72 protein-coding genes (2 of these 72 cut by a window edge) are annotated in these 115,343 nt (G+C 44.7%); 55 read left to right on the top strand and 17 right to left on the bottom strand.

Annotated elements, in window-relative coordinates:
* Window positions 1–665: the 5' portion of an InlB B-repeat-containing protein gene (locus FLA_RS23940; protein WP_076375090.1), read on the bottom strand. 1,606 nt of this gene lie to the left of the window's left edge; the window shows 665 of its 2,271 coding nt (coding positions 1–665); its start codon is at window positions 663–665; its stop codon lies beyond the left edge, outside the window.
* 217 nt (window positions 666–882) lie between these two features.
* Here FLA_RS23940 and FLA_RS23935 point away from each other — a divergent pair, with 217 nt between their 5' ends.
* The 10 genes from FLA_RS23935 to FLA_RS23890 all read left to right on the top strand — a co-directional run bounded on the left by FLA_RS23935 (window position 883) and on the right by FLA_RS23890 (window position 20,626).
* Complete coding sequence (locus tag FLA_RS23935; RefSeq protein ID WP_076375088.1) at window positions 883–1,692, top strand: helix-turn-helix domain-containing protein; 810 nt, start codon at window positions 883–885, stop codon at window positions 1,690–1,692.
* A gap of 72 nt (window positions 1,693–1,764) precedes the next feature.
* The gene (locus tag FLA_RS23930; protein WP_076375086.1) at window positions 1,765–2,352 is read left to right on the top strand and encodes an RNA polymerase sigma factor; all 588 of its coding nucleotides are present in this window, start codon (window positions 1,765–1,767) and stop codon (window positions 2,350–2,352) included.
* A 123-nt stretch (window positions 2,353–2,475) separates the two neighbouring features.
* Entirely contained in the window at window positions 2,476–3,492 is a 1,017-nt protein-coding gene (locus tag FLA_RS23925) for a FecR family protein (protein WP_076375084.1), read from the top strand.
* Window positions 3,493–3,528: 36 nt separating this feature from the next.
* Window positions 3,529–7,173 (top strand): SusC/RagA family TonB-linked outer membrane protein, encoded by a 3,645-nt coding sequence (locus tag FLA_RS23920; protein ID WP_084205986.1) that lies wholly within the window; start codon window positions 3,529–3,531, stop codon window positions 7,171–7,173.
* Window positions 7,174–7,184: 11 nt separating this feature from the next.
* Window positions 7,185–8,624, top strand: a complete 1,440-nt coding sequence (locus FLA_RS23915; RefSeq protein WP_076375080.1) for a RagB/SusD family nutrient uptake outer membrane protein — start codon at window positions 7,185–7,187, stop codon at window positions 8,622–8,624.
* Window positions 8,625–8,718: 94 nt separating this feature from the next.
* Window positions 8,719–12,036 carry an alpha/beta fold hydrolase gene (locus tag FLA_RS23910; RefSeq protein ID WP_084205985.1) on the top strand — a complete coding sequence of 1,106 codons (3,318 nt, stop codon included), beginning with the start codon at window positions 8,719–8,721 and terminating at the stop codon, window positions 12,034–12,036.
* A 379-nt stretch (window positions 12,037–12,415) separates the two neighbouring features.
* Window positions 12,416–15,532, top strand: a complete 3,117-nt coding sequence (locus FLA_RS23905; RefSeq protein WP_076375078.1) for a SusC/RagA family TonB-linked outer membrane protein — start codon at window positions 12,416–12,418, stop codon at window positions 15,530–15,532.
* Between the two features lie 19 nt (window positions 15,533–15,551).
* Window positions 15,552–17,249: a RagB/SusD family nutrient uptake outer membrane protein gene (locus tag FLA_RS23900; protein WP_076375076.1), complete on the top strand. Its 1,698-nt coding sequence runs from the start codon at window positions 15,552–15,554 to the stop codon at window positions 17,247–17,249.
* Window positions 17,250–17,263: 14 nt separating this feature from the next.
* Window positions 17,264–18,799: a glycoside hydrolase gene (locus FLA_RS23895; protein ID WP_231940322.1), complete on the top strand. Its 1,536-nt coding sequence runs from the start codon at window positions 17,264–17,266 to the stop codon at window positions 18,797–18,799.
* Between the two features lie 9 nt (window positions 18,800–18,808).
* Window positions 18,809–20,626: a glycoside hydrolase family 35 protein gene (locus FLA_RS23890; protein ID WP_076375074.1), complete on the top strand. Its 1,818-nt coding sequence runs from the start codon at window positions 18,809–18,811 to the stop codon at window positions 20,624–20,626.
* Window positions 20,627–20,699: 73 nt separating this feature from the next.
* On the opposite strand, the gene FLA_RS23885 is transcribed toward FLA_RS23890, so the two are convergent.
* On the bottom strand, window positions 20,700–21,404 hold the full coding sequence (locus tag FLA_RS23885) for a hypothetical protein (RefSeq protein ID WP_144263943.1): 705 nt from the start codon (window positions 21,402–21,404) through the stop codon (window positions 20,700–20,702).
* A 156-nt stretch (window positions 21,405–21,560) separates the two neighbouring features.
* Here FLA_RS23885 and FLA_RS23880 point away from each other — a divergent pair, with 156 nt between their 5' ends.
* The 6 genes from FLA_RS23880 (at window position 21,561) to FLA_RS23855 (ending at window position 32,251) form a co-directional block, all read left to right on the top strand.
* On the top strand, window positions 21,561–22,139 hold the full coding sequence (locus FLA_RS23880) for an RNA polymerase sigma-70 factor (protein WP_076375070.1): 579 nt from the start codon (window positions 21,561–21,563) through the stop codon (window positions 22,137–22,139).
* An 88-nt stretch (window positions 22,140–22,227) separates the two neighbouring features.
* The gene (locus FLA_RS23875; protein ID WP_076375068.1) at window positions 22,228–23,331 is read left to right on the top strand and encodes a FecR family protein; all 1,104 of its coding nucleotides are present in this window, start codon (window positions 22,228–22,230) and stop codon (window positions 23,329–23,331) included.
* Window positions 23,332–23,602: 271 nt separating this feature from the next.
* Entirely contained in the window at window positions 23,603–26,935 is a 3,333-nt protein-coding gene (locus FLA_RS23870) for a TonB-dependent receptor (protein WP_170022684.1), read from the top strand.
* A 23-nt stretch (window positions 26,936–26,958) separates the two neighbouring features.
* Window positions 26,959–28,488 (top strand): RagB/SusD family nutrient uptake outer membrane protein, encoded by a 1,530-nt coding sequence (locus FLA_RS23865; protein WP_076375064.1) that lies wholly within the window; start codon window positions 26,959–26,961, stop codon window positions 28,486–28,488.
* Window positions 28,489–28,555: 67 nt separating this feature from the next.
* Window positions 28,556–30,715, top strand: a complete 2,160-nt coding sequence (locus FLA_RS23860; RefSeq protein ID WP_084205984.1) for a glycoside hydrolase family 3 C-terminal domain-containing protein — start codon at window positions 28,556–28,558, stop codon at window positions 30,713–30,715.
* A 1,044-nt stretch (window positions 30,716–31,759) separates the two neighbouring features.
* The gene (locus FLA_RS23855) at window positions 31,760–32,251 is read left to right on the top strand and encodes a hypothetical protein (RefSeq protein ID WP_144263942.1); all 492 of its coding nucleotides are present in this window, start codon (window positions 31,760–31,762) and stop codon (window positions 32,249–32,251) included.
* 445 nt (window positions 32,252–32,696) lie between these two features.
* Here FLA_RS23855 and FLA_RS23850 read toward each other — a convergent pair whose 3' ends face one another.
* Window positions 32,697–35,564 (bottom strand): glycosyl hydrolase 115 family protein, encoded by a 2,868-nt coding sequence (locus FLA_RS23850; protein ID WP_076375060.1) that lies wholly within the window; start codon window positions 35,562–35,564, stop codon window positions 32,697–32,699.
* 81 nt (window positions 35,565–35,645) lie between these two features.
* Entirely contained in the window at window positions 35,646–36,680 is a 1,035-nt protein-coding gene (locus FLA_RS23845; protein WP_076377266.1) for a LacI family DNA-binding transcriptional regulator, read from the bottom strand.
* 330 nt (window positions 36,681–37,010) lie between these two features.
* On the opposite strand from FLA_RS23845, the gene FLA_RS23840 reads away from it, so the two are divergent.
* The 6 genes from FLA_RS23840 to treY all read left to right on the top strand — a co-directional run bounded on the left by FLA_RS23840 (window position 37,011) and on the right by treY (window position 49,931).
* Window positions 37,011–40,187 carry a SusC/RagA family TonB-linked outer membrane protein gene (locus tag FLA_RS23840; RefSeq protein WP_084205983.1) on the top strand — a complete coding sequence of 1,059 codons (3,177 nt, stop codon included), beginning with the start codon at window positions 37,011–37,013 and terminating at the stop codon, window positions 40,185–40,187.
* A gap of 18 nt (window positions 40,188–40,205) precedes the next feature.
* Window positions 40,206–42,011, top strand: coding sequence for a RagB/SusD family nutrient uptake outer membrane protein (locus FLA_RS23835; protein ID WP_076375058.1), 1,806 nt, complete (start codon window positions 40,206–40,208; stop codon window positions 42,009–42,011).
* Between the two features lie 46 nt (window positions 42,012–42,057).
* On the top strand, window positions 42,058–43,680 hold the full coding sequence (locus FLA_RS23830) for an endo-1,4-beta-xylanase (protein ID WP_076375056.1): 1,623 nt from the start codon (window positions 42,058–42,060) through the stop codon (window positions 43,678–43,680).
* A 24-nt stretch (window positions 43,681–43,704) separates the two neighbouring features.
* The gene (locus tag FLA_RS23825; RefSeq protein ID WP_076377262.1) at window positions 43,705–45,333 is read left to right on the top strand and encodes a GH35 family beta-galactosidase; all 1,629 of its coding nucleotides are present in this window, start codon (window positions 43,705–43,707) and stop codon (window positions 45,331–45,333) included.
* A 144-nt stretch (window positions 45,334–45,477) separates the two neighbouring features.
* Complete coding sequence (treZ, locus tag FLA_RS23820; RefSeq protein WP_159445049.1) at window positions 45,478–47,286, top strand: malto-oligosyltrehalose trehalohydrolase; 1,809 nt, start codon at window positions 45,478–45,480, stop codon at window positions 47,284–47,286.
* Between the two features lie 2 nt (window positions 47,287–47,288).
* The gene (gene treY, locus FLA_RS23815; protein ID WP_076375052.1) at window positions 47,289–49,931 is read left to right on the top strand and encodes a malto-oligosyltrehalose synthase; all 2,643 of its coding nucleotides are present in this window, start codon (window positions 47,289–47,291) and stop codon (window positions 49,929–49,931) included.
* Here treY and FLA_RS23810 read toward each other — a convergent pair.
* On the bottom strand, window positions 49,840–51,420 hold the full coding sequence (locus tag FLA_RS23810; RefSeq protein WP_159445048.1) for a PQQ-dependent sugar dehydrogenase: 1,581 nt from the start codon (window positions 51,418–51,420) through the stop codon (window positions 49,840–49,842). The two genes, treY and FLA_RS23810, sit on opposite strands and share 92 nt — an antisense overlap.
* Window positions 51,421–51,498: 78 nt before the next feature.
* Between FLA_RS23810 and FLA_RS23805 the strand changes: the two genes are divergently transcribed.
* Window positions 51,499–51,951 (top strand): PepSY-like domain-containing protein, encoded by a 453-nt coding sequence (locus FLA_RS23805; protein WP_076375048.1) that lies wholly within the window; start codon window positions 51,499–51,501, stop codon window positions 51,949–51,951.
* Between the two features lie 70 nt (window positions 51,952–52,021).
* On the opposite strand, the gene creD is transcribed toward FLA_RS23805, so the two are convergent.
* From creD to FLA_RS23790, 3 genes are read right to left on the bottom strand one after another with little or no spacing between them, the layout of a single operon-like run.
* Window positions 52,022–53,350, bottom strand: coding sequence for a cell envelope integrity protein CreD (creD, locus tag FLA_RS23800; protein ID WP_076375046.1), 1,329 nt, complete (start codon window positions 53,348–53,350; stop codon window positions 52,022–52,024).
* A gap of 60 nt (window positions 53,351–53,410) precedes the next feature.
* Complete coding sequence (locus FLA_RS23795) at window positions 53,411–53,710, bottom strand: winged helix-turn-helix domain-containing protein (protein ID WP_076375044.1); 300 nt, start codon at window positions 53,708–53,710, stop codon at window positions 53,411–53,413.
* Window positions 53,707–54,375: a hypothetical protein gene (locus FLA_RS23790; RefSeq protein WP_076375042.1), complete on the bottom strand. Its 669-nt coding sequence runs from the start codon at window positions 54,373–54,375 to the stop codon at window positions 53,707–53,709. The genes FLA_RS23795 and FLA_RS23790 overlap by 4 nt, the downstream gene beginning before the upstream one ends.
* Before the next feature lie 116 nt (window positions 54,376–54,491).
* On the opposite strand from FLA_RS23790, the gene FLA_RS23785 reads away from it, so the two are divergent.
* Both FLA_RS23785 and FLA_RS23780 read left to right on the top strand, forming a co-directional pair.
* Window positions 54,492–54,881, top strand: coding sequence for a GtrA family protein (locus FLA_RS23785; RefSeq protein ID WP_076375040.1), 390 nt, complete (start codon window positions 54,492–54,494; stop codon window positions 54,879–54,881).
* A gap of 48 nt (window positions 54,882–54,929) precedes the next feature.
* Window positions 54,930–56,492 carry an ArnT family glycosyltransferase gene (locus tag FLA_RS23780; protein WP_159445047.1) on the top strand — a complete coding sequence of 521 codons (1,563 nt, stop codon included), beginning with the start codon at window positions 54,930–54,932 and terminating at the stop codon, window positions 56,490–56,492.
* Between the two features lie 222 nt (window positions 56,493–56,714).
* Here the strand turns inward: FLA_RS23780 and FLA_RS23775 are convergent, their stop codons facing one another.
* Complete coding sequence (locus FLA_RS23775) at window positions 56,715–58,004, bottom strand: rhamnogalacturonan acetylesterase (protein WP_076375036.1); 1,290 nt, start codon at window positions 58,002–58,004, stop codon at window positions 56,715–56,717.
* A 29-nt stretch (window positions 58,005–58,033) separates the two neighbouring features.
* Window positions 58,034–60,526 (bottom strand): glycosyl hydrolase 115 family protein, encoded by a 2,493-nt coding sequence (locus FLA_RS23770; RefSeq protein WP_076375034.1) that lies wholly within the window; start codon window positions 60,524–60,526, stop codon window positions 58,034–58,036.
* A 408-nt stretch (window positions 60,527–60,934) separates the two neighbouring features.
* Here FLA_RS23770 and FLA_RS23765 point away from each other — a divergent pair, with 408 nt between their 5' ends.
* A complete protein-coding gene (locus tag FLA_RS23765; RefSeq protein ID WP_144263941.1) occupies window positions 60,935–61,318 on the top strand; it encodes a hypothetical protein in 384 nt (127 codons plus the stop codon).
* Between the two features lie 21 nt (window positions 61,319–61,339).
* On the opposite strand, the gene FLA_RS23760 is transcribed toward FLA_RS23765, so the two are convergent.
* Window positions 61,340–62,371, bottom strand: coding sequence for a GntR family transcriptional regulator (locus FLA_RS23760; protein ID WP_076375030.1), 1,032 nt, complete (start codon window positions 62,369–62,371; stop codon window positions 61,340–61,342).
* Between the two features lie 178 nt (window positions 62,372–62,549).
* Here FLA_RS23760 and rhaT point away from each other — a divergent pair, with 178 nt between their 5' ends.
* From rhaT to FLA_RS23645, 22 genes are all read left to right on the top strand, one after another.
* A complete protein-coding gene (rhaT, locus tag FLA_RS23755) occupies window positions 62,550–63,659 on the top strand; it encodes an L-rhamnose/proton symporter RhaT (RefSeq protein WP_076375028.1) in 1,110 nt (369 codons plus the stop codon).
* 55 nt (window positions 63,660–63,714) lie between these two features.
* Entirely contained in the window at window positions 63,715–65,838 is a 2,124-nt protein-coding gene (locus FLA_RS23750; RefSeq protein WP_076375026.1) for a bifunctional aldolase/short-chain dehydrogenase, read from the top strand.
* Between the two features lie 83 nt (window positions 65,839–65,921).
* Window positions 65,922–66,215 (top strand): L-rhamnose mutarotase, encoded by a 294-nt coding sequence (gene rhaM, locus FLA_RS23745; RefSeq protein WP_231940321.1) that lies wholly within the window; start codon window positions 65,922–65,924, stop codon window positions 66,213–66,215.
* Between the two features lie 16 nt (window positions 66,216–66,231).
* On the top strand, window positions 66,232–67,509 hold the full coding sequence (locus tag FLA_RS23740) for a TIM barrel protein (protein ID WP_076375022.1): 1,278 nt from the start codon (window positions 66,232–66,234) through the stop codon (window positions 67,507–67,509).
* An 81-nt stretch (window positions 67,510–67,590) separates the two neighbouring features.
* Entirely contained in the window at window positions 67,591–68,970 is a 1,380-nt protein-coding gene (locus FLA_RS23735) for an FGGY-family carbohydrate kinase (protein ID WP_076375020.1), read from the top strand.
* Entirely contained in the window at window positions 68,967–69,719 is a 753-nt protein-coding gene (locus FLA_RS23730) for a (Fe-S)-binding protein (protein WP_076375018.1), read from the top strand. The genes FLA_RS23735 and FLA_RS23730 overlap by 4 nt, the downstream gene beginning before the upstream one ends.
* Entirely contained in the window at window positions 69,703–71,079 is a 1,377-nt protein-coding gene (locus FLA_RS23725; protein ID WP_076375016.1) for a lactate utilization protein B, read from the top strand. The genes FLA_RS23730 and FLA_RS23725 overlap by 17 nt, the downstream gene beginning before the upstream one ends.
* The gene (locus tag FLA_RS23720; protein WP_076375014.1) at window positions 71,076–71,669 is read left to right on the top strand and encodes a LutC/YkgG family protein; all 594 of its coding nucleotides are present in this window, start codon (window positions 71,076–71,078) and stop codon (window positions 71,667–71,669) included. The genes FLA_RS23725 and FLA_RS23720 overlap by 4 nt, the downstream gene beginning before the upstream one ends.
* 296 nt (window positions 71,670–71,965) lie before the next feature.
* Window positions 71,966–75,085 (top strand): SusC/RagA family TonB-linked outer membrane protein, encoded by a 3,120-nt coding sequence (locus FLA_RS23715; RefSeq protein ID WP_076375012.1) that lies wholly within the window; start codon window positions 71,966–71,968, stop codon window positions 75,083–75,085.
* Window positions 75,086–75,112: 27 nt separating this feature from the next.
* Window positions 75,113–77,077: a RagB/SusD family nutrient uptake outer membrane protein gene (locus tag FLA_RS23710; RefSeq protein ID WP_076375010.1), complete on the top strand. Its 1,965-nt coding sequence runs from the start codon at window positions 75,113–75,115 to the stop codon at window positions 77,075–77,077.
* Between the two features lie 147 nt (window positions 77,078–77,224).
* Window positions 77,225–79,150, top strand: coding sequence for an oligogalacturonate lyase family protein (locus FLA_RS31740; protein WP_084205980.1), 1,926 nt, complete (start codon window positions 77,225–77,227; stop codon window positions 79,148–79,150).
* 11 nt (window positions 79,151–79,161) lie between these two features.
* On the top strand, window positions 79,162–82,023 hold the full coding sequence (locus FLA_RS23695) for a glycoside hydrolase family 2 protein (RefSeq protein WP_076375008.1): 2,862 nt from the start codon (window positions 79,162–79,164) through the stop codon (window positions 82,021–82,023).
* 37 nt (window positions 82,024–82,060) lie between these two features.
* On the top strand, window positions 82,061–82,999 hold the full coding sequence (locus FLA_RS23690) for a glycoside hydrolase family 43 protein (protein ID WP_076375006.1): 939 nt from the start codon (window positions 82,061–82,063) through the stop codon (window positions 82,997–82,999).
* Window positions 83,000–83,013: 14 nt separating this feature from the next.
* A complete protein-coding gene (locus tag FLA_RS23685; protein WP_076375004.1) occupies window positions 83,014–84,540 on the top strand; it encodes a sialate O-acetylesterase in 1,527 nt (508 codons plus the stop codon).
* A 13-nt stretch (window positions 84,541–84,553) separates the two neighbouring features.
* Window positions 84,554–85,951, top strand: coding sequence for a glycoside hydrolase family 28 protein (locus FLA_RS23680; RefSeq protein ID WP_076375002.1), 1,398 nt, complete (start codon window positions 84,554–84,556; stop codon window positions 85,949–85,951).
* Between the two features lie 160 nt (window positions 85,952–86,111).
* Window positions 86,112–88,700: a rhamnogalacturonan lyase family protein gene (locus FLA_RS23675; protein ID WP_084205979.1), complete on the top strand. Its 2,589-nt coding sequence runs from the start codon at window positions 86,112–86,114 to the stop codon at window positions 88,698–88,700.
* Window positions 88,701–88,816: 116 nt separating this feature from the next.
* The gene (locus FLA_RS23670) at window positions 88,817–90,673 is read left to right on the top strand and encodes a rhamnogalacturonan lyase (RefSeq protein WP_076374999.1); all 1,857 of its coding nucleotides are present in this window, start codon (window positions 88,817–88,819) and stop codon (window positions 90,671–90,673) included.
* Between the two features lie 69 nt (window positions 90,674–90,742).
* A complete protein-coding gene (locus tag FLA_RS23665) occupies window positions 90,743–91,495 on the top strand; it encodes a rhamnogalacturonan acetylesterase (RefSeq protein WP_231940320.1) in 753 nt (250 codons plus the stop codon).
* A gap of 66 nt (window positions 91,496–91,561) precedes the next feature.
* Window positions 91,562–93,700 carry a hypothetical protein gene (locus tag FLA_RS23660; protein WP_076374995.1) on the top strand — a complete coding sequence of 713 codons (2,139 nt, stop codon included), beginning with the start codon at window positions 91,562–91,564 and terminating at the stop codon, window positions 93,698–93,700.
* Between the two features lie 160 nt (window positions 93,701–93,860).
* Complete coding sequence (locus FLA_RS23655) at window positions 93,861–95,003, top strand: glycoside hydrolase family 88/105 protein (protein WP_076374993.1); 1,143 nt, start codon at window positions 93,861–93,863, stop codon at window positions 95,001–95,003.
* Between the two features lie 107 nt (window positions 95,004–95,110).
* The gene (locus tag FLA_RS23650; RefSeq protein WP_076374991.1) at window positions 95,111–98,089 is read left to right on the top strand and encodes a glycoside hydrolase family 2 protein; all 2,979 of its coding nucleotides are present in this window, start codon (window positions 95,111–95,113) and stop codon (window positions 98,087–98,089) included.
* An 80-nt stretch (window positions 98,090–98,169) separates the two neighbouring features.
* Window positions 98,170–99,597 carry an arylsulfatase gene (locus FLA_RS23645; protein WP_076374989.1) on the top strand — a complete coding sequence of 476 codons (1,428 nt, stop codon included), beginning with the start codon at window positions 98,170–98,172 and terminating at the stop codon, window positions 99,595–99,597.
* A gap of 89 nt (window positions 99,598–99,686) precedes the next feature.
* Here the strand turns inward: FLA_RS23645 and FLA_RS23640 are convergent, their stop codons facing one another.
* The 3 genes from FLA_RS23640 to FLA_RS23630 all read right to left on the bottom strand — a co-directional run bounded on the left by FLA_RS23640 (window position 99,687) and on the right by FLA_RS23630 (window position 101,777).
* Window positions 99,687–100,802 carry a bifunctional methionine sulfoxide reductase B/A protein gene (locus FLA_RS23640; protein ID WP_197705823.1) on the bottom strand — a complete coding sequence of 372 codons (1,116 nt, stop codon included), beginning with the start codon at window positions 100,800–100,802 and terminating at the stop codon, window positions 99,687–99,689.
* A gap of 87 nt (window positions 100,803–100,889) precedes the next feature.
* Window positions 100,890–101,168, bottom strand: coding sequence for an anti-sigma factor family protein (locus FLA_RS23635; protein WP_076374987.1), 279 nt, complete (start codon window positions 101,166–101,168; stop codon window positions 100,890–100,892).
* A gap of 12 nt (window positions 101,169–101,180) precedes the next feature.
* Window positions 101,181–101,777 (bottom strand): sigma-70 family RNA polymerase sigma factor, encoded by a 597-nt coding sequence (locus FLA_RS23630; RefSeq protein WP_084205977.1) that lies wholly within the window; start codon window positions 101,775–101,777, stop codon window positions 101,181–101,183.
* 197 nt (window positions 101,778–101,974) lie between these two features.
* Here FLA_RS23630 and FLA_RS23625 point away from each other — a divergent pair, with 197 nt between their 5' ends.
* A complete protein-coding gene (locus FLA_RS23625) occupies window positions 101,975–102,721 on the top strand; it encodes a superoxide dismutase (protein WP_084205976.1) in 747 nt (248 codons plus the stop codon).
* Here FLA_RS23625 and FLA_RS23620 read toward each other — a convergent pair.
* Together FLA_RS23620 and FLA_RS23615 are read right to left on the bottom strand one after the other, a co-directional pair.
* On the bottom strand, window positions 102,702–103,400 hold the full coding sequence (locus FLA_RS23620) for a DUF6250 domain-containing protein (protein ID WP_197705822.1): 699 nt from the start codon (window positions 103,398–103,400) through the stop codon (window positions 102,702–102,704). The genes FLA_RS23625 and FLA_RS23620 overlap by 20 nt on opposite strands.
* Window positions 103,401–103,422: 22 nt before the next feature.
* Window positions 103,423–105,129 carry a polysaccharide lyase family protein gene (locus FLA_RS23615; protein WP_159445046.1) on the bottom strand — a complete coding sequence of 569 codons (1,707 nt, stop codon included), beginning with the start codon at window positions 105,127–105,129 and terminating at the stop codon, window positions 103,423–103,425.
* A gap of 121 nt (window positions 105,130–105,250) precedes the next feature.
* Here FLA_RS23615 and FLA_RS23610 point away from each other — a divergent pair, with 121 nt between their 5' ends.
* Together FLA_RS23610 and FLA_RS23605 are read left to right on the top strand one after the other, a co-directional pair.
* Window positions 105,251–107,692: a glycoside hydrolase family 31 protein gene (locus tag FLA_RS23610; protein ID WP_076374985.1), complete on the top strand. Its 2,442-nt coding sequence runs from the start codon at window positions 105,251–105,253 to the stop codon at window positions 107,690–107,692.
* A 75-nt stretch (window positions 107,693–107,767) separates the two neighbouring features.
* Window positions 107,768–108,118, top strand: a complete 351-nt coding sequence (locus FLA_RS23605) for a cupin domain-containing protein (RefSeq protein ID WP_076374983.1) — start codon at window positions 107,768–107,770, stop codon at window positions 108,116–108,118.
* 68 nt (window positions 108,119–108,186) lie between these two features.
* On the opposite strand, the gene FLA_RS23600 is transcribed toward FLA_RS23605, so the two are convergent.
* Window positions 108,187–110,565, bottom strand: coding sequence for a 3-hydroxyacyl-CoA dehydrogenase/enoyl-CoA hydratase family protein (locus tag FLA_RS23600; protein WP_076374981.1), 2,379 nt, complete (start codon window positions 110,563–110,565; stop codon window positions 108,187–108,189).
* 206 nt (window positions 110,566–110,771) lie between these two features.
* Between FLA_RS23600 and FLA_RS23595 the strand changes: the two genes are divergently transcribed.
* The 4 genes from FLA_RS23595 to FLA_RS23585 all read left to right on the top strand — a co-directional run.
* On the top strand, window positions 110,772–111,500 hold the full coding sequence (locus FLA_RS23595; RefSeq protein ID WP_076374979.1) for an AraC family transcriptional regulator: 729 nt from the start codon (window positions 110,772–110,774) through the stop codon (window positions 111,498–111,500).
* Between the two features lie 67 nt (window positions 111,501–111,567).
* Window positions 111,568–111,933: a VOC family protein gene (locus FLA_RS23590; protein ID WP_076374977.1), complete on the top strand. Its 366-nt coding sequence runs from the start codon at window positions 111,568–111,570 to the stop codon at window positions 111,931–111,933.
* 23 nt (window positions 111,934–111,956) lie between these two features.
* Window positions 111,957–112,235, top strand: a complete 279-nt coding sequence (locus FLA_RS31255; RefSeq protein WP_144263940.1) for a hypothetical protein — start codon at window positions 111,957–111,959, stop codon at window positions 112,233–112,235.
* A gap of 223 nt (window positions 112,236–112,458) precedes the next feature.
* Window positions 112,459–115,343, top strand: the 5' portion of a protein-coding gene (locus FLA_RS23585; protein WP_076374975.1) for a DUF6531 domain-containing protein. 1,492 nt of this gene lie beyond the right edge of the window; the window shows 2,885 of its 4,377 coding nt (coding positions 1–2,885); it begins with the start codon at window positions 112,459–112,461; its stop codon lies off the right edge, out of view.

Raw genomic sequence — 115,343 nt, 5'->3', positions numbered from 1 at the left:
TAAAAGTCCCAGCCATCATCAATGTTGTGGTGCGATATACAACCACGGAATGTATTTCCCGTACCGCAGGTAAGCTTTGCTGCAAAGCCATCTGCATTTTCATTGCCGGGATCCTGGTTGTCAAATGCTTCGCAGTTCAATACCAGGTTGTTCATAGGCCAGGTGCTTAAAGTGGCATTGGCTGTTTTGTAGCGACTTAACTGCAGGCCGGTGTCATGGTTTTTAGTGAAGATGCATTTTTCAAGGGTGTTGCCATTGCCTGATAACAGCATGCCGTTGTCGCCCGCACCGGAAATGGTAATGCCGGTAATATGCCAATAGTCGCCATCCAGTACAATACCTCTGTTGGCATCGGCAACAGACTGGGAAGAGAAGTCCAGCACAGGTACTTCGTTATTATAAGCTACTATGTTTTTGTTGGCAGCGGCAGTGCCGTTGTTGTTATCAGCTATCACAATAGTAGAAGAGAGCGCATAGTTGCCACCACGCAGGTAAATAGTGCCGCCTGCTGTTACGCTGCTGATGGCGTTGGCTAAGGTGGTGGGAGAAGTAATAGAGGTGCCCGGGTTAGAGGCGGTGCCGTTGGGCGCTACGTATAGCGTGGTTTGGGCATAGGTAAAGCTGCTGCAGGCCAGGCCGCAGAACAGCAAGTAGCGTTGTATCATAATTGGTTATTTAGGCGCAATTTATCTGTTAGTTGCCCAGTGATTTTTTTCTGCACCCTGTTTTAAAAAAATAGAGAAAAGAATGTATAAAAAACACACATGTTCATTAAGTACAAAAAATGTTTATGTTCGTCTTTAATTTCAATAGCGTAGAATAACCCTGCATCATAAACTATCCGGTAAAAGCTAATCTTTTATATAAACCGCACATAGTCCCATGAAGAAACCAATTGAGTGCTGTCGCTTCTCCCAAAGCCAGTCTCTGCAAACGTTACAAAGAAATGATCATCATTATGAGAAAGACTTTTCAGAAATTATTTATCTCACCAAAGGCAAAGGAGCAGTTAACACTTTCGATTACGAGATACAGGATAACCTGCCCAGGCTTATATATGTACCTAAAAGTGTAAACAGTGTTTTTATACCTTTCCCTGATGCAAGGGGGTATGCGGTGCGCTTTAAAACAGAGTTTTTACCTGTTAATAAAGTGGATTTCTTTATGCATTACTTCAGCAGTTACGATATGCAGGTGGTGGCCGAGCATCAGCAAAAAGCCATACTGCATTTGTTTGAACTGATGCAGCCTGAAAGTGTGGCTGAAGCAGAAGAAGATACCAGCATGCATTACCTGTTACTGGCCTTGCTGGCTAAAATTGAATTTATACGGCGAACGGATGGCGACGGGGATGTATATAAAGACAGGGATTATGATGTGTGTAAACGTTTTATGCAATTGCTGGAAGCTCATTTTTACACCAGTCATAAAGTGAGCTTTTATGCACGGGAGTTACATATTACTTTTCGCTCGTTAAATGAAATGGTGCTGCGGGTTACGGGTAAAACGGTGTTGCAGTTGATTGATATGCGCAGGTATATTGAAGCGCGTAAGTTGTTGATCCAGTCCGATAGAAGTATTTCTGAAATTGCTTATATGTTGGGATTTACACGAACTTACTTTACGCGTTTCTTTCAAAAGAAAGCAGGGGTAACACCATTATACTTCCGGCAAACCTGCCAGTTAGTATAAATACAGTGGCACCAGGTTGATTAGTGGTAAGCTGCGCAATGCCGGAGGGTAATATTATTTATCTTTACCCTGTTGATTACCAGCGATTCGTTATTATGGCGTCAGTTTTTAAACGGTGATAAAGCATCGTTTGAGCAAATTTACCGGCTGCATTATCGCAGCCTGTATGAATTTGGCATGCGCAAAACCAATGATGAAGAGCTGGTAAAAGAATGTATGCAGGCCCTGTTTGTAAAGTTGTGGCTCAACCGCCAGGGCATTAGCGAAACGGCCAATCCCAAATACTACTTAATCACCTCGCTTAAAAACACCATTGTCAGTGCCCAAACTGCCAACGGCCGGGTATCACATACAGGCGACCGCGAGGAAGATTACTTTCAGCTCAGTTTTACCGAAACGGATAAACTGGCCGGTGCTGATGAAAAAACGAAACAGCTGATAGATGCTATGAATCAGCTTACCGGGCGGCAAAAAGAGGTGATATACCTGCGTTTTTTTGAAGAAATGCCGTACGAACAAATTGCAGAATTAATGGATGTGTCGGTAAAAGGCGTGTACAAACTCAACAGCCGCGCGTTGGACGCCCTGAAGGATATTCTGGATATTTCTAAAAAAGACCTGCTGGTGCTACTCGCATTATGCAAAATCTACTTTCAATAAATACTGCTATTACCCTCTTTTACAGATGGCGGAAATAAAAATGTAAAATTTTTCAAAAAAAAACTTGTTCCCGTGGGGTAATTTTTTCCTTTTGTCTGTTTTATCACAAACAGGCATCCTTATTTGGAGAAATATAATAGTTATACCACCGACGATTTTTTAAACGACGACTACTTTATCACCTATTGCAAATATGGAGAAGAAGAAGCGGTGCGTGCGTGGGATAACTGGCTGCAAAGTCATCCGGATAATGAATCCGCTTTCCGGCAGGCGCATGCCTGGCTTACTGCCGTGTTGGGGGCTACACGTATTACAGCACCCGCCTACCTCGAAAATCATCTATGGGAGCATATCCAGGAAGACATTTCCCTGCAGGAAAAAAAACTGCAACGTAAAAGGTATGTCAGAATGTTTGCTACCGGTATAGCGGCCTGTTTGTGCCTGCTGGTAGCTTCTTTATGGTATGTCAACTCCCGCGTAACCGTATCAACAACACTGGGCGAACATCGTACAATAACACTGCCCGATAACAGTGAAGTAACCTTAAATGCCAACTCTTCGCTTACCTACTACCGCGCATGGTGGTGGCATAAAAAAAGAGAAGTGTGGCTTGCCGGTGAAGGATTGTTTAAGGTGCAGTACCAGGATAAAGACGCAGCCGGCGTGCCACCAGCAGAACGCTTTACTGCTTATGCAGGAAAGTTGAAAGTGGAAGTGCTGGGTACTACGTTTAATGTAAAGGAGCGTCGCAACCGGGTAATAATAGCCCTGCTGGAAGGCAAAGTAAAAGTTACCGAAGAAGCACATGTTGATAAACCGGTTATTCTGCAGAAAGGGGAAGTGTTTCGTATGGCAGAAGGAAAGGTAGAAACCAGCCAGGTAAACCAGCTTACCAATCAGCCGCAGGCATGGGTAGACAGGAAGATTGTGGCAACGGGTATGACGGTGCAGGATATTATTAATAATTATGAAGATACGTATGGGGTACAGATTATTTTAGATAATCCGTCCCTTGCTCAAAAGACTATAGACGGCACTATTTCAATAGGAACAGATGACAATCTGTTGTTCATGTTGGCCAACATTCTGAATGCTGATATAGATAGAAAAGGGAAGCAGATCTGGTTAAGATCGAAATAAAGCTTTCCGTAACTGCTGATTAAAAAATAAAAAAGTATGACGAAAACAACTGTTTATGTGCTTCGGTGCTTTTTGATGCTATTGTTTTTTGAAACAGTAGTGGCGCACCCGGTAATTGCTCAGAGCCAACAGGAGAAGAAGATTACCCTGAAGCAGGCGTTAGAAGCGGTGGAGAAGAAATTCGGAACCAAATTCGCGTACGAGCACAACCTGCTGGAGGGCAAGTATACTACTACCAAAGCCCTGGAAGCAGAAACCGTAGCCGAAGTGTTGAAAGACATTTTATACCCCAACAATCTTATTTTCTTATATGTAAGCAATAACGCTTATTCTATTGTATCACGCAGCGCCAGTTTCTTTAAAGGAAACGAGCAGGCGGGTGCCCCTGCACAACAAGCAGTAGCAAGTGCGGGACAAGCGCCTGGTAAGTATACTGTAAGAGGTAGCGTTACTGATGTTATAGGCAACCCATTACCTTTTGTAAACATTTGGGTGAAAGGTTCTAATAACGGCGCACAAACTTTAGATAAGGGTGATTTTATTCTAGCTAATGTAGATGCGAATGATACTTTGATTTTTACTTATGTAGGTTATATTACGCAACGTGTAGGCATTGATGGACGTTACACTGTGAATGTGCAAATGCAAAGCGATGGCAAAAACTCATTGAGTGAAGTGGTGGTGGTAAGTACCGGTTTACAGCAGTTGCCTAAAGAACGTGCTACTGGTTCATTTGCTACTGTAACTGCAAAAGACCTGGAAAAAGTGCCGGTGCCCAACGTTATTCAAAGGCTGGAAGGTTTGGTACCTGGTGTTAAAATCAGCGTGCTGGCTGGAGATAGAAGTTTTATATACGGTGGTGGTGGTACTAGTGGCAATGGTAAATCAATAAACAGTGCTACCCGCACGGTAGGGCAAAACGACTATAATGCTACTATTCGTGGAACAGGGTCTTTAAATGCTGAGAAGTATCCGTTAACAGTATTGGACGGTGCTATTACAGATCTTGATATTTCTGCTATTAATCCTGCTGATATTGAAAATATTACTTTCCTGAAAGATGCAGCAGCAGCCTCTATCTGGGGCGTGCGTGCAGCTAACGGTGTTATTGTAATTACTACCAAAAAGGGAAGAAGTAACCAGGTACCTGCTATTAATTTCTCTGCCGGATTCAATGTGTCGGGCAAGCCGAATCTGAATTATCTGCGCAGAATGAATTCTGCTGAAATGATTAATTACGAAACTGAACTGGTGAATCGTAATTTATTAACTACAGCGCTGCTTACTCCTTCTGCTTTCAATTATACCTCTTATCCACATAAAGGTGCCGAACTGGCTTTAATGTTAAAAGCCGGTACTATTACGCAGGATGCTTATAATAAATCAATAGATTCTTTAAAAGCGATTGATAATACTTCCCAGGTAGAGAAATATCTGATGCAAAGCGCCAGGAATCAGCAGTATAATTTATCCGTAAGCGGTGGTAATGCTTATTCTTCTTATTACTATTCTGCTTCATATAGCAAGGAAGGTACCAATGTAAAAAGAACGACAGGCGACAGGCTTACACTGACATTGAATAACAGCTGGAAGCTGTTTAAAATAGCTACATTAAGTACCAGCTTTAAAGGGTCGTTCTTTAATTATGTGAACGATGGTATTGCGCTGAGTTCTTTATATTCTACTTCTAATGCACATAATCTCTTTCCGTACGAGCAAATTGCAGACAATAATGGCAATGGGGTAAATTTAAACTGGTATAACCCTGCTTTTATTAATTCCCTTGCAGCAGGTCGTCCTGCCTGGACGTATAATTACCTGAATGAATTACGGTTAAATGATAATGTGCAGAAAGATCAGAATTATGTGGTAAATATCAATTTGAGTGTTCCCATCTATCGTGGATTGTCAGCTTCGGTAATGTATACAAACGAAAGATCTTATAGCAACTCCCGTCAATTTTATGATCCGCAGAGTTTTAATATCAGAAATCTTCTGAATCAGTATACAGCTCCTACTTCTACAACCAATTCCCTTGGTTATAGCACCAGCTCGGGACAATTGCTGGTGGGCAATACCACTACTAATAACTATGCTGTACGTGGACAATTATCATACGATAAAACAATTAACGGCATTCATCAGTTAAATGTGATTGCAGGTAGTGAAATAAGACAAACTCAAATAGGGGGAACTGCTTTTACGTTAATGGGATATAACATGGCAACAGGCGCAAGTGTAACTATCACAAATGGTAGTTCATTTCCTGGTGTAAGCGGAACAACCTACTGGTATAATACTGGTACGCCTAGTCAGCAGGATAAGGTTCGTCGTTTCCTGTCTTATTTCTCCAATGCCGCTTATACGCTGATGGGCAAATATTCTCTTTCAGGTAGTGTAAGGTATGATGATTATAATAATTTCGGATTAGACAGAAAATATCGCGCTACTCCATTATGGTCAACTGGTGCTAAATGGGATATTTATAAAGAGGGTTTTATGAAAACCTATAAATGGATCTCAAGTCTTAGTTTACGTGCCACTTATGGAGTGAATGGTAACGTTGCGCAAGATCAATATCCTTATACTTATATTGGAACGCCGTATACAGATGGAACAACCGGGTTACCACAGTCTTCTATTATAAATCCGCCCAATCCGCAGTTGAGATGGGAAAAGACATATGTAACTAACCTGGGTGTGGATTTCGGCTTTTTGCAAAATAAACTGGCTGGTTCTATTGAAGTATACCGCAGAAATGGAAAAGATCTGTTGTATAATTTACCTTCTGGTCCTACATACACAGGCACTATCACTACTCTTTCCCGTAACGTAGCTTCTATGGTGAATAAGGGGATTGAGATGAGTTTACGTGCCCAGGTATTCAGCAATAAAGACTGGACTGTTTCTGTTGGTGAAACCTTCGCATATAATACCAATAAAATAACGGATAAGCGTATTGATTCCACACTGGGCGGTTCTTATATTTATAATTATAGTCCTGCCAGTGTTCCCAATCTTTATGGGTATGCTACAGATAAGCTGATGGTGTACAGGAATGCAGGGTTGAGTGCTAATGGCATGACACGCGTATATAATTATAAAGGAGACACCGTTGCAGCTAGTCAGGTAACCTATCTGCGCGATATGAAGTATGCGGGACGTACCACTGCTCCTTATTTTGGAAGTGTAAATACTTCAATAAGATATAAACAGTTTACTTTATACGCTTTGGCTACTTACCAGTTTGGAAGTGTGTTTTTGAAGCCAACGATATCACAATATACTGTTTACTCTTCTGTACAGGTGTATGATATGAGTAAAGCGATAGCCAGTCGTTGGCAGAAAGCAGGTGACGAGAATATTACCAATGTACCTGGTATTGGAGTTGCTTCTTATTCTTCTCAAAACGTCAATAGATTCCAGTATTCGGATATTAACGTTCTTTCTGGTGATTATGTTCGTTTAAGAGAAGTGTCTTTGAGTTATCAATTCCCTTCTACTGGTTTTATAAGCAATGTAGTGAAAGGTATGAGCTTTACGGCAACTGTGCGCAACCTGGGATTAATATGGAGAGCAAATAAAGAAGGATATGATCCTGATTTTATAGGCTATCCTGGTCGTTCTTTCGGTTTGCCGGCTGCCAAGTCTTATAATTTTTCTTTAAATGTTAACTTTTAATCCTGCATTTTATGAGAATAACTAATTATTTAAAAATGGCAGGTTTACAATTGGTGTTATTAACCAGTTGTGCCAAGTATACCGATATTAAAACGCAGGGGCAAATGGTTTCCGGAAAACTGGATAACTATACCGTGCTGATGAATGGGTATGGTAATTTTGATGCCGGTCCTGCTGCTATTTGTGATCTGGCTTCTGATGATGTACAGTTAGTGGATGGAAGTACGCAGCAAAAAGAACTTGCTGGCAATACCAACACATATGGATATTATGTGCGCAGTTATACGTGGCAACCTGCTGTGTATGAGGCTGCTACCAACTATGCCGATTATACCTGGTTGAACCTTTATAATACCATATTTGTAGCCAATACTATTATTCAGGAAGTACCATCTGTAACAGATGGTACAGCAGCTCAAAAGGCTGCCCTGATAGCACAGGCACTGGTGCATAGGGCAGATGCTTACCTGTCGCTGGTGAATGTATATGCTAAGCCCTATATCCAAAGTACTGCTGGTAGTGATTTAGGTGTCCCTTTAGTGTTAAGTCCTACCACCGCACAGGTACTGAATCGTGCTTCTGTACAAACAGTATATAGCCAGATTATTACCGATCTGAAAGAGGCGATTCCCTATTTGCCGCAGACGCAAAGCATGACGTTTATTCCAGCCAAAGCTTCTGGCTTTGGAGTACTGGCAAGATGTTATTTCTACATGAATATGTATGATAGTGCGGCACGTTATGCAGATAGTGCGCTGGCTTATAAATCAACATTGAAAGATCTTAGCACACTTACAAGCCCGGCAGGCTCTAACCCTGTATTCTATAACAGTCCGGAATTGCTTTTATCCAAATCTGAAAAAGGATACAGTATTGCCACTTCCGGCTCAGGGGTGTTACGTTTAAGTGATACGCTGGTATCTGTTCTGGGACCTAATGACCAACGGTTGAATTTGTTTACCACTTCTGCCAGCGTTATTTCCACTACTTCTAATTATACAGATGCCGGTGGTTATTATTTATACATGGAAAGCCCGAATGTAAGTGCGGCACAATATGGTGGAGCACGTAATACGGGTGTTAGTGTTCCTGAAATGATGCTGATTAAAGCAGAGTATTATGCGCGTAATAACGATGCCACTAATGCTATGTTATGGGTGAATAAGCTGCGTGTGAAGCGTATAAAAGCAGGGAGCTATGCTGATTTAACAGCTGCTAATGCAGATGATGCGCTGGTGAAAGTGATACAGGAGCGTCAACGTGAATTTTTCTGCCGTATGCTGCGTTGGTGGGATATGCGCAGGCTGAAAAGTGATAGCCGTTTCCAGCGCACATTAACACGTTCATTCAATGGTACGCAGTATACATTGGCACCAAACAGCGACAGATATGTGTTTCGCATAGCGGAGTATTATCGCTCATTAAATCCTGAAATCGAGCAGAATCCATAAACCTATTTTCTTCAACCCTCAACTTCCCCCGTTTTATACATACTATCCTGCCGGCCTTCACGGCTGGCGGGATTTTTTTTATAAACAGCATCGAATGAAAAGAATAATCAGAGCAGTGATGTGTTTGTGGTTTGGAAGCAGCTTTGCCCAAACTGGTGGCAGTTTTGATGTGCAGCCGCAACGACCAACAGGTGGCAGTACTATTACAGTAACCTATCATCCGGATAGTGTGCTACGCAAATCGGCAGCAGTAAAAGGGATTATGTATATCTACGATACCTTGTATCGCTGGCATACATATGACCTGCCTATGAAAAAACAAAACGATACTGCCTGGAAGGGCGAGTATGCCTTACCAGGTGATGCGGGTTTTATTGCCTGGCGTTTTACAGATGGTGACTATTACGATAACAACAATGACATGGGTTATTTCTGCATGATCAACAGTGTGCATGGTGGTAATGCGGGTGGGGCAGAAGCGGGTTATGGCTTGCTGCGTTCTCCTTCTTATGGGTTTGGAGTGCCGGGTTATTTTAAAAATTACAGTATCAGCGACACCGCCACTTATATGTGGTTAAGCAACGAAATATTACGTCATTCTGCTGTTGCCCGTTTTCCGTTGGTAATGCCTTACCTGGTAGCGAATATGCGCTTTAAGGGGGCTGAGAAAGGAATTAATACAGCAGGACTGGCAGCTGCCTATCTGGCTAAAAATATTAATGGAGAGGAAAGCAGGTTGGTGAAGCTGCTGTTGATACACCAGATCTATTTAAAAGACAGTGTAGTCATTGACTCTATTAAACAGGCTTTACAACAACAGTTCCCTAACGGGGCGCTGGCTCGTTTAAAAGCGTACCAGGCTATTTATGCCGATCGTAATCCGGATAAGCAATTGGAACTGGCGGTAGCTTTTGTAAGGGCTTATCCTTTTAACGAAGCACAGGAAGAGGTGAACCAATTACTGGGTATAGATTATGATAAAGCATACCGGTCTCTTTTTGCCATCGCTATAGCCCGGCAAAAAACAGAGCTGGTAATGGAATTCCTGCCCGGTGCTCCATTGATTCGTTTAGCGGAGGTGTATTATAAATCGGTGGAAATACCCTATGCAGACTGGAAAAGTGTTTCTGCAGAAAATATTGCTCCAATGGCGGCAGCTATTATGGGCAGATTGCAATATTTGAAAACACATCAGCCGGCAGCGTTCTGGTATTATTCGCCCAGTGAATGGTTGGCTTATATAGACAAGATGTTTAAAAGCGACTATGTCACGCAAGCTGAGATTGAATTGGAAAACGGTCATGTGAAAGAAGCCCTGCAATTGGTGGAAACCGCACAAAGGGAATACCAGTATAGCCGTACTATATTAAACGAAACCCAGGTGCGCGTACTGGAAAAAACAGGTAACACCAAACAAATGCGGGAAGTGTTGGAAAAAAGCATTCGTTTAAACCAGACCTCCGGTTATATGATTAACCTGTTAAAAAAACAATACCTGGCTACACATGCCAAAGCAACATCTGCTATGGTGGATAGCTACCTGGAATCGTTGAAAGACGAACATACCATGGAGCTGATGCGGGAAGAGATTAAAAAGGATTTGCGGAAAGAAAAAGCAGCCGACTTTACCTTACAGGAAAGGAATGCAGGCATGGCAGGTTTGTCTTCCTGTAAAGGCAAAATAGTTGTGCTGGATTTTTGGGCTACCTGGTGTGCACCTTGTAAAGCAGGCATGGCAGGTATGAAAATGGTAGCGGATAAATATAGTAAAGACACGAACGTGGTGTTCTTCTTTGTTGATACACAGGAGCGTGATCCGGAGTACAAACAAAAAGTGAACACGTTTTTACAACAGATGCATTACGATAACTTCCGCATCCTGTTTGATAACGGCGAAGAAACGTATGCTAAGTATGCTAAGCAGATACATACCTCTGGTATTCCTTTTAAAATAGTGATTAACCAACAGGGGATACTCAATTTTGCCAATGTGGGTTATAAAGGAAGTCCTACCGGTTTGGCGGATGAAATAAGCACCATGATAGAAATGGCCAGGAAAGAAGGAGAAGTGCCGCCGGCAGCTGATACCACCCGCTGGCAGGGACAAACCGGCACCCGTCGTATCCTGTTAAAAACTACCGGTACCGAAACCGGCGCTAAAGCATGGATAGATGCCCCGGAACAATTTGTGAACGGGCAGGCGGTTACCAGCTTTACCGTTGCGGGAGATAGTATTATTGCCGAAGGGCCTTCCTACGTGGGTACCATACGCGGCAAACTATCGCCGGATAAAAAAACGATCACCTGTGCCTTATATATAAAAGATGCTGTAAAACCTGTTGTAATGCAACAGGTTTTACATTTACAGCCAGTGCATTTGCCACAGCAACCCACGGCGCCTTTTACCTACACCAGCGAAAATGTAAGCTATTATAATGCAGACAGCAGCATTCGTTTTGGAGCTACATTGACGATGCCCGATAGCGGGGCGCAATTTCCGGCGGTGGTGATATTGTCCGGTACCGGGCAGCAGGATAGAAATGGTACTATGGCCGGGCATCAAACCTTTGCAGTAATAGCAGATTATTTATCCAGGCATGGCATTGCTGTGCTGCGGGTAGATGACAGGGGTGTAAATGAAACTACGGGTAATTATACCTCTACCACTACAGCGCAGTTTGCAGAAGATGCCCTGGCAGGGATTGCTTTTTTAGGGGGCAATGCCAAAATCAACAGTCATAAAATAGGTTTAGTAGGCCATAGCGAAGGTGGTGCAGCTGCCTGCATAGCAGCTTCCCGTTCTGCTAAAGTAGCTTTTGTAATCAGCTTGTCGGGCATTGGTATATTAGGGTTGGATGCCTTATTGTTACAGAATAAAGCGATTGTAGAGAAAGCGCCTATTACGGCAGAAAATAAACTGCGTTTTAATAAAGCTAATCAAACCTTCCTGCCTGTTGCTTATAAGTATGCTAACGACAGCAGTTTGGAAAAACAATTGCGTGCAGCTTATGCCCAATGGAAAATAGAAGACAGTGTGTATGTATCCGGCATAGCGGATAAGAAATTAACCGATCATTTCTTTTATCCTTTTGAAAGCTATGTAATGCAGGCTACCGGCCCCTGGTACAGAGGGTTTATTTCTTATAACCCGGCCAAGGTGTTTGGTGCTATTAAAGTGCCGGTGCTGGCAATGAATGGCGATAAAGACATTATTTCCCTGGCCAATGAAAATATACAGGGTTTTCAAAAATATATAAAGCGCAGGTGGTTACAAACCTGGATAGTACCGGGTGTTAATCATCTGTACCAGCATTGCATTACCTGCACCACGCAGGAGTATGCCGAGCTGAGCGAAACGTTTGCACCGGAAGTACTGGAAAAAATGGGCCGGTTTATACTGGCGGTAAAATAAATAGCTGAGGAGCTGTTTGTTTAAGGATTGTCATTTCTAAAGGCTTCAGGAGTATCCCCCATACTGCCTGAGGCCTTTGATAAAATGGGCCTGGTCAAAATATGGGTTCTCCTGGCATATCTCTGCCAGCGAAGTATACCGACTCCATGTATTCAGTGCGGCGTTGATGCGCACTATTGAAGCGAACTTTTCAGGGGCAGTGCCCACCTGTTTGCTAAACTACTTCTCCAGCGGACTGTCGCTTCCAAAGGGGGGAAATAGCTCATTTTCACCTGTTTTTGTCAATTTCCCCACCCTTTTTCCCGATTTACCCCCTCTTCGTAACGCGCTGAGCAGCCTTACTTTGTTACAGATAACGATTCATTAAATCCTTGTTATTATGAAAAAACTGCTTACCTGTGGCCGGCCTTTGCTGCCGGTTGCTCATTATGTAACCTGGGTATGTTCACTGCTGCTGCTAACGGCGTTCACCTTGCCGCTGTGGGCGCAGCAACAAAAAATTACCGGAACGGTAATAGCCGATAAATTACCTGTGGCCGATGCTTCTGTAACCGTAAAAGGTGCTGCCACCGGTGTAAAAACGGGTACAGATGGCAAGTTTACTATTACAGCCGATGTGAATGCCACCCTGGTATTTTCACACGTAAATTTTGGAATCAAAGAACTGCCTTTGAATGGGCAAACAAATGTTTCGGTAGAGCTTACTGCCCTGGCGGGTAGCGTAGGTGAGGTGATTGTTGTGGGATATAGCTCGCAAAAGAAAGCTACTGTTACCGGTTCCATTTCGGTGGTAAAAGGATCAGACCTGGTAAAGAGTCCCGCTGCCAACGTGTCCAATTCTTTTGCCGGACGTTTTTCGGGTATGACCATCAGTAACCGTACCGGCGAGCCGGGATATGATGGTTCCAGTATTTTAATACGTGGTCTGGCCACTACTGGTAATAATGACGTGTTAGTAGTAGTGGATGGAGTGCCGGGCCAAATAGGGGGCCTGGAAAGGTTAAATCCCAATGATATTGAAAGTGTGTCGGTGTTAAAAGATGCATCGGCCGCTATTTATGGTAGCCGTGCGGCTAACGGGGTAATACTGGTTACTACCAAACGGGGTAAATCCGGCAAGCCTGCTATCGCTTTTAGTTTTAACCAGGGCTTTTCATCGCCCACCCGTTTGCCTAAAATGGCTGATGCAGCCACCTATGCGGCTATCCGCAACGAGATAGCGTACTACGATAATAAGGCGGGTGGAATGAACCAGATATATACACCCGATGAAATTGCCAAGTTTGCCAACGGGTCTGATCCTTTAAACTACCCCAATACCGATTGGGCCAAGGTTACGCTCAAAGGAGCGGCCTTACAAAACCAGGCGAATATTTCTGTATCAGGCGGATCGGAGGATGTGAGGTATTTTTTATCAGCCGGAACCTTGTATCAGGATGGTTTGTATAAAAACGGTGTTACACAATACAAGCAATACAGTTTTCGCTCAAATATAGACGCCAGCATTACTTCCGATTTTAAAGTAGGCCTGTATTTATCGGGCCGGCAGGAAGATCGTAAATATCCGCTTACCGGTGCTGGCGATATATTCCGCAGCATCTATCGTGCGTATGCTACTATTCCGGCTTATTACCCTAACGGTTTGCCTTCGCGTGGTATTGAGGGCAATAACCCGGTGATGATGGTTACGGATATAGGGGGCACCAGCAGCAATCCGCAGTCAGTATTCAATGGTATTTTAAAAGGTAGTTACAATATCAGCGCGGTAAAAGGTTTGTCAGTAGATGGCTTTATGGCCATGGATAAATCATGGAATTTTACCAAGGCGTTTGCCAAACCTTACCTGTTGTATAACTACGATAAAACAACCAACACATATCCCTCTACTATAGTAGGTGGCTCTAATAACCTGGCTAACTTAAACGAAACCCAGGTAAACCAAAGCCAGCTTACCTATAATATAAAGCTGAATTATGTAAGAAGTTTTGGTAGCCATGCCATCAGCGCTTTTGCAGGTTACGAACAGAGTGAATTGAACAGGGAAACCTTTGGCGCTACCCGCCAGAATTTTCCCAGCACCGAAACACCTGAGCTGTCGCAGGGCGGTACCGCTGCTACCGATTTAAACAACAGTGGTAGCAGTTATCATTTTACCCGTAGAAGCTACATTGGTAAAGTAGGGTATAACTATAGCGAAAAATACCTGGCCGATGTGCAGATGCGTATTGATGGTTCTTCCACTTTTCCCAGTGGCAGCCAATATGGTTATTTCCCTTCTGTATCAGCCGGCTGGCGCGTTTCTAAAGAATCCTTTTTTCATGTGCCTTTTGTCAACGATTTAAAGCTGCGTGGTTCGTTTGGTGTGTTGGGTAACGATAACGTGGGTTTGTTTCAATACCTGGATAACTACACGTTTAACAGTCAGGTGGTGCAGGGGGGCGCTATTGTACCCAGTATTAATCTTACTAAACTGGCCAACACCAAAATCCATTGGGAAGAAGCGAAGAAACTGGACATAGGTGTAGAAGCAGTGTTGTTTAACAGCATTAACCTAGAGCTGGTGTATTTTAAACAAATGCGCTCCAATATCCTGGCTACCCGCAATGCTTCCATTCCTGGTGTAACCGGTATTGTAAACCCTTATATACCTGATAACACCGTATTCCCATTGGTGCCCGATGAAAACATAGGTAAAATAAATAGTAGTGGTATTGAAGCAACATTGGGATACAATAAAAAGAAAGGCGATTGGTCGTATGGTATTACCGGAAACTTCACCTATGCCAAAAGCAAAATTATTTTTATAGATGAAGCGGCAGGTGTGCTGGACTATCAAAAGAAAACCGGACGCCCGCTCAATACCTACCTGCTATATAATGCTATAGGCATTTTTCAGTCAGCAGATGATATCGCCAAGTATCCACATTTAAGTGTGGCGCAGCCGGGCGATTTAATTTATCAGGATATAAATAACGACGGTGTGATTAATGCGGATGACCAGGTAAGAACCAAATATGGGAATGTTCCTGAAATTACCTATGGCCTGGTAATGAATGGTGGCTATAAAAACATAGATATCAGTATAGTGCTTTCCGGCCAGGCACGTGTAAGCCAATACGTGTTGCCCGAAGCGGGTACGGTCGGTAATTTTTATAACAGCTGGGCTGCTAACCGGTGGAGCCCAACCAATCCTGGTGGATATTATCCCCGGGTAGATACGCGTGCTTCTTCTTCTGTAAACGGCGGTTTATACGAGAATAACTTTTGGTTAAACAACGCTTCTTTCCTGCGTTTAAAAAACATAGAGCTGGGCTATAATTTCACCGGCCGCCTGTTGCAGAAAACACGTTTGCAGGCTGCAAGAGTGTATGTAAATGCTTTTAACGTATTTACCATTACCAAAGTGAAAGACTATGATCCGGAGGGAAACAATGCCAGTGGTCAGTTTTATCCGCAACAGCGTATTATTAACCTGGGTGTAAACGTTCGTTTCTGATTTTTAAAAGTGAGAACATATGAAAAATAAAATATTCAATATTCTGCTTTGTACAGGAGTTTTATTCGCTGTATCGTGCAAGAAAAATTTTCTGGATATAAAACCTACCGACCGGTTATCGGAAGATGTATTGCTGGGCGATTCCTCTCTGTTTGAAGATTTTGTGCTGAACCGTTATTTAGGGGTGACCCTGCAAAACAAGGAAGGCGACGGATCAGCCCCCGGTTTCGGAAGGGGCTTTGAATATGCTTTGTGGAGTTCGCTTACCGATGAAAGCATGTACACCAATGATGATAATACCTGGCTAATACAACGGGGTTTAATGGCTCCTGAAAACACGGGTATTGCCGGCACCATATGGAGTCGTAGCTATCGTAGCATACGCGAGTGTAATTATGCTTTAAATAACCTGGATAAAGTAGTGATGTCCGATGCACATAAAAGCCGTTTGCGTAGCGAGCTGCAGTTTATTCGTGCATTCCGCTATCACGATCTCATTCGCAACTATGGCGGTGTTATACTGATGGGTAATAAAGTATATAATCTTACCGATAATCTGCAAGATCCGGCTTTGTTTGCCAAAAGCACGTTACAGCAGAGTATGGATTATGCGTTGGAGCAGCTGGATTCTGCAGCGTTGTATTTGCCGGTAGATAACAATGATGGCTGGAAAACCGGTCGCGCTACCAAGGGCGCTGCATTGGCTGTAAAATCAAGGCTGGCTTTATATGCGGCTAGTCCGTTGTATAACGTAGGTACCTGGCAGGCGGCTATTGACGCAGCGCAAGCGGTAATAGCACTGAACAAATACAGCATTTATAGTGGCGGTTACAGTAACCTGTTTTTAGATGTTACTGCCGAAAATAAGGAAAGTATTTTTGCACGCCTGTATACCAAAAACGCCAACCACACCTGCCTCGAAATAGCCAATGGTCCTAACGGTTATGGTGGATGGGGCGGCAATACGCCTTTACAAAACCTGGTAGATGATTATGAAATGAGCAATGGTAAGCCTATTACAGATGGCACTTCGGGCTATGATATCAATAATCCGTATACAGGTCGTGACAAACGTTTTTATGCCTCCATCCTGTATAACGGGGCCAGCTATCGCGGCAGTACTATAGAAACATTTACGCCAGGTGGTAAAGACAGTCAGGAAGGCTCAGATAACTGGAATACTTCTAAAACAGGGTATTACCTGCGCAAGTTTACCAATGAAACTTATCCTTTGGTCAATCCCTGGGGTAATGCCGGTTTTCAACCCTGGTATTATTTCCGCTATGCCGAAATATTGCTAAATTATGCAGAAGCTGCGAATGAGGCATTTGGCGCAGACGTGGTGCCAACAGGTGGAACGCTTACTGCACGTGCGGCATTAAACCTGGTAAGAACCCGTGCAGGGGTAGATATGCCGGCGTTGGAAGCAGGCTTAAGTAAAGATGCCATGCGTACTGCTGTTCGTTACGAGCGTAGGGTGGAACTGGCTTTTGAAGAGCATCGCTTTTATGATGTAAGAAGATGGAAGATTGCCGAAACCACCGAGAATGTACCTGCGTATGGTATTACGGTTGTTAAAACCGGTACTACTTATACCTACACTCGTAAAACAGCTTTGGATGGCCGTAAGTTTGAAACAAAGCATTACTGGTTGCCTATTCCGCGTGCCGAAATACAGGCTTCCAATAATAAGATCTTGCAGAGTACAGGATATTAATAGCAATACAGGATATGAGCAATATGCAAAAAAAGATGGGCTGGTTGGGTATAGCGGCAGTGTTTACGGGTAATGCCGTACAAAGCTATGCCCAGCAACAGCAGCCGGTTACCGTACATTTTAATGCAGGCACCACCTACCAAACGGTGCGCAACTTTGCGGCTTCCGATGCCTGGTGTGGTCAGTTTGTAGGCAATTGGCCCGCTGCTAAAAAGAACCAGGTGGCCGACTGGCTGTTTAGTAGGGATACCTTGCCCAATGGCGCGCCTAAAGGAATAGGACTTTCTTTATGGCGTGTAAACCTGGGGGCCGGCAGTACGCAGCAGGGCGATAGCTCTGGCATCAGGGACGAATGGCGTAGGGCGGCCAGCTTCCGGGCAAAAGGGAGTAAAGAAGTGCAGGCCCAGTTATGGTGGATGCAGGCGGCTAAAGCCAGAGGTGTTACACAGTTTCTTGGGTTTTACAATAGCCCGCCGGTGCACATTACGCGCAATGGAAAAGCCTTTGCCACAGGTGGTAAAACCAACCTGGACAGCACGGCGTATAATGCCTTTGCATTGGAAGCGGTAAAAGATATTCAGGAAGTGAAAAAACAAACCGGTATCCGCCTGAACTATCTCAGTCCTGTAAATGAGCCGCAATGGGATTGGAGCGATGGCGGACAGGAAGGATGCCCCTATTTCAATAACGATATATATGGAGTGGTAAAAGCCATGCACCAGGCTTTTGTAAGCAATCGCATTGCTACTAAGTTGTTGGTAACCGAAGCAGGGCAGTATAACTATCTGCTGCCACAATCGAACAAGCCAGGAAAAGACAACCAGGTACAAGCCTTTTTTCAACCCGGCGAAAGTTGTTATATCGGCAACCTGTCATCCGTAAGCAACACTATTGCGGCACACAGTTATTTTACTACTTCGCCGGCAACAGATGCTATTGCTATGCGCAAGCGTATAGGTAACCAGGTGGCAGGGGTGAAGGGGCTGGAGTTCTGGCAATCGGAATATTGTATACTGGGCGATAATGCCGGTGAAATCAATGGCAGTAAAAAAGATACGGGTATTACGGCTGCTTTATACCTGGCAGGTGTAGTACATAACGATCTGGTGTATGCCAACGCTGCTGCCTGGCAGTGGTGGCTGGCTATATCAGCGTATAATTATAAAGACGGATTGATCTATGTAGACAAAAACAAAGCCGATGGTAATTATAGCGATAGCAAAATGCTGTGGGCGTTGGGTAACTACAGTCGCTTTGTAAGGCCAGGCATGCAGCGGATAGCAGTGGATGCCCCAGGTACATTACGGGTTTCCGGCTTTGTGGATGGGGTAGCCCGTGAGTTGGTGTTTGTAGTGGTGAACGCCGAAAGCCAATCGCAGTTACTGAATTTTGTAAATGATGTTGCAGGTGTGAATGATGCAACGGCGCAGGCCATAGTATACACCACCAGCCATGCAGGCGGGTTACAAAAAAGTTATTCCTCCATCAACAACACTGTTATACCAGCGCAAAGCATTGTAACAGTTGTGGTGCATTACAATAAGAAATAATAATAACACATGAAAAAATGGATAGCGGCACTACTGGCTGTACAGTTGTGTGCAGGCGTGCAGGCGCAAAAGCCCCTGCATACCTTTGCACTGGGCGAAAGTGCGTTTTTACTCGATGGCAAGCCTTTTCAAATGATCTCTGCCGAAATACATTATCCGCGTGTGCCGCGTGAGGCATGGCGGCAGCGTATGCGAATGGCAAAAGCAATGGGCATCAACACCATAGGCACATACGTGTTCTGGAATGTGCATGAACCACAAAAAGGCACTTACGATTTTGCAGGTAATAATGATATTGCTGCCTTTGTGAAAATTGCTGCCGAAGAAGGTTTGTGGATAGTGCTAAGGCCGAGTCCGTATGTATGTGCTGAGTGGGAGTTTGGTGGTTATCCTTACTGGCTGCAAAAAGAAAAAGGGTTGGTCGTGCGCAGTCGTGAAGCAGGTTATATTAAAGCATACGAAAATTATATTCGACAGGTAGGCAAGCAGCTGGCGCCCTTGCAGGTAAATAAAGGCGGTAATATTATCATGGTGCAGGTAGAGAATGAGTATGGTAGCTATGCCAGTGATAAAGACTACCTGGAGCAAAACCGCCAGCTATTTATACGGGCCGGTTTTGATGGTATCCTGTACACCTGCGATCCTGCCAGGGATGTGGCCAAAGGATATTTACCTGGCTTGCTGCCTGCTGTAAATGGTATAGATGATCCCGCTAAAATACAGGCCATGGTAAAACAATACCACAATGGTAAAGGTCCATTTTATGTAGCAGAATGGTATCCCGCCTGGTTCGACTGGTGGGGCGAAAAGCATCATACCGTACCGGCTGAGCATTACACCGGCAGACTGGATACACTGCTGGCGGCAGGTATTTCTATTAACATGTACATGTTTCATGGTGGCACCACCCGTGGTTTTATGAATGGTGCTAACTACTATGATAGCTCAGGTTTTCAGCCGCAGGTAAGCAGCTACGACTATGATGCGCCGCTGGATGAAGCAGGTAATGCTACCGATAAGTTTATGCAGTTCAGACAGGTGATACAAAAACATTTACCTGCCGGGGCAGTGCTTCCACTGGTGCCGGTTGCCAAACCTGTTATAGCTATCCATAACATACAATTTCAGCAACAGGCCGATGTTTTTTCCGTGCTACCTAAACCTGTAACCGCTGCGCAGCCTCTGACCTTTGAGCAGCTGAACCAGGATTATGGTTATGTACTATACCGCACCCGCCTGCCCAAAGGCGAAGCTGGTGTGCTGAAAATAAAAGAGCTGCGCGATTACGGGATTGTATTTGTAAATGGCAAAAGACAGGGTGTGGTAGATCGTATGCTCCATACAGATAGCCTTGCTATTGAAGCCGGCAGCAGCGAGCAGGTAATAGATATACTGGTTGAAAACCTGGGCCGCATCAACTTTGGCAAGTACCTGCTGCAAAACACTAAAGGCATTACGCAACAGGTAACACTGAATGGTAAAGTGTTAACTGGTTGGCAAATGTATTCCTTGCCTATGAATAGCGTAAAAGGTATTGTATACAACAACAAACCGGGTAAGAATGCACCTGTGCTGAAGAAAGGCAGTTTTACGTTAACGAAAACCGGCGATACTTATCTTAATCTTAGTAACTGGGGCAAAGGATGTATATGGGTAAACGGCCACAACCTGGGCCGCTACTGGAATAAAGGCCCGCAGCAAACAGTGTACCTGCCGGTAGAATGGTTGAAGAAAGGTGCCAATGAAGTAGTCATATTTGAAATGATCACACCTGAACAAAATTCGCTGGAAGGATTAGAGAAACCTATCCTCGACCAGTTAAAATAGGTACAGTATAGCAATCGCAATATAGCGCGAATGAGAAGCCTCCTTTCCAGGAGGCTTTTGTATTTATAAATTTTTACCGTGGCTGCATGACTTCAAATGAGAAAAATTCTTCCCGTTTGGTAGCTACTTTGATAGAATTGTAGGTGCCTGGGTTCCAACGAGGGCTATCTTGTAATACCCTGATTATAGCGGCATCTATACCGTAACCATATTTTCGATCCAATAGAATATTTGTGATTCTTCCTGTTGAATCAACAGTAAAATGAGTAGTTATATTATAGGTGGCTGCGGGGGCATTAGGAAAAGTAATGGTTGCCTTTGCAATAGCGTTCATGAGATATTTCTTCCATTCATCTTTGCCGCCAATGAAAGAAGCGGGTAAAGTGTCTTCATCTGGTGGAAACATTTCAAAATTGATAGTGGCGACATGGCGATAAGGAATAGCGCGGCCGTTTTGGTACGCAGGAATCCAGTAGGGGCTTTTTTGCATAATATACAGGAGACTGATTTTATGCTGCATCAGGTTGCCTTCTTCAGTAATGTGAGAAATATTGCCTGTAACATCTACGTCAAAGCGAAAGGTAGACCGGTAGGTACCGGGAGGTAAATTTTGTACAGTGGTATCGTTATCAAGGAACTTGTTGACAAATTTCATCCAGGCAATAGGCCCGCCCGGGAATTTAGGCGTTGTTACAGCAGGTGTTTGCTGGGCGTAACTTGTGATAGAAAACAACAACGAAACCAATAGTATATAGCAAAAGGATATTCGATTTTTCATGTAGCTAAAGATATCATTTTCATAGTAGTAAGCCATATTTTCCTGTCCCATAATAAGACTATATGTTCCCCTGTTAGCAGAAAAAAATGTTTGTTAGTTAAAAAATATTTCTAATTTGGTAGTGCTATATAAAGTTTGATTGCCATATCTGCTCCAATGCAAGTCCTAAATGAGAAACTAATAAAAGCTACCATTAACGTTGCTGAAAACGACGACCAGTGCGCGTTTCAGGAATTGTTTACCCATTTCTTTCCGGGGTTGCTGTCGTTTGCGCAAGCGTATATGAAAAATAAAATGTTTGCCGAGGAGGTGGTGGAAGACGTGTTTATTAAGTTATGGGAAAACCGGAAAGTGTTACCGGCTATTAAAAACCTCAACTACTATTTGTATGTAGCCACCAAGCATGCTGCCATTAACTACCTGGAAAAACAACGCCGCAAATACCACAGTTTTAGTTTGGATGAAATGGATGCAGCGGAACTGCACTTTCGCCGTACGCCCGAAGATATGATGATATCGGAGCAGGCATTACTGGAAATTGAAAGCATTATCAATACATTGCCACCCAAGTGCCGGCTTATTTTTCGCCTGGTAAAAGAAGATGGTTTACGCTATAAAGAGGTAGCGGAGCTACTGAACATTACTGCCAAAACTGTTGAAAATCAAATGGCTATAGCGGTACAAAAGCTAACTGCCCAGGCCTCCCAGCTACTGTCGCTGGGGCAGGCGCAATAATATTTTTTCCTTTCTGTAAAAAAAATGTGAAAATGGTTTGGGGGATTTTTTCAGAAAAACTGCCTTATCGGTAGCAGGTTGTTATTGTATGACACAAAACAGGTTATCCGATCTTATTGCCAAAAAGAAATCCGCAGAACTATCTCCTTCCGAGTTGATAGAGCTGAATGTTTTGCTGAAAGAGGAGGAAGCAGCAAGACGCGCTTTGGCTAAAGCGGATGCTATCTGGAACCAGCCTGTGGAAAATGCAGCGGCTTCGCCGGTGTATGTTCAGGATAGGTGGAATGCTTTACAAGCTAAAATAGCGGCTGGGGCCGCTGTAGATGCATTGCCTGTTGCCCGCAAAAGTATATTGAAAATCTTGTTGCCTTATGCAGCAGCTGCCTGTTTGGCTACCATAGTAGCGGCAGGTATTGTAATGTGGAAGCTGTCCCGCCCGCATGGAATGGCGAAGCAAAATATTATCTCTACTAAAAATGGATCACGTTCTAAAGTGCAGCTGCCTGATGGTACGGTGGTATGGCTGAACGGAGGAAGTCAGCTGGCTTACAGCGATTCTTTTGGTCAGGAGCTGCGTGAAGTGAAGCTGATAGGAGAAGCGTTTTTTGATGTGTCAAAAGATGCGGAACATCCGTTTATCATACATGCTAACGAAATAAACATAAAGGTGTTGGGTACTGCCTTTAATGTGCGCGCTTACCCCGATGATAAACGAACAGAAGCGTCGTTAATTCATGGATTGATTGAAGTGTCGTTTAACAACAGACCATCCGATAGAATGCTGCTGAAACCGAATGAGAAAATATCGGTAATGAATGGCGAGATACAGAAGTTTGATATGAGTGATAAGGCTATTGTAGAAACCACGCATAAGCCCACCCGTAATGCAGAAGAGCCGTTGATCTCTTTTTCAAAAATCGGCAATGTATCGCCATCTGATAGCACCATACCAGAAACTGCCTGGATTAAAAATAAACTGATATTCCGGAATAAAAGCTTTGAAGAGTTAGCCAAGGATATGGAACGTTGGTATAATGTAAGCTTTGAGTGTAGTGATAGTGCCTTACTGCAAAAACACTTTACCGGTTCGTTTTACCACGAGTCAATTAGTGAAGCACTGGAAATTTTGCGCCTGTCTTATCCATTCCATTATAAAATAGATAAGAATAAAAACATCGTGGTTATTCAATAATGCTTTTCAAACACGCCATATGATCATTCTATAAACAAAAACGATTGCTATGAATATCTCGCCGTAAATACACAATCCATATTTAAAAAAGAAACGGGAAATGCTACCAACATCTCCCGTTACAAAAACAGTTTACTAAAGGCCACACTCTTTTGGAAAGGAGCGTTGTGACCTCTATTGCTCAAACCGTAATCAAAACTAAATTATGAAAAAAAATCAACGGGAGTATGCTTTTTTCCGGAAAAGTATGCTGTGGAAAATAACTGTGCTTATGAAGTTGACTTTGCTACTAACTTTTGCTTTTTGTTTAAATGCTTCGGCAAACCTTCTTTCACAAACCACTGTAAGCCTGAAGGTTAAAAAAATGCCGCTGAACAAGGTATTACTGGAAATTGAACAAAAAACCAGTTATCGTTTTTTATTTAACAATGAAAGCATTCCGGCCGATAAGTTTATCGATCTGGATATAAAAGATGAACAGCTGAATAAAGTGCTGGATAAAATACTGGCTAATACATCGCTTACCTATAAAATACTGGAAGAGCATGTGGTAGTTATAATGTCCGGCGAATCAAAAAAAGATAAGATCAAGGCCCGTGTTCTCGACAGCAAGGGCCTGCCTGTGCAAGGCGTGTCAGTAGTAGAAAAGGGAACAACGAATGGTGCGGTTACTGATGCTGATGGATGGGTTACGTTGAATGTAAATGATGCCACTACTGCTGTATTGGAAGTGAAGGCATTAAACTACCAGATGACCGAGATTGCTGTATCGGGCAAACAGGAACTGTCTGTTTCTTTAAAAGATGCAGTAGCCGGCCTGGATGAAATAGTGGTAATTGGTTATGGTGCACAAAAAAGAAGCAGTGTAACCGCTGCGGTATCTTCTGTAAAATCAGATGTGATAGCTACTACTTCTGCCGGCCGTATCGATCAGGCTTTACAGGGCCGCACACCGGGTGTGTCTGTATTACCTGCATCAGGTTCTCCGGGTAGCGCTATGCGCATCACTATTCGCGGTGTAGGTACCAACGGTTCCAGCAATCCGCTGTATATCATTGATGGAGTAAGAGCGGGTGGTATCGAATACCTCGACCCTTCTGAAATAGCTTCTGTAGATGTGCTGAAAGATGCGTCTGCCGCTATCTATGGTATGGATGGCGCTAATGGCGTTATTATCATCACTACTAAAACCGGTAAGAAAAATTCATCAGAAATTACCTACAACATGCAGTATGCACGCCAATCGGTAGGTAAGAAAATGGAAATGATGAATGCCAAGCAATACCAGGAGTATCTTACTGCATCTAACACCACGAATGCACCTACGGCTGCCGCTGCTGCTGCTGTGGGTAATGGCACCACCTGGATGGACCAGGTGTTTGAAACCGCCCCCTTAATGCGCCATACACTGGCATTTAGTGGCGGTAGTGACAAAACTACTTACCTGATAGATGGAACTTACTATACGCAAAATGGTATTATAGGCGGTGATAAAGCTAAGTTTGACCGTTACACGGTAAGGGTGAACACAGAAAGCAAAGTGAAGCCCTGGCTTACCGTTGGCGAAAGATTCTCTTACGCTAATTTTAAAAGAAATGGTATTGCCGAAGATGATGAGTTTGGTTCTGTGTTAAGCAGTGCCATTGTAATGGATCCGTTAACACCGGTAGTGTTTCCGGGAGCTTTAAGCACACGTGCAGCAGATGCGTTGGCAGCAGGTTATACGCTGGTGCAAAATCCGCAGGGAAAATACTATGGTATTTCTGATTATATTTTTGGAGAGTATGGCAACCCGCTGGCAATGATACAAAATACACATAGCGGTACCGTACAGAATAAAGTAGTAGGTAACGTGTATGCGAACCTGGAACCAGTGAAAGACCTGGTGCTTACCTCCCGCTTTGGTATTGATGCTGCTTTTCAAAAGCAACATAGCTGGACGCCTACTTTCTGGTTCTCGCCCGAGAAGCTGAACACGCTGGCGGGTGGTGCCGACAAGCAGGACAACTGGTTTACCTGGCAGTGGGAAAACTTTGCTACCTATACCCGTAAGTTCGGCAGTCATAACTTCAGCTTTCTGGGTGGTACTTCTATACGCAAAAGCAGCTGGAATTATGTGGGTGGTTCTTATTCCGGTTTATTTCGCGAAACAGATGGTTTCTCTTATGGAGATAATGCTCCTGATTTGCAGGACAGAATTGGTAGCAGTGCCACTATTACCACACAGGCTTCTTTCTATGGAAGGGTGAGTTACGATTATAAAAATAAATACCTGTTGCAGGCGCTGGTAAGAAGAGATGCATCCAGCGATTTTGCTGCCGGACATAAGTGGGCTACTTTCCCCTTCTTCTCAGCAGGTTGGGTATTGAGCAATGAAAACTTTTTCGGAAGTGTGGATCATATTGTCAACTATGCCAAAGTGCGTGGTAGCTGGGGTAAAAACGGTAGCAGCTTAAACGTGGGCCCGGGTAAATGGCAAAACTCTATATCGCCTACCACACCGGGCTATCCTACCGATTTAGGTACTTACCTGATTGGGGCGGCTCCTACAAACCTGGCTAACCCCGATTTAACCTGGGAAATCAGTCAGCAAACAGATATTGGTGTTGACCTTGCTTTCCTGAATAACAAACTGAGTGTATCTGTTGACTATTACAACAAACAAACAAAGAACCTGATTACGCCGGGAGCAGGCGTTACGCCGTTGTTTGCCGGTAACACCTTAAGCCTGGTAAACAGTGGAAATGTGTTGAACCGTGGCTGGGAGTTTGATGTATCGTTCAGAGGAGGCCGTAAGGATGGTTTCCATTATGAAGTAGGTGGCAACCTCAGTACTATACACAATGAAGTATTGTCTATTAACCGCCTGGTTAACCAGATTAACGGTGCGGGTGTAGGTACTGGCTGGACGGCTTCTATCTTTAAACCTGGTTATCCTGTATGGTATTTTAATGGTTATAAAACCGATGGTATTTTCCAGAACCAGCAGCAAATTGACGCTTACCTGGCTAAAACAGGCCTTACCGGTTATGCGCCTAAACCAGGCGATCCTATTGTGTTAGATGTAAATGGTGATAAGCAACTGAGTAATGCAGATCAAAGCTATATGGGTAGCCCGCTACCTAAGTTTGTGTATGGCTTCCGTATTAATATGGCTTATAAAGGATTTGATGTGATTGCCTTTTTACAAGGCCAGCATGGCAATGATATCTTAATGGGCTTTAACCGTACAGACCGTTCTACAGCCAATAAGCCTGCGTTCTTTTATAACGACCGCTGGACGGGTGAAGGCAGCACCAATAAATGGTTTGCTCCTAACACCAACAGTGTTTATGTGTATAACAGCGATCTGATGGTGTTTAAAGGTTCTTATGCCCGTATACGTCAGCTGCAATTAGGTTATACGCTGCCTAAATCGCTGGCTGATAAAGCGGCTTTACATAATGTAAGAATATATGTTTCGCTGGATGACTTCTTTACGTTTACGAAGTATCCAGGGCTTGATCCGGAAGCAGGTAGTAATGATAACAACAGTCTGGGCATTGATCGTGGTGTATATCCTATACCCAGAAAGGCCATGGTGGGTTTAACGTTAAGCTTCTAATCAAACTATTAAACATTACACAAATGAAAAACTTATTCATACAAAAAGCAATGGTGGTAGCAAGTATAGCCGCTATCACGTTTTCTTCCGGGTGCAACAAATTTCTGGAGCAACCTGTAAATGGCATACTGCCGGAAGATGAATTTTATAAAACAGATAAAGATGCCATGCAGGCAGCCACGGCTGTATATGATATGATGCAAACGGACTACAATACGGTATGGGGTAGCATGTTTATAGGAAGGCTGATGCTGAGCGATGAAAGCAATGCAGGCGGTAATGGTCCTGGTGATCAGCCCGGTTTCCAGGATATGGATCTGTTTAAACACGACAGCCAGAATGAGAAGGTATACTGGGGCTGGCGCTTGTGTTATTACACTATTTACCGTGCCAATAAAGTGGTAGCAAAAGTTACTCCGGATAACGATTTGCGTAAAAGACTGATAGCAGAAGCGAAAGCATTACGTGCTTATAATTATTTCGAGCTGGTAACGCTGTGGGGTGATGTGCCACTGGTGCTGGCAGATATAGCGCCGGAAGACTATACAAAAACAAAGCGTTCGCCCAAGGCGGATATTTATGCGCAGATTGTAAAAGATTTGCAGGAAGCAATACCAGTACTGCCTGTAAAAAGCGGTTATGCTGCCGGCGATAAATTCCGCATGTCCAAGGGTGCTGCCCAGGCATTGTTGGGTAAGGCATACCTGTACCAGGAGAAATGGACAGATGCAGCTACTCAGTTTGACCTGGTGATCAATTCCGGTGAATACAACCTGGCTCCATCTGTGGCTGCTGTATTTGCGAGGTCGGGCGAGTTTGGTATAGAGTCTTTATTCGAGATATCTTATAGTGAAACTCAGTCTTACGATTGGGGTAATTTTCCCTGGGACAAAGCGCCGGAAGCGAATATCTATATTCAGCTGATGGGGCCACGTTCCGATAATTATACCAAAGCACCTGGAGATTCGTTGCTGGCTGGCTGGGGATTTTGCCGTCCGAAAAAGAAACTATATGATGCTTATGTGGCTGCCGGTGATGTAGTAAGAAGAAAAACTACGGTCATGAGCGAAGCGGAACTGAAAGCTGCCGGTGGTGACTGGAATGCACCTACTGCTTATGAATACGAAGGTTATTTTCAGCGTAAATATGGTTCGTTCTCCACACAAACCAATTCTAACGGTAGTGCTATTCCTGAGTTAAACTATGGTACCAACTGGCGTTTGATCCGTTATGCAGATGTGTTGCTGATGGCTGCTGAAGCGCAATATCGTGCGGGTAGTGAAGGTACCAGCCGAACTTACTTAAACAAGGTAAGAAACCGTTCAGGCCTTGGAGATGTAAGTGCTACCGGCACAGCACTATTTACTGCTATTGTTACAGAACGTGAGCTGGAACTGGCTTTTGAAGGCTTCCGTTTCTTAGACCTGGTTCGTTGGGGACTGGCTGAGCAAGAGCTGGGACCACTGGGCTTTAAGAAAGGTAAAAATGAAGTGTTGCCTATTCCTGACCAGGATGTGAAAACAGCTGGTTTAAAGCAGAATGATAACTATTAATCTTTACATACAGGTGCATTGCTGTTAGTAGTAATGCACCTGTTTTTTTATTTTCAAATACTACACCATGTATTGTATCAAACATCGCTTATGGGCTATTGTGGCATTGGTAATGGCGGGTGCAGCCGCCAGTGCGCAAACGCCGGCTGCCTTATCTGCCAAGGTAGAAGCCACATTGAAAAAGCTAACCCTGGAAGAAAAGGTAGCCATGATACATGGCAACTCTGGTTTTACCTCGCCCGGAGTAAGCCGCTTAGGTATACGCGAGCTGGTAATGAGTGATGGTCCGCATGGCGTAAGGCCCGAACAGGGCAGGTATTGGGGGCCGGTAGCGCCTATGGCCGATTCCGGCACTTATTTACCTACAGGAGTATGCCTGGCAGCTACCTGGAACACACAGCTGGGCTATAGCTTTGGCAGTGTGCTGGGCAGTGAAGCCAACTATCGTGGTAAAGACATTATATTGGGGCCAGGTGTTAACATCCTGCGCACGCCGGTGAATGGTCGCAATTTTGAATATCAAAGTGAAGATCCTTACCTGGTGTCGAAGATGGTGGTGGGCTATGTAAAAGGTGTACAGGACCAGGGCGTTTCGGCCTGTGTAAAACACTATGCAGCCAACAACATTGAAACCAGGAGGAACTTTGTAAATGTGCTGATGAGCGAACGTGCTTTGCGTGAGATATACCTGCCGGGCTTTAAAGCGGCGGTGATGGAAGGGGGCGTAAACTCGTTAATGGGCGCCTACAATAAGTTTCGCGGGCAATACTGCACACACAACGATTACCTGGTAAACCAGGTGTTGAAAAAGGAATGGGGTTTTACAGGTGTGGTGATGAGCGATTGGGGCGCGGTGCATAACACCATAGAAGCCTTGTATTATGGATGCGACCTGGAAATGGGTACCGATTTAAGCATGCTGCCTAAACCTGATTACAGTAAGTTTTATATGGGGGATACCGTTATCGCCCTGGTAAAAAGTGGTAAGGTGGCAGAAGCGGTAGTAGACGAAAAAGTACGCCGTATTTTATACCTGATGTATAAAACCAATGTGGCAGATGGCGTACGTAAAAAGGGCGAATACAATACTAAAGCACACCAGCAAACCGCACAAAAAATTGCAGAAGAAGGTATTGTATTATTAAAGAATGAAAACAAAACGCTGCCATTAACTGCTGCCGTTAAATCGATAGCGGTAATAGGCTTGAATGCCGATAGAAAGCAAAGCATGGGTGGTGGCAGCTCACAGATAAGAGCGTTTTATGAAATAACGCCGTTGCAGGGGTTAAAAGCCGTTGCCGGCAAACAGGTGAACATTACCTATAGCCAGGGCTATACTATTGAACGTGGCGCACAGGCCAATGCTGCCTTAATACAGGAAGCAGCCGATGCAGCCCGTAAGGCAGAGGTAGCTATTGTAGTGGGTGGATGGACGCATGGTTATAACTATAACGTATGGGCCGATAATGCCTATGATGCAGAAGATGTAGACAAGCCGGATATGCAAATGCCTTTTGGGCAGAACGAACTGATAAAAGCAGTGCTGGCGGCTAATCCTAAAACCATTGTAGTGCTGATGGGCGGCGGCGCAGTGGATATGAACCAATGGATCAACAACACACCCGCTATTGTTCAGGCATGGTATCCCGGCATGGAAGGGGGTACTGCATTGGCTAACATACTGGTGGGTAAAGTCAATCCATCCGGTAAACTGCCTATGACCTTTCCTAAAAAGCTGGAAGATAACCCAGCCGAAAAACTGGGTATGTATGCAAAGGATAGCTTGAACATGTATTACACTGATGATATTTATGTGGGCTATCGCTACTTCGATACCTACCAGGTAGAGCCACAGTTTGCTTTTGGTCATGGCTTGTCGTACACCACATTTGCTTATGGCAACCTTACCGTTACTAAAAATGGCAAAGGGGCTGCTGTTACGTTCACTGTAAAAAACACGGGTAAAGTAGCGGGTGCCGAAGTGGCACAGCTGTATGTAAGGCAGGAAGTAAGCGCCTTACCCCGTCCTTATAAAGAACTGAAAGGTTTTGAAAAAGTAGTGTTACAGCCGGGTGAAGAGAAAAAAATATCCATCAATCTGAAAGAAGATGCTTTCAGTTACTACGATGATAACAAGCATGCATGGGTAGAAGAGCCGGGCGTGTTTGATATTGTGGTGGGCGGATCATCCCGGAGTTTACAACTGGCCGGAAAAGTAAAAATGTAGATTAGTATAATAATTGGTACTTGTTCGGCGCTCCTGTCCAGGAGCGCCTTTTTTGTTGGTAGCTTACAGGAAGGTAGTTGCTGTATTCTATTAAGTTATTGTATGTATGGATGATGTGCGTCGCATTTTAGGGTACAGTGGAGTAATTCTAGCACAGTTTATAGTAATTGCCTGGTACATTGTAGTGATTGTAGTGTTGCCTCATTGAAATATTGGTTAATGTGAATTTATTCGCAATGAATCTAAAATCACTCTAGGGTAACGGAAGTTGTTTTTAGGGTACATTGGAGTAATTCTGTCAAACTTTATAGTAATTGCCAGACACACTACAGTAATTGTAGTGTGTCTGCATTGAAATGGTGATTGATATAAGATTATTCACGGTTAATTCAAAAACATTTTAAGGTAATCTAAAGTCAGTCCAGGCTACCCTACAATCAGTTTAGGTTAGCTTGCCACCATTTTAGGGTAGCCAAAGATCATTTCAGGCTAACCCTAAAACCAGTTATGGTTAGCCTGAAATGATTTTAAGCCAGCTTGTATTCATTTTAGGTTAGCCTGAAATGGATACAGGTTAACCTAAAATGACTTTCAGCTAACCTGAATTGCTTATTAGTTGGCGAAAAATTACTATATAACTTTTGGCAATTGCACGAACATAACCTGGAGTTATTGCGGGGTTGCCTGGCTGTATTTTGGGGTAGTTGGTAATTGTTTTAGGTTAACTGAAACTGGCTGTAGGTTAACCTTAAAATCTTTGAGGTTAGCTAACACTGATTTTGGGTTAACCAAAAATGCATGCAGGTAGCATAAACTTAGTTTTAGGTAACTAAAAATGAGTCCCGTCTAACCTGAACTAGTTGCAGGCTAACCTAAAGTGAGTTTTGGTTAGCCAAAAATGGCGCATGGGTTATTTGAATAGATTGCAGTAAGGCTAAAATCATTTACAGGCTGGCGGGAAGTTGCTGTAGGGTAACCTGCAATAGATCATCTGTTCATTTTTTTGTTTACCAAATGCTGTACTTTTATCAAAATGTACCTCCTATGTGGGATCAAATTACACAGCTTATTCAACAGGTAACGCAGCAGTCAGTGGTAAACAATCCGGCTGTACCCAATGAACACAATGAAAGTGTGATAGCAGAAGCTAAAAACACAATTACACAAACCTTATCAGATTTAACCGCCAGCGGACGTGCAGACGAAGCAGCAGAAGTAGTGCAAAATCCTAACCATCCTGTGGCGCAGCAAATGGAAAGCAATTTTGCAGGCAACATCATGCAAAAGTTTGGTATTAATGGTGCGGCAGCCAGTGGCATTGCGGCTACTTTAATTCCTACCATATTAAATGCTTTACGTGGTGGCACCGGCGGTAACGGCAGTGCATTCAATATTCAGTCGTTATTGTCATCGTTAGGTGGCAGTGGTGGTGGTAACCTTCAGTCTACCTTAAGTGGTTTTGGCGTAAAGCTGGGACTGGATAAGGATGGTGATGGCGATGTAGATTTAAACGATCTTACCAAAATGTTCAAATAGTGATAGATGTATAAGGGGCGTTCTTCTGGACGCCCTTTCTTTTTGCTGCTTATGAATACATAGTATATATTATTATTCTATCATCTCTCTCCAATGCAGGCATAGCTTATATTTCAGGTATTAGTAATGTGTTTGTTATTTTAAGCATCAAACTAACAAATGTTCTGTATTTTTTTGTTACTTCAATATGCGGTTATATATTCGCATCCATCTATCCAATATCCCAATAAATAAGTTTGTAATTATTGTTATGTTATAGCAGCATTGCTGCTTCTAACAGGCATAAACATATACAGAAATATATACTTTTCTGTAAGGCTAGGGGTATATATAAATGAGGCTACTATTGGTTTTAAATTGTAATAATAAGAGGTTTTTTCATGTGACTCTTAATACGGGGGATTTTATTTATTGAAGGCCCTGGTTTTTACCGGGGCCGCTTTATTTAAGGTATGCTTGTTTCAGGCGGTCCCAGGTAGGTCGCTTTTTCTGTGCCGGTAACAATCACTATTTTTTGCAGCACCACACCCGCATCTACCATTTTAATACGCAGGGTATGATGGCCCGGCGTTAACGCGCGATGCGTAGTGATGCTTTTGTTGATATTGTCTGCCACTATTTGTTCCCATTGTTTTTGTGTGAAAGATGCATTGATGCCCACCTGCTGATAAGGCTGGTTGTCGATGCTAACTGCATAACGCAGGCCGGTAGCAGTATGGTGATAATTCAATGTGGGTGAAAAATAACATTGCACTTCTGCTTTACGAGTGGTATCGAAAGTATAGAATGTATATTCCAGCACAGGGCAGCTATCGTGGATAGCAGGCATTGCTGTTACGGGATAAGGCGTAACGGCGGAATGTGTGCTGCCCAGGTAAGGTATTGTTTGCCAGTAAAATGGCTTCTTCTGTAGCTGTTGCGCATAGTTGGCTGCATGTATAGATACCACTCCATTGTATTCCAGAAAGGTTTTGCCGGTACGGTTTACGATACCGGTGCGGGGTTTAATTACCCGTGTGGTTACATAGCTGGTTTTGCCTGCACCAGTGATGGTAAGTGTAACGGTATGAGTGCCGGCAGGCACCGCAGCGGCATTGATGGTTAGCTCAATGCGTTGTTCAGATGAAACAGTGCCTTCGGGTTTATCTATCTGTAACCAGGGATGAGAAGTATTGATAGTATAGTCAAAGCTGTTGATACCCTGGTTAAATATTTCTATATAATGCCGGTCGGGCAGTAAGGTGTTGAAGTCGGGCAGGGTAAGCTTTTCGGTAACATTAGGAAACCATTGCTCATTACCTTCCACAGCCACACCCATAGCAGGTGCAGGACTATTTTCTATCTGCCGCACTTCGGGCATGCTGTTTTGTAAGGGTTGTTGCCAGTAGGTGTAACCTATATGTGTTTGATCCATCATATGGTTCCATTTGCCTTTGGCTGTTTGCTGGTTGTATTGCTGTGTTATCAACGAATCGTTTACATATAATTGCTGCGCGAGGTTGGCCCATAGGTTAGTGCTTCTGCGTTGTTGTGTAGCATACAGCCTGTTTTTAGCTACAGCAAGGTAGAGGGTATTGAGATTAGCGCAGGCTTTAACGGGATGTAGTACCAGTTGAAAAAAAGCATCCTGACAGGCAGCAGGTAATTGCTGGCCTATACGCTCTGCCTGCAATACCAGTTGATTGTATTCGTCTGCTACGGTTTCTGCTTCGCGATAGTTTTGCAGGCTGTACGTATCAGGCGATAGTAGTTCGGGCTTGCGGCGGCCATTGAATTGGGTATAGGCGAGCAATATTTTGCTGATATCCGCTGCATACTTAGCGCCAAACTGTTCTCTGGCCCAGCGATGGGTATAGGCAGCAATATCTGTTGCCTTTACGGCATCGGGATTCCAGGCATAATCCATAAAAAAAGAAATAGGGTATTCCATAGGTTTGATATCCCCTACATTCACCAGCCATATCTTTTTAACGTTGTGCTCGTAGGCCAGGTGCATTTGCTCCCACACACGGGCCAGCGGGTTGGTGTTAAGCCATTTGTAATTACGCGGGTCACCTACATAATCAAAGTGATAGTAGATGCCATAGCCACCGCTGCGTGGTTGGGCGTTGAGCGCAGGTAGCTTGCGAATATTGCCCCAGTTATCATCACATAACAACAAGGTAATGTCGTCAGGCACACGCATGCCTTTATCATAATACTCCTGCACTTCTTTGTATAAAGCCCATATCTGTGGTGTTGCTGCGGCGGGCTTTCCGGTAACGTCGCTAATAATAGTGCGCTGATCTTTTACAATATTTTCCAGCAACTGAATAGCCGTGCCTTCTGTCATAGGTTCATCGCCATCGCCACGCATGCCAATGGTTACAATACTTTCGTGTGTGCCCATATTTTGAATGCCTTTGCGCCAGAAATTGCGCAGTACCTCGTGGTTGGTGGCATAGTTCCAGGCTCCTCTACCATAACGTTTCCATTCGGTTTGTGCGCGTAGCATGGGTTCGTGGTGCGAAGTGCCCATTACTATACCGTATTCATCGGCCAGTTTGGGGTTTAAGGTATCATCGTCATTAAACGCATTGCCCCACATGGCAGGCCACAGATAGTTGCCTTTTAAGCGTAAGATCAGTTCAAATACTTTCTCGTAAAAAGCATGGTTAAAGCCGCCAAACTTTTCATGCGCCCAGCCGCTCAGTGCAGGGGCTTCATCATTAATAAAAATGCCGCGGTATTGCAAACGGGGCGAATCTATCAGTTTCCAGTGAAAAGGGATGTTAATGGTATCTTTTGTTTGTGCAGGCACATCGGCCCACCAATTCCAGGGCGATACACCTATTCTGCGGCATAACTCCAAAGCGCCATAAGCAGCTCCACGCTTGTCGCTGCCTGCAATAATCAGCATATTGTTCAGTGGCATGAATGCCGGGGTAGAAATATGTTGTAGCTGGTAGGCTTCCCAATGATTTAGTATGCTGTTAAACTGCACCATTTTTTTGCTGGCGAGTTCTTTCAATAAGGGACTTTGCGCAAGGGTGCCTATTACTATTACTGTAGTATAAGGTTGGTCAAGTGTATGTATCACAGGTGGCAGGTGGCCTGTAACAGCTGCAATATCCTGTTGCAGCCATTGCGCGGCTTTTTGTACCAGCAGGGGTTCTGTAGCTGCAACATAAATGGCCGGAGTGTGTTGGCCGCTTACCAGTTGAAACTGCGAAACAGCTTTGTTGGCCAACTGTGAAAATGCCTGATTACACAGGCAAAAGAGGGTACTCAGTAGCAGCAGTTTCCGGATAGGGGATAAACCTGTTTGTGTCATGTGGCAATGGTTTGAAATCGGGAGAAAATGGGCCTTTGGGATCCATTTTTTGCAATCGGTTGTGAAAAGGGATCTGAAAACTTATCCTGTTTTTTGTTTCAGGGAAGATGCCCGGATAATCAACTCGGTACGCAATACAATGGTATTAGTGCTTTGTATGTTGGTATCGCCCTGTAAATGATTGATCAGGTGCGTGGCGGTGGTTTCGCCAATGGAATAGCCGGGGTAGTTGATGGTAGACAGGGCGGGCTCTATAATCTGGCTTACCCGGTCGTTATTAAAACCTACTACAGCAATATCTTCCGGAATACGTATGCCAGCCTGCTTCAGGTGAATCATGCAGTAGATGGCACAGTTGTCATTGGCAGCAAAAATGCCATCCGGCTTTTTAGTCATTTGAATAATTTGCTGGGCGGCTTCTATACCTGCTTCCTCACTCAGGTTGCTGGTGATAACCAGCTTGGGGTCGTGCTTTAACTGGTGATCGGTCAGGGCCTGCATGTACCCTTCCAGCCTGTCTTTATATACATTGCGAATGGTGTTGCCAGCCAGGTGCACAATTCTTTTACAGCCTTGTTGTATCAGATGTTTGGTTGCTTCGTAAGCGGCGGCATAGTTATCTATTACCACACCGGTGAACTGCTCACTGTTAAACACCCGGTCAAAGAAAATCACCGGTATGTTGCGCCCGGTAAAGGGCAGCAGGTGGTTAATGTTTTCTGTGTTAAAGGACAGGGAAATAATCAACCCGTCTACCCGGCGGTTAAACATGGTATGGGCGTTCTCTATCTCTTTTTTCGCGTTTTCCAGCGACTGGCTGATAATAAGGTTGTAGCCGTGTTTGTTGGCTATATGTTCCATGCCCGCCAGTGCCGACGACATAAAATAACTGTTCAGGCGCGGCACAATTACCCCAATGGTATTGGTGCGTTTGCTGCGTAAGCTGCCGGCAAAGGTGTTGGGCGTGTAACCCAGTTCCTTCGCCTTTTCTGCAATCTTTTTACGGGTGTTTTTATTAATGGTTGGATGCCCTTTCAGGCCGCGGCTTACCGTGGTAGCAGAAATATTCAGTTCCCTCGCTATATCGTAAATCGTTATTTCTTTCGGCTGGCTCATGCTACTGTTTCCGCTAAAGTAACTAAAATGCTGATTTTTTAAAAATAATTGCAATCGGTTGCAATTTTCGAAAATATCTCTATATTCGTTGTGGCGAATATCCGGATTGCCCAACGATTGAATAGAGGTGTGATGTTTTTTAACGCCCATTAAACTGTCATATGAAGAAGTATAAACAATGCTGCTTATTGTTTTGTGCTGCATATAAACCATTGCCATTGCTGCACTTACGAGGTCCGGGAAGTTTACATACCGGTGGACCACCGGAACTACTATTTAACCACTTCTTTTTTTCTTCTCCTGAATATTAACGATTAAACTGATTGTCCAATGAGAAAGGATTCCAATGCAGGCCTCGCTGTTGTGCGGGCCTATCATAAGGGATTACGGTACGCTTTTACAGCTATGTTACCGTTACTGCTGCTTTGCCCGCAGGTATGGGCCCAGCAAAAGAAAATTACAGGTATAGTTACCAACGAAAAAGGCGAGCCGCTGGCGGGTGTTCCCGTGCAGGTAAAGGGCGTTGCAACAGGCGTTAACACTAATAACGCCGGCAACTTTACCCTCAACGCTGCTGCTACAGACGTGCTGGTGATTACTTATATAGGTTACGAAACCCTGGAACGGCTGGTAGGGGATGCCAGCATGGTTACTATTAAACTAACCCCGGTAGCAAAAGATCTTGACCAGGTTATTGTGGTGGGATATGGTACACAAAAGAAAAAAGATGTAACCGGTTCGGTAGTGTCGGTAAACGAAACAGCACTGCGCGAGGTGCCCAGCGCCAACCTGCAGGGGGCATTACAGGGGCGTGCAGCCGGTTTAGAGGTGCAAAAGGTGGGCACCAAACCCGGCGCCGGCGCTGTAATACGCATCAGGGGTGAGCGTTCCATTAATGGTTCTAACGATCCGTTGCTGGTGCTGGATGGTATTCCGTTTGAAGGTGGCAACCTCAATGATATTAACCCCGATGATGTATCATCGGTAGAAATATTGAAAGATGCCAGCGCCACGGCTATTTATGGTTCGCGCGGTTCTAACGGGGTAATACTGGTATCTACCAAGCGCGGCAGAACAGGAGAAGCGCGTGTATCCTACAATGGTTACTATGGTATTACTTCGGTACGAACACGTTACAAATTATTCAATGCACAGGAATACCGTGCCATGCGCGATATGAGCACCTACGCTTCGGGCTATATGCCGGAAGAGCTGGAGTCTATTGCCAAGGGCCGCGAAACCGATTGGCAAAGCCTGATGTATCAGAATGGATATACTACCGATCATAACATGTCGGTATCCGGTGGCGCTAATGGAAGTGCCTGGTCGTTGGGTGGTGGTTATTACAAAGAAACTACCGTGTTGCCGGGGCAGGACTTCAAGCGTTATTCACTCAGGGCTACCATTGATGCCAAGGTGGGCAAAAGAATAAAAGTAGGTTTAAACACTTTAAACACGGTGTCTATTACTAACGGCTCGCAGTTTAACGATCCTATGTTTCCTATCTTATCATTAAGCCCGCTGATGCCGGCTTATGACAGTGCAGGTAATATTATTAAATCTCCCACCGGTAACACCGATGACCGTGCTACACAATACAGCCCGCTGTTGTTAAAAACAAACAATAACAACTGGATTGATAAAATTCGCCGGTTAAGAACCTTTAACTCGCTGTTTGTAGAATACCAGATTATAGATGGTTTAAAGTATCGCCTGAATGTAGGGTTGGATTATCGCCTGCAGGAGAACGACCAGTTTAAAAGCTCGGACGATACATTGGGACGCCCCAGTTATTTCCGTCCCAAGCAGGGTAACACAGCCAGTGTAAACAATGCAGAAGGTTGGGGATATACAATTGAAAACGTGTTAACGTATGAGAAAACCTTTGCTAAAAAGCACCGGATAAGCTTTACCGGGTTGTACAGTGTACAGGAAGATCATACACACAACACTTATGTAAGTAAAGATTCTATTGACGAAAACTTTATCCAGTTCTATAACCTGGGGCAGGCCAATGCCTCCAATGCCGTGAAGCCGGTAGTAAGCGGTGGAGAAAGTTCTTTTGCACTGATCAGTTACATGGGCCGTATTAACTATGCTTTTGATAACCGCTTTCTGTTAACCCTTACAGGCAGGATAGATGGCTCGTCGCGCCTGGCACCGGGACATAAGTATCACTCTTACCCCGCTATGAGTGCAGGCTGGATCATCAGCAATGAATCGTTTATGAAACAATTTACCTGGTTGAGCAATCTGAAATTGCGGGCAGGTTACGGGCAAACCTCTAACCAGAGCATCAACCCCTATTCTTCATTGGGTCAGGTATCTACCTATAACCTCATTGGGAACCAGGGCAGCACCGGTAGTGTTATTAAATACAATTATGGTCCTACCGTGGTGTCGGGGTATAATGTTACCACCCTGCCTAACTCCAATCTGGACTGGGAATATACCAAAACCACCAACCTGGGGTTGGACTTTGGTTTGCTGAATAACCGCATTACGGGTACTGTAGATTGGTACCATGCACATACCTATAAAATTTTATATGGTATTACCTTACCTGCTACTTCAGGTATTACTGCACAGTACCTTACCAATATTGGCGAAATGCAGAACAAGGGACTGGAAATTTCTGTATCCAGCGTGAACATCTCTTCCAGGAAAGGATTTACCTGGAGCACTGATTTGAACATATTCCTGAACCGCAACAAGCTGTTAAAGCTTACCGACAACTTTACACAAAACATAGCCAGTCAGTTGTTTATTGGTCAGCCGCTGAGCGCGATATATGATTATACCAAGCTGGGGGTATGGCAAATTAGTGAAGCTGCGGAAGCCGCTAAATATAATAGCCAGCCAGGTGATGTGAAGCTGAAAGACATCAGTGGCCCCAATGGTAAACCCGATGGGGTGGTGGAAGCCAACTACGACCGTAGCGTAATAGGCAGCTCACAGGCCAAATGGCAAGGTGGTATCACCAACCGTTTCACCTATAAAGGTTTTGATTTCTCTTTTGTAGTGTATGCGCGTTTTGGTGGTTTACTGGTTAGCCAGGTGCATCAGTCGTTATCTTCTTACCTGGTAAACTTAAACGGTATAAGAAGCGGTATTAAAGTAAACTACTGGACGCCTGATAACCCCACTAACGATTTTCCTACACCTGCCGGTTTAAACAGAAGCCGTGGTGTAAGCACTGACTGGACCACTTTAGGATATTATGATGCCAGCTTTGTAAAGCTGAGAAGTATTAACCTGGGATATACTTTTTCTGCTCCCGGCCTGAAGAAGATAGGGGCGCAAAGCCTGCGGGTATACCTGACGGCGCAAAACCCGCTGGTGTTGTATTCGCCTTATATGAGGATGGGTGGTGTTGATCCGGAAGCTACCGGTACCGGTACACAAGGTGTGCAGGACCCGGGTAACCTTTCCAGCCGTGCGTTAACTATCGGTGCCACTACACCACCTACCAAAACCTTTATGATAGGTGCCAACTTAACTTTCTAATTTAAAAGCAGCGCTTATATGAAACTCAATAATATTATCCAGGCTTCCCTTATTGCTGCCACGTTGCTGGCAGGCGGTTGCCAGAAGAAGCTGGAGGAAAAGCCTTATACAGTGTTTACTGTTGATTATTTTAAAACGCCATCAGGTTTGCAAAACGCGGTGTATGCCTTGTATTCGGGAATGCGTTTTGACTATGGCCCTATTGGTGCCGTGTTGATTGCCAACTCCGGTACCGATGAATGGACCTATGGCGACCAGGTGACCGGTGGTTCGGAACTGGAGTTAGGCACCTATCCGCTCACTTCATCCAACGGGCATATATTAACTCCCTGGAACCGTAACTTCTCTAACATCAACCTGGCCAATGCGGTGATTCAGTTTGCACCTGTTGTAACGCTGAATGCAGCTGTAAAAACCAGGCTGGTAGCAGAAGCACATTTTTTAAGAGGGTTGTATTACTTTTTACTGGTGCAGCAGTTTGGTGCAGTGCCGCTGGATTTAGGTATGGGTGAACTGGCATTTAATCAAAACCCTTACCAGGGATTTAATCGCCTGCCTACGGCTGAGCTGTTTGTAAAAAACTATCAAACCATTATTGATGATTTTACTTTCGCCAGCGAAAACCTGCCCGATCAGCGCCCGGCAGCCGCTTTTTATCTCTCTAAAGCAGCGGCATTGCATATGTTGACGAAGGCTTATATCTTTAGAGGTTATTCTGCTGCCAAACAATCTACCGATTTTGGCAATGCCTGGACCACTGCCAAAAAGCTGCTGGACAATCAGGCTACTTATGGAGTAAGCCTGTTAACCAACTATGCCGATGTGCATAAGGAAGGGAATGATTACAACGCCGAAATATTGTATTCTGTAGAACGCATTCCCGGTGACCCTATAGATAATGAGGTGGCCAGCCCTGGTAGTGATTTTGCCAATAAGGCGAATATCTCTAACAACTTGTTTAACTGTAACTATCAGAACAATGTGGCCATACCTGCTAATTCAGGTAAGTATCCGGTAGACAGGGTAATACAGTATGGCCGTCCTTTACGTCAGCTGTGTCCTAACCCTTATATCTACGAGGTCGCTTTTTTAGATAAGGTGTTTGATAGTCGTTACGATAATACCTTTCGTACTGTATGGTTAGCTACCAATACCAATGTAGCGGGTATTAATGTAGGTGATACTGCTTACTTCATAGCACCTAACCAGAAATATGCAGATTCATTAACCTTGCTGGGAACCAAAAAATACCGCATTATAGCACCCAGTGAATTTTATCTGCCATCCCGTCCGGCCATCCAGATGTTTCCTAACCTGAAAAAGTACGATGATAACAAACGTGGTACCGCTAACGATGTATCGGGAAGGCCATTTGTAGTAAGTAAGTTATCGGAAGTATACCTGCTGGCGGCAGAAGCTGCCATACAGGAGGGCCGCAAAGGTGATGCCTTGCCGCTGATACTGACCTTACGAAAACGTGCCGCTTACCGCAGCGGGTTAGACTCTGCAACTATTTCCAATCGCCAGAAAATAATGGCTAAAATTAATAAAGGCACTGTGGCGGCGCCTGTGTGGGTGGATTTAACAACAGATGATATGACGCTTGATTTTATCATGGATGAAAGAACGCGCGAGCTGTGTGGTGAAAGCGTGCGCTGGCCCGATCTGGCCTGCCGTAACCTGTTGTACGACCGGGTGAAGAAGTATAATACAGCTGCCACCAATAAGGTGCGTGTGCTGGATGTGTTACGCCCGATACCGCAAACACAGCTGGATGCCATGAACGATCCGGATAAGGCTAAATACCAGAACACCGGTTATTAACCGGCCACTAACAAAGCCTACTTTTTAACGATAAAAACAAGCTACAATGAAACATAGCTTATTACATATAATTACCGGGGCAGCCATGCTTGTGTCATGTGCTTCGTGTACCAGGATGAAGGATACGGGTACGTTAAATACTACCTCTTATAGTGATACCACTGCTACGCTGAAAGCTGCTACAGAGATTACTATGGGGGTAGCAGTTGATTACACGCCCATGACTGCCGACAGCAGGTATGCGGCGGTAGTGAAGCGTGATTTTGATGGCGTAACGTTTGGCTATCATATGAAGCACGGCGCTATTGTGCAGGATAACGGCACGTTGAACTTTTCCAGGGCAGATGATATGGTAGCTGCCAGTTCGGGTCTTATCGTATTTGGTCACACATTGGGCTGGCATTCTAACCAGAATGCTACCTATCTGAAAAAATATGCGGGTATTGTGGTACCTGCGGCGGCAGAATTATTACCTGCTAATGCAGGCTTTGAATCGGGGCTTACAGGCTGGTCGGTATTTAATACCGGCAATCCTTCGGGCACATCTACCATTACCACTACTACTGTATCGAATGAAGTGCATGGTGGTACTACTGCTATGAAGGTGGTGAATCCTACAGCATATCCCGGCAGCCAGTGGCGTGTGCAGGTGTCCAGTGCTTCTTTTCCTACTACCACGGGTAAAAAATATACGGCGTCGTATTTTGTAAAGGCAGCGAATGCAGGTGGCTCTATCCGTTTGTCGTTAGGACAGGCGCCGCAATCCGGCTCGCAATACCAGGGCGATCAACCTATCGGTACTGCGTGGCAGCAGATTTCATTTGACTTTGTTGCAGGTACACCTAACAATACTTTCCTGTTTGATATGGGGCAGGCGGCCAATACCTATTACATTGATGATGCCAGTGTGAAAGAATTTGTGGCGGCCAGCGATACGGCCACTATTGTTAAAAAGCTGGATACGGCTTTAAACACGTTTATTACCGGTACGGTTACACATTTTAAAAGCACCGTAAAAGCCTGGGATGTAGTGAATGAAGTGGTAAGCCCTACCGGATTTTTACGTACTACCGGCAACAGTTCGGATGTGTTGGATAAAAGCGCCAGTGATGTATTCTTCTGGACAGATTTCCTGGGTCGTGATTTTGCCTACAAAGCATTTAAGTATGCCGAAGCGGCCGATCCTGCTGCCTTATTGTTCATTAATGATTATGCGTTGGAAAGCAGTAGTGTGAAACTGGATTCGCTGTTGTTACTGGTGAAAGAATTAAAGGCCAGGGGCGCTAAAGTAGATGGCATAGGCACACAGATGCATATAGCCTGGAATACCACGTATAATGGTATTGATGCCATGATGCAGAAACTGGCGGCTTCCGGTTTACTGATCCGTATTTCTGAACTGGATGTAAAAGCCAATCCTTTAAGCAGGCCGGGCTTTGTGTTAACTTCTGTGATGAGCAGTTATCAGGCAGATATGTATAAGTATGTAATTCAGTCATACAAAAAATACATTCCCAAGGCGCAGCAGTATGGCATTACCATATGGGGTGTTACGGATAACACCAGTTGGTTGTATAAGAACGGGCTGGAATATCCGTTGCTATATAATGCTGATTACTCTAAAAAACCGGCTTACGGTGGTGTGTTGCAAGGTTTACAGGCACAATAAACGGGAGGTGTAAAAAGAATGGCTATGAAGAGAAGATATGCTTACTCACTGCTGCTGTTATGGTTGCCTTTTTGTGTAAAGGCGCAACAAGGTGGTATGCCTGCATTGGTAAAAAACGGCAACGAAGTGCAGCTACAGGTACATGGAAAACCTTTTATTATACTGGGTGGAGAGCTGGGTAATTCCAGCTCTTCTTCCCATGCTTATATGCAAAAGGTATGGCCAAGGCTAAAAGCCATGCAGCTGAACACGGTACTGGCTCCTGTATACTGGGAGTTGCTGGAGCCGGAGGAAGGGAAGTTTGATTTTACACTGGTAGACAGTTTAATTATCAATGCCCGTAAAAACCATATAAAAGTGGTGCCACTTTGGTTTGGTACCTGGAAAAACAGTATGAGCTGTTATGTACCTGCCTGGGTAAAGAAAGATCACAAGCGCTTTGGCCGCACGCTGGATAAAAATGGCAAAAGCGTGGAGATATTATCGGCCTTTGGCGCAAACATACTGGAAGCGGATAAAAAAGCTTTTGCAGCTTTGTTAAAGCATATAAAGCAGATAGATGCACAGGCGCATACCGTAATTATGGTGCAGGTAGAAAATGAAGTGGGCATGTTATCTACTGCCCGCGAAACCACGCCCACCGCCAATAAGCTGTACCAGCAGGAAGTTCCTGCTGCGTTGCTCGCTTATCTGCAACAGCATAAGACAGAGCTGGTGCCAGAGTTGCAGCAGTTGTGGAAGCAGCAGGGCTATGCTACCCAAGGCAATTGGGAAACCGTATTTGGTAAAAGCGATGCTACAGAAGAATTGTTTCAGGCCTGGTATTATGCGTGGTTTGTAAACGAAGTGGCGGCTGCCGGAAAAGCAGCTTATCCTTTACCTATGTATGTAAACGCAGCGTTAATGAAAAGCGGGCAAAGACCAGGCGACTATCCCGCTGCCGGCCCTTTGCCACAGGTGATGGATATATGGCAGGCAGCTGCCCCGGCTATAGATATACTGGCCCCCGACTTTTATAATCCCGACACGCAATACTGGTGCGATTTGTTTACCCGCCGCAACAACCCGTTGTTTATCCCGGAAATGCGACTGGATATTACCTGCGCCGCCAAGGTGTTTTATGCGCTGGGCCACTATAAAGGGTTAGGTTTCTCCCCCTTCTCTATTGAAAATGCGAATGAGCAACAAGCCACTTATTTGCAAAACAGTTATCATCTGCTGCAACAATTAACGCCGCTTATCACCGCTACTGCTCAAAAGGAAGGAGTGTTGTTTGATCGTAAAAACACACAGCAGGAGCTGGTAATGGGTAAGTATCGCATTACCTGCAAGCACGATTACACCTTAGGCTGGAGCCCGGGCGCTAAAGATTCCTTATGGCCGGTTACAGGGGCTATCATACTGCAAACAGCCCCGGATGAATTCTGGATAGCAGGGATGGGGGTAGTATGCACTTTTGCTAATGCCGATGCCAGTGTGGTAACCAATATAGAAAGTGTGGAGGAAGGCGTGTTTAGCAATGGCAAATGGATAGCGGGTAGGAGGCTAAACGGCGATGAAGACCACCAGGGCCGTCATATAAGAATACCCGGAGGGGAATGGAGCATACAAAAAGTAAAATTATATAACTCGCCGGTTTCCGTACAGGAATAATCACCCACTTGGTTATAAGAACGCCCCTGCAAGGGCGTTCTTTATTGGGGTGTTTCTTCCTCATTGCCTGCTATTGTGCAGGGGCGTTATAGCGGGGTTTTTATTGCATGCTCTTTGTTACGATACAGTCCTATTCGTATGTCTATGAAGCATCAACCGCAAACATTTCATCCCATCCCGGGCGTGTATATGCAGCCGGATGGCCAGGCTACTGTAACGGTGTGGGGGCCTTTGCTGGAATCGGTAGAAATGGTGGGCAGCCCCGAAATGCCTATGCAAGTGCCATTACAAAAGAAAGAATATGGCTATTGGCAGGGGCAAACCGTGTTACCGCCAGGCCAGCGGTACAAGTTCCGGCTCAATGGCAAAGAAGCTTTTCCCGATCCTGCTTCGCTTTCACAGCCGGAAGGGGTACACGGTTATTCGGAAGTGCTGGACCGTTCCTTTTTATGGACAGATGAGGGCTGGACAGGAATAGCACAGGAAGAGCTGATCCTATACGAACTGCACACAGGAACATTTTCTGATACACATGACTTTGAAGGCGTAGCGGAGCGACTGCCTTATTTGAAAAAGCTGGGCATCACTGCTATTGAAATAATGCCGGTGAATCATTTTCCCGGCAGCAGAAACTGGGGGTATGACGGTGTATATACTTATGCGGTGCATGGCGCTTATGGTGGCTTGCATGGTTTAAAGCGGCTGGTGAATGCGGCGCATAATGAAGGTATAGCCGTAATACTGGATGTGGTTTATAATCACCTGGGCCCCGATGGTAATTACCTGGCAGAATATGGCCCCTATTTTACCAGCCGGTATAAAACGCCCTGGGGCAAGGCGTTGAATTTTGATGATGCCTGGTGCGATGGGGTGCGTAATTATTTTGTACAAAATGTGCTGTTGTGGCTGGAGGAATGCAGAATAGATGGTTTGCGTTTGGATGCTGTGCATGCCATGTGGGATTATAGTGCGCATCATATTATGCAACAGATCAGCGAAGCGGTGCAGGCACTGGAAGATGCCACGGGAAGAAAGAAAATATTAATAGCAGAAATAGACTTAAATAATCCCCGCTATATCTCATCGGTTAGTGCAGGTGGTTATGGTTTGCAGGCACAGTGGGCCGATGAATTTCATCATGCGTTACACAGCATATTAACTGGTGAAACCAACGGGTATTATGAAGATTTTGGACAGATGTATCACCTGGAAAAAAGCTTTCGCGACACCTATGTATATGACGGCGGTTATTCTGCACACCGCAAACGTATGTTCGGCGCTTCTGCACAACATTTGCCTTATTCTAAGTTTGTTGTGTTTTCGCAAAACCACGACCAGGTAGGTAACCGCCTGCTGGGCGACAGGCTTTCGGCTACACTATCACCGGCACAGCTGCAACTGGCAGCCGCAGCCGTATTGTTATCTCCGCATATTCCCTTGTTGTTTATGGGCGAAGAATATGGAGAGAAAAATCCTTTCCTGTTTTTTGTAGCACATGAAAAAGAAGACCTGGTGGAGGTAGTGCGTAAAAGCCGCCGGGAAGAGTTTGCTTACTTTCAGTTTGAAGGCGACTTTCCCGATCCGCAATCGGAGCAGGTGTTCTTATCCTGTGTGTTGGGGCATGATTGTAAAAAAGAGCCGGTGGCCCGGCAAATGTTCGAGTGGTATCAACAATTAATCTCCTTACGCAAAACACGGCCTGCCTTCAACAACTTTGAGCGTACAGCTGTAAACGTGTGGCCGGTGGATGAAGTGGAGCGTGTACTGCTGGTGGAACGCAATGGACATAATGATTCAGTATTGATAGCTTTTAATTTTAGCGATGCTGGGCGGCCCTTACCGGCTTTATGTCACGGATTGGATTATATACTTACTTCTGCACAGCAAAGTGATTATGCTGCTAACCGTTTATCACCTTTCTCCGTATCCGTATTTGAAAAGAAAAACACCTGATTATGCATTATCCCATTTCTACCTATCGTGTACAGTTACACAGTGGTTTTACTTTTACGCATTTGCAGGCCATTATTCCTTACCTGCATCAACTGGGCGTTTCTACTATTTATGCTTCGCCCATTACCAGGGCTATTAAAGGCAGTGCGCATGGGTATGATGTGGCTGAGCCGCATGAGATAAACCCCGAAATAGGTACGTTGGATCAATTGCGTGCCGTAGCAGCACAACTGAAAGCGCTGGGCATGAACTGGCTGCAGGATATAGTGCCTAACCATATGGCTTTTAGCATGGAAAACACAAGGCTGGCCGATGTGCTAGAAAGAGGAAATAACTCGCCTTATTACGCCTATTTTGATATTAACTGGGAGCATGATAGTGAACAGTTGAAGGGTAAAGTGCTGGTGCCGGTGTTGGGTAGTCGCCTGGATGATTGTATAGATAATAATGAAATTCAGCTGGGATGGGATGTGCAGGGCCCAGGCCTGTATTATGCCGGCAATCGTTACCCGGTATCGGGAGGGGCTGTTGATTACCTGTTTGGTAGTATAGAAGGTTTGGAGTTTCCGTTGGGCGCTTATAGTTCGGGATCGCTGGCAGAGTGGCAGCAGGCGAAAAAAGAATGGCTGCACAGCGTGGCTTTAAACACTGCTTTGCAGCAACAGATCAGAAATCGTATAGAAGAAGTGAATGCCAGTGCTTCATGGATAACAGAGGTTGTGAAAAGGCAATGGTATCTACCCGCCTGCTGGAAAGAAGCTGACACGGGGATGAACTATCGGCGCTTTTTTGCCGTGAACAGCCTTATCAGTGTGCGTATGGAAGAGCCCTGGGTGTTTGATGATTATCATCGTTTAATAGCGCATTTATATGCAGAAGGCCTGATACAGGGCGTAAGGATAGATCATATAGATGGGTTGTATAACCCTTATGATTATGTGCAGCGGTTGCGCAAACTGCTGGGGGATGATTGCTATATTATAGCAGAGAAAATACTGGAATATAACGAGCAATTACCGGCTCACTGGCCTTTACAGGGAACCAGCGGTTATGAGTTTTTGTCGTATACCAATCGCGTGCTCACCTCAACCGAAGGGGCGGCAGTTATATACGATTTCTATCACCGGTGGGTTCCGGATATGAAGCCTTACAAACAGCTGGTGTTTGCCAATAAACTATCCTTCCTGGAAAGGTATCTGCACGGTGAGTGGGATATGCTCACTCATAAAATAAGTGAATGGGAATTATTGCCGGCCACTTACCGTACAGAAAAGCTTGCGAAGGCTTTGGGTATATGGATGGCCGCCTTCCCGGTATATCGTATTTACCCGCATCATTTTCCTTTAAGTACAGAAGAACTGGAGCAGGTGCAGCATTCACTGGAGTTTGCCGTGATGCAGGAGCCGGCCTACTGGGAAGAGCTGGCTGAAATAAGAACCCTGTTTCATCCCGGCGATAATGCCGAACAGAATGCACGCAAGATGCAATTGTTAAACCGGCTGATGCAGTTTACCGGCCCGCTGGCAGCCAAGGGAGTAGAAGATACTACTTTTTATGTATACAACCCTTTGATATCACATAACGAAGTAGGTGATTCGCCTGAGCAGGCAGCGGTAAGTATTGAAGCCTTTCATGAAAAGATGCAACAACGGCGGTTGTTCAGTAATTATTCATTGAATACCACTTCCACACACGATACCAAAAGGGGGGAAGACGCACGGATGCGTATTAATGTGCTCACTGAACTGTCTGATGAATGGATGGCATTGGTAAAGCAATGGCATATAGTAAATGCCCCATACATTTCCACCACTTCTAAAGGGGCTGCACCATCTATGAACGACGAGTATTTTATATACCAGTCGCTGATAGGAAGTTTTCCCGAAGATAGTATAGTGGATGAAAACTTTACGCAGCGTTCAGAAGAGTTTATATTAAAAGCATTACGGGAGGCCAAAGTAAATACTACCTACACCGAACATGATGAGGATTATGAAAAAGCCTGTGTACATTTTATTACAGGAATAGTAACGCAGCCGGAATTTTTAAAAACCTTTCTTCCTTTTTTAAAGAAGGTGACGGCTATAGCAGAAGTATACTCGCTGGTGCAACTGGTGATAAAAGCTACCGTACCTGGCATTCCGGATATATACCAGGGATGCGAACTATGGGATACCAGCTATGTTGATCCTGACAACAGGCGCCCGGTGAATTATGATATACGTAAACAGTGGCTGCAAAAGGTGATGGAAAAAAACAGTCAGCCTGATGCTTCTCTGGCGATGTGGTTGCAGCAGCAAAGGCACACCGGTATAGAAAAGCTATTTGTAACAAGGCAGGTGCTGCAGTATAGAAAACAACATGCGCAATTGTTTAGTGAGGGCGATTATGTTCCATTGCCGGCGGCTGATAATTCGAAGGCAATTGTGTATGCCCGCATTTACCAGCAGCAGTGGGCGTTGGTGGTGTTGCCGGTGGGTTTAAGCGGCTTAAAACCGGAAAGCCTGCAGGTGCCATTGCCGGCAACTGCACCTGCTCAATGGAAAGAGGTATTTACTGGTCGACAGTATATGTGTAATGCCGGTGTGCTGGAATTGCAGGACTGGCAGTATTTGCTGCCGGTGGTGCTGCTGGAGCCGGCTTAGGTTGTTGTTTTGGCGGCGTGCCCATATAGGTAAACTCCAGTATCACGCCCCTGTTTTCATATTCTATTCCTTTATCGCCGGTAGGGCCGCTGGAACGGGTGGCGCTATCGGTGGCCAGGTATATTCTCCAGCCATCGGCACTAACGGCCACATCGCGGTAGCGAACCTGGTCTTTAAAATATAGCATGGTATCACTGATAATGCTGTCGCCGCTGGCGTTGAGTTGTTGCCGTATCATTCTGCCGCCTTTGAGAGTGGCTATGAGTAAACTGTTTTTCCAGCCGGGAATAACATCAGCGTTATATAAAGTCATACCGGAAGGTGCTTCCGACAGCCATTCTTTGTTTTCATTATCTCCTCTTATCACTTTGGGTAACAGCGCTGTTAACATGCGGTTAGCAGCGGGGTATAAAGAGTTGAGCGGGTTGCGATAATTACTGCCCATCGCTTTGGCATTTTCCTGTTCGCTATAAATGGTGGGATAGGTGGTGTGCCATTTGCCGGGCAAGGTGGTATCGGTAGTTGCGCCCGCAGCCAGTTGATTGTAATTGCCATCGTTATACCCAATTACCAATGGGTGCCCATAATTGCAGCCCGGAGTAATGAGGTTGATTTCATCATCAGAAAAAGGCCCGTGTTCCACTTCATACAGGCGTCCGTTGTTTTTATTAAATACAATTCCCTGCGGGTTCCTGTGGCCATAGGTCCATACGGCATTGCGGCGATGTGCATTAAATGGATTGTCTTCCGGTATCCAGGCATCAGGGCCTGTGATAGTGCTATCGGGCTGTGCCTGAAAGCGGAGTATCTTGCCTTCATACGCATTGATGTCCTGTGCATGGTTGGGGCGGCCTGCGTTATCATATTGACCGGCTCCCATATCGCCCACGCTATAAAAAAGATAATACTGATTGTTGACAGGCGCTATAATCAATCGCCCGCCATTATGGTCGTTGCTGCCGGGGATAGAATCACAAATAATAACAGCGCTATCCAGGGTATGTGTGTTAGGGTGATAGGTATACCGTTCAATACGGGTACGGAAAAAGCAACCGCGTTTGCCAGGCAAACAACCTACGCCCTGCTGGTTGGCCCCTTCAAAATAATACAGGTAGGCTACATATACATATGGCTGCCCCTGTAATAATTGCGGATGCACGGCCATGCCCATTAAGCCGCTTTGCGGCCAGGGTTTACCGCCATCTTCTGTATCGGGAATAACGTCATAACGTAAAAAGTTCTTGCGGTTGTTTAAGTCTAACAATACCTGCTTTTCGCCGGTGCGCGGGTGAATGCGGCTTACCCGGTAACCACGGGCTTCGGTGATCCATAAATAGTTGTCGGGTGCGTAAGTTAATTCCCAGGGATCGCTGAGGTTTTGTGCTACGGTGCGAACCGAAAATCGCTCACCCATGGCTCCGGTTACGATAACGGGTTGGGCGGTAAGGGCTAAGGGGATGAATAACCAACAGAAAAAGATCCATTTCATGCAAAGAAGTGCGCAATAATTCTGCCATAATGGGAATTGCATGATGTTTGCTTAACCCTAACTATAAATAGAATAACTATGAAAAAGAGTATAAAGGGCGTTTTGGCAGTTTTGTTTTTATTGGTAGGTTCCTTCTCTTTTGCTCAATTGCGATCAGTGCCGGCAGAAGTAACCAATGCTTTTAAAGTGAAGTTTCCGGATGGTAACGATGTATCGTGGCATGACAAGCTGAGTAGCTGGCAGGCCAGTTTTGTAGAAAAAGGTGTTAAAACGGAAGCCTGGTTTAGCAGCAAAGGCGAATGGAAAGAAACCGATAAAGAGATGGAGTATAGCGCTTTGCCTGAGGAAGTGAAAGTAGGGGTGAGCAAAAGCAGGTATAGTGATTGGAAGCCAGGATCGGTAACCACTATCCTTAAAAAAGACAAAGAGCTGCAATACCGCATTTATGTAGAGAAAAGCTCTTTGGTGCAGAAAAAGTATATCTACTTTAACGAAAAAGGCGTGCTGCAAAGAGAAGTTCAGTCCTTATAATCCTTGTTCCTGTATGATAAAAAGAAAAGGCGCCTCCCCCCGGGGCGCCTTTTATCATTCTGCACAAATCCTACTCTGTTGAATACGGAGCATCAGGGTTAAAGGATGGAGCAGGGGTGTTGGGTTGCAATGGTGTTAATGGTGTTTTTTCAGGAGTAATATGATACCAGTTGATTTTTCTGCTGGCATACATGGCTATAGCCAGTATTACAAATAAGCCAATGCTGCCTACCAGTAACGCGGTTTCTTCCAGGCGTATGATAATGAATATAAAGCCATACAGCATGGTTAAGGCAATACTGAATATGCCTGCTGTTTTCCAACTGTTAAAATGTCCTTTGGCATACAGGGTAATGAGTAACACGGTGGCCAGTGCTGCCAGGAAGTAAGCGATGTTAAAGGCCACGTATTCGCTGATAGAAAGCAACAGTGTATAGAAGATCACAAGCGCCAGCCCTATCAACACATATTGCACAGGGTGTACCGGGCGCTTTTGCATAATCTCAGTTACAAAGAATAAAGCCATCGTTAAGCCTATCACCAACAGGGCGTATTTAATGGTGCGGGATGTTTGTGCATACTGATCGGCCGGTTGCACTACAGTAACCCCAAATTCATTTTCCAGTTTATTAATCTCTTCTTTAGTGATGACCGTAGGAAAGGGCAGGTTGGCCTGGTTAAAACTCCAGGAAGCGGTAAAACCACTGTCATTCACTGTTCGGGTAATGGGCAGGGTGTTGCCATCGAAAGAAGGGCTGGGCCACGCGCTGCTCATGCTAAACTGGCTGTTGGCGGCCAGGGGCACAAAGTGTAGTTGTCCGCTGCCCTTAATGTTGGCCTTCATGCTAAAGTCAAAACCCTTGCTGAACTCATCGGTGGTGAGTGGTATGGTGGCAGACAGGCCTGTGTTGTCTATTTTGCTATTGGGCAGGCCGGGAGCCAAATCGTAGGTGTGGCTGGCGGCAGTAATGCTCAGCTTTTCTTCAATGCCTTTAAAGTCGCTTAAACCTATACAAAGTTTGGCTTCTGTAAGATCCAGTGATGCCAGTGAAAGGTCGTTGGGCAATACAGGTTTGAACGTGCCATTCAATTGCAGCTGGCTTCTGTATAGCACCATTTTAAACAGGGAACGGCTTCTTTCCTGGGTTTGTATGTTGCTGTTAAGGGTAAGGTCTTGCGGTAAAATAATAACGGGTGTGCCACCTGTTTTGTACGGAATAACCAGGTAAGGACTGGTAAACGTTTGGCCGGTGGCCCATTGACGGCTGGCGTCCTGCGTGGCTTCTTTCTGGCGTTCCTGCCGCTCCTGAACCAGGTTGCTGATGAGGTTTGTGGCCAGTGTGAGTACGGCTATTAAGCCACCGGTTATTAAAGCTTTGATAAGAATTTTGTCGGGCATATGAGGATGTTTTATTTGTTTTGAAAGAGCTTTGAGATTCAAAGTATATGGGCAAAAAAATTATTCGATGGACTTGATCATTTTTTCAAGGGCGTCTAAATGGGCCTTGAAGGCTTTTTCGCCTACTTTGGTAGCGGAATAAGTGGTATTGGTTTTACGGCCTACAAAGCTTTTTTGCACTTTAAGGCAGTTGTTTTCTTCCAGATTTTTTAAATGGCTGGCCAGGTTGCCGTCGGTAATGTCCAGCAATTCTTTCAGTTCGTTAAAGCTCACCTCGTCATTCACCATCAGGGCGCTCATGATGCCCAGGCGAATGCGGCTGTCGAATATTTTATTCAGATGCTCTATCGGGTTCTTCATGCCTCACTGTTTTTTACGTCCCTTTCATATTTATACCACATAACAATGCCGTATATTATATGTAATACCCCAAAACCTAAAGCCCAAAAATACAAACCTGCCCCCTCAAATCCTAAATTGATCACGCCTAAAACCAGCTGGCCATAGCCAAGATATTTAATTTCGGCCAGGGTGTATTTGCTGGCATTGAGTAAAGCCAGTCCGTAAAAAAGTAAACAACCGGGCGCTACCAGGCCAAAGGTGCCAAAGTGCAGTAGTTTATAAATAAACAATCCGCCGGCAAATAGGGGAATGCTAAAGTTGATGAGTAGCCGTTTCGTCATTTTCCCCCATAAAGGAGTGCCGTCTTTTTTGCTTTTAATAAAAGTGAATATAAAGGAGCTGATAAAGGCTGCCGCAAAAGTGCCGGCGGCAATCCAGAACAACCAGGTGTTCATAAGCACTTCCAGCAAAGAAATGCCGGAGTCGTAGCGCGATGCGCTCATTTCATGAATGAACAGATTTTTATACCCGTAAACATAACCGTGGCTCAGGTAAGCGCCCAGGAGGGCACAGATGCCGGCAGCTACGCCGCTCCAACCGCTTAAACTAACAAAGCGGCTGCTTTTTTCCATCATAGACCTGATATCACGCAGGGCAGAAAGATGCTGTTGAGGATTGTTCATAAAAGCACTTTGTTGTACAAAGGAACGTATAAATTCAATTCCAATACATTTTACGACTGGAAATTTTTTAATTTTTGTTTCTCCTACCTTTGTTGCCTATCTAAAAACAGTAGTACATGTTTCCAGGTTTCCTGTGGCGTTTAATAAAATTTGGGATGGTGGGAGTTACCGGTGTATGCATCGATTTTGGAATAACATGGCTGTTGAAGGAAAAGGTGAAGATCAATAAGTTTGTTGCTAACACCTGTGGGTTTACGATTGCAGTGGGAAACAGTTTTGTATTAAACCGGTATTTCACCTTTGAAAAAACCGATAATGCCGCCTGGCAGTCGGATTTGCTTCGTTTTCTCGGTTTTTCGCTGATAGGGTTGTTGTTAAACAACCTGCTGGTATGGTATTTTAACGAAAAAGTGCAGCTGAAGTTTTACATTTCCAAGTCGCTGGCAGTGGTGATTGTGTTTTTCTGGAACTTCTTCAGCAATTTCTTTTTCAATTTTAAAAAATAAGAACAGTAGTAGGGAGGAGGCATGCCCTGTTATGTTGATACATTGAGCATGTACAAAAAACAACTTTTTTACCTGGTGTTGATCGCGGGCATTGTTCGCCTGCTGGCAGCCGGTATGCTGGAGCTGGGAAACGATGAAGTATACTATTATACCTATGCACTTCATTTACAATCTAATTATTTTGATCATCCGCCCGGAGTGGCCTGGCTTATCAAACTGTTTACGCTCAATTTGCGCCTGCCACAGGAGGTGTTTATCCGTTTGGGCTCGGTGGTGTTTGCCACTGTGGGCACCTATATCAGTTTTGCCCTGGGCAAGCGTATTAAAAATGAGCAAACCGGTTGGTATGCCGCCTTATTATATAATGCCAGTATTTATTGCGGTGTAATTGCGGGTACGTTTATATTGCCCGATAGCCCACAGGTGCTTTTTTGGCTGGCAGGGCTATATTATATGGTAACTGCTGTGCAGTATGCCACAGAAAACAAAAAGATACCGCCGGCTATATGGCTGGCAATAGGCATATTAAATGGCCTTTGCATTATGTGCAAGGTGCATGGCGTGTTTTTATGGGGTGGTTTTGGTTTGTATGTGTTGTTTTGCAACCGCCGTTTACTGGCCAACCCCTGGTTATATGTAGCAGCCCTGCTTACCGCTGTTATTATTAGCCCGATTATTACCTGGAACATCCAGAACCATTTTGTTACCTGGAACTATCATAGTAACCGTGTAGAGGTAAAACAGTTTGCACTGGATGCCGATGGCTTTATCCAAACCATACTGGGCCAGCTGTTTTACAACAACCCGTTGAATGTGGTAGCCATTGTAATAGCACTGGTGGTGTTGAAAAAGAAGGTAACACTTGCGAAAGAGGTAAAGCAATTGCTGTTGTTATGCGGCCTGCCTATTATTATCATAACCACCCTGGTGTCGCTGTTTAAATCGGTGCTTCCGCATTGGAGCGGCCCCGGCTTTTTAACGCTGCTGTTTGTGGCTGCTGCCTGGCTGGATGATAAAAAAGCACAGGAACCTGTTGCTTCCGGGCGCACTCCCTGGCTGATAAAAAGCAGCCTGATACTGATTGCAGTAGTAATGCTGGGGGGCATAGCCTTTATTCGCTTACTGCCCGGCACTATTGGCAGTAAGGAAGAAGCACAATACGGTGAAGATGATTTTACACTTGATTTGTATGGCTGGCGACAGTTTGGAGCCGACTTTATACCCTGGTACCAGCAACAGGTACAAGCAGGTGCATTCAAAGCGGATACTAAAATTGTATGTGATAAGTGGTTTCCTGCTGCACACCTGGATTATTATGCAGCCCGCACATTGCACATACCGGTAGTAGGTGTAGGAGAACTGAATGACCTACATCATTATGTATGGTTAAACGAGCAGCGCCCCACCTTGCAGCCGAACGAAAATGCCTTATGTATTGTGCCCAGTAACTACCCGTTACAGCCAGATAAAATATATGAAAATTCCTTTACCGGCGCTCGATTGTTACATACGTTTACCCAAACACGCATGGGGCAAACCAGCCGCTACTTTAGAGTATACCTGTTAACCGGCTTTAAGGGGCAGGAGAGTACGCCATTGAATATTCAGTAGAGTATTGCGGTGGGGAGTGATAGTTGGAAGTGGTTGAAAGATGCGTTGGATGCTTGAGATGCAGGTAAGTTGATAGTAGGATAAAAAGAAAGAGAGACAGTAAGCGCGGATGTACCGTTTTACTGTCTCTCTTATTTTATGAATAACTGTCTTTTGTATATCTCTTTTGGGTGATGATGCACTTAGCATTAGCTGCTAAAACACTTCAACACAAACAATAACTTAATTCCCGTCAGGCTTAATCACTGTGCTTTTAGGGCTTGCTGGTAAGTACCAGGTATTTACATCATCAGGAAATGCAGGATTAAAAGTGGGTGTATCGTTCAGCAGGTATTTGCTGATGCCCAGCTTGTTTTGTTTTACCCCTTCTACTATACACTTTGCTATTTCGTAAGCGCCATAAGAATTGAAGTGTGTGTTATCGGCCAGTGCTTTATCCTGTCCGGGCCAGGTGTTGGCGGGATAATGCACAAAGGCTTTTTTAGAAGGTTCTACACCCAGTGCGTCGTATAAAGTAGTGGTCATTGCATTCAGATCTATTAATGCTACTTTTTCTTCAGCGGCTACTTTGCGGGCAGCAGCAGGATAATCTCCCAGGGTGTTTACGGTTTTGTGCGTGATGCTATCGAACATTCTTCTGCTGGTAGAAGTAATGATCACCGGTATACCGCCTTTGGCTTTTGTTTCGCGCACAAACATTTGCAGGCGTTCGGTATATGATTTATAAGCGCCATCATTAGGGCCTTTTTCCTTTTGATCGTTATGGCCAAATTCAATGAACAGGTAGTCGCCTGGTTTCATTACACTCAATACTTTTTTCAAACGTCTGCTGCCAGCGAAGCTGCCCAGTGTTAAGCCAGACTCGGCATGGTTGGCAATAGCTACGCCAGGTTTGAAGAAGCGGGGAAACATTTGACCCCACGAAGCCCAGGGTTCATCGTCCTGGTCTACAACAGTAGAATTGCCGGCGAGGAATACGGTAATGGCTTTATTGTCTTTGGTAATAACAATGCTTTTTACTGCGGGAGCAGGGCCATTAAATTCAAAGCTGAGTTTAGTGTCCCAATCCAGTTTGGTAAGCTCGCGCGGTTTCAGGCCAACACGTGTTTCTGCATCTATCTCGGGGCGGCGTACATTGAGTGTAAAGGTTTTGGTTACAAACTTGCCGGGTGCAGTTGTTACGTTTTCCACTAACAGGCGGCGTGATTCTGCTTTTACGGTAGTAGCAGCGCTATCGGTAGCACTTCCTAAAGTAAGGGTAACCGTATAATTGCCTTCGGGTATGCCCAGTGAAAAATAAAAAGGCTTGCGTGCTTCGGGCTGGGTTTCAAAATCAAAGCCATATCCTCTTGCATCGGTATAGCTATCTGATGCCATTACTTTAGTATAGCCCGCTGCGGGTTTGCCTGTGCCAAAGCTAAAGCGGTAACTAGTATCCTTTGCTGCTTTGGCCTGTGCATCCAGTGAAAACGTGAGCAGGCTAAAGGCTGCTAATACGTACAATGATTTCATTCGTTGGTTTTATTATACTGTTGTTTGACTTAGTAAATGCTGATATCGTTTAACACCAGGCCGGGATCCATAAAATAAATATGAATGATATGGTTGCCTGCGGTAACCTCATGTTCTGTCTGACCCTGTGCATATCCGTTCACAACGTTGAGTTTCCAGGTAGCGTTGTCTGTGGCTTCTTCAAGGTCTATTACCTGTGGCGGGTTATTGTCTATGCCAATAGCATAGCGCACGCCGCGACCGGTATACTGCCTGTGTGTAGGCAATGCGCGCACCTGTATGGTTCTTTTGCCTGCAGGCAGGGTGGCGCTATAGCTCACATTACTGGCTTTTTCCCATTCGTTGTTGGCTAATGAAGGGGCTGTTACCGGCAGGCAGGTAATGCTGTTGGCGGTGTAGCCCAGGCCAGTAGCGGATTGTAAGGTGGTTTGCTGCTCCTGTTTTTGTGTAAAACTGTTAGCGGCAAGGATTAGTAATGGAGCAGACTGTGTATCTATATTACAAAACGCTCTTCCTTTTTTACTGGTATCGGGATGTACCGATGTTGGCGGCATCTGGAATACCGGTAAGTCGCGGGGGTGCCAGCTCATAATGCCATTCCATTTGCCACCTGCTATAGTAGTATTATATTGTTGCGTAAGTGCTTTAATCTGTTCAAAGGCAGCGGTGGCGCTATCTGCCAGTAAGGCGGCTTTATTACTGCTGTCTTGTGCATACAGCCTGCTTTTAGCAGCCAGTGCTGTTTTCTCGTTCATTAAACAGGCTCCTACAATGGGATAGTACACTAACTCAAAATAGGCATTCTGCAAGCGGGCAGGTATGCTTTGCTGTAAAGCACCAGCTTCGGCTGCAATGCGGCGATAAGCCAGTAAGCGGCGGTCTGCTTCCTGCTCACTAAACGCACGCATGCCCAGGTGTTCAGGTTTGCCGGCAGCTGCCAGTTGGTAATACTTGTTTTTAATACGCGCTATATCGCTGGCAAACTCAGGGCCAAAGGTTTCACGGGCCCATTGCTGTGTGTAGTCGACTGCTTTTTCAAAAGGCCAAGCCTGCACATCCCAGGCCAGGTCGAAGGTGAACTGCATTTCCATTTCGGCAGGTTTGATATCTCCTACATTAATGATCCAGGCCTTGCGTGCATTGTATTGCCATGCTTTAGACAGTTCAAACGAGATAAGGGCAGGGGAGATGGTAGACAGCCACAGGTAATCGTGTGGAGCGCCCCAGTAACTCAGGTGATAGTATACGCCGCTGCCACCACTTCTTTGTTGTTCGGCGGGAGTAGATAGTTGCCTGATATAGCCGTGGTTGTCATCTGCCCACACAATAGTTACGTCATCGGGTAATTGCAAACCACGCTGGTATAAGGTTAATACTTCTTTATAAGGACAGAATATCTGTGGCACAACAGCAGGCGCTTTATGTAGGCCTTCTGATAAAATGGTGCGCTGGTCCTGGATAACATTACCCAGCAGTTTTACTTTTTCGCCCACATCTTTAGGGCCGGGCATGCTGCCATCGTGTATGCCCCGCATACCTACGGTGTATACGTTTTCGTATTGTGCAGATTGTATTACACGATCTTTCCAGTAAGTATATATCTGATCTTTGTTTACATCATAGCGCCACTCGCCGGGCTTTTGGCCATATTCTTTTTCAAAGTGTTCTGTCCATTCAAATACGTTGTTGCGCAGCATAGGCTCACAATGGCTACCGCCTACTATAATGGCATACTTTTCGGCCAGCTGTGGATTTTCGGCGTAATAATAAAATGCTTTGGTGCAGGGATGCATGGCGGGCCATATATAGTTGGCTTTTAAGCGCAGCATCAGTTCAAACACGCGTTCATAGGTGCGTGGGCCAATGTCTTTGACAGCGCTGTCGAGGTTGCGGGCAGCCCAGGGTTGCAGGCCCCAGTCTTCATCATTGATAAAAATACCACGGTATTGTACCGAAGGGCTTTTACTGGTGTATTGACCGTTAACGAAAATGTTTTTTCTTTTAGCAGGTATTACGTCGGCCCACCAATATAAGGGGGACACGCCCATCTTTCTGCTTAGCTCAAAAACACCAAATGCAGTGCCGCGCCGGTCGCTTCCGGCTATTACCAGTGCTTTTGTTTTTTTGCCGTTTACAGGCATGTCTATTACCTGTATGGTAAAGGCTTCCCATAAACCAGTGATATTATTTATCTGTAAAGTTTTACTGGCTACCAGTTTGTTGATCAGTGCCGATTTGCCGATGGTACCTATAATAATAGGTGTATTAGATAAGGAGGTGGAATGTTGCCATGCCGGTGTCTGGCCAGTAAGTAACTGTATGTCTTTTTGAAGGGCATTGGCCGCAACCTGCACTACTGCTGCATCCGCAGCATCTGTATAAATGGTGGTAGTGGCGCCTTTGCCTGCTATTAAAAGAGATTCCGGGGTGCCGGTATCGCTTACGTTTATTGTTTGTGCCTGTGCGGCGGCCAGCTGCAACAATAACATTGCAGGTAGCAGGTATAGGGATATTCTTTTCATGGTATTATATGGCAGCTAATGAATAATAATGATCAATCAAAAGTATACAAAGGCGGTAAAATAAACCGCCTTTTAGTAGCATACGTCCTGCACTGTCCTGCATGAAGCTATGCAATCCATTGCAGGATGCTTCAGGATTGTTGAGTGCAGGAAGTGTATATGTTTGCGCTCTCAGTTAAATGCTGGCAACAAAACAGGTTGCCGCTTGCTATTACTGATTGTTTGCAAAGAGCAGTGCGTGTTTTTTACTATCCGTAATACTTATTGGTAAAACAAGGAACATATTCTGGCCTGGCCAGATGTTAGGTTTATTTATGAATGTAAAGCTGCTGCCCTGTTTATACAGGGCGGTTTTTATTTTACGCCGGAAAAGCGTATATTAGTAGCCTTGTCATAAAGCAGTTTTCTATGAAAATGGTCACCAGGGTCTTTTCAGCAATGTTCCTGGTTGCGCTGTTTGCTATTCAGCCAAAGGCAACAGCGTTCGGGGACACAACCTATGCAATTGGGTGGTATAATAACAGTGGCCTTCCCGATGATGAATTCCGGGTTATCTTCACTAACACGGCAACAGGTAATACAACTATTTTTGATGGTGTTCCTAACAGCGGTACATTAGGTTCCATAAAAGCTGGTACATATAATATATATGTGTACAACAAGCTGGACAATATTAATGTGCATAGTTTCAGGATGCCCTGTACCCCTTATGTGAGTGGTACCAATGCTACATTCGCTAATGTAACAGTACCAGGTAATTTGAATTGCCTGGAAATGGATATTGACTGGTAGTGAAGCCGGCCGGCAGTTGTTTTATAAAGAGGCGCGCCTTTTCAGGTAAAAGGGGAGGGCTACGTGCTGGGTGGATTGTTCCAGTATCAGCTGCGCGGCTTTTTCGCCCATCATCTGAAAATCGGTAGAAATGGTGGTGATGCCGTTGAGTATGATTTTTTTCAGGGGCGTTTCGTTGTAGGAAATAACGCCTACATGTTTGCCCACTTTTAGTTTGGCTGCCAGTATTTTTTCAATCAGGATTACGAGGTCGTTTTCCATCAGGTTGATGTATACTTCGCCCTCGCGAATGGGTTCTTTGTTAATGTCATGCACCACCTTATAGTTAAAGGCGTATTGCTGGCAGAAACGGAAAAAGCCTTCCAGTATTTCCTGTGGAAAATAGGTGTACTCGGGGAAAATGATCTTTAAAGTATGGTATTTACCCAGCAGGTCATTGGCCTGTTCCAGGGCATGGTAAATGTCTTCTTCAAAATCTTCATAAATAGCCCCGTAATTACCTTCAACGCCTGATACCAGTTTGTCCATCAGAATCAATTTCTCGCGCGGGATGGTATTGATGATCTCATGGGCATTTTCGCCCCCCTCTAAAAAGTGGGGGATGATCACGTAATGGGTGTAATCGTTTTTGCTATTGCTGAGGAATTTTTTGAACAATGAAAAGTCATTGTTGTAAATATAGAAATCGATCGCTGCCAGTTCGCCCAGGCTGGCCACAAAAGCATCGTACACGATTTTTTTGTGGGCGCTGAGTTTATTGAATAACAGGAAGATTTTTAAGTTTTGGTTAAGCTCGGTACTTTTTACAAAATAACCTTTGCCGGGTACAGAGCCTAAAATGCCTACCTTTTTCAGGTGTTTGTAGCCTTTTTCTGCTGTATCCCGTGAAATTTCAAATTCAAAGCTTAACTCGTTGATAGAAGGTAAGATATCGCTCTCCTGTAACACCCCTTCGCTGATTGCCTTAATTATACAATTAGCCAGCTGCAAATATTTGGGGGTTGCAGAGTAGTAGTCGATGAACAGATGTTGAAATATAGCAGGTTTCTTCATGGGGGATGCAAGCTGCGTATTACAAGGCCAAACCTACTAAAAATATCGCTAGGAATAAGCTTGAAACCAACAAATTACAAAAATGTAATTCAGCCATGACAGTGCATGACAGCAATACTATTGTATGCTTCTATCTTTAGCCCGCTGAATTTGCCATATTGAAAATTAAAGCATAATCATGAATGTTATTTTAGGCGTTATTTTCCACTTTATCGGTGGATTTGCATCGGGCAGTTTTTATATACCCTTTAAAAAAGTTAAAAAATGGTCTTGGGAAAGTTATTGGATCGTTGGTGGTCTGTTTTCCTGGCTTATCGTTCCTCCCGTAGCGGCATACTTAACCATTCCCGGTTTTGCCGAAATCATTAAACAAACCAGCGGAAGCACTTTATTCTGGACTTACCTGATGGGTATTTTATGGGGTATAGGTGGTTTAACCTATGGATTAGGGGTACGTTACCTTGGTGTATCACTGGGTAGCTGTATTATCCTGGGGCTTTGTTCTGTTTTTGGTTCTTTGATTCCTTCTATTTATTATGACCTGTTTCCGGCAGTAGGAAAAGATACGCTCTCTGGCATGTTTGCAGAAAGCTGGGGCCGTACCGTACTGTCTGGCATTCTGGTATGTGCAATAGGTATTGTGGTTTGTGGTAAAGCAGGTATGTTGAAAGACAAAGACCTGTCGGCCAGCAACCCAGAGGCGGGTAATAAAGAATTCGATATTAAAAAAGGTCTGGTAGTGGCCATTGTATCGGGTGTGTTAAGCGCCTGTTTCAACTTTGGTATTGAAGCCGGTAAGCCTATGGCGGCAGCGGCAGTTGCCTTAGGTAACAACCCGCTGTTCCAGAACAACGTAATATATGTGGTGTTGCTGTGGGGAGGTTTAACTACCAACTTTATCTGGTGTATGATACTGAACGCCCGTAACAAGTCGTTTGGAGATTATACGGATAAAGAAGCGCCACTGACCAAAAACTATATTTTCAGTGCTATAGCAGGTATCACCTGGTTTTTACAGTTCTTCTTCTATGGTATGGCGGAAAGCAAATTAGGTAACGGCGCCAGCTCGTGGATTTTACACATGGCATTCATTATCCTGATTGCAAACGTTTGGGGCCTGATTCTGAAAGAATGGAAAGGTGTAACCAAAAAAACATATGCTACTGTTATTGCAGGTATCGTGGTGATATTTATTTCTATCCTGTTAGTGGGCAGAGGTAATAAAATTAAAGCAGATGCCGAAAAGGCTCAGGCGCCGGTAGAGCAAACTGCACCGCCGGCAGAATAAGCAACACAACAAAGAGAATAAACAAACTTTCTTAAAACAATATAAAAGTATAGATATGTCAACAGCTGCATCAACTCAGTACAAACACGTGAGTTATTTGTGGGACGAAAAGAAAGCCGCTGAACTGGCTGGTGATGAAGTAGCCCTTTTGGTTTACCGTTCCAACCTGTTAGGTGCTGATCTTCGTTTAACCAACTATGGCGGTGGTAACACTTCCTGCAAAGCCATTGCTAAAGATCCTTTAACAGGCAAAGAAACAGAGGTAATGTGGGTAAAAGGTTCTGGTGGCGACCTGGCTTCTATGAAGCGCAATGGTCTGGCTGCTTTATATGTTGACCGTTTACGCAGTTTAACCAATGTTTACCGTGGCATCGAGTTTGAAGATGAAATGGTAGAACTGTTTAATCATTGCATTTTTGACCTGGCGTCTAAAGCGCCTTCTATCGATACGCCTTTACACGGCTTTTTACCATTCAAACACATTGACCACCTGCACCCGGATGCGGCTATTGCTATTGCAGCAGCGAAAGACGGTAAGAAAATTACGCAGGAGTTGTTCAATGGTTCTATCGGCTGGGTAGAATGGCAACGTCCTGGTTTTGACCTGGGCTTACAACTGAAACAGTGCCTGGACGAGAATCCTGGTATCCGTGGCATTATGTTAGGCTCTCACGGTTTATTTACCTGGGGTGATACCGCTTACGAAAGCTATGTGAACACGCTGGAAGTAATTGAGCGTTGTGCACAATACATACAAGACAACATACACAAGCAACCAGCAGTTTTTGGCGGGGCGAGGTTACAATCTTTGTCTAAGGATAACCGTATGCAACAAGCGGCGAACCTTGCTCCCATACTGCGTGGTTTTTGTTCAAGCTATACCAAAATGATCGGTCACTTCACTGATGACGATCGCGTTCTGGAGTTTATCAACTCTAACGACCTAGATAGACTGGCTCCCATGGGTACCAGCTGTCCTGACCACTTCCTGCGTACTAAAATCAGTCCGCTGGTATTGAGCCTGAAACCTGATCAGGATTTGAGCGATGTAAAAGCGATTAAAGAGCAACTGGCTCCTGCTTTTGAAGCTTACCGTGCTATGTACACCGAGTACTACAACAGCTGCAAGCATCCGAATAGCCCTGCTATCCGCGATACCAACCCGGTTGTTATCCTGTACCCGGGTGTAGGTATGTTCACTTTCTCTAAAGACAAGCAAACTGCACGTGTAGCGGCTGAGTTTTATACCAACGCTATTAACGTAATGAAAGGTGCAGAAGCTATTTCTCAATATACTTCATTACCTCGCCAGGAAGCATTCAACATTGAATACTGGTTACTGGAAGAAGCTAAGTTGCAGCGTATGCCTAAGCCTAAAGCTTTAAGCGGTCGTATTGCACTGGTTACCGGTAGCGCTGGTGGTATTGGTAAGGCTATTGCCAAAAGATTTGCCAACGAAGGTGCTGTAGTTGTAGTAAACGACAACGATGCTACTCGTTTGGAAAGTGCAAAAGAAGAATTCCAGAAAGAATACGGTAAAGACGTGTTTGCTACCGCTATCCTGGACGTTACTAAAGCAGACGATATCAACGGTGCTTTAAAAGTAGCTGCCCTGGCTTTCGGTGGTGTGGATATCATCGTTAACTGCGCTGGTTTATCTATCTCTAAACCATTGGAAGAGCATACTGAAAAAGATTGGGATCTGTTATATGATGTATTAGTGAAAGGTCAGTTCCTGGTTACCCAGGCTGGTGTGGAAATAATGCGTAAGCAAGACATCGGTGGCGACGTACTGAACATTGTAAGTAAAAACGCCCTGATGAGTGGTCCTAACAACGCCGGTTACGGTAGTGCTAAAGCTGCCCAGTTACACCTGAGCCGCCTGAACGCTGCTGAATTAGGTAAAGACCATATTCGTGTGAACGTGGTAAACCCTGATGCGGTAATTTCTGACAGTAAAATCTGGGCTGGTGCATGGGCTGAAGGTCGTGCAAAAGCTTACGGCGTAACCGTAGCGGAATTACCTGCTTACTACGCAAAACGTACTTTACTGAACGAAATCATTTTACCTGGTGATATTGCTGATGCTTGTTTCGCTTTCGTAGGCGGCCTGCTGAACAAATCTACCGGTAACGTGCTGAACGTAGACGGTGGTGTAGCTACAGCGTTTGTAAGATAATTTTCTAACATAGAGGAGTGAAAAGGCCCTGGTTTTTTCACTCCTTTCTTCTGAATCATCCTATGGCAAAAATTGGATTTACCATGAAACTGTTCCCTGGAAAGGAAGCAGAATATAAGAAACGCCACGATGAAATCTGGCCTGAGTTAGCTACCTTGCTAACCGAAACGGGAATTAGCGATTACTCCATTTTTCTGGACGAAAAAACGTTAACCCTGTTTGGTGTGTACGAGGTTGCCAATGAAGAAGCCTTAAAAAATTTACCCGAGCAACCAATCATGCGTAAATGGTGGCATTATATGGGCGATATTATGGAAACCAATCCTGATGAAAGCCCGGTAAGCATATCATTGAAACAAGTGTTCTATTTACCCTAATTAAAAAGATTGCGCAATGCAAGTTGAAAAGTATAAAATAGACGAGTTCAACAACTCTATCGAGAGCGCTCACAAACGCAAGTTTGATTTTGTAGCGGCAGACGTTAACAAGCTGGAAGATATTTTAAAGAAACTGGCCGATTTCCAGGTAGCTATCCCTAGCTGGGCATTAGGTACCGGTGGTACCCGTTTTGGCCGTTTCCCAAGCAAAGGTGGTGAACCACGCAGCCTGGAAGAAAAAATTGAAGATGTGGGTTTACTGCATGCTTTAAACCGTTCCAGCGGCGCTATCTCCCTGCACATTCCCTGGGATATACCTTCTAACGCAAAGTCTATTAAAGCATTGGCAGCACAGCATGGCCTGAAGTTCGACGCCATGAACTCCAATACTTTCCAGGATCAGCCTGATCAAAAACACAGCTACAAGTTTGGTTCTATGCAGCACACTGATAAAGCAGTGCGTAAGCAAGCCGTAGAACACAACATTGAAGTAATTAAATATGGTGTGGAACTGGGTTCTGAATCACTGACCGTATGGCTGGCAGATGGTAGCTGTTTCCCAGGTCAGCTGAACTTCAGAAACGCCTTCCAGAACACCCTGGAAAGCCTGCAGGAAGTATATGCAGCTTTACCGGATGCCTGGAAACTGTTTGTAGAATACAAAGCATTTGAACCTAACTTCTACTCTACAACCGTAGGTGACTGGGGCCAAAGCTTACTGTATGCAAGCAAACTGGGACCTAAAGCGTACACGCTGGTTGACTTAGGTCACCACCTGCCTAACGCAAACATTGAGCAAATCGTTTCCCTGTTACTGATGGAAGGCAAACTGGCCGGTTTCCACTTTAACGATAGCAAATATGGTGATGATGACCTTACTGTAGGTAGCATCAACCCTTACCAGTTGTTCCTGATTTTCAAAGAACTGGTAGAAGGTATGGATACCCGTGGCATGAACCACGCATCTGACCTGGGCTGGATGATCGATGCTTCACACAACGTGAAAGATCCGCTGGAAGACCTGTTACAAAGCGTAGAAGCTATCATGGTAGCTTATGCACAGGCTTTACTGGTAGATGAGAAAGCGCTGAAAGAAGCACAATTATCTAACGACGTAGTGCGTGCACAGGAAATTTTACAAACCGCTTACCGTACAGATGTACGTCCGCTGGTAGCTGAAGCTCGCTTACGCGCTGGTGGTGCACTGGACCCTGTTGCGTTTTACCGCACACAGGATGTAAGAGGCAACCTGGTAAAAGAAAGAGGTGCTAAAACCGTAGCAACCGGATTATAATAAATAAGCAGACAGACGACAGATGGCAGTTGACAGGGTTTTGTTACACATCTTGTCGCTGTCAGCTGTCAACTGTCCTATATGAGCGTTCCTGTAGTAGCAATTTTTGACATCGGAAAAACTAATAAGAAACTCTTCTTATTTGATGAGCATTACCACGTCGTTTTAGAAAAAAACGCACAGTTTGAAGAAACGAGAGATGAAGATGGTGATGCCTGCGAAAACGTAGCCCAGCTTACTGCATGGGTGAAAGAACAACTGGATGAAGTAGTATCCCAGTTTGATGTAAAAGCCGTAAACTTCACTACTTACGGTGCCAGCTTTGTACATATTGATGATAAAGGCCGTGTAGTTACGCCTTTATACAATTACCTGAAGCCTTACCCGCAACCCGTAAGTGATGCCTTTTTCTCCCGTTATGGCGGGGAAGTAGCCGTATCCCGCGCTACCGCATCACCAGTGTTGGGTAGCTTAAACTCAGGTTTACAGTTATATCGTATCAAGCAGTTAAAATCGCTGATCTATAGCCGTATCAAGTGGTCGTTACATCTTCCTCAGTACATCAGCTTCCTGATCACCAACAAAACTATTTCTGATATTACCAGCATTGGCTGTCATACCCAGTTGTGGGATTTTGACAAGAATACCTATCACCAATGGGTAATTGCAGAAGGTATTGATAAAAAGCTGGCTCCTATTGCGCCATCTGACAGCGTGGTTCCTGTTACCGTACACGGTAAAGAACTGCAGGTAGGTGGCGGTTTACATGATAGCTCTTCGGCGCTGATCCCTTACCTGGCTTGCTTTTCTGAGCCTTTTGTGCTGTTAAGCACTGGTACCTGGTGTATTAGCCTGAACCCTTTTAACGCCAACCCGTTAACGCCGGAAGAACTGGCGCAGGACTGTTTGTGTTATATGGAGTATCATGGTAAGCCGGTAAAAGCTTCCCGTTTATTTGCGGGTAACGAGCACGAAATACAAACCAAAAAACTGTCCGCTAAGTTTAATAAGCCATTAGATCATTTTAAAGAAGTAGAGTTCAATCCGGATATGATTGCTTCTATCCAGCCTGCACCTAAGCCAAGGCCGGGAGAAGAAGTAGAAGGATTGGCAAAATCTGCTTTCTATTTAAGAGATCTGGATGATTTTACTTCTTACGAAGAAGCTTACCATTGCCTGATTTCTGATATTATGGAGTTGCAGAAAACTTCTGCCCAGCTGGTAATTCAGGACACTGGCGTGAAGCGTATTTTCGTGGATGGTGGCTTTAGCAAAAACCCGGTATATATGCATTTACTGGCGCAGGCATTTCCTAAAATGGAAGTATTTGCTGCTTCTGTAGCGCAGGCTACAGCAGTGGGTGCAGCTTTGGCAGTGCATAAGCACTGGAACCATAAGCCACTGCCAGGTGATTTAATTGAGATGAAGTATTACAGAGTAGCTCAGAATATGGAGATATGAAAGTAGGATTGTTTATACCGTGTTATGTAGACCAGTTTTATCCGCAGGTAGCCGTTGCTACTTTACAGCTGCTGGAAAAACTGGGGTGTGATGTGGAGTTTCCGATGCGGCAAACCTGTTGCGGCCAGCCAATGGCTAACTCGGGCTATGAACACTTGACGCACGGATGTAATGAAAACTTTGTAGATAACTTTCAGGGTTTTGATTACATCGTGTGTCCGTCGGGTAGCTGTACCCTTCATGTAAAAGACCATTTGCACTCGAAGAAAGACGAAAATGCAGCGCAAACCATCCGTAAAAAGGTATATGAGCTCACTGAGTTTTTAACCGATGTGCTGAAGGTAGAAAACCTCCGGGCCAGCTTTCCGCATAAGGTAGGCTTTCACCAAAGCTGCCACGGACAACGCGGCCTGCATATGTCGCAAATGACCGAACTGGTAGCAGAACCGTTTTCCAAGCCAGAGCACTTGTTAAGCCAGGTAAGCGGCATTGAGCTGGTTACACTAAAGCGTAAAGATGAATGCTGTGGTTTTGGTGGCACTTTTTGTGTAGCAGAAGAAGCGGTATCGGCTAAAATGGGCAAAGACCGTGTGGCCGATCACCTGCAGCAGGAGGTGGAATTTATTGCGGGTGCCGACATGAGCTGCCTGATGCATATGGAAGGTATTTTACGCAGACAGAAGAGTCCTGTTAAAGTGATACATATTGCTGAAATTTTAAACAGTACTGTTCATGAACCAACCACATAAAGATCACGCAACCTTAGCAGAGAAGTTTAATGCAGATGAGGATCGGGTAAACTGGCATGATGAAACTTTATGGTGGATACGCCAGAAGCGCGATAAAATAGTATGGACATTGCCGGAGTGGGAGCAGTTGCGTGAAACCGCTTCGCAGATAAAACTGAACGTACTTGGCAATTTATCTGATTACTTATTACAGTTTGAAGCCAATGCACAGAAGAACGGTGTAACCGTACACTGGGCAGCGAATGGCGAAGAACATAATAAAATAGTACACCGTTTATTACAAGAGCAGGGTGTTACACAAATGGTGAAAAGTAAGAGTATGCTTACGGAAGAATGCCATTTGAATGAATACCTGGAGCAGAACGGTGTGGAAGTAGTGGATACCGATTTGGGCGAACGTATTGTGCAGCTGGCCAAAGAGCCACCCAGCCATATCGTATTACCTTGTATTCACTGGAAAAAAGAAGAGATAGGAGAGTTGTTCCATAAATTCCTGGGCACACCTGCAGGCAATGCCGATCCGCAGTTTTTAACACATGCGGCCCGTTTAAACCTGCGCCAGGATTTTCTTACCCGTAAAGTAGCCCTAACCGGCGTAAACTTTGCTGTTGCTGAAACCGGCGAGTTTGTAGTGTGTACCAATGAAGGCAATGCCGATATGGGCGCACACCTGGCCAATGTTCACATTGCCAGCATGGGTATTGAAAAACTGATTCCGCAGCGTAAGCACCTGGGGGTGTTTTTACGTTTGCTTACCCGCAGTGCTACAGGGCAGCCTATTACTACTTATAGCAGTCACTTTGCCAAGCCGCGTCCCGGCCAGCAAATGCACATTATACTGGTAGATAATGGCCGTAGTATTCACCTGGGTAAAGAAGAATTCCGCAATTCATTAAAGTGTATACGTTGTGGTGCCTGTATGAACACCTGTCCTGTATACAGGCGCAGTGGTGGACATAGCTACCATAACGCAGTAGCGGGTCCTATCGGCTCTATACTGGCGCCTAACTTTGATATGCGTAAGAATGCCGATCTGCCTTTTGCTTCTACCTTATGTGGCTCATGCTCCAACGTATGTCCTGTTAAAATAGATATACACGATCAGTTGTATAAATGGCGTCAGGTGCTGGCCAAAGAAGGATACACACCTAAGGTAAAAACCGTTGCTATGAAAGCGATGGCAATTACCTTAAGTAAGCCGGGCATATTTACCATAGCTGGTAAAATAGGCCGTATTACTATGCGTAGTATACCTGGGTTGGTGAATAACAAAATGAACCCCTGGTATAAGCAACGTGAAATGCCGGAAGCACCGAAAGAATCATTTAGAGAGTGGTATCAGAAAAACAGGAAAAAATGAGTTCGCGCGAAGATATTATAAAAAGGGTACAACAAAATCAACCACCAGCAGTTGCATTGCCGAACACAGATGTGTTTATTAATATGCGCGATGCAGATGTGGAGCAGTTTAAACAAACCTTTCGTAACATAGGTGGTGCTTTGTATGAAGTGAACAATTACGAACAGGTAATTGAAATACTGCGTACAGATTTCGCTGCTTTTAAAAAGAAGATCACCACCCTAAAGCAACTGGAAGCTATTGCAGATACCAGCTGGTTTAAGGATGATCCGCATAGTTTGCACGATGCAGAGGTGATGATTGCCGAAGCACATTTTGGTGTATGTGAAAATGGTGCGGTGTGGATTACCGAGCCTAATATGGTGCAGCGTGCATCGGTGTTTATTGGTGAACACCTGGTAATGCTGGTGCGCAAAAGCAGCCTGGTAGCTACTATGCATGATGCGTATGTGCGCATTGCATCGTTGCATGATAGTCAGTATGGGTTTGGCGCATTTATAGCAGGCCCATCTAAAACTGCGGATATTGAGCAGTCGCTGGTGTTAGGAGCTCATGGCCCGCGCACTATGACAATGATGCTGATGGATTAATTACTTAAGTATTCATACTAACAAAGAAAGGCCGGCATTCGTAAGAGTGCCGGCCTTGTTTTTACACGGTATATACGTAGTGCATTACCACTGTTTTTATTAAATAATTGTTTTATCACCCCCTTTTTTTAAAGGGGGTGATAAATGATAATTTATACAGTGTTGTGTTTTGTGTCTCATATAGAAGCAAATTTATCTGTCAGCAGGATGGGACAGGATACATGTTGGTGTTTTGTTAAATACTTTCGCCGCCGTGTACTTAAGTGCACAGAACCTAATATAACCAACAAGCCTATATGAAAGTAAAACTACTTGTCATTGAGGGAGCCTTATGCTTCATGCTACTGCTATGTCCTGCTTTGAGCTCAAGACTACTTGCGCAAAGCGACAGTGCTGCTGTTAAGAAAACAATCACCGGAAAAATTACAGATCCTGAGGGTAAACCTTTAGAAGGTGCTACCGTACAGGTAAAAGGAACCTCTATGATGGTGGCTTCCAAAGCTGGTGGTGAATTCACTTTAAGTAATGTACCATCAGATGCGGTACTGATTGTTACAGCTGTCGGCTTTGAAGCCCTGGAAGCAGCAGTAAACGGTCAGTCAACCGTAAATGTTTCCGTGAAAACCAAAACCAATGCATTGGAAGATGTAGTGGTGGTAGGTTATGGTACCCGTAAAAAAACGGATGTAACCGGTGCTGTTGCCAGCCTGGGTGCAGAAGAAATTAAAAAACGCCCTGTACAGAACGCACTGCAGGCTATGCAGGGCAAAATGGGTGGTGTGGATATTACTTCCAACGAACGCCCTGGTGAAGTAGGTAAAGTACTGATCCGCGGTAACAGGTCGTTAAGTGCTTCTAATGACCCTTTATATGTGATAGATGGTATTCCCATGCCATTAGGTTCTGCAGGTGGCATTGATGCATTGAACCCACAGGACATTGAAGCGATAGACGTATTGAAAGATGCGAGTGCTACTGCTATCTATGGTTCACGTGGTGCTAACGGTGTAATCCTTGTTACTACCAAATCTGGTAAGAAAGGCAGAACTACTTTAAACTATACAGGTAACCTGACTTTTGACAATCAGCAGAACCGTACTGAAATGATGAGCGCTGCTGAGTATATAGAATTCAGAAGGAATGCTTATCGTCGTGATGGTAACTATCCTGATGTACCTACCCTGGCAGATGACCAAAGAATTTTTGGTGGTGAATACTACGCATTTGAAAATGTGAAAAAAGGATGGACCACTGGTACCTGGAACCCCAATGCGGTATCTACTACAGACTGGACAGGTTTAGTATTACAAACCGGCATTACACAGGATCATACCCTGAGTGTAAGCGGTGGTAGCGATAAAGTAAGAAGTTATGGCTCTTTTGGTTACTTAAACCAACAGGGCACTATGAAAGGACAGGACTTTAAGCGCTATAATGGTAAGTTTAATACCGAAGTAAAGCCAACCAAATGGTTTACAATGGGTGGTAGCGTAACTGCTACATACAGTGTACAGAATTATGGTTATGCGAGCTTAACCAGCACTTCTACTACTAATATTTTCCAGGCTGCACAAAATATGCTGCCTTATGCCGTGCCTTATGACAGTTTAGGCAAGCGTATTGTAATGCCCGGTGGTGATGATGGCATCATGAACCCGGTTTATGAAGATAGATTAACGTTAAATGAACGTAAGGTTATCAGAACACTGGGTACATTATATGCAGAAGTTGAACCTATTAAAGGTTTAAAATACAGGTTTAACTTTGGTCCTGATTTCTATAGCCTGCGTAATGGACGTTACTGGGATGCACAGTCTATAAATAGAGGAGCCGGTAGTGCTTCTTCAACTAACCAGGCAAGGTTAGATGCAAGTACCCGTGTTTCCTGGACATTGGATAACCTGGTTTACTACGATAAAAACATTGAGAAGCATAATATTGGTATTACCTTATTGCAAAGTGCTTCTGCCAACCGTTTAGAAGGTTCTTCTATCACTGCACAGGCTTTATCTAATGCCAGTCAGAAATGGTATAACCTGGGTTCTGCTACTGCACAAACAGCCCTCAGCAGCTTGTCTGAAACCAAGCTGGAGTCTTACATGGGCCGTGTAAACTATAGCTTTGACAGCAAATACCTGTTTACTGCTTCTGCAAGATGGGATGGTGCTTCTCAGCTGGCCGACGGTCATAAATGGGACTTCTTCCCTTCTGCTTCCGCTGCATGGCGTATGGATCAGGAAGATTTCATTCGCAGTATAAGCTGGATCAAAACCCTGAAATTAAGATTAGGTGTGGGTGTTACAGGTAACTCTGCTGTAGATGCATATGCTACAAAAGGCAATCCACAAGGTACTACCTATGTATTTGGCAACAGCATTCTTACAGGGTATCTTCCTTCCAGCTTATTTGCCAGAACTGTAAACCCAATGGGTAACACTGGCTTAGGATGGGAGAAAACAAAACAATGGAACATGGGTGTGGATTTTGACGTGCTGAAAGGCAGGTTAAGCGGTACTATCGACTTATATACTACCAAGACCACAGACCTGTTAATGAATATGAGCATTTTAACACTGACAGGTTACCAGTCTACTTATGGTAATATCGGTGCTACCTCTAACAAAGGCGTGGATATCAACCTGACTTCTAATAATGTTAGGACTAAAGATTTTGCCTGGACTACCAACCTGAGCATTTCTTACAACAAAAGCAAGATTACCAAGTTAAACAATGGTATTACAAAAGATATTACCAATGGCTGGTTTGTAGGCGAGCAAATTGGTTCTAACTATGATTATGTGAAAGAAGGTATCTGGCAGAATGACACTAAAGACCAGTCTTTGTTGGCCCTGTACAAACAAAAAGGATCCAACTTCACTTCTACCTCAGCAGGTAACATCAGGGTAAAAGATCTGAATCATGATACTTTGATTGATCCTAACAATGACAGAACTATTGTAGGGCATGCGAATCCTAACTGGACTGGCGGTATGACCAACACGTTTACCTATAAAAACTTTGAGTTGTCTGTATTCGTGTTTTCCCGTCTTGGCTTTACTGTGTTAACCGGGCAAGAGTTTTTACAAGGTCGTTATGCACAACGTAAGTTAGATTACTGGACACCTACTAATCCTACTAACGACTATCCTTCACCTAGTTATAAAACTTCCAGTGGTGACCAGTTTAAGAGTTCTATGAACTATCAGAGTGGTTCATTCATTAAAATCAGAAATATTGCGTTGGGATATACCTTACCTAAGCAAACCTTGGGTAAACTGCATCTGACCAACTGCAAAGTGTATGCACAGGTTACCAACCCAGGCTTTATTTTCAGCAAAGTAAGCTGGATTGATCCTGATACCGGTTTAGCTACTTTCAACCGTGGCTTTGTACTGGGTGTGAATATGGGGCTTTAATTTTTAATGACTGTTAAACAAAGAACAATGACAACTTTTCATAAAGGTTTATATAAATGGCTGATTGCCGCAAGTAGCGTAGCATTGCTGCCTTCTTGTTCCAAATCGTTTTTACATGAAGAGCAGATCACCTCTGTAACTTCCGATGAATATAAAACCCAGGATGGTATTGATAAGCTGGTAATTGGTATGTATCTGAGCTACCGTTACCCTTTCAACTCTGAATGGGGATATGGTTCTCTGAACTTTGGTACCGATGAGTTTGCAGTAGGCGGTGCCGTTACGGTAGAGCCCTGGAACACTTATAGCATCAATTCTCAGAGCATTTATATTAACAGCACCTGGGATGCAATGTATAGTGCTATTAATACGGCGAACATTGTAATTCAAAATACCCCCGTATATTATACACCCGGCACTGGCGCTGATACCCGTTTAGGTGAAGGTTATTTTACACGTGCATGGGCTTATTTTAACCTGGTTACCCAATATGGTGGTGTGCCTCTTAAACTGACTCCTTCTACTACTGTAGAATATGAGTTTACAAGAGCGGCTGCTAAAGACATCTATGCGCAGATCATCAGTGATTTTACCAAAGCATATGAGGTATTACCCAAAACTGCTGAAGCGAATGGACGTATTACCAAATGGGCTGCTGGACACTTCCTGGCAAAAGCTTACTTAACCCGTGCAAGCGAGCTGTATGATGATTGGAATAGTGCTACCAAGCAAGATGATTTGAATAAGGCAGTTACTTATTCTACCGACGTGATTAGTAATAGTGGACGTTCACTGGCTCCTAACTTTAGCGATCTGTGGAATTATACAGGTCCGGATGGCGCCAATGAAAGTTTGAGTGAAGTGCTGCTGGCGGCACAGTTTAACGATAACCTGAATGGTCGTGACCGTTATGGCAACCAGATGCACTTATTCTTCCTTTCTGTGTATCAGGGTTCGGATGGTATGGTTCGCGATATTCCAGGTGGACGTGAGTATTCGCGTTTAAGAACTACAGATTATCTGATCGATATCTATGATCGTCAAAATGACTCTCGTTTCTGGAAAAGCTTCAGAACTGTTATCAATGCAAATAACCCTGCCAGCATTCCTAAATGGACAGATACATACGCGCCGTCTCCTGAATTAGTGGGTACACCAAAATATGCAGGAAACGAGCCTGCCTGGAAATACATTGTAAATGATGCAGGCGATACACGCTTTACTGCCGATAATATAGGTTATAACAGCGCTCAGTTGAAAGTGCGTTATTATAGCGGCGAATCGGCAAATTATCCTGCAGTAAACCATGGAGGTTATAGTGCAGCTGTATTCCCTGCTTTGTCTAAATTTACAGATGGATCAAGAGAAACTGTTGCGTCTACTTTCGGTAACAGAGATGGCATATTAGCCCGTTTGGGTGAAACTTACCTGATTGCAGCAGAAGCATATGGACGTTTAGGAAACTATAATACGGCGTTAACCTACATTAATACCTTACGTGACAGGGCTGCTTATAAGGCCGGTGAAGACCGTTCGGCTTATGTAGATGGTGGTGTAAGTTATAAGAACAACTCTGTAGCAAATACTGCACAGTATACAACCTATTCTAATAAAAACTCTTATTATGAATCTAACGATATCGAAGTAAGCACCGCAGCTACTTCATTACACTTAAACAGTGTAAATGATATGTTCAACTCTAAGTATGAGTTTTACGATAAGTTAACTTCCTCTTCTGACGCAGATAAATTTATCCAGTTTATCCTGAACGAACGTTCTCGTGAATTAGCAGGTGAATTGCTGCGCTGGCAGGATCTGGCTCGTACCAAAACACTGGTAAAACGTGCCAAAGCTTTCAATGACACTGCTTTGCCATTGGAAAGCAAAAACTATGTGCGCCCGATTCCACAAACATTCCTGGATATGGTGCAGCTGAATGGCAAAAGTTTAACTAATGAGCAGAAGCAAGCCATGCAAAACCCGAATTATTAATCGTTTACCGATATAATCCTACAAAGCCCCGCTTCATACAGGAATGCGGGGCTTTTTTCAGGACGGAACGGGATAGTTGTTCTTTGTCGCTGTTTACCTTTAATTCCCTTGCCTTTCTATGCTTTTTGTATATTTATAATAGGCCATATGACAAAGAAATTATTCGTTATTACCGCATTAATGCTGTTAGGGTATGTGCAAACGTATGTACAGGCTCAAACAACACCCCAACCAGTACCTGACAAGTTAGTAGTACTCACTTTTGACGACGCCGTAAAAAGTCACTACACCTACGTAGCTCCCCTGTTAAAAAAGTACGGCTTTAACGCCACTTTTTATGTGTGCGAGTTTCAGCAGCCTGCCTTTAGTGATACCAGTTTATACATGACCTGGCCACAGATCAGGGAATTGGGTAAGCAGGGTTTTGAAATAGGCAACCACACCTGGCACCATACCCATGTGAACAAGCTGGATGAAGCCGGATTTTTAAAAGAGCTTTCCTATATAGAGCATAAGTGCGATTCTTTATCGATAGCTCATCCCGTAACTTTTGCTTATCCCGGTTATGATACGGATGTAAAAGCCATCAACACTTTACAGAAAGCGGGTTATCAACTGGCCCGTATCGGTGGTAACCGCACTTACAACCCAAAGGCCGATCATCCTTATTATATACCCAGCTTTAGCACATCGGGCAACGATAAGCGCAAAGTGCTGAATGCTATACAACAGGCTAAGAATGGCAACGTAGTAGTGTTAACGGTGCATGGAGTGCCGGATAATGCGCACAACTGGGTAACTACACCACCAGAGTTGTTTGAAGAATATTTGCAGTATCTGCACGATAACCATTACACGGTTATTTCTATGAAGCAGCTGGGGAGTTATGTAAGCCTGGAAAGCGGCTGGAAGCTACCACCTCAACGGATGCCGGAACTGGCTACAGGTAGTGTAACACCTATGCCTTATGAATGGATAGATAAAGACACCCGTCATAAAGTAATTCAGTTAACACGTACAGAAGGCGATAACGCCAGCTTTTACTTTCACAATAATCCTTTTGTGGATGGCAGGCTGGTGTATTACAACACCAGCCTGAGTGGCAGCAGGCAAATATTTACCGTGAACCTGAAAAGCCTGAAAACAGAGCAGATCACCAATCACCCTGGCGTAATGAAAGGGGAGATTGTGGCTGTAAAGCGGAAGGAAGTGTTTTACCAGGTAAAGGATAGTGTGTTTGCCACAAACGTGGATACTAAAAAAGAGCGCCTGGTATTTGTGTTCCCGTCAGACTTTAAAGGAGACATCACCACACTGAATGCAGATGAAACCTTATTAGGTGGTGCCTATGGATCTGATAAAGAGAAAGAGCTGTTTAGGCAACATCCCGAAAAGAAAGACTTTTTCAATATTATATATGAAGCAAGGCTGCCCCGTACCTTGTTTACGGTAAACATCAACACCGGGGAGCTGAAAAAAGTATTTACAGATAGCGCCTGGTTAAACCATGTACAGTTTTCTCCATCTGATCCATCTCTGTTAATGTTCTGTCACGAAGGTCCGTGGCATAAGGTAGACAGGATATGGACTATTAATGTGGTAACAGGCGGCGATATTAAACTGGTGCATAAGCGCACAGTAGATATGGAAATTGCGGGACATGAATGGTTTGGTGCCGATGGAAAAACCATTTGGTTTGATTTGCAACAGCCACGTGGTAAAACATTCTTTGTAGCGGGTGCCAATGTGCAAACCGGTAAAGAAGTGAAATACGAGTTTAGCAAGAATGAATGGTCGGTGCATTATACCACTTCACCCGATCAGCAATTGTTTGCGGGCGATGGTGGCGACCCGGATGCAGTGGCCAAAGCGCCGGATGGTAAATGGATTTATTTATTCCGTCCGCAAGGTGACCGTTTTGTGCCGGAGCGCCTGGTGAATATGAAGCAGCACCAGTATAAGCTGGAGCCGAATGTGCATTTTTCACCCGATGGCAAGTGGATTATTTTCCGCGCCAATTTTGAAGGGCAGTCGCAGGTGTATGCGGTATCAATTGAAAAACAGGAATTTTAAATAGTAAGTGTATGAAGTTTACTTTGGTTTTGTTACAGGTAATGCTACTGGCTGTTGTACAGGGCGCTGCTCAGCAGCCTGCTGTGAAAGAATACCAGTATTTATCGGGTAAAGGCAGTGATAATACCGTTGCCTGGGATTTTTATTGCACTGGTGGCCGCAACAGCGGTTATTGGACTAAAATACAGGTGCCTTCCAACTGGGAGCAGCAGGGCTTTGGTAATTATAATTATGGCCGTGATTACAAAACCTATGGTAAAAATTCGCGCTTTCATGATGAGAAAGGCATGTACAAGTACAGCTTTAATGTACCTGCTTCCTGGAAGAATAAAGAAGTATTTATTGTATTTGAAGGTTCAATGACCGATACCGAAGTGAAGATCAACGGCAAGTCGGCAGGTGATACACACCAGGGTTCTTTCTACCGTTTTAAATACAAGATCACTGATAAAGTACAGTTTGGCGCTGCTAACCAGCTGGAAGCTACGGTAAGCAAAATGTCTGCCGATGCTTCTGTAAACAACGCAGAGCGTTTGGCCGATTATTGGGTGTTTGGTGGTATTTACCGCCCGGTGTACCTGGAAGCGGTTCCTAAAGAGCATATTGATTACACTGCTATTGATGCCAAAGCAGATGGCAGCTTTGCCATGCAGGTGTTTGTAAAAGGTGTGCAACAGGCACGCACTGTTACAGCAGATATTCTGGATAATAAAGGTAAAGTAGTAGCTACGGTAAGTGGCAATGCCGCTAAAGGCGATTCTGTGATTTCACTGAATACCCGTGTGGCCAATGCCTTACAGTGGACTTCTGAAACGCCTAACTTATATAAAGTAAATGTATCGCTGCGCACTACTGCTAAAGCATCTTTATACCAGGTAACAGAGAAATTCGGTTTCCGCACTATTGAAGTAAGAAGAGGAGATGGCGTATACCTGAATGGCGTGCAAATTAAAATGAAAGGTACCAACAGGCATTGCTTCTGGCCTGAAACTGCACGTACCTTAAACGATAGCATTCAAATGATGGATGCGAAGTTGTTAAAGGAAATGAACATGAACGCCGTTCGTTGTTCACACTATCCTCCGGATGTACGCTTTTTAGAGTTGTGCGATTCTATGGGTTTATATGTGCTGGATGAACTGGCAGGCTGGCAAAAATGGTATAGCACCAAAGCAGGTGTTCCATTAGTAAAAGAAATGATTATCCGTGATCTCAACCACCCTTCTATTATCTTCTGGGATAATGGCAACGAAGGTGGTACCAACAAAGAACTGGATAAAGAATTTACCCGTTGGGACTTTTCACAGCGCCCGGTAATTCATCCACACCACAGACCCGGTAATGAGTTTAACGGCATTGACTGTAACCACTACGAAGATTATTACAGCACTCAAAAAATACTGAACGATAGCCTTATTTATATGCCAACCGAGTTTTTGCATTCACAGGATGACGGTGGCGCAGGCGCTGCTATGAGCGATTTCTGGGAACTGCATTGGCATGCTAAAAAATCGGCCGGTGGCTTTATATGGGCTATGGTGGACGAGGGCATTGTAAGAACTGACTATAACAATATTATTGATGCCAACGGCTTAAACGCCAATGATGGAATCATGGGCCCACATCGTGAAAAAGAAGGTAGTTTCTTTGCGCTGCGTGAAATTTTTTCTCCGGTAAAAATTGCCCTGAAAGAATTACCAGCCGGTTTTAATGGTGGCATTGAAGTGGAGAACCGTTTTCACTTTACCAACATCAACCAGTGTACTTTTCAGTGGGCTTTGGTAAACTACTATAAGCCACAGGATGACTTTGAAGGATATCATATCATGCAGAAGGGCAACGCTGCTGCCCCCACCATTGCACCAGGCGCCACCGGCACTTTACAGCTGAGCTTACCTGCCGACTTTAAACAGTACGATGCATTAGTGCTGGTAGCCTTAGATCCTTTTAAAAAGGAATTGTATAAGTGGACATGGAAAGTAAAAAGCAATGAGCAATTGTTGGATAAAATATTGCTGGTAAACAACAGCACTGCCAGTGTAAAAGAAACGGATAGTACTTATGTATTAACGGGCGGTGAAGTATCTGTAATACTGGATAAGAAAACCGGTATGCTGGCAGGCACTAAAAACATCACCAACGATAACCTGTCGTTTAAAAACGGCCCGGTATTGTTGAATGGAACTGCTACCGTAGCAGGTGTAAAGCAATACAAAGAAGCAGATGGGGAAGTGGTAGAGTTTACCTACAGTGGTAACATGAAAACCGTGCGCTGGAAAATGTCAGGCACTGGCTGGGTAAGCATGGAATATGAATATGCGCTGGAAAGTGGTAGCTATACTTATGCAGGTGTAAGCTTTAACTATCCCGAAAACTTTATACTGGGCGCTAAATGGTTAGGTAAAGGTCCGTACAGACAATGGAAAAACCGTTCACAGGGTACACCTGTGAATGTGTGGTCTAACCTGTATAACAATACCCAAACCGGTTACTGGCCAATGGTCTATCCGGAGTTTAAAGGATACTATGGCGATATTACCTGGATGGAGTTTAATACCGTAGAAGGTAAGTTTTATGTAGCCAGCAAAGACACGGGTTTATATGTTCGCCTGTTTGATTTTTATGCGTTAACAGGTGTAACGCCACATCCGGCTTTACCATCCGGCAATATCTCTTTCCTGGATTGTATTCCGCCTATTGGTACCAAGCTGGCATTGAACATCAGTGCTAATACCAAGGTGTTAGGTCCGCAAAGCGAACCCACCAGCATTACTGCACCCATTAAACGTACCTTGTATTTTTACTTCGGGCTTCCTAAAACGTCTGACAGTAAAGAACAGTATAGCAGACCAGCAGTGGATAATGTGTTTTAAATTGCGGGTAGCTTAAACAACTTAAAAACAAGGGTGTATGAAAAGATTGATACTGGTGTTGTTGCTGTTGGCCGGCATTCGTGTACAGGCACAACAACAAAAGGATACAGGTGTAGTATATATGTTTTGCTATTTCAAAGGCAACAGTGTGGATGGGTTGCATCTGGCTTACAGCGAGGACGCCTACCATTGGACGGCTTTAAATGACGATAGCACCATGCTGCGTCCGGAAGTAGCAAAAGACAAACTGATGCGTGACCCCTGCATTATCCGCGGGGGCGATGGCAAATTTCATATGGTGTGGACGGTGAGCTGGAAAGATAAAGGCATAGGTTATGCCAGCTCGGAAGACCTGGTACACTGGAGCAAACAGGAATATATTCCTGTAATGGAACATGAAGCAGGTGCACAAAATGCGTGGGCTCCTGAGCTGGTGTATGATGAAGCTACTAAACAGTATGTTATTTACTGGGCTACTACCATCCCCGGCCGTTTTCCGGCTACAGACAGCCTGGGCGATAACAATCATCGTATTTACTATACTACTACTAAGGACTTCGCCACTTTTTCCAAGGCGGCTATTTTATATGATAAAGGGTTTAACATCATTGATGCTACCATTTTACGCAATGGTAAAAAATACGTGATGTTTTTGAAAGATGAAACGAAAACGCCTCCACAGAAGAACCTGCATGTGGCTACCAGCAAAAAACTGCTGAGCGGCTGGAGCGCTCCTTCGCCCAGCATCACCGGTAAATATTGGGCAGAAGGCCCTACGGCCATATTTGCAAATAACAGCTGGATTGTGTACTTTGATAAATACAGGGATCACAAATACGGTGCAGTAACATCAATCGATTTGAAAAACTGGACAGATATATCTGATAAGGTGAGTTTTCCAAAGGGTACACGTCACGGCACTGTTTTCACTATCACCCGGGCAGAGTTCAATCGCCTGGCGAATTTGTTGTATTAAAAATGTGAGAAGCGATGAAAAAGGTATTATTGATTGTATTGCCATTGATGTTGTTTTTACAGGCGCGCGCGAATGTGAAACTTCCTTCCATTATCAGCAACAACATGGTGTTGCAGCAGCAGGGTAAAGTGGCTTTGTGGGGTTGGGCATTGCCGGGAGAAAAGATAAGCATACTTACCAGCTGGAACCAGCGTACTGCTAAGGTAACAGCTGGGGCAGACGGCAAGTGGATCACGTATGTAAAAACCAGCAAAGCAGGTGGTCCTTACTACATTAAGTTTACGGGCAACAATGAAATAAAAGTAGAGAACGTATTACTGGGTGAAGTATGGCTGGCATCGGGCCAGTCGAACATGGAGTTTTTTATGGCTAAAACCAAAAACGTTTCTTACACCGGTGTATTGAACTACGAAGAAGAAATAAAGAAGGCAGATTACTTTGGTATACGCATGATTGATGTAGCCAATAAAGTGGCCGATGTTCCGCAATATGAATTTGAAGGCAGCTGGAAAGTGTGCAGCCCGGCAACGGCTGATACCTTTTCGGGTGTGGCGTATTACTTTGCCAAAGAGGTGCATGTGAAAACCGGTTTTCCGGTAGGTATTATCAATGCTACCTGGGGTGGCACACCGGCTGAATCGTGGACTAAAAAGGAAGTGCTGGAAAAGGATAAAGACTTTAAAGTGATCCTGGACAGGTACGAGCAGCAGGTGAAAGATTTTCCTACAGCTTCTGCAGAATATAAAGAAGCACTGGCTAAATGGAAAAGCGATTCCAGCAAGAACAGAGGAGCAGCGCCCAGGGAACCGATTGGTCCTAATCATAACAAATCGCCTTACAAATTATACAATGGTATGATCTCGCCTATTGTGCCTTACACTTTAAAAGGCGTAATATGGTACCAGGGTGAGAACAACGCAGAACATGCTTATCAATACCGCCGTTTGTTCCCGGCTATGATCGAGAACTGGCGGGATGATTTTAAGAACAACGCACTGCCTTTTTACTTTGTACAGATTTCTCCGCACCGTAGCCAGAACCCCGAGATAAGAGAAGCGCAGCTGCTTACTTTCCAGCATGTGGCACATACGGGTATGGCGGTTACTACCGATAACGGTGATTCGCTGGACATTCACCCACGTAATAAAAAGCTGGTAGGCGAACGCCTGAGCCTGTGGGCTTTGCATAATAACTATGGCTTTAAAGACATCACCTGTTCCGGCCCTATTTACCGCTCTATGAAAGTAGAGGGCAAGAAGATAAGGATACAGTTTGATTATGTAGATGGTGGCCTGGTGGCTAAAGGCGATGCGGCTTTACAGGAGTTTACCATTGCTGGTAGCGATGAAAAATTTGTACCTGCCCAGGCAGTGATAGAAGGCAATGAAGTAGTGGTATGGAGCGATGCTATTGACAAGCCCGTAGCGGTGCGTTTTGCATGGCGCAATGTACCTATGCCTAATTTGTATAACAAATCATTTCTTCCTGCATCACCTTTCAGAACAGACAACTGGAAAGGGATAACAGAAGGTAAAAACTAATACACAAAGCCATATGAAAAGAATAGTGCTGTTAGTGGCTGTTGTGTGCAGCATGGCGTTTGCTGCATTGGCGCAAAAACAGGATGTATCGTGGGCGGCAAAAGTAGGCGCGCGGAAATTTCCTGCTGCTACAGCCACCTTTCCTGTTAATAACTATGGTGCAGTGGGCGATGGACAAACACTTAACACCAAAGCCATACAAGCGGCTATTGACGCTTGTGCGGGCAAGGGTGGCGGTGTGGTTTCGTTTGCTCCCGGTAATTATGTTACGGGTGCATTGTTCCTGAAAAATGGTGTTAACCTGAATATAGGTAAGGGTGTTACCTTACTGGGCAGTCAGAACTTTGACGATTATCCGGAAATCAATACCCGTATTGCCGGCATTGAAACCACATGGCCCGCTGCTTTACTCAACGTGATAGGTCAGAAGAATGTAGCCATCACCGGCGAAGGCACAGTGAATGCCCGGGGCAAATTCTGCTGGGATAAATACTGGGACATGCGCAAAGACTACGAGAAAAAAGGATTGCGCTGTATAGTAGATTATGATGCCAAGCGGGTACGCACTTTATTGGTGCAGGAGTCTTCTGATATCAGCCTGAAAGGCATTACCCTCAAAAATGCCGGTTTCTGGACCGTGCAGTTATTGTATTCCGATCATCTTACCGTAGATGGCCTGGTGATTCGTAATAATGAAGATGGTCACGGCCCCAGCACGGATGGTATAGACATTGATTCCAGTACCTGGGTGCTGGTGCAGAACTGCGATGTAGATTGTAACGACGATGATTTTTGTTTAAAGGCGGGACGTGATGCGGATGGCTTACGCGTAAACCGTCCTACAGAATATGTAGTGATCAGGAAATGTATTGCCCGCAAAGGCGCTGGCATTGTTACCCTGGGCAGTGAAACCTCTGGTGGCATAAACCATGTGCTGGCTACCGACCTGATGGCAAGAGGTACAAAGAATGGCTTCCTGATTAAATCTGCGTTAACACGTGGGGGCACCATCAGCGATATTTATATCCGCAATATTGATATGGATAGTGTAAGTATACCGCTCAATTTTACCATGAATTGGAATCCGGCTTACAGCTATTCAAAATTACCGGCTGGTTATCAATATGATTCTATACCCGTGATCTGGAAAAAGCTGTTACAGCAGGTAACTCCTGAGCAGGGCAGGCCTTATTTTAAAGATGTGTATGTAGATGGCATCAAGGCCCGCAACAGTAAGCAGGGTATTTTAGCCATTGGCCTGGAAGAGAGTGCTTTACAGCATTTTGAATTTGCCAATGTAACTATAGAAGCTTCCACCGCAGGAGAAATTAAGTTTGCAAAAGGCTGGAAAGCAAAGAATGTTACTATCACCGCAACAGACGGATCAAAAGTTACCATACCAGGGGAATAGGCATTAAGCCTGTTCCCCCTTATGTTCCCTTCATAACAGTGCAGGACAGCTGTTATGAAGGTTACGTTTATTTTTAAATGTATCATTTTACGATTGCTGCATCTTACCTAATGGACTGTACAAGCGACAAAGAGTTTTTTGTCATCAAAACATAAGCCATATGAAAGTAAACATTTACTTCCTGCCAAAGGGTAAGTCATGTATGGGGGTATGCACCACCCTCCTTTTCTTCATCACCCTGCTTTTCAGCAACAGTATGTACGCTCAGAAACAAATGGAAAAACTGGGTCGCGGTGTAGTAGCCGTTCGCACCAGCAGCAGCCAGGTATATGTAGGCTGGCGTTTGCTGGGTACCGATCCTTCCACTATTTCGTTTAATGTGTACAGGGGCACCACTAAGCTCAACAGCACACCTATCACCACCTCTACTAATTATGTTGACAATGTAACCACCAATGGTTCTTATACCATTAAGCCGGTGATCAGCGGGGTAGAGCAAGCCGCTTCTGCCGCCGCTTCTGTTACCACCACCTCTTATCTCAGTGTGCCTATAACCGCGCCGGCCGGCGGCACAACGCCAGATGGTGTAGCCTACACCTATAGCGCCAACGATGCCAGTGTGGCCGATCTGGATGGAGATGGAGAGTATGAGATTGTTTTAAAATGGGACCCTTCTAATTCAAAAGACAATTCACAATCGGGCTATACGGGTAATGTATTCCTGGATGCCTATAAGCTGAATGGTACACGCCTGTGGCGTATTGACCTGGGGCGCAACATTCGTGCAGGCGCTCACTACACACAATTCCAGGTATATGATCTGGATGGCGATGGTAAAGCAGAAGTGGCCTGTAAAACAGCCGATGCCACTATTGATGGCGTAGGCACAGTGATAGGCTCTTCTACGGCAGACTATCGTAACACGAGTGGGTATGTATTGTCCGGCCCGGAATATCTTACCATTTTTAACGGCCTTACCGGTGCGGCTATGGCCACTACCAATTACCTGCCTGCAAGAGGTACGGTTTCTTCCTGGGGCGATAGTTATGGTAACCGGGTAGACCGCTTTGTGGCCAATGTGGCTTACTTAGACGGACAAAGGCCCAGTCTGGTAATGGGTCGTGGTTATTATACCCGCCTGGTGCGTGTGGCATGGGACTGGCGCAATGGTACTTTAACACAACGCTGGACTTTTGACAGCAACACCTCAGGCAACAGCGCTTATGCCGGACAGGGCAATCACCAGGTTACGGTAGGTGATGTGGATGGTGATGGAAAAGACGAAGTGGTAAACGGTTCCAGTGCTATTAATGATAACGGCACCGGTTTATATGCCAATGGGCTGGGACACGGCGATGCCATGCACATGAGTGATATGGACCCCGACAGGCCCGGGCAGGAAGTGTGGCAATGCCACGAAACACCCAGCCAGTATGGTGTATATGGTTTGGAGTTCAGAGATGCCAATACAGGCACACCTTTGTGGGGTGTAGCCGCTACTACCGATGTAGGCAGGGCTTTGGCTGCTGATATTGATCCCCGTTATAAAGGATATGAGTGTTGGGGCACTGCCGGATATTTATATGATTGTAAAGGCAACCAGATAGGCACTACGCGTCCTTCGGTAAACCATGTAGTGTGGTGGGATGCTGATTTGCAGCGAGAATTACTGGATGGTGTAAACCTCGATAAATGGGTATATGCCAGCAATACTTCCAGCCGAATTAAAACCTTATCAGATGCGGCTAATGGTTCCGGTGCTTCTAACAACAGTACCAAGGCCAATCCTTGTGTTACTGCCGATATACTGGGCGACTGGCGGGAGGAAATTATTCTGCGCAACAGCACCAGCACGGCGCTGAATATTTATACTACCACTATTGTAGCTACCAACCGTTTTTATACGTTAATGCACGACCCGCAATATCGCGTGGCAGTGGCCTGGCAAAACACAGCGTATAATCAACCGCCGCATCCCAGCTTTTATTTAGGAGAAGGCATGGCTGCTCCGCCAACGCCTAATATTTATACGCCGGGTACTACTAATACGGAGTTAGTATCTGGTGCGGTGTATAACATCACAGCCAGGCATAGTGGTTTAAACCTGGATCTGCTTGCGGCTTCTACTGCTAATAACGCAGCGGTGGTGCAGAATGCAGTATCGGCGACCTCTACCAGCCAGCGTTGGACAGTAACAGCCACCGATAATGGTTATTACCAGCTTACTGCTGTGCATAGCAGCAAGAACATGGATATTACTGGTAAATCTACTGCCGATGCTATTGGGGTGATACAGTATAATCCTTCTACTGCTACCAACCAACAGTTTGCTGTTATACCGGTAGGCGGTGGCTATTTTGAGTTAAGCCCAAGGCATAGTGGCAAGTGTATAGAAATTGCCAATGCTTCTACCGCCACCAATGCACTTGCACAGCAGTATACCTGTAGCGGCGCTACGCATCAGCAATTTAAGTTTACACCGGTAACTACTACGGCGTTGGCTGCCAAGGTGGCAACGGAAGATGCCAGTATTGCCGTAACCGTAACACCTAACCCTACGAATTCTACCTTCCTGATCAAATGTAAGGGGGCATTTAGCTTTACCCTGTTTGACATGGCAGGCAGGTTGCAGGAAAGCGGAAAAGGCACTGACCAGGCAGAAGCAGGTGGTAGAGTGGCACCCGGCACGTATATTATCAAGGTGGCAGGTGCAAAAAATAAACAATCAATAAAAGTTTTGAAATTATAAACTAATTCAACAAATACCAGTCAAAGAAAAACGCATTCAGCAGGGCTGCTATGCGGGGAGAAATTCCTCAGGTAGTGGCCTTGCTGAATGTGTTTTTATAAGACGAATGCATAAATATGTACAAACCGGTAAGTAATGTATTGCTATGTCTGTTGGTGGTATTGACCACTGCAACAGCCCAACGCCAGATGGAATACCTGGGAAGAGGTGTGATAGCCATGCCCACGGAAAAAGATGTAATGGTAAGCTGGCGATTGCTGGCTACTGATGACGATAAAATCGGATTTCGCGTTTACCGGAGTGAAAACGGTAAACAGCCACAGTTATTAACCCCGCAAGTGTTGTACACTGCTACTTGTTTCAAAGACAGCACCGCCAACCTGGCCGTAGAAAACACCTATGTAGTAAAACCGGTGATAGGTGGCAAAGAACAGGAAACTGCCTGGACATATGTGCTGAAAGCAGCTGCCAACCCTTATTTGTCTATTCCCCTGCATGTGATAGCAGGATACTCCGCCAATGATGTGTCGGTAGGCGATCTGGATGGCGATGGTGAATATGAAATTGTGCTGCATCAAACCGGGGTGAGTCATGATAACTCCCAGGCAGGCATTACCGATCCGCCCATTTTTCAGGCGTATAAACTGGATGGTACTTTTTTATGGCAGATAAACCTGGGCAAAAACATACGGGATGGTGCGCACTATACGCAGTTTATGGTGTACGACCTGGATGGCGATGGCAAAGCAGAAATTGCTATGAAAACAGCAGATGGTACTGTGGATGGTATAGGGAAAGTAATAGGAGATTCTACCAAAGACTACCGTAACAGTGATGGCCGTGTACTGGATGGGCCGGAGTTTTTTACCATATTCAATGGCGAAACCGGTGCTGCTATGGCTACCACTAATTACATTCCTGCCCGTGGCAATATCGGCGCCTGGGGCGGACGTGGTGGTAATGGAAAAAATGATAACAACGGTAACCGGGTGGATAGGTTTGTGGCCTGTGTGGCTTACCTGGATGGTATCCATCCCAGTGTGGTAATGTGCCGCGGTTATTATGGCAGAACCGTACTGGCGGCGTGGGATTGGCGCAATGGCCAGCTTACTTCCCGCTGGGTGTTTGATACCAATGATGGCAGCAACCCGTTTTCGGGCATGGGCAATCATAACTTGTTTGTAGCAGATGTAGACAATGATGGTAAAGATGAAATTGTATACGGTTCTATGTGTGTGGATGATAATGGCAAAGGGTTATATACCACTGGCCTGCGCCATGGCGATGCAGTGCATGTAAGCGACCTTGATCCTTCCCATCCGGGGCAGGAAGTGTATGGCATTCATGAAATAGAAGAAGGCACCAAAGGGCCAGGCGTAGCTGTGTTTGATGCGGCTACGGGTACTATCTTGTGGACATCTGATAAAGATTCAGATGTAGGCCGTGGCATGACGGCTGATATTGATCCGCGTTATGCCGGTTGCGAATGCTGGGGCGGGGCAGAAGGGTTAAGAACCTGTAAGGGAGAATCTATAGGAACAGCACCACGTTCGGTCAATTTCCGTATCTGGTGGGATGGCGATTTGCTGGCAGAATTGCTGGACGGTACCCGCATTGAGAAATGGGATTACCTGAATGCCAAAACCAGCCGTTTGCTGGATACCCGTTCCTTTAACTGTGTTTCTAACAACGGAACCAAGTCAAATCCGGCCCTAAGTGCAGATATTTTGGGAGATTGGAGGGAAGAAGTGATATACAGGACGGCTGATAACCAAGAACTCCGTATTTTTTCAACGCCTTACAGCACCCCTTATCGTTTGGTAACATTGATGCAGGATGCACAATACCGCCTGAGCGTAGCATGGCAGAATGTGGGTTACAACCAACCCCCTTATACCAGTTACTTTTTGGGCGATGGCATGCAACAGCCTGCAAAAGAAAATATTACTATTGCAAAAAAAGGGAAGCAGTAAAAACCAATTACCCGAAAAACCAATTGAATGAATAAAAAATCTGTTAAGGCAGTCTGGTTGCCATTCTTGATGTTAATCTTATCCTCGTTCACTGTGTTGCTGTTGCAGCAGAAGAAACCCGTGTTATATATTATTGGTGATTCTACCGTGAAAAATGGTGATGGCAAAGGCTCTAATAAATTATGGGGCTGGGGAAGTATTATAGGAAGCTATTTTGATACTACCGAAATGGATGTGCGCAACCATGCTATTGGTGGCCGCAGCAGTCGTACTTTTTTAACAGAAGGCAGGTGGGACAGTATTTTAAAAACACTGAAAGCAGGCGATTACGTGCTGATGCAGTTTGGACATAATGATGGCGGCGCACTGGATGATACTTCCCGTGCCCGCGGCACCATTAAAGGCACCGGCGAAGAATATAAAGATATCTACAACCCTATTCGCAAAGTACAGGAAAGAGTATACACCTATGGCTGGTACATGCGCAAGTATGCCAACGAAGCCAAAGCCAAAGGCGCTATTCCTATTATATGTTCACCTATACCACGTAACATATTTAAAGATGGTAAAGTAGAAAGAGCGGATGATAACTATGGTAAATGGGCTGCTGAAACAGCACAAACCACAGGTGCATTCTTTATTCCATTGAACACGATAGTTGCAGATGAATACGAAGCGATGGGGCCTGAAAAAGTAAAAGCATTTTTCCCTGGCGATCACACACATACCAATGAAGAAGGTGCTAAAGTGAACGCCGCGGCAGTGGTAAAAGGATTGAAGCAGTTAGAAGGTTGTTCGTTAACCTGTTTGCTGGCAAAGTAATTCACGGGTAATACCGCAAATGATGCGTGAAAGGTAGGTGTGCCGTTTCGCAGATAATATAACAGGATGAAACAGATTACTATTATTACAGGTTGCGTGTTGATGCTATGGCAGGCAGCGGCGCAAAAGATTGACAGGAAGGCGTTGGTGCAGCGACACAATGTGCATAATACCCGTTTTGATTCGTTAAGCTCCGTAACAGTAGGTAATGGTGCTTTTGCCTATACAGTAGATGTTACCGGATTGCAAACATTTCCGCAAGCATATGCCAATGGCGTTTGTTTAGGAACGCAATCGGAATGGGGATGGCATAGCTATCCCAATCCTAATAACTATTGCTTTGAAGAAGCTTTAAAAACTTACCATTTCAACGGCAGGGATGTTACCTACGGCGTACAAAACAATACCACGGAAAGGAGCAAAGCGGCTACAGACTTTGCCCGTCAAAACCCGCACCGCCTGCAATTGGGCAACCTGGGGTTTGACATACGCTTAAAGAATGGGCAGCCTGCGCGTTTGGAAGATATCAAAGACATTGACCAGACGCTGGATATGTGGACGGGTGAAATCCGTTCTGCTTTTACGGTAGAAGGTGTGCGTGTACAGGTATCTACTGTGGCGCATCCCAAGCTGGATGAAATTGCAGTAAAGGTGATATCTGATTTACTGAAAGAAAAGCGTCTGGCAGTGAGCCTGCGTTTCCCTTATCCTACTGGTGTTTTTTTAGATGGGGGTACCTTGTACCAGGAGAATGCACACCAGAGTGCTATAGTGGGTAAGGTAAATGCGGAGAATGTGACCATAGAGCATCAGCTGGATACCACCAGCTATCGTGCTTATTTTAGTTTTAGCAAAGGAACTGGTGTAACGCAGAAGGCAGCACATTACTTTGTGTTGCAGCCGCGCACCAACGAAAATACTTTTGTTTTCACCTGCACATTTGTGCCTGGTAAAAAGGCAGAAGCCTATGCCGCTGATTATGATTTAACCTTACAGCAAAGCTCGGGTATGTGGTATAATTACTGGGCTAAAGGTGCCGCAGTTGATTTTACCGGTAGCATAGATAAAAGAGCAGCAGAACTGGAAAGGCGCATTATCTTATCACAATACCTGTTGCGTGTACAGGAAGCAGGCACTGCTCCTCCACAGGAAACAGGGCTTACTTACAACAGCTGGTTTGGCAGGCCACACCTGGAAATGCCCTGGTGGCACAGTGTGCAGTATGCCTTATGGAACAGAACGGAACTGCTGGAAAAAATGATGCAGTGGTACAGTAAACCAGTAGTACTGGCGAATGCCCGAGCATTGGCTAAACGTCAGGGATATGAAGGAGCACGCTGGCAAAAGATGACAGATCCTGATGGTACAGAAGGCCCTTCTTCTATAGGCGCTTTCCTTATCTGGCAACAGCCGCACTACATCTATTTTGCAGAACTGTGTTATCGTGACAAACCATCCGCTGTTACATTGAGTAAATATCGCGACCTGGTGCTGGAAACAGCCGATTTCATGGCTTCTTATGCTTATTACGATTCTGCTACACATTGTTATATCCTGGGCAAAGGTTTGATTCCTGCGCAGGAAACTTTTAAGGCAGAGGAAACCTTTAATCCTTCTTTTGAATTAACATATTGGACCTGGGCTTTACAAACAGCGCAGGAATGGCGTGTAAGAAGTGGCATGCCGCGCAATAAAAAATATGATGAGGTGTTACAGCACTTATCGCCATTGCCACAGAAGGATGGTGTCTATTATCCCACAGAGAGTGCCGCAGATGCTTATGCCAATCCTAAATACAGAACCGATCACCCGATTGTGTTAGGTAATATGGGCATGCTGGCTCCGGTAAAAGATATAGATACTGCGGTTATGCGTAAAACCTTTGATTGGGTTTGGCAAAACTGGAACTGGCCGGAAACCTGGGGCTGGGATTTTCCTTTAACCGCTATGGCAGCTACACGCCTGGGCATGCCTGATAAAGCAGTAGATGCGTTGCTGATGAACATTACCACCAACACGTATCTGCCTAACGGACATAACTACCAGGATGGCCGTTTACGTATATATCTGCCGGGTAACGGTGGTTTATTGTCTGCGGTGGCTATGATGTGTGCCGGGTTTGATGGTAACCATACGCTTGCGCCGGGCATACCTAAAAATGGTCAGTGGAAAGTGCGTTGGGAAGGGTTGAAGAAAATGCCATAACAGGTATTTGCAGGATGCTACAGGATACTGGTTAGGAATATATGTTATAAACTGCCGCCGCAATGGAAAAAGGGCTGTGTTTTTTATATTCCCCATAGAAGGATAATTTTACCAAATCGAATGAAGCCGAAGCCAGCCAATCAATAAATAAATGGTTAGTATGAAAAAGGAAAGAAATGTATTGTGTGCCATCACGTTGCTGCTTGCCGCTGTAACGGGTAGTGTAAGTTGTGCAGCCCAGAAAGTGCCTGCAAAAAAAGATGTGTTGCAGGTAATGGAGCTTACCAACAGTTATTTTATGAAGAAATGGCCGGATGTGGGACAGGTAATTGTTACCAATGCCACACGCCCCAGTAACATCTGGACCCGCGCCGTGTATTATGAAGGTTTAATGGCCTTATACGCTTTAGACAAAAAGAAAGAGAACTACGATTACGCCTACAACTGGGGCGCGTTTCATAAATGGGGTTTACGTGGCGGTATCACTACCCGCAATGCCGACAACCAGGCTTGTGGCCAGGCGTATATCGACCTGTACCTGATGGATAAAAAGCCTGAGCAGATACATGACATCAAGGCTTCTATTGACAGCATGATGAAAACGCAAAAGATCGATGATTGGCATTGGATCGATGCTATTCAAATGGCTATGCCGGTGTATGCCCGTTTAGGTAAAATTTACAAAGACACTAACTATTATCACCGTATGGAAGAGATGTATCATTTCTCTAAATACAATCATGGTGGTAATGGTTTATATAACAAAGCAGACTCTTTATGGTGGAGAGATAAAGACTTCGTTCCTCCTTACAAAGAGCCTAATGGTGAAGATTGTTACTGGAGCCGTGGTAATGGCTGGGTAGTAGCTGCACAATTAAGAACCATGGAATGGTTGCCTAAAAACCATCCTTTTTATGCCGAGCTGTTGAACGATTTCAAAGAAATGTGTAAGGCTTTAATTCGCATTCAGCGTCCGGATGGATACTGGAATGTAAGCCTGCACGATCCTAATAACTTTGGTGGTAAAGAATTATCAGGTACTGCGTTGTTTGTATACGGTATGGCCTGGGGCATTAACCACGGTTACCTGGATAAGAAAACTTACCTGCCTGTAATTACCAAAGCATGGGATGCCATGGTGAAAGACTGTGTGCATGCAGATGGTATGCTGGGCTTTGTACAAGGCACTGGTAAAGAACCTAAAGATGGCCAACCGGTAAACTACGATCACATTCCTGATTTTGAAGATTATGGATTGGGATGTTTTTTACTGGCCGGAAGTGAAGTTTATAGACTGAAATAGTAGTTATTCTATTAAATTGTGCTGATGTCTGATTTGTTGTGAATGGTTTTTACAACAAATCAGACATTGGCCTTTATAACCATTCCCTTGAACAAACCATGAAACCGATGAAATTACGATTATTGTTTTGCTGTATGCTGGCAGGCGTAATGCTGGCAAAGGCAGGCCAGCCCAAGCTGCCAGAAGTGGTGCGCGCCAAATTCAATTTTAACCCGGGTTGGGTAATGCAGGTGGGCGACAATACAGCCGCTGCTGCATTCGGCTTTGACGATAAAAGCTGGAAAGCCGTAACCTTACCACATGCTTTTAATGAAGATGATGCTTTTAAAAAGCCTATACAGGATTTAACTACCGGTATTGTATGGTATCGCAAACATTTTACTATTCCCAATAACCGCAAAGGCCAGAAAGTATTTTTAGAGTTTGAAGGCATTCGGCAGGCGGGTGAGTTTTACCTGAACGGTCAGTGGATTGGCCGTCATGAAAACGGCATCACGGCCTTTGGCTTTGACATTACCGATAGTGTAAAGTTTGGCGAAGAGAACGTGCTGGCAGTGCGCATTGATAACTCGTGGGATTACCATGAAAAAGAATCTAACAGCGGTTATCAGTGGAACGATAAAAACTTTTATGCCAACTACGGCGGCATCAATAAAAACGTATATCTGCACTTTATGCCTAAGATATACCAGACACTGCCTTTGTATTCTAACCTGCACACCAAAGGGGTGTATGTATATGCCAGCCAGTTTGATGTAAAAGACCGTTCTGCTTTAATCAACGTACAGTCGGAAATAAGAAATGAATCGGACAAGCAGGTGAACATCACTTATATCGTAACCATTGCAGATAAAGACGGCGCGGTGATCCGCTCGTTCAGAAGCATGGATAATCCTATTGGCCCGGGTGAAACCCGTATTGTAAATGCTTCGGGCCGGGCAGGTAGCCTGCATTTCTGGAGCTGGGGCTACGGTTATTTGTACCAGGTATATTCTGTGTTAATGATCAACGGCAAAACCGTAGACATTGTAAGAGTAAATACCGGCTTTCGCAAAACAGGCTTTTCCAACGGCGTGTTTCAGTTGAACGACAGGCCTATGCACTTAAAAGGCTATGCGCAACGTACTACCAACGAATGGCCTGCCATAGGAAATGCCGTACCTGCGTGGATGAGTGATCACAGCAATGGTCTGATGGTAGAAAGCGGTGCTAACCTGGTACGCTGGATGCACGTAACACCCTGGAAGCAGGACGTGGAGTCGTGCGACAGGATGGGCCTGATGGAAGCCATGCCTGCCGGTGATTCGGAAAAAGATGTGGATGGCCGCCGTTGGGAGCAACGCGTGGAAGTGATGCGCGACGCCATGATCTATAACAGGAACAACCCAAGCATTGTATTTTACGAGTGTGGCAATAAAGGTATCAGCGAAGAGCATATGAAGCAGATGAAAGAACTGCGCGACCAATGGGATCCCATGGGCGGCAGGGCTATCGGCTCACGCGAAATGTTACAAAAGAATACCGTGGCGGAGTATGGCGGTGAAATGCTGTACATTAATAAAAGCGCCGGCAAGCCATTATGGGCTATGGAATATTCCCGCGATGAGGGCTTGCGCAAATACTGGGATGAATTCTCCCCACCGTTTCATAAAGAAGGCGTAGGGCCATTGTATAAAGGACAACCTGCCAATGAATACAACCACAACCAGGATGCACATGCTATAGAAGATGTAACACGCTGGTACGACTTCTGGAAAGAAAGACCAGGCACAGGCAAAAGAGTAAACGCAGGTGCTGTAAATATCATCTTCTCTGAATCCAATACCCACTACCGTGGCGAATCTAATTACCGCACCAGCGGTGAAGTAGATGCCATGCGTATTCCTAAAGACGGATTCTATGCGCACCAGGCCATGTGGGATGGATGGGTAGATGATCTTACACCACATATACACATATTAGGTCACTGGAATTATAGCGATAGCGTTACCAAAGACATTCATGTAGTGTCCAATGCCGACAGGGTAGAATTGTTTGTAAACGAAAGATCATATGGTTTTGCACAGCAAACCAGCCGCTTCCTGTATACTTTCAAACGGGTAAAATGGCAGCCTGGTGTAATACGTGCAGTAGGCTATACCTATAATAAAAAATCGTGTGAAACAGAACATGTAACTGCCGGAAGGCCTGTTGCGGTGAAGTTAACACCTATCACTGCGCCTAAAGGCTGGGTAGCCAATGGGGCTGATCTGGCGATGGTGCAGGTAGAGGTGGTAGATGAAAAAGGCAATCGTTGCCCTACGGCTTTAAATACGATACAGTTTGCTGTTGATGGCCCGGCTGAATGGCGCGGTGGTATTGCACAGGGGCCGGATAACTATATCCTGAGTAAGGAGCTGCCGGTAGAGTGTGGTGTAAACAGGGTGCTGCTGCGTTCTGCTACACAAGCAGGAGCCGTTACTATTAAAGCTACCTCTGGCAATTTAACGCCTGCTACTTTGCAGTTAACCACTTTACCTTTTGAGGTAAAAGAAGGCTTAGCCGTGCAGATGCCGGATGATGGATTAACCGGTTCTTTGAAAAAAGACAACAAGCCAGATGTAGAGCCTTATGTGGTGAACAGGCTGCCAATGATCATTGCGCGTGCTACAGCAGGTTGCAACCAGGATAAAGCAGCAGAGGCATTTGATGATGATGAAACTACCGACTGGTTCAGCAACGGTATAATGGATAGTTCGTGGATTGCTTTTGAAACAGAGTATATCAACACGTTCAATGCTATTACTTTAAAGCTTAACAATTTCAGAACCTGCTCTTATCCTATCCGCATACTGGTAGATAAAAAAGAAGTGTTCAAAGGCAATACCCCACGTGGCCTGGGCTACTTCACTATTGAATTTGCGGCTTACAGAGGTAAGAAAGTGAGGGTAGAGTTGTTATCTGCTGCTGATGTAAAAGGCGATAAAGGCACCGAAATGAACGGCAAAAAGCTGGGAGACGGTGTTGAACGCGAAGAACAGGATGGTAAAGCCCGTTTAAGTATTATAGAAGCTGAACTGTACGGCCCTTTAAACCAGGAACCGTAGATAATACAAACTAATAGGTAAACACTTATGGCTACGCAGACATAAGTGTTTATTTTAGTCCTCTGAATTGGTATAGTTATATGAAAAGATTACAGGTATTGTGTTTGGCTAGTTGTTTCTTCTGGCAAACACAGGTGCAGGCCCAACAGGCTGACAAAAAGCCCAATATCATTTTTATTTTAGCAGATGATCTGGGAATAGGGGATGTGGGCTGTTATGGTCAGCAAAAAATTAAAACTCCTAACATTGATGCGCTGGCTAAAGAAGGGATGCAGTTTACACAGGCTTATGCAGGCACTGCTGTATGCGCCCCTTCCCGCGCCAGTTTATTAACAGGTATGCACACCGGCCATACGCCGGTGCGTGGTAATAAAGGCATGAAGCCGGAAGGACAGTTTCCTTTACCGGATTCTTCTATTACCATTACCGCTTTATTGCAGAAGAATGGTTACGAAACAGGCACCTTTGGTAAATGGGGCTTAGGTTATCCGGGTTCCACTGGTGAGCCTACTAAAAAAGGCGTAGACCAGTTTTATGGTTATAACTGTCAAACACTGGCCCATAACTATTATCCCGATCACTTATGGGATAATACCAATCGTGTAGAGTTACCCGGTAATGTAAAAAATGATTCTGCCTATTCTGGCGATTTAATACACCAGCATGCCTTGCAATTTTTAAAGCAACAGCATGGTGAAAAGCCTTTCTTCCTGTTCTTGCCTTATACTTTACCACATGCTGCTTTATATGGTCCGCATGATAGTATTTACCAGTATTATGTAAAGCAGTTTAACGAACCGGATGCCCAGCCTTCTGCCAAAGCCCCTCACGACGATTATCGTTTTGAACCGCAGGCACATGCTGCCTTTGCTGCTATGGTTGCCCGCTTCGATGCATACGTAGGTCAAATTGTGGCACAGGTAAAAGCACAGGGCCTGGAAAAGAACACGCTGATTATATTCACCAGCGATAATGGCCCGCATAAAGAAGGCGGCGCTGATCCGGATTTCTTTAACAGCAATGGCCCTTACAAAGGCATTAAGCGCGATTTGTACGAAGGTGGTATCCGCGAACCCTTCCTTGCTTACTGGCCGGGCACTATTAAAGCTGGCAGCAAGAATACCACACCAACAGCCTTCTGGGATATGTATCCCACGTTTGCTGAGCTGGCCGGTGTAAAGGATATCAACAAGGTAGATGGCATTTCTATCACCCCTTTATTCAAAGGAAAGAAACTGGCTGCACCACATGAATATTTCTATTGGGAGTTTCATGAGTTTGGTGGAAGACAAGCGGTATTGTATGGCAAATGGAAAGGTATTCGTTTGAATGTAAACAAAAACGATGATGCGCCTATTGAGCTATATGATATCAGCAAAGACCCGGGTGAAGAACATAATATAGCTGCGGAACATGCAGATATTGTAGAAAAGATAAAGAGCTTTATGAAGGAAGCGCACAAACCAGATAATAACTGGCCTTTGCTGGCGTGGGAGTTATCGAGATAAGTATAGTACTATATAATTGGATATAATAAAACGGCCCGTATATACGGGCCGTTCTGCTATTGGGGGTATTACTCAACCATTCTACACAACTACTGGTTCACTTTCTTTAATCTATTCTTGAATAGCTTTTCAAACTTCTCCACTTTAGGACGTACTACCATGCGGCAATAACCTTGTTCGGGGTTTTGCTCGTAATAGTTCTGATGGTAGTCTTCGGCCTTATAAAACTTGTCGAAGGCGGTTACTTCTGTTACAACAGGTGAATCATATACATGCTCCTGGTTAAGGGCGGTTATAATTTCACGGGCTTTTTGTTCCTGCTCGGCATTGCGGTAATAGATCACAGAACGATATTGTGTACCTACGTCAGCACCTTGTCTGTTCAGCGTGGTAGGATCGTGTACGGTAAAGAACACTTTCAGTATTTCATCTACCGAGGTTTTTGTTTTATCATACGTGATCTGCACTACTTCTGCATGGCCGGTGGTGCCGGTACATACTGCTTTGTAAGTAGGGTTAGGAGTGGGGCCACCAGAGTAACCACTTTCCACTTTAATAACGCCATCCAGTTGTTCATACACCGCTTCTACACACCAGAAGCAACCACCACCTAAAGTAATCGTATCTATGTTGCTGGTAGTGCCTGCTGCATTATTGCTGCTATCAGTAGCAACAGGTGCACCTGCAGGCGCAAACTCCAGCGATACAGAGTTTACACAATAGCGCTGGCCGGTTTCGGTAGGGCCATCATCAAAAATATGTCCCAGGTGGCCTCCACATTTTGCACACAGAATTTCTACGCGGTGCATGCCCAGGGTGTTGTCTTCTTTCTGAATGATTTTACCACCGGCTATTTCCTTGTCAAAGCTGGGCCAGCCGCAATGCGAATCAAACTTCATATCATCGGTAAACAACTCATTGCCACAGGCTGCACATTTGTACACGCCTTTTTCTTTATTCATTAACAGTTTACCGGTAAAAGGTCGTTCGGTGCCTTTCTGGCGCAGTATATAATATTGTTCAGGAGTTAATTGTTCTTTCCACTCCTGTTCGGTTTTGTGAATAGTGGTATTGTTGTCTGTTTTCATACTAGTTTCTTTGTTGTTTAAGTTATTGGCCGTGGTTTGTGCACAGCCGGTAATCACCTGGGTTATCAATAGCATCACTGCTAACATGCGTGTGGGCCATCCGGTCTGTTGTATCATTCGAGTAGTTTTTTGATTACAACTATATAGACGCAGTACAATCAATAACCTTACAAAGTTGAGAAAGAAAAAATAATGCCGCGCAAATTAGTTGTCCAGGTTATTCAACTGTTGCTGCATTTTTTCTTTAGCAGATGCAGAGAGGGTAAAAGGTGGCTGCTGTTGCAGGTGTTGGTGCATGTTTTCGCTTAGGGTGTTCATGCGCCGCATCTGACGTATAAAACGGCGGCATACATGGCAATACAGCAAATGAAAGAATAGTTTCCATTTTTCTGCACGGCTTATTTTGCCTTCTTCCTTTTTCATAGCAAGAAGGGTAGCCTGCTGGCAGCTGGGAATAGTATTGTTAACGGGATATTGCTGCATGCGTTCTATTCTTTATTTGACAAACCAGTTTTTTTCAAGGCAACTGCGCATCAGCACCTTAGCCCGGTGAATAATCACCCAGTAATTAGACGGGGTAATGTTAAAATCCTTACAAATTGTATCGGAATCTTCATTTTCCAGGAAGCGGGCGGTGAACACCGGCACCAGCTTAGCCGGCATTTTATGAATACAGTATTGCAGTATCCGGTAAAATTCGCTGCGGTTAACGGCAGTGTCAGCATCTTCTTTCCAAAGTTGGGGCGTGGCGTTGGATTGCCAGTGGCCATTCTCTTTAAAAAACGAATTGCTAAAGCTTTGACCTGTATCATCAATGTATTCTGTTACGTTTTTCAGCACATCCTTTTTACGGTAGTGGTCTATTATTTTGTTGTTAAGGATGGCGGTAAGCCAGGTTTTTTCGGAGCTGTCGCTTCTAAAACTGTCTTTGGCTTTAATAGCGGAAATAAAGGTTTCCTGAACAAGATCTTCTGCTGTTTCCTTATTGCCTACCTTTAGCATCGCTACCGAAAACAGGTAATCGCCATATTGCGAAACCCATTGAGCAGGCATCAGTTGCGATGGATTGGTATTTTTGTTGCTGTTATTCAATGATACGGGGAGAGTGGTCTTTTTTCAAAAATAGAGTTTTTGTATATAATTTCAGAGACGGGGTAGTAGAACGGGCTATCATAAGGTAATTAATTGTAAAAAAAAGCCTGGTGACCGAAGAAGCTTTTCGAATAGCTTAATTTTGAATAAGTTACAACTTTACAATGTTCTAATAAAATAAAACCACTGGTAACTTTATGGAAACAAATGCAACCAATCGCAGGGAGTTTTTGAAAAAAGCCGGAATGGCTGGTGTGGCAACAGGGTTATCTTTTACAGTACTTTCTTCTTACGCAAAAGGATTTGCGCCGCTGGCAGCGGATATCACTTACAAGCAGCAGCCTTTACCGTATGCTTACAACGCATTAGAACCGGTAATTGACGCCATGACTATGGAGCTGCACTATTCCAAACACGGAGCGGCCTATGCTAAAAGCCTGGGCGAAGCGGTGCAAGCCGAGACAGTAGATACCAATAAAGTATCTCTGGAAGCTTTATTGGGTAATATTTCTAAGTATTCTACCAAAATGCGCAACAACGCCGGCGGTCAGTTTAACCATGAAATGTTCTGGAAAAGCATGGCGGCCCCTTCTTCCACCACCAAACCTTCGGGCAAACTGTTACAGGCTATTGAAAAAGACTTTAACTCATTTGATGCATTTAAAACTCAGTTTACCGATGCGGGTAAAAACCGTTTTGGTAGTGGCTGGGCCTGGCTGGTAGTGGGTAAAGATCACAAGCTGGTAATTGGTTCTACCGCCAACCAAGACAATCCGTTAATGGATGTGAGTGACCTGAAAGGTAAACCACTGTTAGGCCTGGATGTGTGGGAGCACGCTTATTACTTAAAGTATCAAAATCGTCGCCCCGACTACATTAACGCATGGTGGAATGTAGTAAACTGGAACGTGATTGAAGAACGTTTTACGGCAGCGCATAAATAACCAGGTTGTCTATTGCCTGCCTGGATTTGGTAGAGCGAAAGCCAAAATAACCTGAACGCAACGGTGTTGGATCGGTGTAGGAAAAATAACAAACTCCATCGATCCAAAAACTGGTTGTGCCATCCTTCACTATCGTTTTTACATGATAGGTTTTGTTCGCTTCCAATAAATGTGGGGCATCTGTATATTCCTTTAATAAAGTACGCGCGCCATTTCCTTCATATTTTCTAAACCGGGTGGTTGAATTGGTATTACCGCCCATACCTACATAATATAACTGCAACGAATCGTAACGCTCCAACACGCCATTGCGGGTAAACAGGTTGGCATTGTGTGGATCTGTTGCCGCCCAAAACTGGTTGAGGTCAGATGTTCGGTCATTGGCACCACTGTCCTGTAGCACGGTTCTGTCATACTCAATTACATAATCACCACTTAACGGAGTAGTAAACCATACGGTTACACCGCCTTTGGTATCCAGTATCAATTGTCCCTGTTTTACATAAACTTTAGAATTGGGCTGAGGGGCTATTTCGGCTTTCCAGCGGGTAGTGTCTAATTGCCTGGTAAAGTTGTCTTTATACAATAATGTGCCTTCCGCTTCTGCCCCTTGTGCCTGGGCATGTGAGGTAAAAAAGCCTATAGTGCATACAACCAGTAATATCATCTTGTGTAGCATAGTAATTGTTTTAAGGCAGCGTTTATTCTGCTTCCAGTTTAATAGCATCATACATAATACCACCACCATTTTTAACATCGGGTAATTGCAAGGTGATGATATTGTTACCTTTTTGTAACAGGCTGCCATCAAAAGGTATTTCCAGCAATTGATAATAACCGCCGGCAACGGCACTACGGTATACGCTGGCATCATTACCTGGTTTATAGGTTTTTACGGTTTGCCCGTTTACCAACACCTGCAGGGTAGGGTTTTTAGCAGCGCCTGCTATGGCTATAGTTAATAAAGCAGGTTTAGTGTAGCTGGTATTGCTGGTAAAATGAATGTACCAGTTGCCGGGTTTGGTTTGTGCATAGTACCAATCGGTGGCTTCCTTACTTTGGCCTATGGTAAAATGCAGACTATCGGGCACCTGGTCAAAGATGCCATACTCGCGCGGATGATCGCTGAATCGAAAGCCACGTGTGGTTCTGTCTGCAATACCCAACTGCCACAATATTTTGCCGTGGTTGGCGGGTTGCCATGCAAGCACACCGATAGCAGTGGTTTTATTTGCGCTTACCGTAATGTTGGCCTTACTAAAGCTGGCGGTTTGATTGGCGCCGTAGGCATATAAAGTATAGCTGCCTGCGCGAACATGTGGTATGGTAAAAAAGCCTTTGGCATCTGTTCGTACTGCGTAAATGTAACCGCTGGTTTGTGCCTGCCAGTCGTAACCAGGTGCAGCCAGTATCATATGTGTGTTAGCAGCGGGTTGATTGTTCAATAGTAATGTGCCGGTTACCGTGCCCCTTTGCAACGGATAGTCTGGTGTTTGCATCCATTGGTAAGGCCATTGGGCTATTTCCTGCTGTGCCTGTTGTTTAGCGTTGGTCCATATAGCATTGATATCGCTGCCTTCGTTGGTGTATAGTAGAAAAGGGCCATCTGTTTTTTGCCAGTCACCTGTAATTACATCATCGCTTTTACGCTTGTCACTTAAAAAGTGGCCGCAGTTAAACATACAAATAAGGTAAGGGGTGGAGTGTACATTCTGGTATTGTTTGGTAGGGCCGCCGTTCAGGTATTCGTGGCTGGCCTGTATCACAAACAGGCCCAGGTTCGATGCGGTGCCGGCCATGCCATGCACGTAGCGGTCTTCAATGTAATCGGCATAGTTGTATTTAGTATACACAGTGCCATCGGGCAGGCGGTAGGTCCAGTCCTGTATTTTATTAGCATCACTGAACGAAGACATGGCAGGCATGGGGCCTTGTATGCTGTCGCGCACCAGGTGATAGTTAAACAGGCTTTCGTTGGCGCTGATGCCCCAGCGGGTTTGGCCGTAAATGCCTGCGGAATCGCCCGCTTTATGGCTTTGGGTTAAATAACAGTACACACCGGAAACACCAGGCCGGATGATATAATGCAGGCTATAATGAAAATGGTTGTCGGCTTCGTGGTCAAAGGCTATTTCTATTAAGGAATCTGTTTTACGCACCAGTGAATAGGTGGTGGGCGACATAGAAAAGCCCGGCCCCAGCAAATAACCCCTGCCTTTTTTGCCCAGCAAGCTTACTCCTTTATGGTTTACAATACTGGTAAGGTCGGCATTGGTAGTATTAAAGCTAAAAGCAGCCAGGTTGTTTTGTAAAGTAACGGTATTGCCGTTTTCTGTTACTGATAGCTGGGCATGGGCTGCAAGCTGCGTCAGTAACAGGCTGAGGGTAAAAATAAGGATCCTGTTCATAGTCCACCAAATATCTATAGTTTTTGACAAAAACCATCCTGTAGCTACAGGATAGTAGTTAAATACTGTTTTGTTACATTGCATACCATTTTATTCAAAAGATTTTAAAACGTTCGATTGCATGTATAGAATTGTTGTTTGGGCAATTGCATTGTTGAGTGTGGTTGCCTTACAGGCGCAACAGAATGTGGGGACTTATAAAGAAACCTATACCTGGCAGTACAATACCCTGATTTTTCCTGCTACACGTGGTGTAATGAAGCTGGAATTTTGTACGCCCGGCATGTTTCGGGTGCGTTATAGTTTTGATGGCACTTTTAAGGCCAACGAGTCGTACATGGTAGTTAATTACCAATGGAAGCAGGTGAGTGCTACAGTAACCGAAAGGCGGGATCGTTTTGTGATCACTACCAGTGAAATAAAAGTGGAAGTGCAGAAAGCTGATTTGCGGGTAAGTGTGTCGTTGAAAGACGGTAAACTGCTGATGGCAGATAAAGAGGTCAGCGCTTATAAAAATGGAGATACCGTAGGAAGCATAAAACAATTGCAACCAGATGAGCATGTGTTTGGTTTTGGCGAACGCATGGACTTTTTAGACAGAAGAAGTAAACATCTCAGGCTGAATGTAGGCAGGGGACAAGGCTTGCCACACGAGATAGGCGCTTACAACATACTGGAAGCGAACTATTCACCAGTGCCGTTTTTTATCAGCACTAAGGGGTATGGTTTATTCCTGCACAATGCCTATGCCTCTGAGTGGGATATGGGCGCAGCCAAAGCAGGTGAATACAGCTTTAAAGCAGAAGGCGGCGAGCTGGACTACTACTTTATCTACGGCCCCACTTTCAGTAATATATTAAACAGCTATACGGCTTTAACCGGCAAAACGCCATTGCTGCCTCGCTTTGCTTTTGGTTTGCATGTGGGCACCTATTCCGGCGGCACCTGGGGCCACGAAGAATTGACCAGTGATGCGTATGTCATTGAACTGGCGCGCAAGCTTCGGGCAATGGGTATTCCGGTAGACCTGTTATGGCTGGACAGTACCTGGCGCATATTTGGTGAAGTGGGTGGAAAAGGCGCTACCTCTTTTGAATGGCGCGAAACGTTTACAGATCCTAAAGGGATGTTCGACAGCCTGTATGCCATGCATTATAATATGGTAGGTCTGCATTTACGTCCGCGATTTGATAATGGTAAAAAGCTCAAACTGCTGGATACTGCACAGCAATTGAAATACACCTATCCTGAAGAGAATTATGCAGGGGAGTTTGTAAACTTCTTTGATACCACAGCGGTAGACTGGTGGTGGAATCACGGCGTGAAAAGAGTAGCATCTTTAGGCGCTAAATTTTTAAAAACCGATGAGGGTAGCGCTTTTGGTGCAATGGCAAATGATAATGAAAAAATAGGCCCTACCGGTAAGCATATTAATGAGCTGCACAACCTGTTTCCGGTGGCTTATGCCAAAGGTGCTTATGAGCAGTTTCAGAAATATAATGGCATCAGGGGCTTGAACCAAACGCGTGAGGGCTTTGCGGGCATACAGCGTTACCCGTTTATTTTCGCGGGAGACTGGCCAAGTGAGTGGCAGTATTTTGCGCCTGTTATTAAAGCAGGTTTGAATATTGGTATTTCCGGTGTGGGGCAATGGTCGCATTGTATGGGCGGCTTTGAACACCAGGCCGATCCGGAGCTATATATCCGTTGGGTACAGTTTGGTATGTTTAGCCCGGTGTCAATGGTGTTTGGTATGGATCATCCGGGTTATAAAGAGCCGTGGAATTATGGCGATAACGCGTTACGCAACTTTAAAAAATACGATTCATTGCGTTATCAGCTATTGCCTTATATCTATAGCAGCGCCTGGCAAAACTATGTAACCGGCATGCCTTTAATGCGCGCATTGGTGCTACAATACCAAAATGATGAAAATGTATATGAAATCTCCGATGAATATATGTTTGGCGATAACCTGTTGGTTTGTCCTGTTACTACCAAAGGCGCACAAACACGTAGCATCTATTTGCCGGAAGGTGACTGGTTCAATTACTGGACAGGTAAAGCTTACAAGGGGAAACAATATGTGCATGTAGTAACACCGCTGGATACTATTCCTTTATTTGTGAAAGCAGGCGCTATCATTCCATCACAACCGGCTATGTTGTATTGCGATGAAAAAGCGGTGGACGAAATAACGCTGGATATATATCCTGGGGCTAATGGCGGTTATACGCTGTATGAAGATGATGGCAAGAGCCAGGCATATAAAAATGGCCAGTACGCTGTTACTGCTATCAGCACCACCTGGACAAACGCCAACGTTAGCGTACAAGTGAAAAAGCCGGAAGGAAAGTTTGCGCCAGCTACGCATAACTACCTGGTTAAACTGCATGCCGCCAAAAAGCCGGTAAATGTATCAGAAAATAAAGCAGGTGTGTTGGCTTCTACCAGCAATGCTTTATCAAAAGGCAACTGGTATTACAACGAAACAGAACAAATATTGTATATTAGAACCAAGTCTGTTAATACGGCTACTATTAACATAGAAGCCGGTTTTTAATAAATAAGCAAACATTGAACCTAATAAGGGGCGGGTCTTTTGGCCGGGCCCCTTTTGTTTAAAAAATAGAAAAGTATGAGTAATAATACAAACAAGCAGGTGTTTATAGAAGATAGCACCATCGGCTGGGAAGTAACAGGTGAGGGCGTAAAACGCAAAATCATGAGTTACGATGAAAGGGTGATGCTGGTAAAAGTGGTGTTTCAAAAAGGAGCTATAGGTACTTTGCATCATCATTATCATACACAAATAACCCATATTGATAGTGGTGTGTTTGAAGTGGAAGTGGATGGTGTAAAAAAGGTACTGAACGCAGGCGATGCTTTTTATATTCCACCTAATGCGGTGCATGGAGTGGTATGTTTGGAAGCGGGCATGCTGGTGGATATTTTCAGTCCTATGCGGGAAGATTTTATTCAGCAATAACTACATAAAAAAGCCGCCCTTATGTGTATGGGGCGGCTTCCGGTTCTCTCATGTGTATTCGCAAATACTTAGTTCCTGACAGGCCTTCCGGTTTTCAATACACCTTGTATCCTTTCCAGTGTTTTTCTTTCACCGGATAAGCTTAAAAATGCCTCTCTTTCCAGGTCCAGTAAATATTGTTCACTTACCAGGCTTTGTTCGCTTAAATCACCTCCGCACATCACATAGGCCAGTTTACGGGCTACCAGTGCATCGTGATCGGTGGCATAGTTGGCACGCCACATACCGTTAATGCCGGCATATAAGGCGCCTAAAGCCGAACGGCCTAATACTTTTACATCTTTTCTTTGAATAGGGGTTTGATAACCACTGTCGTACAGCTCAATAACGCTGCGTTTTGCTTCGGCAATTCTTCTTGCCTGGTTCATTATCACTTCATCATGACCTTTGCGTAAAATACCCATTTCAAAACCTTCATGGGCCGAAGTAGCCACCTTGGCTGTAGCAATCGAAAGGAATCTGTTCTTGAGGGTGATGGTTTCCGGTTCATCTTCGTGCATCTCATCAGCAGCCCGAAGGGTAAACTCTTTAGTTCCACCACCTCCGGGTATTAAACCTACACCCAATTCTACTAAACCAATATAGGTTTCGGCAGAGGCGCAGATTTTATCGGCATGCAAATTCATTTCGCAACCACCTCCAAGGGTAAGTCCGTGTGGAGCTACCACTACAGGTACAGAAGAATAACGTACACGCATCATGGTGTTCTGAAACTGGCGAATAGCCATGTCCAGCTCGTCATATTCCTGCTCCACGGCAAACATAAATATCATACCTACGTTGGCGCCAGCACTAAAGTTTGCACCGTCGTTGGCTATAACAAGACCTTTGAATTTCTCTTCTGCCAGGGCAATACTTTTGTTCACAGCTTCCAGCACTTCCCCGCCAATAGTGTTCATTTTAGTGTTCCATTGCAGTGCTGCTACGCCATCCCCTATATCAAACAGGGAGGCATTGCCGTTTTTCCATACTGTTTTCTCTTTATAGTTGTTGAGTATGATAAATGATTCGCCACCAGGTAGCGGTTTGTAGGCTTTGGTAGCCATATCATAATACAAGCGCTTGCCGGCTTCTACTTTATAAAAGGTGTTGATGCCAGAGTGCAGCATGTCTTTTACCCACTCCGCTACAGTGTAGCCGGCTGTTTCCATTTTATTAACAGTATCAGCCACACCTAACACATCCCAGCTTTCAAATGCGCCTATTTCCCAGCCAAAACCTGCTTCCATGGCATCGTCCAGGCGGTACAACTCGTCACTTATTTCAGGAATGCGGTGTGATATATAAGAGAACAGGGCATAGTGGAAATGACGCAGGAATTCTGCGGCCTTATCCTGTCCTGCTACTAATAATTTCAGGCGTTGCTTCAGGCTGTCGATAGGCTTAGCCGTTTCTACCGATGCAAATTTTGGTTTCTTACGGGCTTCGTATTCCAGCGTTTGCAGGTTCAGCACCAGTATTTCTTTTTCACCACCAGCACCTTTGGTTTTCTTGAAGAAACCCTGGCCGGTTTTATCGCCTAACCATTTGTTTTCTACCAGTTTTTCCAGCCAGGTGGGAATGGCAAATACGGCTTTGGCTTCATCGTTAGGGCAATTAGCGCCTACGCCTTTGGCCACATTTACCAGAGTGTCTATACCAACAACATCGGCTGTGCGAAAGGTGGCCGATTTAGGGCGGCCAATTAACGGACCAGTAAGGGCTTCTACCTCATCAATGCTCAGGCCCAGCTTTTCCATGCTGTTAAAGATGCTCATAATGCCAAACACGCCAATACGGTTGGCTATGAAGGCAGGGGTGTCTTTAGCCAGTACGGTGGTTTTACCCAGGAACAGATCGCCGTAATGCATCAGAAAATCAACTACTTCCTGGTCGGTATCCTTGGTAGGAATGATTTCCAGCAGGCGCAGGTAACGCGGCGGGTTAAAAAAGTGTGTGCCGCAAAAGTGCTTTTTAAAGTCTTCACTACGGCCTTCACTTAGCATATGAATGGGAATACCCGAAGTATTGGAAGTGATAAGAGCGCCTGGTTTGCGATATTGTTCTACCTTTTGGTAGAGCGATTGCTTAATGTCCAGGCGTTCTACCACTACTTCTATTACCCAATCGTACTGGGCAATTTGTGGGAGGTTGTCGTCGAAATTACCGGTGGTAATGTTTTTGACAACGTTTTTGTGGTATACGGGAGAGGGACTGCTTTTAATGGCGGCTTGCAGCGCGTCATTCACTATTTTGTTTCTCTCGGCTGGCTTGGTGCTTTCTACTGCTTCCTTGGGAACAATATCCAGTAAAAGTACCTGTACGCCTGTTCCGGCAAAATGACAAGCAATTCTCGACCCCATCACTCCACTTCCTAACACTGCTACTTTTTTGATCGTACGTTTCATGATCTGATGCGTTTAGAAAATTTCCCGACTAAATAGTTAGCTATGCAACTATTGTTACCGAAGATAAATAGCTTTTTTGATGTCTGGAGGACTGGCGACTGATTTTTTTGTTATAAAAAAGGGAATAAAACCGTTGGGGGAAAGGGGGAGATTTTAGAGAATTGTGTTGGCCATTGCTATTTTTTGTAATAGTTTCAGTGGGTTATATGTATACTGAATATCTGCCACATATTGCTTTACGCCCCTATATAGATGCTTACTGGAAGGTGGCTACGGGTAGTAATATTACCAGTGTTACCAGCCGGATATTGCCAGATGGGGCGGTGGATATTATTTGTAACCTGGGTTCTTCGGTTTCGGATGCCGGGACAAAAGAAGTGATGACAGCAGATAAAGTGTATTTAAACGGTACCATGACGGCTTTTGCGGATAGTGTTTTGAGAGCCAACGCTTTATTAATAGGTGTCCGTTTTAAACCAGCTGCTTTTGCATTGTTTTATCAGTTGCCCCTACACGATACGGCGGATGGTTGTATAGAATTTGAACGCGATCTGTTGAATTGCCGGTTGGCGGAAGCTGGTTTTTCCCAAAGGTTGGATGCCTATTTTCTGGCAAGGAAGGCGCAGGAGCATCACCGGTTGTTGCCGGTCATTGCAGACATTATAATACATAAGGGTAATAAACGTATTGGCTTGCTGGCCAAAGCGCATTTTATCACCCCCCGTCAGCTGGAAAGGCAGTTTTTGCAATCCACCGGCATTAGCGCCAAGGCTTTTTCTAACGTGGTGCGGTTTGGGGCTGCCTTACAACACATCAGGCAGGTGGGCGAAAAAGTGAGTTTGGAAGAGATCGCTTTTCAATATGGATATTACGATCAGGCGCACCTGGCTAATGAGATTAAAAAGTACACCGGGCATTCTCCTTCTTATTATTGATTTTGTCGTTTTTTTCCAAGCGCTTCCAGGGGGCGCATTTTTACATTTGTGATTCAAAAACTGTTTTATGCTAGGATTAAGAACTGTTATTTATCGCGTAGGAGATATACAAAAAGCGAAAGAATGGTATGCCGCTGTGTTTTTGCAGCAACCTTATTTTGATGCGCCTTTTTATGTAGGCTTTAATATTGGTGGTTACGAATTGGGCCTGCAGCCCGACGAAACTGTTACAGGCGATAATGTGTTGGCCTATTGGGGTGTGAATAGTATGGACGAAGATTATCAGCGTGTATTAAGTTTGGGTGCAACCGTGCATGAAGCGCCGGCTAATGTAGGAGGGGAGATTGTGGTGGCCACTGTGAAAGATCCCTGGAATAATGTAATAGGCTTCATATATAATCCTACTTTTGGGCAAGAGCCAGCTGCGCATTAAAGCAGCTGGATTCAACCCGTCAAATGAACAAGCAAACCCTTGCTGCTACAATTGCGAATGTATCGCTGGTGCTTAGCAGTGTATCAATCGTATCCTGGTTTTTTCTTTACTTCGATATATGGGTTTCCGTACTTCAATGGCCTGGCTTTTTGGGGCCATTGGCAGCGTTGGTTAGTGCTATTGTAAGCTGGTGTGTGGCAGATACTCCACGTAGAAAAATGGCAATTTATTCTTCTTTGTTTTTAATAGCAGGGATGGTGATTTTTTTCTTTTGCTTGTTAAACGCATTGTCGTTTTGCTGATATGTGAAAGCTATTAGTGCCTGGTTATACAATTGTCAGGCTTTCAATAACTATGAGTGTTGTTTTAAATACATATATATAAGTTTTAAATTTTAAGGTTGCCTGCTGTCCTATGGCATAATTTGTGCACAACTACTGCACACCTGATCTGCTAACAAACAAATGATCAACCATTAAACCTGCATCCACAGATAATTAGCAACCAATTTAATCTGAGCGGGTTATGCCTATAGAAAATAAAGGATTTGCAGCTGCATTCAGCGAAAAGAAAGACGCCCTGGATCATTTGCAGGCTAAGATGGCAAGCATCATACCTGCCTTTCCTGGACAAAACGTAGCCAAGTATTTTGATCTTGCATTGGGCGTTGATTTTCATAGTACTGTATTACCACCTTCGCCTTTATTACCGGTTCCTCATATTGGGATGGTGTTTGATATTATGAGTGCTGTGATGAGCGCCATCGCTTCTGTATTGCCCGAGCCTCCCGCACCGCCAGAGCCTGCGGAGGGGGAAGAGCCGGTAGAACCTCCTGTAACAGTGTTGAGTGTAGCTTCTGCTGTTGTTAACGCCATGAAGCCCTCCGTAAAAGTGCATAACCAGTGGGTGGCCAATGCAGGAACAGGCATTCAGCATTTGCCTGCAATGATTGCGCATATTGCCCCGGTGGTATCACCCATGGCCTCTTCCGAAATGTGGATGGGCAGTTCTACAGTGCTGGCAGATGGAGGTCCTTGTTCTACCCAGTTTCATCCTGCCTTATCCTGTAATATTGTAGGTATCCCTTCCATTATGCGCCGTAATAAGCCGCCAAAGCCCAAGATGGCGTTGATGGCGCCTACTTCTATGCTGCTGATCATTACATCCGGTGGCGGGCCTGTAATGGCAGGTGGCCCGCCAACAATAGATCTGTTTCAGCTCATGTTTAAACTGGCTTTGAAGGGGTTAGGTAAAATGTGGAAAAAGGCAAGAGGGAAAGGAAAGGCCAAAGCGCCGGAAACCAAAAATCCACACCTGGGAGAAGGGCATCCGAAAGAGAAAAAAATATGTTTAACTGACCCTGTAGATGTAGTTACAGGCGAAGTGTTTAGTAGTAATGTTGATTTTGAATTGCCAGGGCCTATTCCTTTTACCTGGACAAGAACTTATTACAGCAATGCGGAGTGTGAAGGACCATTGGGTTATAACTGGCACCACAGCTATAACATGGGTATTTATGATATGGGTAATGAATGGTTTACGGTTCGCCTGCGCGATGGCCGTGAAGCTGCTATGCCTGCACTGGCTTTTGGCGATGCTTATTATAACAGGAAAGAGCAGTTATTATGGCAAAGAGAATATAACGGGTATGTTTTAGTGGATAGGGATAAGCTGATATACCGGTTTTCAGGAAACAGGAATAAAGAGGGATTTCAGATGCTGTCGGCAATAGAAACCTTAACTGGCTTTTGCATCCGGTTCTTTTATAGCGCATCCGGTGTGCTGTTGAAAATGGAGGATAGCAGTAACAGGATACTACATGTAGCAAGCGATGCTTTAGGGCGAATAGAAAGTGTGTATTCCGATGCTGTAGGATTAGGTAGGATCAATCATGTACAGTACCGTTATGATGAAGCTGGTAACCTGGTAGAAATAACCAATGCAACAGGAGGTTGTAAAACCTATTCCTATGCAGAACGCCTGCTTACAGGCATGGTTAGCTTTAGCGGTCACCGTTTTTATTGGGAATATGAAGGACGTGGAGATGACGCGCGTTGTGTACATGCCTGGGGCGATAATGGGGTAATGGAATACTGGTTTCAGTATGAAGATGGTAAAACGTTGAGCAGGAATAGTCTGGGACATATTACACAATACTATTACGATGTCCGTAACCTGGTGTATAAAGTAGTAGATGCCAATGGTGGCATTACCATGCAGGAATATAATGAGTTTGATGAATTAGAACTGGTAGTGAATCCGGAAGGGCTGAGCATTAAATATCAGTACAATGTCTGGGGCAAGATTATAAAATATATCAATGAAAACGGGGAAGCTACTGTTTACAAATATGACGACCAGTTAAATATGGTTGACTTTGTTACTCCCGCAGGCGCCAGTTATTCCAACGAATATGATGATAAAGGCCGGGTGATCAGCCGGTCTTATGCCAATGGGGTAGTATTGAATTATGAATATGCAGGGCCACTGTTAGAACGTGTAAGCGATAATCGTGGGCGTAGTTTTTGTTTCCGGTACGACGATCAGTATAATGTTACCCGTTTACAAATGCCCAATGGTACGCATTTGCATTGGGCATTTGATTCGCTGGGGCGACTGGAAATGGCAACCGATGCAGCAGGCAACAATACCTCTTATAAGTATGATGCGGCGGGTAATATGACAGGAGTACACCAGGCCGATGGTGTTAAACATTACCTGGAATACGATGCCGCAGGTAACATGATACATGCACGTGATAACAACGGGCATGAAGTATTTTATACATATGGATTTGGCGAGGTGCTTGTGGAAAGAAGACAGGACGATCATTTCATCCGGTTTAACTATGACACAGAGCAGCAACTGAAAAGTATAGCCAATGAGGGGGGAGAGTTATATAAGTATGGTTTTGATGCCGTAGGTAATGTAGTAAGTGAATGGGGCTTTGATGGTATAAACAGAAGGTATGTGCGGGATGGTGCTGGCAGGGTAACTAAAGTACTACGCCCTGGTGGACGCTGGACCAATTATCAGTACGATGGAGTGGGCAATGCAATTGGAGAAGAGCATTTTGATGGCAGCATGGCTGCTTACAGGTATAACAAGGACGGACGTTTGGTAGAAGCAGTCAATGATTGTTCCGTTGTTAGCCTGTTAAGAGACACAGCCGGGCGTATTGTAAAAGAGAAACAGGGCGTTTACGAGGTAGATAAGCAATATAATGAAGATGGTCAATGCGTATTTACCAGCAGTAATCTTGGTGCTGCTATAGAGCTGGGGTATACCAGTGAAGGCTTTTTGTCTGCGATGCAGGTAAAGCAACAGGGGCAGGAGTTATGGGGTGCCAGTTGGCAAAGGAATGATACCGGTTTGGAATTACTGCGTGAACTAACCGGGGGCATACAGGT

The sequence above is a fragment of the Filimonas lacunae genome (genome assembly GCF_002355595.1).
In the GTDB taxonomy this organism is placed as follows: Bacteria; Bacteroidota; Bacteroidia; order Chitinophagales; family Chitinophagaceae; genus Filimonas; species Filimonas lacunae.
This window is presented reverse-complemented; position numbering and strand designations above follow the sequence as displayed.

What these genes read in the sequence shown, in the direction of transcription:
- FLA_RS23935 (WP_076375088.1), top strand. Translation starts at nt 883, where the DNA reads ATGAAGAAACCAATTGAGTGCTGTCGCTTCTCCCAAAGCCAGTCTCTG.
- FLA_RS23920 (WP_084205986.1), top strand. Translation starts at nt 3,529, where the DNA reads ATGACGAAAACAACTGTTTATGTGCTTCGGTGCTTTTTGATGCTATTG.
- FLA_RS23915 (WP_076375080.1), top strand. Translation starts at nt 7,185, where the DNA reads ATGAGAATAACTAATTATTTAAAAATGGCAGGTTTACAATTGGTGTTA.
- FLA_RS23910 (WP_084205985.1), top strand. Translation starts at nt 8,719, where the DNA reads ATGAAAAGAATAATCAGAGCAGTGATGTGTTTGTGGTTTGGAAGCAGC.
- FLA_RS23905 (WP_076375078.1), top strand. Translation starts at nt 12,416, where the DNA reads ATGAAAAAACTGCTTACCTGTGGCCGGCCTTTGCTGCCGGTTGCTCAT.
- FLA_RS23900 (WP_076375076.1), top strand. Translation starts at nt 15,552, where the DNA reads ATGAAAAATAAAATATTCAATATTCTGCTTTGTACAGGAGTTTTATTC.
- FLA_RS23895 (WP_231940322.1), top strand. Translation starts at nt 17,264, where the DNA reads ATGAGCAATATGCAAAAAAAGATGGGCTGGTTGGGTATAGCGGCAGTG.
- FLA_RS23890 (WP_076375074.1), top strand. Translation starts at nt 18,809, where the DNA reads ATGAAAAAATGGATAGCGGCACTACTGGCTGTACAGTTGTGTGCAGGC.
- FLA_RS23885 (WP_144263943.1), bottom strand. Translation starts at nt 21,404, where the DNA reads ATGAAAAATCGAATATCCTTTTGCTATATACTATTGGTTTCGTTGTTG.
- FLA_RS23880 (WP_076375070.1), top strand. Translation starts at nt 21,561, where the DNA reads ATGCAAGTCCTAAATGAGAAACTAATAAAAGCTACCATTAACGTTGCT.
- FLA_RS23875 (WP_076375068.1), top strand. Translation starts at nt 22,228, where the DNA reads ATGACACAAAACAGGTTATCCGATCTTATTGCCAAAAAGAAATCCGCA.
- FLA_RS23870 (WP_170022684.1), top strand. Translation starts at nt 23,603, where the DNA reads ATGAAGTTGACTTTGCTACTAACTTTTGCTTTTTGTTTAAATGCTTCG.
- FLA_RS23865 (WP_076375064.1), top strand. Translation starts at nt 26,959, where the DNA reads ATGAAAAACTTATTCATACAAAAAGCAATGGTGGTAGCAAGTATAGCC.
- FLA_RS23860 (WP_084205984.1), top strand. Translation starts at nt 28,556, where the DNA reads ATGTATTGTATCAAACATCGCTTATGGGCTATTGTGGCATTGGTAATG.
- FLA_RS23855 (WP_144263942.1), top strand. Translation starts at nt 31,760, where the DNA reads ATGTGGGATCAAATTACACAGCTTATTCAACAGGTAACGCAGCAGTCA.
- FLA_RS23850 (WP_076375060.1), bottom strand. Translation starts at nt 35,564, where the DNA reads ATGACACAAACAGGTTTATCCCCTATCCGGAAACTGCTGCTACTGAGT.
- FLA_RS23845 (WP_076377266.1), bottom strand. Translation starts at nt 36,680, where the DNA reads ATGAGCCAGCCGAAAGAAATAACGATTTACGATATAGCGAGGGAACTG.
- FLA_RS23840 (WP_084205983.1), top strand. Translation starts at nt 37,011, where the DNA reads ATGAGAAAGGATTCCAATGCAGGCCTCGCTGTTGTGCGGGCCTATCAT.
- FLA_RS23835 (WP_076375058.1), top strand. Translation starts at nt 40,206, where the DNA reads ATGAAACTCAATAATATTATCCAGGCTTCCCTTATTGCTGCCACGTTG.
- FLA_RS23830 (WP_076375056.1), top strand. Translation starts at nt 42,058, where the DNA reads ATGAAACATAGCTTATTACATATAATTACCGGGGCAGCCATGCTTGTG.
- FLA_RS23825 (WP_076377262.1), top strand. Translation starts at nt 43,705, where the DNA reads ATGAAGAGAAGATATGCTTACTCACTGCTGCTGTTATGGTTGCCTTTT.
- treZ (WP_159445049.1), top strand. Translation starts at nt 45,478, where the DNA reads ATGAAGCATCAACCGCAAACATTTCATCCCATCCCGGGCGTGTATATG.
- treY (WP_076375052.1), top strand. Translation starts at nt 47,289, where the DNA reads ATGCATTATCCCATTTCTACCTATCGTGTACAGTTACACAGTGGTTTT.
- FLA_RS23810 (WP_159445048.1), bottom strand. Translation starts at nt 51,420, where the DNA reads ATGAAATGGATCTTTTTCTGTTGGTTATTCATCCCCTTAGCCCTTACC.
- FLA_RS23805 (WP_076375048.1), top strand. Translation starts at nt 51,499, where the DNA reads ATGAAAAAGAGTATAAAGGGCGTTTTGGCAGTTTTGTTTTTATTGGTA.
- creD (WP_076375046.1), bottom strand. Translation starts at nt 53,350, where the DNA reads ATGCCCGACAAAATTCTTATCAAAGCTTTAATAACCGGTGGCTTAATA.
- FLA_RS23795 (WP_076375044.1), bottom strand. Translation starts at nt 53,710, where the DNA reads ATGAAGAACCCGATAGAGCATCTGAATAAAATATTCGACAGCCGCATT.
- FLA_RS23790 (WP_076375042.1), bottom strand. Translation starts at nt 54,375, where the DNA reads ATGAACAATCCTCAACAGCATCTTTCTGCCCTGCGTGATATCAGGTCT.
- FLA_RS23785 (WP_076375040.1), top strand. Translation starts at nt 54,492, where the DNA reads ATGTTTCCAGGTTTCCTGTGGCGTTTAATAAAATTTGGGATGGTGGGA.
- FLA_RS23780 (WP_159445047.1), top strand. Translation starts at nt 54,930, where the DNA reads ATGTACAAAAAACAACTTTTTTACCTGGTGTTGATCGCGGGCATTGTT.
- FLA_RS23775 (WP_076375036.1), bottom strand. Translation starts at nt 58,004, where the DNA reads ATGAAATCATTGTACGTATTAGCAGCCTTTAGCCTGCTCACGTTTTCA.
- FLA_RS23770 (WP_076375034.1), bottom strand. Translation starts at nt 60,526, where the DNA reads ATGAAAAGAATATCCCTATACCTGCTACCTGCAATGTTATTGTTGCAG.
- FLA_RS23765 (WP_144263941.1), top strand. Translation starts at nt 60,935, where the DNA reads ATGAAAATGGTCACCAGGGTCTTTTCAGCAATGTTCCTGGTTGCGCTG.
- FLA_RS23760 (WP_076375030.1), bottom strand. Translation starts at nt 62,371, where the DNA reads ATGAAGAAACCTGCTATATTTCAACATCTGTTCATCGACTACTACTCT.
- rhaT (WP_076375028.1), top strand. Translation starts at nt 62,550, where the DNA reads ATGAATGTTATTTTAGGCGTTATTTTCCACTTTATCGGTGGATTTGCA.
- FLA_RS23750 (WP_076375026.1), top strand. Translation starts at nt 63,715, where the DNA reads ATGTCAACAGCTGCATCAACTCAGTACAAACACGTGAGTTATTTGTGG.
- rhaM (WP_231940321.1), top strand. Translation starts at nt 65,922, where the DNA reads ATGAAACTGTTCCCTGGAAAGGAAGCAGAATATAAGAAACGCCACGAT.
- FLA_RS23740 (WP_076375022.1), top strand. Translation starts at nt 66,232, where the DNA reads ATGCAAGTTGAAAAGTATAAAATAGACGAGTTCAACAACTCTATCGAG.
- FLA_RS23735 (WP_076375020.1), top strand. Translation starts at nt 67,591, where the DNA reads ATGAGCGTTCCTGTAGTAGCAATTTTTGACATCGGAAAAACTAATAAG.
- FLA_RS23730 (WP_076375018.1), top strand. Translation starts at nt 68,967, where the DNA reads ATGAAAGTAGGATTGTTTATACCGTGTTATGTAGACCAGTTTTATCCG.
- FLA_RS23725 (WP_076375016.1), top strand. Translation starts at nt 69,703, where the DNA reads ATGAACCAACCACATAAAGATCACGCAACCTTAGCAGAGAAGTTTAAT.
- FLA_RS23720 (WP_076375014.1), top strand. Translation starts at nt 71,076, where the DNA reads ATGAGTTCGCGCGAAGATATTATAAAAAGGGTACAACAAAATCAACCA.
- FLA_RS23715 (WP_076375012.1), top strand. Translation starts at nt 71,966, where the DNA reads ATGAAAGTAAAACTACTTGTCATTGAGGGAGCCTTATGCTTCATGCTA.
- FLA_RS23710 (WP_076375010.1), top strand. Translation starts at nt 75,113, where the DNA reads ATGACAACTTTTCATAAAGGTTTATATAAATGGCTGATTGCCGCAAGT.
- FLA_RS31740 (WP_084205980.1), top strand. Translation starts at nt 77,225, where the DNA reads ATGACAAAGAAATTATTCGTTATTACCGCATTAATGCTGTTAGGGTAT.
- FLA_RS23695 (WP_076375008.1), top strand. Translation starts at nt 79,162, where the DNA reads ATGAAGTTTACTTTGGTTTTGTTACAGGTAATGCTACTGGCTGTTGTA.
- FLA_RS23690 (WP_076375006.1), top strand. Translation starts at nt 82,061, where the DNA reads ATGAAAAGATTGATACTGGTGTTGTTGCTGTTGGCCGGCATTCGTGTA.
- FLA_RS23685 (WP_076375004.1), top strand. Translation starts at nt 83,014, where the DNA reads ATGAAAAAGGTATTATTGATTGTATTGCCATTGATGTTGTTTTTACAG.
- FLA_RS23680 (WP_076375002.1), top strand. Translation starts at nt 84,554, where the DNA reads ATGAAAAGAATAGTGCTGTTAGTGGCTGTTGTGTGCAGCATGGCGTTT.
- FLA_RS23675 (WP_084205979.1), top strand. Translation starts at nt 86,112, where the DNA reads ATGAAAGTAAACATTTACTTCCTGCCAAAGGGTAAGTCATGTATGGGG.
- FLA_RS23670 (WP_076374999.1), top strand. Translation starts at nt 88,817, where the DNA reads ATGTACAAACCGGTAAGTAATGTATTGCTATGTCTGTTGGTGGTATTG.
- FLA_RS23665 (WP_231940320.1), top strand. Translation starts at nt 90,743, where the DNA reads ATGTTAATCTTATCCTCGTTCACTGTGTTGCTGTTGCAGCAGAAGAAA.
- FLA_RS23660 (WP_076374995.1), top strand. Translation starts at nt 91,562, where the DNA reads ATGAAACAGATTACTATTATTACAGGTTGCGTGTTGATGCTATGGCAG.
- FLA_RS23655 (WP_076374993.1), top strand. Translation starts at nt 93,861, where the DNA reads ATGAAAAAGGAAAGAAATGTATTGTGTGCCATCACGTTGCTGCTTGCC.
- FLA_RS23650 (WP_076374991.1), top strand. Translation starts at nt 95,111, where the DNA reads ATGAAATTACGATTATTGTTTTGCTGTATGCTGGCAGGCGTAATGCTG.
- FLA_RS23645 (WP_076374989.1), top strand. Translation starts at nt 98,170, where the DNA reads ATGAAAAGATTACAGGTATTGTGTTTGGCTAGTTGTTTCTTCTGGCAA.
- FLA_RS23640 (WP_197705823.1), bottom strand. Translation starts at nt 100,802, where the DNA reads ATGATACAACAGACCGGATGGCCCACACGCATGTTAGCAGTGATGCTA.
- FLA_RS23635 (WP_076374987.1), bottom strand. Translation starts at nt 101,168, where the DNA reads ATGCAGCAATATCCCGTTAACAATACTATTCCCAGCTGCCAGCAGGCT.
- FLA_RS23625 (WP_084205976.1), top strand. Translation starts at nt 101,975, where the DNA reads ATGGAAACAAATGCAACCAATCGCAGGGAGTTTTTGAAAAAAGCCGGA.
- FLA_RS23620 (WP_197705822.1), bottom strand. Translation starts at nt 103,400, where the DNA reads ATGCTACACAAGATGATATTACTGGTTGTATGCACTATAGGCTTTTTT.
- FLA_RS23615 (WP_159445046.1), bottom strand. Translation starts at nt 105,129, where the DNA reads ATGAACAGGATCCTTATTTTTACCCTCAGCCTGTTACTGACGCAGCTT.
- FLA_RS23610 (WP_076374985.1), top strand. Translation starts at nt 105,251, where the DNA reads ATGTATAGAATTGTTGTTTGGGCAATTGCATTGTTGAGTGTGGTTGCC.
- FLA_RS23605 (WP_076374983.1), top strand. Translation starts at nt 107,768, where the DNA reads ATGAGTAATAATACAAACAAGCAGGTGTTTATAGAAGATAGCACCATC.
- FLA_RS23600 (WP_076374981.1), bottom strand. Translation starts at nt 110,565, where the DNA reads ATGAAACGTACGATCAAAAAAGTAGCAGTGTTAGGAAGTGGAGTGATG.
- FLA_RS23595 (WP_076374979.1), top strand. Translation starts at nt 110,772, where the DNA reads ATGTATACTGAATATCTGCCACATATTGCTTTACGCCCCTATATAGAT.
- FLA_RS23590 (WP_076374977.1), top strand. Translation starts at nt 111,568, where the DNA reads ATGCTAGGATTAAGAACTGTTATTTATCGCGTAGGAGATATACAAAAA.
- FLA_RS31255 (WP_144263940.1), top strand. Translation starts at nt 111,957, where the DNA reads ATGAACAAGCAAACCCTTGCTGCTACAATTGCGAATGTATCGCTGGTG.